Source organism: Lysobacter rhizosphaerae (genome assembly GCF_054779795.1).
In genome coordinates this window covers 113,840-226,681 of sequence record NZ_BAAGXO010000011.1, presented here as the reverse complement: position 1 = coordinate 226,681, position 112,842 = coordinate 113,840, and the positions used below count along the sequence as shown (strand labels likewise).

General features: G+C 66.3%; 109 protein-coding genes, 5 tRNA genes and 1 pseudogene (1 of these 115 running past the window's edge). 41 read left to right on the top strand and 74 right to left on the bottom strand.

Annotation, left to right across the window (positions count from 1 at the left end; all coding sequences use genetic code 11):
• The 27 genes from ACYVGE_RS15970 to prmB form a co-directional block, all read right to left on the bottom strand.
• Positions 1-1,370, bottom strand: the 5' portion of a protein-coding gene (locus ACYVGE_RS15970) for an NADH-quinone oxidoreductase subunit M (RefSeq protein WP_460731055.1). It extends 142 nt beyond the left edge of the window; only the first 1,370 of its 1,512 coding nucleotides appear in the window; its start codon is at positions 1,368-1,370; its stop codon lies off the left edge, out of view.
• A gap of 16 nt (positions 1,371-1,386) precedes the next feature.
• Positions 1,387-3,546 carry an NADH-quinone oxidoreductase subunit L gene (gene nuoL / locus ACYVGE_RS15965; protein WP_460731054.1) on the bottom strand — a complete coding sequence of 720 codons (2,160 nt, stop codon included), beginning with the start codon at positions 3,544-3,546 and terminating at the stop codon, positions 1,387-1,389.
• 172 nt (positions 3,547-3,718) lie between these two features.
• A complete protein-coding gene (gene nuoK / locus ACYVGE_RS15960) occupies positions 3,719-4,042 on the bottom strand; it encodes an NADH-quinone oxidoreductase subunit NuoK (RefSeq protein WP_310053218.1) in 324 nt (107 codons plus the stop codon).
• Positions 4,039-4,665, bottom strand: a complete 627-nt coding sequence (locus ACYVGE_RS15955; protein ID WP_310053219.1) for an NADH-quinone oxidoreductase subunit J — start codon at positions 4,663-4,665, stop codon at positions 4,039-4,041. Before ACYVGE_RS15955 ends, nuoK begins: the two co-directional genes overlap by 4 nt.
• A 7-nt stretch (positions 4,666-4,672) precedes the next feature.
• The gene (nuoI, locus tag ACYVGE_RS15950; protein ID WP_457097390.1) at positions 4,673-5,161 is read right to left on the bottom strand and encodes an NADH-quinone oxidoreductase subunit NuoI; all 489 of its coding nucleotides are present in this window, start codon (positions 5,159-5,161) and stop codon (positions 4,673-4,675) included.
• A 7-nt stretch (positions 5,162-5,168) separates the two neighbouring features.
• Positions 5,169-6,239, bottom strand: a complete 1,071-nt coding sequence (gene nuoH, locus ACYVGE_RS15945) for an NADH-quinone oxidoreductase subunit NuoH (RefSeq protein WP_460731053.1) — start codon at positions 6,237-6,239, stop codon at positions 5,169-5,171.
• The gene (nuoG, locus tag ACYVGE_RS15940) at positions 6,239-8,470 is read right to left on the bottom strand and encodes an NADH-quinone oxidoreductase subunit NuoG (protein WP_460731052.1); all 2,232 of its coding nucleotides are present in this window, start codon (positions 8,468-8,470) and stop codon (positions 6,239-6,241) included. The genes nuoH and nuoG overlap by 1 nt, the downstream gene beginning before the upstream one ends.
• Positions 8,467-9,834, bottom strand: a complete 1,368-nt coding sequence (gene nuoF / locus ACYVGE_RS15935; RefSeq protein WP_460731051.1) for an NADH-quinone oxidoreductase subunit NuoF — start codon at positions 9,832-9,834, stop codon at positions 8,467-8,469. Before nuoF ends, nuoG begins: the two co-directional genes overlap by 4 nt.
• 11 nt (positions 9,835-9,845) lie before the next feature.
• Positions 9,846-10,373: an NADH-quinone oxidoreductase subunit NuoE gene (gene nuoE, locus ACYVGE_RS15930; RefSeq protein WP_460731050.1), complete on the bottom strand. Its 528-nt coding sequence runs from the start codon at positions 10,371-10,373 to the stop codon at positions 9,846-9,848.
• A complete protein-coding gene (locus ACYVGE_RS15925) occupies positions 10,370-11,665 on the bottom strand; it encodes an NADH-quinone oxidoreductase subunit D (protein WP_460731049.1) in 1,296 nt (431 codons plus the stop codon). The genes nuoE and ACYVGE_RS15925 overlap by 4 nt, the downstream gene beginning before the upstream one ends.
• Entirely contained in the window at positions 11,662-12,390 is a 729-nt protein-coding gene (locus ACYVGE_RS15920; RefSeq protein ID WP_460731048.1) for an NADH-quinone oxidoreductase subunit C, read from the bottom strand. Before ACYVGE_RS15920 ends, ACYVGE_RS15925 begins: the two co-directional genes overlap by 4 nt.
• Position 12,391: 1 nt before the next feature.
• Entirely contained in the window at positions 12,392-12,964 is a 573-nt protein-coding gene (locus tag ACYVGE_RS15915; protein ID WP_310053230.1) for a NuoB/complex I 20 kDa subunit family protein, read from the bottom strand.
• The gene (locus ACYVGE_RS15910; protein ID WP_310053851.1) at positions 12,955-13,311 is read right to left on the bottom strand and encodes an NADH-quinone oxidoreductase subunit A; all 357 of its coding nucleotides are present in this window, start codon (positions 13,309-13,311) and stop codon (positions 12,955-12,957) included. Before ACYVGE_RS15910 ends, ACYVGE_RS15915 begins: the two co-directional genes overlap by 10 nt.
• A 111-nt stretch (positions 13,312-13,422) precedes the next feature.
• Positions 13,423-13,507, bottom strand: a tRNA-Leu gene (locus ACYVGE_RS15905).
• A 141-nt stretch (positions 13,508-13,648) separates the two neighbouring features.
• Entirely contained in the window at positions 13,649-14,131 is a 483-nt protein-coding gene (gene secG, locus ACYVGE_RS15900) for a preprotein translocase subunit SecG (RefSeq protein ID WP_460731047.1), read from the bottom strand.
• A gap of 32 nt (positions 14,132-14,163) precedes the next feature.
• A complete protein-coding gene (gene tpiA, locus ACYVGE_RS15895) occupies positions 14,164-14,910 on the bottom strand; it encodes a triose-phosphate isomerase (protein ID WP_460731046.1) in 747 nt (248 codons plus the stop codon).
• Between the two features lie 128 nt (positions 14,911-15,038).
• On the bottom strand, positions 15,039-15,992 hold the full coding sequence (locus ACYVGE_RS15890) for an isopenicillin N synthase family dioxygenase (protein ID WP_460731045.1): 954 nt from the start codon (positions 15,990-15,992) through the stop codon (positions 15,039-15,041).
• A gap of 24 nt (positions 15,993-16,016) precedes the next feature.
• A complete protein-coding gene (gene glmM, locus ACYVGE_RS15885; RefSeq protein ID WP_460731044.1) occupies positions 16,017-17,378 on the bottom strand; it encodes a phosphoglucosamine mutase in 1,362 nt (453 codons plus the stop codon).
• The gene (gene accD / locus ACYVGE_RS15880; RefSeq protein ID WP_310053235.1) at positions 17,375-18,265 is read right to left on the bottom strand and encodes an acetyl-CoA carboxylase, carboxyltransferase subunit beta; all 891 of its coding nucleotides are present in this window, start codon (positions 18,263-18,265) and stop codon (positions 17,375-17,377) included. Before accD ends, glmM begins: the two co-directional genes overlap by 4 nt.
• A gap of 138 nt (positions 18,266-18,403) precedes the next feature.
• Complete coding sequence (gene trpA, locus ACYVGE_RS15875) at positions 18,404-19,195, bottom strand: tryptophan synthase subunit alpha (RefSeq protein ID WP_460731043.1); 792 nt, start codon at positions 19,193-19,195, stop codon at positions 18,404-18,406.
• A 42-nt stretch (positions 19,196-19,237) separates the two neighbouring features.
• Positions 19,238-20,470: a tryptophan synthase subunit beta gene (trpB, locus tag ACYVGE_RS15870; RefSeq protein ID WP_460731042.1), complete on the bottom strand. Its 1,233-nt coding sequence runs from the start codon at positions 20,468-20,470 to the stop codon at positions 19,238-19,240.
• 77 nt (positions 20,471-20,547) lie between these two features.
• On the bottom strand, positions 20,548-21,204 hold the full coding sequence (locus ACYVGE_RS15865; protein ID WP_460731041.1) for a phosphoribosylanthranilate isomerase: 657 nt from the start codon (positions 21,202-21,204) through the stop codon (positions 20,548-20,550).
• Positions 21,205-21,241: 37 nt separating this feature from the next.
• Positions 21,242-22,093 (bottom strand): tRNA pseudouridine(38-40) synthase TruA, encoded by an 852-nt coding sequence (gene truA / locus ACYVGE_RS15860; protein WP_460731040.1) that lies wholly within the window; start codon positions 22,091-22,093, stop codon positions 21,242-21,244.
• A gap of 120 nt (positions 22,094-22,213) precedes the next feature.
• The gene (locus ACYVGE_RS15855; protein ID WP_460731039.1) at positions 22,214-24,001 is read right to left on the bottom strand and encodes a FimV/HubP family polar landmark protein; all 1,788 of its coding nucleotides are present in this window, start codon (positions 23,999-24,001) and stop codon (positions 22,214-22,216) included.
• Positions 24,002-24,147: 146 nt separating this feature from the next.
• Entirely contained in the window at positions 24,148-25,167 is a 1,020-nt protein-coding gene (locus tag ACYVGE_RS15850) for an aspartate-semialdehyde dehydrogenase (protein WP_460731038.1), read from the bottom strand.
• A 153-nt stretch (positions 25,168-25,320) separates the two neighbouring features.
• Positions 25,321-26,493 (bottom strand): chorismate synthase, encoded by a 1,173-nt coding sequence (gene aroC / locus ACYVGE_RS15845; RefSeq protein ID WP_460731037.1) that lies wholly within the window; start codon positions 26,491-26,493, stop codon positions 25,321-25,323.
• Between the two features lie 137 nt (positions 26,494-26,630).
• Positions 26,631-27,560: a 50S ribosomal protein L3 N(5)-glutamine methyltransferase gene (gene prmB, locus ACYVGE_RS15840; RefSeq protein ID WP_460731036.1), complete on the bottom strand. Its 930-nt coding sequence runs from the start codon at positions 27,558-27,560 to the stop codon at positions 26,631-26,633.
• Between the two features lie 201 nt (positions 27,561-27,761).
• Here prmB and ACYVGE_RS15835 point away from each other — a divergent pair, with 201 nt between their 5' ends.
• From ACYVGE_RS15835 to ACYVGE_RS15825, 3 genes are read left to right on the top strand one after another with little or no spacing between them, the layout of a single operon-like run.
• Positions 27,762-28,406: an SCO family protein gene (locus ACYVGE_RS15835; RefSeq protein ID WP_310053247.1), complete on the top strand. Its 645-nt coding sequence runs from the start codon at positions 27,762-27,764 to the stop codon at positions 28,404-28,406.
• Positions 28,403-29,275 (top strand): archaetidylserine decarboxylase, encoded by an 873-nt coding sequence (gene asd, locus ACYVGE_RS15830; protein WP_460731035.1) that lies wholly within the window; start codon positions 28,403-28,405, stop codon positions 29,273-29,275. Before ACYVGE_RS15835 ends, asd begins: the two co-directional genes overlap by 4 nt.
• 58 nt (positions 29,276-29,333) lie before the next feature.
• Positions 29,334-29,735, top strand: coding sequence for a hypothetical protein (locus ACYVGE_RS15825; protein ID WP_460731034.1), 402 nt, complete (start codon positions 29,334-29,336; stop codon positions 29,733-29,735).
• Positions 29,736-29,793: 58 nt separating this feature from the next.
• On the opposite strand, the gene ACYVGE_RS15820 is transcribed toward ACYVGE_RS15825, so the two are convergent.
• Both ACYVGE_RS15820 and ACYVGE_RS15815 read right to left on the bottom strand, forming a co-directional pair.
• A complete protein-coding gene (locus ACYVGE_RS15820; protein ID WP_460731033.1) occupies positions 29,794-30,495 on the bottom strand; it encodes a lysoplasmalogenase in 702 nt (233 codons plus the stop codon).
• 22 nt (positions 30,496-30,517) lie between these two features.
• On the bottom strand, positions 30,518-32,071 hold the full coding sequence (locus ACYVGE_RS15815; RefSeq protein ID WP_460731032.1) for a transglycosylase SLT domain-containing protein: 1,554 nt from the start codon (positions 32,069-32,071) through the stop codon (positions 30,518-30,520).
• A 208-nt stretch (positions 32,072-32,279) separates the two neighbouring features.
• Here ACYVGE_RS15815 and ACYVGE_RS15810 point away from each other — a divergent pair, with 208 nt between their 5' ends.
• Together ACYVGE_RS15810 and ACYVGE_RS15805 are read left to right on the top strand one after the other, a co-directional pair.
• Positions 32,280-33,827, top strand: coding sequence for a helicase HerA-like domain-containing protein (locus tag ACYVGE_RS15810; RefSeq protein WP_460731031.1), 1,548 nt, complete (start codon positions 32,280-32,282; stop codon positions 33,825-33,827).
• 126 nt (positions 33,828-33,953) lie between these two features.
• A complete protein-coding gene (locus ACYVGE_RS15805; protein ID WP_460731030.1) occupies positions 33,954-34,460 on the top strand; it encodes a copper resistance protein NlpE in 507 nt (168 codons plus the stop codon).
• A gap of 60 nt (positions 34,461-34,520) precedes the next feature.
• Here the strand turns inward: ACYVGE_RS15805 and ACYVGE_RS15800 are convergent, their stop codons facing one another.
• Positions 34,521-36,224 carry an MltF family protein gene (locus tag ACYVGE_RS15800; RefSeq protein ID WP_460731029.1) on the bottom strand — a complete coding sequence of 568 codons (1,704 nt, stop codon included), beginning with the start codon at positions 36,222-36,224 and terminating at the stop codon, positions 34,521-34,523.
• A 134-nt stretch (positions 36,225-36,358) separates the two neighbouring features.
• Here ACYVGE_RS15800 and greB point away from each other — a divergent pair, with 134 nt between their 5' ends.
• Positions 36,359-36,865, top strand: a complete 507-nt coding sequence (greB, locus tag ACYVGE_RS15795; RefSeq protein WP_310053258.1) for a transcription elongation factor GreB — start codon at positions 36,359-36,361, stop codon at positions 36,863-36,865.
• Between the two features lie 163 nt (positions 36,866-37,028).
• Here greB and ACYVGE_RS15790 read toward each other — a convergent pair whose 3' ends face one another.
• Positions 37,029-37,415 carry a low affinity iron permease family protein gene (locus ACYVGE_RS15790; protein ID WP_460731028.1) on the bottom strand — a complete coding sequence of 129 codons (387 nt, stop codon included), beginning with the start codon at positions 37,413-37,415 and terminating at the stop codon, positions 37,029-37,031.
• A gap of 231 nt (positions 37,416-37,646) precedes the next feature.
• Between ACYVGE_RS15790 and ACYVGE_RS15785 the strand changes: the two genes are divergently transcribed.
• Positions 37,647-38,075 (top strand): hypothetical protein, encoded by a 429-nt coding sequence (locus ACYVGE_RS15785; protein WP_460731027.1) that lies wholly within the window; start codon positions 37,647-37,649, stop codon positions 38,073-38,075.
• Positions 38,076-38,148: 73 nt separating this feature from the next.
• On the opposite strand, the gene ACYVGE_RS15780 is transcribed toward ACYVGE_RS15785, so the two are convergent.
• Together ACYVGE_RS15780 and rimO are read right to left on the bottom strand one after the other, a co-directional pair.
• The gene (locus ACYVGE_RS15780) at positions 38,149-38,658 is read right to left on the bottom strand and encodes a hypothetical protein (protein ID WP_460731026.1); all 510 of its coding nucleotides are present in this window, start codon (positions 38,656-38,658) and stop codon (positions 38,149-38,151) included.
• A 142-nt stretch (positions 38,659-38,800) separates the two neighbouring features.
• A complete protein-coding gene (rimO, locus tag ACYVGE_RS15775; RefSeq protein ID WP_460731025.1) occupies positions 38,801-40,153 on the bottom strand; it encodes a 30S ribosomal protein S12 methylthiotransferase RimO in 1,353 nt (450 codons plus the stop codon).
• Positions 40,154-40,279: 126 nt separating this feature from the next.
• Between rimO and ACYVGE_RS15770 the strand changes: the two genes are divergently transcribed.
• The 10 genes from ACYVGE_RS15770 to ACYVGE_RS15725 are packed head-to-tail and all read left to right on the top strand — an operon-like array spanning position 40,280 to position 46,568.
• A complete protein-coding gene (locus ACYVGE_RS15770) occupies positions 40,280-40,948 on the top strand; it encodes a dienelactone hydrolase family protein (RefSeq protein WP_460731024.1) in 669 nt (222 codons plus the stop codon).
• Complete coding sequence (locus ACYVGE_RS15765; protein ID WP_460731023.1) at positions 40,945-41,370, top strand: HIT family protein; 426 nt, start codon at positions 40,945-40,947, stop codon at positions 41,368-41,370. The genes ACYVGE_RS15770 and ACYVGE_RS15765 overlap by 4 nt, the downstream gene beginning before the upstream one ends.
• Positions 41,367-42,056 carry a 5-oxoprolinase subunit PxpB gene (gene pxpB, locus ACYVGE_RS15760; RefSeq protein ID WP_460731022.1) on the top strand — a complete coding sequence of 230 codons (690 nt, stop codon included), beginning with the start codon at positions 41,367-41,369 and terminating at the stop codon, positions 42,054-42,056. The genes ACYVGE_RS15765 and pxpB overlap by 4 nt, the downstream gene beginning before the upstream one ends.
• Entirely contained in the window at positions 42,056-43,015 is a 960-nt protein-coding gene (locus ACYVGE_RS15755; protein WP_460731021.1) for a 5-oxoprolinase subunit C family protein, read from the top strand. Before pxpB ends, ACYVGE_RS15755 begins: the two co-directional genes overlap by 1 nt.
• The gene (locus ACYVGE_RS15750; RefSeq protein WP_460731020.1) at positions 43,012-43,176 is read left to right on the top strand and encodes a LiaI-LiaF-like domain-containing protein; all 165 of its coding nucleotides are present in this window, start codon (positions 43,012-43,014) and stop codon (positions 43,174-43,176) included. The genes ACYVGE_RS15755 and ACYVGE_RS15750 overlap by 4 nt, the downstream gene beginning before the upstream one ends.
• Positions 43,177-43,188: 12 nt before the next feature.
• Complete coding sequence (locus ACYVGE_RS15745) at positions 43,189-43,938, top strand: 5-oxoprolinase subunit PxpA (RefSeq protein WP_460731019.1); 750 nt, start codon at positions 43,189-43,191, stop codon at positions 43,936-43,938.
• Entirely contained in the window at positions 43,935-44,633 is a 699-nt protein-coding gene (locus tag ACYVGE_RS15740; RefSeq protein WP_460731018.1) for a DUF969 domain-containing protein, read from the top strand. Before ACYVGE_RS15745 ends, ACYVGE_RS15740 begins: the two co-directional genes overlap by 4 nt.
• Positions 44,620-45,585, top strand: coding sequence for a DUF979 domain-containing protein (locus tag ACYVGE_RS15735; RefSeq protein ID WP_460731017.1), 966 nt, complete (start codon positions 44,620-44,622; stop codon positions 45,583-45,585). Before ACYVGE_RS15740 ends, ACYVGE_RS15735 begins: the two co-directional genes overlap by 14 nt.
• Positions 45,582-46,253 carry a pyroglutamyl-peptidase I gene (pcp, locus tag ACYVGE_RS15730; RefSeq protein ID WP_460731016.1) on the top strand — a complete coding sequence of 224 codons (672 nt, stop codon included), beginning with the start codon at positions 45,582-45,584 and terminating at the stop codon, positions 46,251-46,253. The genes ACYVGE_RS15735 and pcp overlap by 4 nt, the downstream gene beginning before the upstream one ends.
• A gap of 18 nt (positions 46,254-46,271) precedes the next feature.
• The gene (locus ACYVGE_RS15725) at positions 46,272-46,568 is read left to right on the top strand and encodes a hypothetical protein (protein WP_460731015.1); all 297 of its coding nucleotides are present in this window, start codon (positions 46,272-46,274) and stop codon (positions 46,566-46,568) included.
• Between the two features lie 61 nt (positions 46,569-46,629).
• On the opposite strand, the gene dcd is transcribed toward ACYVGE_RS15725, so the two are convergent.
• Positions 46,630-47,199, bottom strand: coding sequence for a dCTP deaminase (gene dcd / locus ACYVGE_RS15720; protein WP_310053276.1), 570 nt, complete (start codon positions 47,197-47,199; stop codon positions 46,630-46,632).
• A 205-nt stretch (positions 47,200-47,404) separates the two neighbouring features.
• Positions 47,405-48,424: an iron-sulfur cluster carrier protein ApbC gene (apbC, locus tag ACYVGE_RS15715; protein ID WP_460731097.1), complete on the bottom strand. Its 1,020-nt coding sequence runs from the start codon at positions 48,422-48,424 to the stop codon at positions 47,405-47,407.
• A gap of 30 nt (positions 48,425-48,454) precedes the next feature.
• Between apbC and ACYVGE_RS15710 the strand changes: the two genes are divergently transcribed.
• The 7 genes from ACYVGE_RS15710 to rnfB all read left to right on the top strand — a co-directional run bounded on the left by ACYVGE_RS15710 (position 48,455) and on the right by rnfB (position 57,626).
• Positions 48,455-48,721, top strand: a complete 267-nt coding sequence (locus tag ACYVGE_RS15710; RefSeq protein ID WP_460731014.1) for a hypothetical protein — start codon at positions 48,455-48,457, stop codon at positions 48,719-48,721.
• Positions 48,702-51,704: a TonB-dependent receptor plug domain-containing protein gene (locus tag ACYVGE_RS15705; RefSeq protein WP_460731013.1), complete on the top strand. Its 3,003-nt coding sequence runs from the start codon at positions 48,702-48,704 to the stop codon at positions 51,702-51,704. The genes ACYVGE_RS15710 and ACYVGE_RS15705 overlap by 20 nt, the downstream gene beginning before the upstream one ends.
• 120 nt (positions 51,705-51,824) lie before the next feature.
• Positions 51,825-53,858, top strand: a complete 2,034-nt coding sequence (locus ACYVGE_RS15700) for an alpha/beta hydrolase family protein (protein WP_460731012.1) — start codon at positions 51,825-51,827, stop codon at positions 53,856-53,858.
• 171 nt (positions 53,859-54,029) lie between these two features.
• Positions 54,030-54,482, top strand: a complete 453-nt coding sequence (locus ACYVGE_RS15695; protein WP_460731011.1) for a DUF2147 domain-containing protein — start codon at positions 54,030-54,032, stop codon at positions 54,480-54,482.
• A gap of 125 nt (positions 54,483-54,607) precedes the next feature.
• Positions 54,608-55,042 (top strand): DUF2147 domain-containing protein, encoded by a 435-nt coding sequence (locus ACYVGE_RS15690; RefSeq protein WP_460731010.1) that lies wholly within the window; start codon positions 54,608-54,610, stop codon positions 55,040-55,042.
• Positions 55,043-55,099: 57 nt separating this feature from the next.
• Positions 55,100-57,184, top strand: a complete 2,085-nt coding sequence (gene metG / locus ACYVGE_RS15685; RefSeq protein ID WP_460731009.1) for a methionine--tRNA ligase — start codon at positions 55,100-55,102, stop codon at positions 57,182-57,184.
• Between the two features lie 31 nt (positions 57,185-57,215).
• On the top strand, positions 57,216-57,626 hold the full coding sequence (gene rnfB, locus ACYVGE_RS15680) for an Rnf electron transport complex subunit RnfB (protein ID WP_460731008.1): 411 nt from the start codon (positions 57,216-57,218) through the stop codon (positions 57,624-57,626).
• A gap of 42 nt (positions 57,627-57,668) precedes the next feature.
• On the opposite strand, the gene ACYVGE_RS15675 is transcribed toward rnfB, so the two are convergent.
• The 6 genes from ACYVGE_RS15675 to ACYVGE_RS15650 form a co-directional block, all read right to left on the bottom strand.
• The gene (locus ACYVGE_RS15675) at positions 57,669-58,625 is read right to left on the bottom strand and encodes a TraB/GumN family protein (RefSeq protein ID WP_460731007.1); all 957 of its coding nucleotides are present in this window, start codon (positions 58,623-58,625) and stop codon (positions 57,669-57,671) included.
• Complete coding sequence (locus ACYVGE_RS15670; RefSeq protein WP_460731006.1) at positions 58,622-59,569, bottom strand: DUF1684 domain-containing protein; 948 nt, start codon at positions 59,567-59,569, stop codon at positions 58,622-58,624. Before ACYVGE_RS15670 ends, ACYVGE_RS15675 begins: the two co-directional genes overlap by 4 nt.
• Positions 59,569-61,362: a DNA mismatch repair endonuclease MutL gene (gene mutL / locus ACYVGE_RS15665; RefSeq protein ID WP_460731096.1), complete on the bottom strand. Its 1,794-nt coding sequence runs from the start codon at positions 61,360-61,362 to the stop codon at positions 59,569-59,571. Before mutL ends, ACYVGE_RS15670 begins: the two co-directional genes overlap by 1 nt.
• A 102-nt stretch (positions 61,363-61,464) precedes the next feature.
• On the bottom strand, positions 61,465-63,018 hold the full coding sequence (locus ACYVGE_RS15660; RefSeq protein ID WP_460731005.1) for an N-acetylmuramoyl-L-alanine amidase: 1,554 nt from the start codon (positions 63,016-63,018) through the stop codon (positions 61,465-61,467).
• 130 nt (positions 63,019-63,148) lie between these two features.
• Entirely contained in the window at positions 63,149-63,643 is a 495-nt protein-coding gene (gene tsaE, locus ACYVGE_RS15655; RefSeq protein ID WP_460731095.1) for a tRNA (adenosine(37)-N6)-threonylcarbamoyltransferase complex ATPase subunit type 1 TsaE, read from the bottom strand.
• A gap of 41 nt (positions 63,644-63,684) precedes the next feature.
• Positions 63,685-65,157: an NAD(P)H-hydrate dehydratase gene (locus ACYVGE_RS15650; RefSeq protein WP_460731004.1), complete on the bottom strand. Its 1,473-nt coding sequence runs from the start codon at positions 65,155-65,157 to the stop codon at positions 63,685-63,687.
• A gap of 22 nt (positions 65,158-65,179) precedes the next feature.
• Here ACYVGE_RS15650 and queG point away from each other — a divergent pair, with 22 nt between their 5' ends.
• Entirely contained in the window at positions 65,180-66,256 is a 1,077-nt protein-coding gene (queG, locus tag ACYVGE_RS15645) for a tRNA epoxyqueuosine(34) reductase QueG (RefSeq protein ID WP_460731003.1), read from the top strand.
• Between the two features lie 20 nt (positions 66,257-66,276).
• On the opposite strand, the gene pgi is transcribed toward queG, so the two are convergent.
• From pgi to pcnB, 6 genes and pseudogenes are all read right to left on the bottom strand, one after another.
• The gene (gene pgi / locus ACYVGE_RS15640; RefSeq protein WP_460731002.1) at positions 66,277-67,788 is read right to left on the bottom strand and encodes a glucose-6-phosphate isomerase; all 1,512 of its coding nucleotides are present in this window, start codon (positions 67,786-67,788) and stop codon (positions 66,277-66,279) included.
• 10 nt (positions 67,789-67,798) lie between these two features.
• Complete coding sequence (gene panD / locus ACYVGE_RS15635) at positions 67,799-68,182, bottom strand: aspartate 1-decarboxylase (RefSeq protein WP_056130033.1); 384 nt, start codon at positions 68,180-68,182, stop codon at positions 67,799-67,801.
• Between the two features lie 140 nt (positions 68,183-68,322).
• Positions 68,323-69,168, bottom strand: a complete 846-nt coding sequence (gene panC, locus ACYVGE_RS15630; protein WP_460731001.1) for a pantoate--beta-alanine ligase — start codon at positions 69,166-69,168, stop codon at positions 68,323-68,325.
• Between the two features lie 33 nt (positions 69,169-69,201).
• Positions 69,202-70,017, bottom strand: a complete 816-nt coding sequence (panB, locus tag ACYVGE_RS15625) for a 3-methyl-2-oxobutanoate hydroxymethyltransferase (protein WP_460731000.1) — start codon at positions 70,015-70,017, stop codon at positions 69,202-69,204.
• Between the two features lie 4 nt (positions 70,018-70,021).
• Positions 70,022-70,516, bottom strand: a complete 495-nt coding sequence (gene folK, locus ACYVGE_RS15620) for a 2-amino-4-hydroxy-6-hydroxymethyldihydropteridine diphosphokinase (protein ID WP_460730999.1) — start codon at positions 70,514-70,516, stop codon at positions 70,022-70,024.
• Positions 70,513-71,820 (bottom strand): annotated as a pseudogene (pcnB, locus tag ACYVGE_RS15615) (polynucleotide adenylyltransferase PcnB); the annotation flags it as partial. The gene folK and the pseudogene pcnB, both read right to left, overlap by 4 nt.
• Before the next feature lie 155 nt (positions 71,821-71,975).
• Between pcnB and ACYVGE_RS15610 the strand changes: the two are divergent.
• Positions 71,976-72,051 (top strand) — tRNA-Glu (locus ACYVGE_RS15610).
• A gap of 231 nt (positions 72,052-72,282) precedes the next feature.
• On the top strand, positions 72,283-72,606 hold the full coding sequence (gene fdxA, locus ACYVGE_RS15605; RefSeq protein WP_310053300.1) for a ferredoxin FdxA: 324 nt from the start codon (positions 72,283-72,285) through the stop codon (positions 72,604-72,606).
• A gap of 88 nt (positions 72,607-72,694) precedes the next feature.
• On the opposite strand, the gene ACYVGE_RS15600 is transcribed toward fdxA, so the two are convergent.
• The gene (locus ACYVGE_RS15600; RefSeq protein WP_460730998.1) at positions 72,695-73,201 is read right to left on the bottom strand and encodes a hypothetical protein; all 507 of its coding nucleotides are present in this window, start codon (positions 73,199-73,201) and stop codon (positions 72,695-72,697) included.
• A 25-nt stretch (positions 73,202-73,226) separates the two neighbouring features.
• A complete protein-coding gene (dapA, locus tag ACYVGE_RS15595) occupies positions 73,227-74,126 on the bottom strand; it encodes a 4-hydroxy-tetrahydrodipicolinate synthase (RefSeq protein WP_460730997.1) in 900 nt (299 codons plus the stop codon).
• Positions 74,127-74,343: 217 nt separating this feature from the next.
• Between dapA and ACYVGE_RS15590 the strand changes: the two genes are divergently transcribed.
• The 6 genes from ACYVGE_RS15590 to ACYVGE_RS15565 all read left to right on the top strand — a co-directional run bounded on the left by ACYVGE_RS15590 (position 74,344) and on the right by ACYVGE_RS15565 (position 79,284).
• Positions 74,344-74,904 (top strand): glycine cleavage system transcriptional repressor, encoded by a 561-nt coding sequence (locus tag ACYVGE_RS15590; protein WP_460730996.1) that lies wholly within the window; start codon positions 74,344-74,346, stop codon positions 74,902-74,904.
• Between the two features lie 62 nt (positions 74,905-74,966).
• Positions 74,967-75,437 carry a peroxiredoxin gene (locus tag ACYVGE_RS15585; RefSeq protein ID WP_460730995.1) on the top strand — a complete coding sequence of 157 codons (471 nt, stop codon included), beginning with the start codon at positions 74,967-74,969 and terminating at the stop codon, positions 75,435-75,437.
• Positions 75,438-75,565: 128 nt separating this feature from the next.
• The gene (locus tag ACYVGE_RS15580) at positions 75,566-76,963 is read left to right on the top strand and encodes a PhoH family protein (protein WP_457097333.1); all 1,398 of its coding nucleotides are present in this window, start codon (positions 75,566-75,568) and stop codon (positions 76,961-76,963) included.
• Positions 76,964-76,968: 5 nt separating this feature from the next.
• Positions 76,969-77,649, top strand: coding sequence for a YoaK family protein (locus ACYVGE_RS15575; RefSeq protein ID WP_460730994.1), 681 nt, complete (start codon positions 76,969-76,971; stop codon positions 77,647-77,649).
• Positions 77,646-78,443, top strand: a complete 798-nt coding sequence (thiD, locus tag ACYVGE_RS15570; RefSeq protein WP_460730993.1) for a bifunctional hydroxymethylpyrimidine kinase/phosphomethylpyrimidine kinase — start codon at positions 77,646-77,648, stop codon at positions 78,441-78,443. Before ACYVGE_RS15575 ends, thiD begins: the two co-directional genes overlap by 4 nt.
• A complete protein-coding gene (locus ACYVGE_RS15565) occupies positions 78,436-79,284 on the top strand; it encodes an alpha/beta hydrolase family protein (RefSeq protein ID WP_460730992.1) in 849 nt (282 codons plus the stop codon). Before thiD ends, ACYVGE_RS15565 begins: the two co-directional genes overlap by 8 nt.
• 35 nt (positions 79,285-79,319) lie before the next feature.
• Here ACYVGE_RS15565 and ACYVGE_RS15560 read toward each other — a convergent pair whose 3' ends face one another.
• The 9 genes from ACYVGE_RS15560 to ACYVGE_RS15520 form a co-directional block, all read right to left on the bottom strand.
• Positions 79,320-80,261, bottom strand: coding sequence for a ribokinase (locus ACYVGE_RS15560; RefSeq protein ID WP_460730991.1), 942 nt, complete (start codon positions 80,259-80,261; stop codon positions 79,320-79,322).
• Positions 80,262-80,418: 157 nt separating this feature from the next.
• Positions 80,419-80,495, bottom strand: a tRNA-Arg gene (locus tag ACYVGE_RS15555).
• Between the two features lie 64 nt (positions 80,496-80,559).
• Positions 80,560-80,652 (bottom strand) — tRNA-Ser (locus ACYVGE_RS15550).
• A 57-nt stretch (positions 80,653-80,709) separates the two neighbouring features.
• Positions 80,710-80,913, bottom strand: coding sequence for a carbon storage regulator CsrA (csrA, locus tag ACYVGE_RS15545; RefSeq protein ID WP_310053316.1), 204 nt, complete (start codon positions 80,911-80,913; stop codon positions 80,710-80,712).
• Positions 80,914-81,063: 150 nt separating this feature from the next.
• On the bottom strand, positions 81,064-83,727 hold the full coding sequence (gene alaS, locus ACYVGE_RS15540; protein WP_460730990.1) for an alanine--tRNA ligase: 2,664 nt from the start codon (positions 83,725-83,727) through the stop codon (positions 81,064-81,066).
• Positions 83,728-83,894: 167 nt separating this feature from the next.
• Positions 83,895-84,389 carry a recombination regulator RecX gene (gene recX, locus ACYVGE_RS15535; RefSeq protein WP_460730989.1) on the bottom strand — a complete coding sequence of 165 codons (495 nt, stop codon included), beginning with the start codon at positions 84,387-84,389 and terminating at the stop codon, positions 83,895-83,897.
• 19 nt (positions 84,390-84,408) lie between these two features.
• Positions 84,409-85,446, bottom strand: a complete 1,038-nt coding sequence (gene recA, locus ACYVGE_RS15530) for a recombinase RecA (RefSeq protein WP_310053322.1) — start codon at positions 85,444-85,446, stop codon at positions 84,409-84,411.
• A gap of 175 nt (positions 85,447-85,621) precedes the next feature.
• Positions 85,622-86,248: a transcriptional repressor LexA gene (gene lexA / locus ACYVGE_RS15525; protein WP_460730988.1), complete on the bottom strand. Its 627-nt coding sequence runs from the start codon at positions 86,246-86,248 to the stop codon at positions 85,622-85,624.
• Between the two features lie 58 nt (positions 86,249-86,306).
• Positions 86,307-86,807, bottom strand: a complete 501-nt coding sequence (locus tag ACYVGE_RS15520; RefSeq protein ID WP_460730987.1) for a CinA family protein — start codon at positions 86,805-86,807, stop codon at positions 86,307-86,309.
• Positions 86,808-86,975: 168 nt separating this feature from the next.
• On the opposite strand from ACYVGE_RS15520, the gene mutS reads away from it, so the two are divergent.
• The 3 genes from mutS (at position 86,976) to ACYVGE_RS15505 (ending at position 91,935) form a co-directional block, all read left to right on the top strand.
• On the top strand, positions 86,976-89,576 hold the full coding sequence (gene mutS, locus ACYVGE_RS15515; RefSeq protein ID WP_460730986.1) for a DNA mismatch repair protein MutS: 2,601 nt from the start codon (positions 86,976-86,978) through the stop codon (positions 89,574-89,576).
• Positions 89,577-89,683: 107 nt separating this feature from the next.
• Entirely contained in the window at positions 89,684-91,186 is a 1,503-nt protein-coding gene (locus ACYVGE_RS15510) for a catalase (protein ID WP_460730985.1), read from the top strand.
• 146 nt (positions 91,187-91,332) lie between these two features.
• Positions 91,333-91,935: a DUF937 domain-containing protein gene (locus tag ACYVGE_RS15505; RefSeq protein ID WP_460730984.1), complete on the top strand. Its 603-nt coding sequence runs from the start codon at positions 91,333-91,335 to the stop codon at positions 91,933-91,935.
• A 40-nt stretch (positions 91,936-91,975) separates the two neighbouring features.
• Here ACYVGE_RS15505 and ACYVGE_RS15500 read toward each other — a convergent pair whose 3' ends face one another.
• The 8 genes from ACYVGE_RS15500 to ffh form a co-directional block, all read right to left on the bottom strand.
• Entirely contained in the window at positions 91,976-92,395 is a 420-nt protein-coding gene (locus tag ACYVGE_RS15500; protein ID WP_460730983.1) for an RNA-binding S4 domain-containing protein, read from the bottom strand.
• 25 nt (positions 92,396-92,420) lie between these two features.
• Positions 92,421-93,176: a Mut7-C RNAse domain-containing protein gene (locus ACYVGE_RS15495; RefSeq protein WP_460730982.1), complete on the bottom strand. Its 756-nt coding sequence runs from the start codon at positions 93,174-93,176 to the stop codon at positions 92,421-92,423.
• A gap of 168 nt (positions 93,177-93,344) precedes the next feature.
• On the bottom strand, positions 93,345-93,731 hold the full coding sequence (gene rplS / locus ACYVGE_RS15490; RefSeq protein ID WP_310053330.1) for a 50S ribosomal protein L19: 387 nt from the start codon (positions 93,729-93,731) through the stop codon (positions 93,345-93,347).
• Between the two features lie 228 nt (positions 93,732-93,959).
• The gene (trmD, locus tag ACYVGE_RS15485; protein ID WP_460730981.1) at positions 93,960-94,721 is read right to left on the bottom strand and encodes a tRNA (guanosine(37)-N1)-methyltransferase TrmD; all 762 of its coding nucleotides are present in this window, start codon (positions 94,719-94,721) and stop codon (positions 93,960-93,962) included.
• Between the two features lie 54 nt (positions 94,722-94,775).
• A complete protein-coding gene (gene rimM, locus ACYVGE_RS15480; protein ID WP_460730980.1) occupies positions 94,776-95,294 on the bottom strand; it encodes a ribosome maturation factor RimM in 519 nt (172 codons plus the stop codon).
• 58 nt (positions 95,295-95,352) lie between these two features.
• The gene (gene rpsP, locus ACYVGE_RS15475) at positions 95,353-95,607 is read right to left on the bottom strand and encodes a 30S ribosomal protein S16 (protein WP_457097316.1); all 255 of its coding nucleotides are present in this window, start codon (positions 95,605-95,607) and stop codon (positions 95,353-95,355) included.
• Between the two features lie 201 nt (positions 95,608-95,808).
• A complete protein-coding gene (locus ACYVGE_RS15470; protein WP_460730979.1) occupies positions 95,809-96,342 on the bottom strand; it encodes an NAD(P)H-dependent oxidoreductase in 534 nt (177 codons plus the stop codon).
• 115 nt (positions 96,343-96,457) lie between these two features.
• Positions 96,458-97,825, bottom strand: coding sequence for a signal recognition particle protein (ffh, locus tag ACYVGE_RS15465; protein ID WP_460730978.1), 1,368 nt, complete (start codon positions 97,823-97,825; stop codon positions 96,458-96,460).
• Between the two features lie 119 nt (positions 97,826-97,944).
• Between ffh and ACYVGE_RS15460 the strand changes: the two genes are divergently transcribed.
• From ACYVGE_RS15460 to ACYVGE_RS15440, 5 genes are all read left to right on the top strand, one after another.
• Positions 97,945-98,730 (top strand): cytochrome C assembly family protein, encoded by a 786-nt coding sequence (locus tag ACYVGE_RS15460; RefSeq protein WP_460730977.1) that lies wholly within the window; start codon positions 97,945-97,947, stop codon positions 98,728-98,730.
• Between the two features lie 137 nt (positions 98,731-98,867).
• Positions 98,868-99,329: a MarR family winged helix-turn-helix transcriptional regulator gene (locus tag ACYVGE_RS15455; RefSeq protein ID WP_460730976.1), complete on the top strand. Its 462-nt coding sequence runs from the start codon at positions 98,868-98,870 to the stop codon at positions 99,327-99,329.
• Position 99,330: 1 nt separating this feature from the next.
• A complete protein-coding gene (locus tag ACYVGE_RS15450) occupies positions 99,331-100,821 on the top strand; it encodes an efflux transporter outer membrane subunit (protein WP_460730975.1) in 1,491 nt (496 codons plus the stop codon).
• The gene (locus ACYVGE_RS15445) at positions 100,818-101,999 is read left to right on the top strand and encodes an efflux RND transporter periplasmic adaptor subunit (protein ID WP_460730974.1); all 1,182 of its coding nucleotides are present in this window, start codon (positions 100,818-100,820) and stop codon (positions 101,997-101,999) included. Before ACYVGE_RS15450 ends, ACYVGE_RS15445 begins: the two co-directional genes overlap by 4 nt.
• Before the next feature lie 80 nt (positions 102,000-102,079).
• A complete protein-coding gene (locus tag ACYVGE_RS15440; RefSeq protein WP_460730973.1) occupies positions 102,080-103,639 on the top strand; it encodes a DHA2 family efflux MFS transporter permease subunit in 1,560 nt (519 codons plus the stop codon).
• A 54-nt stretch (positions 103,640-103,693) separates the two neighbouring features.
• Here ACYVGE_RS15440 and radA read toward each other — a convergent pair whose 3' ends face one another.
• From radA to murJ, 8 genes are all read right to left on the bottom strand, one after another.
• On the bottom strand, positions 103,694-105,085 hold the full coding sequence (gene radA / locus ACYVGE_RS15435; RefSeq protein WP_460730972.1) for a DNA repair protein RadA: 1,392 nt from the start codon (positions 105,083-105,085) through the stop codon (positions 103,694-103,696).
• 77 nt (positions 105,086-105,162) lie between these two features.
• A complete protein-coding gene (locus ACYVGE_RS15430) occupies positions 105,163-105,423 on the bottom strand; it encodes a hypothetical protein (RefSeq protein ID WP_460730971.1) in 261 nt (86 codons plus the stop codon).
• A gap of 53 nt (positions 105,424-105,476) precedes the next feature.
• Positions 105,477-105,552, bottom strand: a tRNA-Thr gene (locus ACYVGE_RS15425).
• 37 nt (positions 105,553-105,589) lie between these two features.
• Positions 105,590-106,540 (bottom strand): 4-hydroxy-3-methylbut-2-enyl diphosphate reductase, encoded by a 951-nt coding sequence (gene ispH / locus ACYVGE_RS15420; protein ID WP_460730970.1) that lies wholly within the window; start codon positions 106,538-106,540, stop codon positions 105,590-105,592.
• A gap of 9 nt (positions 106,541-106,549) precedes the next feature.
• Positions 106,550-107,062, bottom strand: a complete 513-nt coding sequence (gene lspA / locus ACYVGE_RS15415) for a signal peptidase II (RefSeq protein ID WP_460730969.1) — start codon at positions 107,060-107,062, stop codon at positions 106,550-106,552.
• 81 nt (positions 107,063-107,143) lie between these two features.
• Entirely contained in the window at positions 107,144-109,957 is a 2,814-nt protein-coding gene (gene ileS / locus ACYVGE_RS15410; protein WP_460731094.1) for an isoleucine--tRNA ligase, read from the bottom strand.
• Positions 109,958-110,028: 71 nt separating this feature from the next.
• Positions 110,029-111,006, bottom strand: coding sequence for a bifunctional riboflavin kinase/FAD synthetase (locus ACYVGE_RS15405; RefSeq protein WP_460730968.1), 978 nt, complete (start codon positions 111,004-111,006; stop codon positions 110,029-110,031).
• A gap of 123 nt (positions 111,007-111,129) precedes the next feature.
• The gene (gene murJ / locus ACYVGE_RS15400; protein ID WP_460731093.1) at positions 111,130-112,719 is read right to left on the bottom strand and encodes a murein biosynthesis integral membrane protein MurJ; all 1,590 of its coding nucleotides are present in this window, start codon (positions 112,717-112,719) and stop codon (positions 111,130-111,132) included.
• Between the last annotated feature and the right edge of the window lie 123 nt (positions 112,720-112,842).

Sequence of the window (112,842 nt, the reverse complement as noted above, 5' to 3'; positions counted from 1 at the left end):
TCTTCCATCTCCGCTACGTGCGCGTTGCCGACTTCGCCCCAGATCACGCGCTTCACCAGCCACAGCGTGTAACCGGCGCCGACAATGAGCGTGGTGGCCGCGGCGAAGGCGATCAACGGGTGCTTCTGGAAGCTCGACAGGATCACCATGAACTCGCCGACGAAACCCGACGTGCCCGGCAGGCCCGAGTTGGCCATCGCGAACAGCACGAAGAACGTCGCGAACCACGGCATCACGTTCACCACGCCGCCGTAGTCCTTGATCATGCGGCTGTGCATCCGGTCATACAGGACGCCAACGCAGGTGAACATGGCGCCGGAGATGAAGCCGTGGCTGATCATCTGCACCATCGCGCCCTGCAGGCCGAGGCGCGCGGCATCGTAGTTGCCGTAGTCGCGCACCAGCGCGAAGGCGATGAACGTACCCAGGGTGACGAAGCCCATGTGCGAGACCGACGAGTACGCGATCAGCTTCTTCATGTCGTCCTGCACCAGCGCGACCAGGCCGACATAGATCACCGCGATCAGGCTCAGGGCGATCACGAACGTCGCCCAATCGGTACCGGCATCCGGCACGATCGGCAGGGTGAAGCGCAGGAAGCCGTATCCACCGATCTTCAGCATGATCGCGGCCAGGATCACCGAGCCGGCGGTCGGTGCCTCCACGTGCGCATCCGGCAACCATGTGTGGACCGGGAACATCGGCACCTTGACCGCGAACGCGGCGAGGAAGCCCCAGAAGATCCACATCTGTTCCTGGGCCGTCAGCTGCAGCGCGTACATGTCCGCGATCTGCCAGCTGCCGCCCTTCAGGTACATGTAGATCAGCGCGGCGAGCATGAACACCGAGCCGAGGAACGTATAGAGGAAGAACTTCACCGCCGCGTACACGCGGCGCGGGCCGCCCCAGACGCCGATGATCAGGAACATCGGAATCAGCATGGCCTCGAAGAAAACGTAGAACAGCATCGAGTCGAGCGCGGAGAACACGCCGATCATCAGCCCTTCGAGGATCAGGAACGAGGCGTAGTACTGGCTGACGCGCTTATCGACCGATCCCCACGCGGAGATCAGCACCAACAGCGAGGTCAGCGTGGTCAGGCCGATCAGCGCGACCGAGATGCCGTCCACGCCGAGGCTGTAGCGGATGTCGTAGGCGGGGATCCAGGCATGTTCTTCACCGAACTGCATGCCGGGATTGGGCTGGTCGAAGCCGGTGAACAGCAGGACGCTGGCCAGCAACGTCACCGCGGCGACGGCGAGGCCGAACCAGCGGGCAGAGTTCGCGCGCTCGTTGCCGAACGCGAGGGTGAGGAAGCCGCCGATGATGGGCAGCCAGATCAACAGGCTAAGCAAGGGCCAGGAAGTCACGTTGCGAGGTCCTTAATCAGCGCCAGTAACGGATGAGAACGGCCAACGAAGCAATCAGGCCGAGGATCATCGCGAAAGCGTAGTGGTAGAGGTAACCGGTTTGGCCGCGCCGGACGACGCGGGCGGTGAGGTCGGTGATGCGGGCGCTGGCGTTGACCGCGCCGTCGATCACGTTGGTGTCGAACCAGCGCGAGAACTTGCCGACGAGGACGCCGCCACCGGCGAAGCCGTTGATCCACAGCGTGTCCATGCCGTACTTCTCTTCAAGCACGCGCACGGGCCATGCGAGGGCCTTGCGAGCCTTGGCTGGCAACTCCGGCTTCCACAGGTACATCACCGTGGCCAGGAGGAACCCGGAGAAGGCCAGGATGAACGGCCACTGCAGGAATCCGTGCAGCGCCATGGCCACCGGACCGTGGAACTCTTCCGCCACCTTGCCGACCGTATCCTGCGCCGCGGGAACATCGATCGCCCCCAGGAAGAACCGCGCCTGCTCGGCATGGCCGAGCATGTCGGTGCCGAACAGCATCGGACCGACGGTGACGAAGCCGATCAGGATCGACGGGATCGCCAGCAGGACCAGCGGCAGCGTCACCACCCACGGCGATTCGTGCGGCGTATGCGCATGATCGTCATGGCCATGGTCGTCGTGGCCGCCGTGGGCCTCGTGCTCAAGCGCAAGCGCGTCTTCATGCTCGGTCGAATCCGCTTCCGGCGCCACGTAATGATCCGGCACCGGATCGTGGAAGTGCTCCTTCCCGTGGAAGGTCATGTACAGCAGGCGGAAGCTGTAGAACGAAGTCACGAAGGCGCCCAGCAGCACGGCCCAGTAACCGTAGGTCGCCACCCAGTTGTGCGCTTCATGCGCATGCTCGGCCGCGGCCTCGATGATCGTGTCCTTCGAGTAGAAGCCACTGAAGAACGGCGTGCCGACCAGGGCCAGCGTGCCGATCAGCATGGTGATGTAGGTGATGGGCATGTACTTCTTCAGGCCACCCATCCGACGCATGTCCTGCTCGTGGTGCATGCCGATGATCACCGAGCCGGCACCCAGGAACAGCAGCGCCTTGAAGAAGGCATGGGTCATCAGGTGGTAGACCGCGGCCGAATACGCCGAGACGCCGAGCGCGACGGTCATGTAGCCCAGCTGCGACAGCGTCGAATACGCGATCACGCGCTTGATGTCGTTCTGCACGACGCCGATCAGGCCCGTCCAGAACGCCGTCGTGGCGCCGATGAACAACACGAAGTTCAGAGCGGTCTCGCTCAGCTGGAACAGCGGCGACATGCGCGCGACCATGAAGATGCCGGCGGTGACCATCGTCGCTGCGTGGATCAGCGCGGAGATCGGGGTCGGGCCTTCCATCGAGTCGGGCAGCCACACATGCAGCGGCACCTGGGCCGACTTGCCCATGGCGCCGATGAACAGGCAGATGCAGATCAGCGTGATGACCGACCACTCCCAGGGAGAGGTCAATACCCAGGTCTTGCCGAATACATCGAGCGCACCCGACCAGATGACCGTGAGCTTCGAGGCGATCTCCGGATCGCCTGCTTTCGCGAATACCGTGGCGTAGTCGAGGGTGCCGAACCAGAGCAGCACGCCAGCGATGCCTAGCAGGAAGCCGAAGTCGCCCACGCGGTTGACCAGGAACGCCTTGAGATTGGCGAACACCGCCGTCGGGCGCTTGAACCAGAAGCCGATCAGCAGGTAGGAGACCAGGCCCACCGCTTCCCAGCCGAAGAACAGCTGCAGGAAGTTGTTGCTCATCACGAGCATCAACATGGAGAAGGTGAACAGCGAGATGTAGCTGAAGAAGCGCTGGTAGCCCGGGTCTTCTTCCATGTAGCCGATGGTGTAGACGTGCACCAGCAGCGAAACGAAGGTCACCACGACCATCATCATCGCGGTCAGCTTGTCGATCATGAAGCCGACGTGCGCATCGATGCCGCCGACCTGGAACCAGGTGTAGACGTTCTCGTTGAACGGGGCGGCACCCTGCCCGACCAGTTGCCAGAGGACGTACATCGACAGCGCGCAGCTGATCGCGACGCCGCCGATGGTGACGGTGTGCGCCCCGGCGCGGCCGATGCGGCGGCCGAACAGCCCGGCGAGGATCGCACCCAGCAGGGGTGCGAGCACGATGATCAGCAGATGGGTTTTGGAGATTGCCATTTGTTATCCGTTGATCGAACCGTAAAGCGCGGATCGTTAGCGTTTTTGTTTTTGCGGCTATTGCTTTGTTGCTGCCATCCATGGCGAGGCCGGGCGGGCTTTCGGATAGCCCTGCCCGGACTTCCTGTCCGGGCGTTCGCGTCCCGCGCGGCATGCCGCGCAAGCGGGACGCTCACCCCTTCAACGAATCGATCTGGGTGACGTTGATGGTGCGTCGATTGCGGAACAGCGTGACCAGGATCGCCAGGCCGATCGCGGCTTCCGCAGCGGCCACGGTCAGGATGAAGAACACGAACACCTGCCCGGCCGGATCGCCAAACTGGCGCGAAAATGCAACGAAGTTGATGTTGACGGCGAGCAGCATCAGCTCGATCGACATCAGCAGGATGATCACGTTCTTGCGGTTGAGCACGATGCCCGCAACGCTGATGCAGAACAGCGCGGCACCGAGCGCAAGGTAGTGGCCCAGGGCCACGCCTTCACCAAGTAGGGTCATGGCTGCACCTCTTCGCCAGTGGCCGGAGCTTGCGGCTTCACGGCGTCCATCTTGACCATGCGGATGCGGTCGGCCGCGCGGACGCGGGCCTGCTCCGAAGGGTTCTGGTGCCGCGCACCCGGCCGGCGACGCAGGGTGAGCATGACAGCGGCGATCACCGCAATCGTCAGGATCACCGCGGCCACTTCGAACGGCAGCATGAAATCCGTGAACAGCGCGCGCGCCAACCAGGTGGTGTTGGGGACATCCGCGACGTTGTCGGCGAAAGGCGTGGCGCTCGCCGCCCTGACGCCGATCAGGGTCAGCATTTCCGCCAGCATGACCACGGCAACGATGAGTCCCAGCGGCAGGTACCGGACGAAGCCTTCGCGCAATGGCGCGACGTCGAGGTCCAGCATCATCACCACGAACAGGAACAGGACCATCACCGCGCCGACATAGACCAGGACCAGCGCGATGCCGAGGAATTCGGCGCCGGAGATGATCCAGGTGCAGGCGACGGAGAAGAAAGTCAGCACCAGGCACAGCGCGGAATGCACCGGGTTGCGGACGGTGATCACGCCCAGCGCCGCCATGGTGGCCATGGCGGCAAAGGCGAGGAATGCGATTTTCACGAAATCCATGGCGGCCTCAGCGGAACGCGGCGTCGGTGGCGCGACGCTCGGCGATTTCGGCTTCGAGCCGGTCGCCGATCGCCAGCAGCTGCGGCTTGGTGACGATGTTCTGGCCGCGCTTCTCGAAGTGATACTCGTGGATGTGCGTCTCCACGATCGAATCGACCGGGCAGGACTCCTCACAGAACCCGCAGAAGATGCACTTGAACAGATCGATGTCGTAACGCGTGGTGCGGCGGGTGCCGTCTGCACGCTTTTCAGAATCGATGGTGATCGCCAGCGCGGGGCACACGGCCTCGCACAGCTTGCAGGCGATGCACCGCTCCTCCCCGTTCGGGTAACGGCGCAGCGCATGGATGCCGCGGAAGCGCGGCGACTGCGGCGTCTTCTCCATCGGGTACATCAGCGTGTACTTCGGCTTGAACAGGTACTTGAGCGTCAGCCCAAGGCCCTGCAGCAGCTCGACGAGCAGAAGACTCTTGAAATAGGAAACGATGCGAGTCATGCCTTTCTCACTGCCCCGGCGTGAACACGTTGAAGTACGCCAGCAGCGCGGTGACGCAGATCCACGCGATGGTCAGCGGAATGAACACCTTCCAGCCCAGGCGCATGATCTGGTCGAAGCGGTAGCGCGGGAACGATGCGCGGAACCAGATGAAGCAGCTGGCGAAGAAGAACACCTTGGCCAGCAGCCACCACCAGCCGTCCACCGACAACAGCGGGATGCCGAGGCCCTGGAACGGGCTGAGCCAGCCGCCTACGAAGAAGATCGAGACCAGGAAGCTGATCAGGATCATGTTCGCGTATTCGGCGAGGAAGAACAGCGCGAATGCCGAACCCGAATATTCGACCATGTGGCCGGCGACGATTTCCGACTCGCCTTCGACCACGTCGAACGGAGCGCGGTTGGTTTCGGCCACGCCCGAGATGAAATACACCACGAACAACGGCAGCAGCGGCCACATGAACCACTCGAACGCGCCAGCGTCGCCCGCCTGCGCCATGACGATGTCGGTGAGGTTGAGGCTGCCCGCCGCGATCAGCACGCCGACCATGGCGAAGCCCATCGCGATCTCGTAGGAGACCATCTGCGCCGCGGCCCGCATGGCGCCGAGGAAGGCGTACTTCGAGTTCGAAGCCCAACCAGCGAGGATGATGCCGTACACGCCCATCGAGGTCATGGCGAGCAGGTACAGCAGACCCGCATTAGCGTTCGACAGCACGAGCTTGGCATCGAACGGCACCACCGCCCAGGCGGCGAACGCGGGCGCCAGCGCCAGCAGCGGCGCGAACTTGAACAGGAACGGCTGCGCGCGCGTCGGCTGGATGACTTCCTTGAACAACAGCTTGAACACGTCGGCGAAGGCCTGGAGGATGCCCTTGCCCACGTACATCGGACCGCGACGCACGTGCATCCAGCCGATCAGCTTGCGTTCCCACACCACGTAGAACGCGACCGTGATGATCACCGGCATGGCGATCAGCAGGACCTTGAGCACGATCCAGGCGACGTTGCCGCCCGCGCCGAAGGCGAGCATCCAATCGCGGAAAGTATCGACAGCCTGAAACATACCGTCTGACATCACGCCCTCCCCGCCTGCACGCGGCCCGCACCCAGCGGTGCGGTGGCGCCGTGACCGCTTTCGATCCACACCGTGCCGCGCGCGACCTTGTCGCTGATGACCACCGGCAACGTTGCGGTGCCCGCCGTGGCGGTGAACTTGCCGACCACGCCTTCGCGGAAACCGAGCGCATCGGCGTCGGCCGGATGGAGTGCGGCATGCGGCTCGACGTTGAGCGGATGCGATTGCAGGCTGGCCGCGCGGCGCACGACGGCGTCGCTGCGGTAGATCGCGGTGCTCACGGCCAGCTCGAGGCCTTCGCCCGTGACAACCGTCGCCTGCCCGGCGACAGGTTGCATGTCCTGGCGATGCACGCCGGCACGCAGGCCGGCGAGGTCGGTGAATTCAAAACCCGCAACAGCGAGTTCGCCGCCCAGGGCGCGCAGCACGCGCCAGCCGGCGCGCGCATCACCCGGCAACTTGCCGCCGGCCACCGTCGCCTGGTCGAGGCCTTCCAGGTTGGTCAGGGTCGCTTCGATCTCAGGCAGCGCGCCGATCGGCAGGATCACGTCGGCCACCGCACGCGTGGAGCGGCAGGCGAAATGGCTGAACGCTACGACCTGGGCCGAAGCCAGCGCCTTGTTGGCTGTGGCGGTGTCGGCGAAATCCAGGCCCGGTTCGATGCCAAAGATCACGTATGCCGAACGCGGCTGCGCCAGCATCGCCTGCGCATCGCGCGAGCGCGGCAGCACGCCGTGCTTCGACAGACCGACGGCGTTGGCGCCCTGCGGGATGCGACACACGCGGGCGTTGGTCGTTGTAGCCAGTTCGGCCGCCGCCTTGCGGATAGCCGCTGCGTACGGGCTGTTCTCGGCGACACCGCCGACGATGACGACGGCGCGCGTCGCATCCTTCAGCGCATCGCGCAGGCCGGCGTCGGCCAGCGCCGCGGCGATCTGCGACGGGGCAACGATGCGGCTGCTCGCGGCCTTGAAGGTGAAATCGAAGTCGACCGGGTTGACGACATGCACCTTGGCGCCGCGCGTCCACGCCTTGCGCACGCGGGCGTGCAGCAGCGGGACTTCATGGCGCAGGTTGCTGCCGACGATCACGATCGCATCGGCGTTGCTCAGATCGGCGACCGGCATGCCGAAGGTTTCGGCGACGGCGGCGTCGGACAGATCGCGCTGCGAGATGCGGTGGTCAATGTTGCCGGTGCCCAGGGCTTCGGCGAGGCGGGCCAGCAGTGCGCCCTCTTCGTTCGACGTGGCCGGGTGGACCAGCACGCCGAGATTGTCGGCGCCGTTGTCGCGCAGGATCTGCGCAGCCTTGGCCAATGCCTCGTCCCACGAAGCTTCACGGAAATCGGCGCCGTCCTTGATCAGCGGCTTGGTCGCACGGTCGGCCGCGTACAGGCCCTGGTGCGAATAGCGATCGCGATCCGACAGCCAGCATTCGTTGACTGCTTCGTTGTCGCGGGGCACCGTGCGCAGCACTTCGCCGCGGCGCACGTGCAGGAACAGGTTGCTGCCCAACGCGTCGTGGTAGCCCAGCGATTCGCGCGCGGTCAGTTCCCACGGACGCGCCTTGAACTGGAATACCTTGTTGGTCAGCGCGCCCACCGGGCAGACGTCGATGACGTTGCCGGACAGCTCGGTCGTCAGCGGCTTGCCGTCGTAGGTGCCGATCTGCAGGTTCTCGCCGCGGTACATGCCGCCCAGTTCATAGGTGCCGGCGATGTCCGCGGTGAAGCGCACGCAGCGCGTGCACTGGATGCAGCGGGTCATCTCGGTGGCGACCAGCGGACCGATGTCCTCGTCCGGAACCACGCGCTTGCGCTCGGCGAAGCGGCTGACCGAACGGCCGTAACCCAGCGACAGGTCCTGCAGCTCGCACTCGCCGCCCTGGTCGCAGATCGGGCAGTCGAGCGGATGGTTGATCAGCAGGAACTCCATGACGTTGCGCTGCGACTTCAACGCCTTTTCGCTGCGCGTGACGACCTTCATGCCTTCCATCACCGGCGTGGCGCAGGCCGGCGCCGGCTTGGGCATCTTCTCGACTTCGACCAGGCACATGCGGCAGTTGGCCGCGATGGCGAGCTTGTCGTGGTAGCAGAAGCGCGGAATGGCGATGCCGGCCTTGTCGGCGGCCTGGATGATCATCGAGCCCTTGGGCGCCGTCATCGGCACGCCATCGATCTCGATCGAGACGTGGTCCGGCGGAACGTTCGGGTTGACGGGCTGTGCGCTCATGCGGCCACCTTCTCTACGACAGTGCCGGCGCGCTGATCGTCGACCAGGAAACGCTTGTTCACGATCGCGTACTCGAACTCATCCCAGAAATGACGCAGGAAGCCCTGCACGGGCCAAGCCGCGGCTTCACCAAACGCGCAGATGGTGTGGCCTTCGATCTGGCCGGCGGCGGCGCGCAGCATTTGCAGATCTTCCAGCGTCGCCTGCTTCTCGACGATGCGCGTCAGCATGCGGTACATCCAGCCGGTCCCTTCGCGGCACGGCGTGCACTGGCCACAGCTTTCCTTGAAATAGAAGCGCGCGATGCGCTGGCAGGCGCGCACCATGCAGGCGGTTTCATCCATCACGATGACCGCGCCCGAGCCCAGCCCGGAACCGGCCTTCTGGATCGAGTCGTAATCCATGGTCAGGCCCAGCATGGTCTCGCCCGGCAGCACCGGCATCGAGGAGCCACCGGGGATGACCGCCTTGATCTTGTGGCCGTTGCGGATGCCACCGGCCAGTTGCAACAGGTCGGCGAACGGCGTGCCCAGGCGGATCTCGTAATTGCCCGGACGGGCGACATGGCCCGACACCGAGAAGATCTTCGGGCCACCGTTGTTCGGCTTGCCCAGGTTGAGGAACCAGTCCGCACCGTTGCGGATGATCGCCGGCACCGACGCATAGGTCTCGGTGTTGTTGATCGTGGTCGGCTTGCCGTACAGGCCGAAGTTGGCCGGGAACGGTGGCTTGTAGCGCGGCTGGCCCTTCTTTCCTTCCAGCGATTCCATCAGCGCGGTTTCTTCGCCGCAGATGTAAGCGCCCGCGCCGAGCGCGTTGTACATGTCGACGTCCACGCCGGAGCCGAGGATGTTCTTGCCCAGCCAGCCATTCTTGTAGGCCTCGGCGAGCGCTTCCTCGAGGTGCTCGAACGGCTCGTGGTGGAACTCGCCGCGCAGGTAGTTGTACGCCACGGTCGAACCGGTCGCGTAGCAGGCGATCGCCATGCCTTCGATCACCGCATGCGGGTTGTAGCGCAGGATGTCGCGGTCCTTGGCGGTGCCCGGCTCGGACTCGTCCGAGTTGCACAGGATGTACTTCTGCGTGCCCGAACCCTTGGGCATGAAGCTCCACTTCAGGCCGGTCGGAAAGCCCGCGCCACCGCGGCCGCGCAGGCCGGACTGCTTGACCATCTCGATGACGGCGGCAGGATCCATCTTCTCGCTGAGGATCTTGCGCCAGGCGCTGTAGCCACCCGTCTTCAGGTAGTTCTCGTACGACCAGGGCTTGTCGAAGTGCAGCGTCGTGTAGACGACGTTGTGCTCCTGCGGGACAGGACCGACCGGGCCGTGCGGCTCTGAATGGCTATGGTCTTGATGTGCCATGTCGTGCGGTCTCACTTCAACTCGTCGAGGAGTTCCTCGACGCGCTTGGCGTCGAGCTTCTCGTGGTAATGCCCGTTGATCACCACCACCGGCGCGCCACAGCAGGCGGCGACGCACTCTTCCTCGCGCTTGAGGTAGATGCGGCCATCGGCGGTGGATTCACCCAGCTTGCAACCGAGCTTCTGCTCGGCGTGGCGAACGAGGTCTTCGGCGCCGTTGAGCCAGCAGCTGATGTTGGTGCAGAAGGCGACATTGTTGCGGCCGACCTTTTCGGTCTCGAACATCGAGTAGAACGAGGCGACTTCGTAGGCCCATACCGGCGGCAGATCGAGGTACTTGGCGACGGCAGCGATGAGTTCATCGCTCAGCCAACCGCCATTCTGTTCCTGCGCCGCATGCAGACCCTGCAGCACGGCCGAACGCTTACGGTCCGCCGGGAACTTGCTCAGCCAGTGGTCGATGTGGGCACGCGTCTTGTCCGACAGCACGACCATCGGGTCGACGTTGCGCGCGTTTTCGAAATTGCCAGTGGCTTTCATCGATCGATCTCACCAAACACGACGTCGTAGGTACCGATCATCGCCACCACGTCGGCCAGCATGTGGCCCCTGACGATCTCGTCCATCGACGACAGGTGCGCAAAACCCGGCGCACGCAGTTTGCAACGGAACGGCTTGTTGGCGCCGTCGGAAACCAGGTAGCAGCCGAACTCGCCCTTGGGCGCTTCCACCGCGGCGTAGGTTTCGCCGGCTGGTACGCAATAGCCCTCGGAGAACAGCTTGAAGTGGTGGATCAGGGCTTCCATGTCGTCCTTCATCTCTTCGCGCCTGGGCGGCGCGACCTTGAAGTTGTCGACGATCACGGGGCCAGGATTGGCCTTCAGCCACTTCACGCACTGCTGGATGATGCGGTTGGACTGGCGCATCTCTGCGACGCGGACCAGGTAGCGGTCGTAGCAATCGCCGGCAACGCCGACCGGAATGTCGAAATCGACTTCCGCGTACTTGGCGTACGGCTGCTTCTTGCGCAGGTCCCAGGCAAGGCCGGAGCCGCGGACCATCGGACCCGTCATGCCCCATGCCATCGCCTGCTCCGGCGACACCACGCCGATGCCGACGGTGCGCTGCTTCCAGATGCGGTTGTCGGTCAGCAGCGTCTCGTACTCGTCGACGCGCTTGGGGAAGTCCTCGGTGAAGCGCTCGAGGTAGTCCAGCAGCGAGCCTTCACGCCATTCGTTGAAGCGCTTGAGGCTGGCGCCCTTGCGCCACGGCGATTCCTTGTACTTCGACATGCGCTCGGGCAGGTCGCGGTAGACGCCGCCCGGGCGGTAGTAAGTCGCGTGCATGCGCGCGCCGGAGACCGCTTCGTAGCAGTCCATCAGCTCTTCGCGCTCGCGGAACGCATACAGGAACACCGCCATCGCGCCGAGATCGAGCGCATTCGAACCCACCCACATCAGGTGGTTCAGGATGCGCGTGATCTCGTCGAACATCGTGCGGATCCACTGCGCCCGCTCCGGCGCTTCGATGCCGAGCAACGTCTCGATCGCACGCACGTAGGCGTGCTCGTTGCACATCATCGACACGTAGTCCAGGCGATCCATGTAGCCGATCGACTGGTTGAACGGCTTGGACTCGGCGAGCTTCTCGGTGCCGCGATGGAGCAGGCCGATGTGCGGATCGGCGCGCTGCACGACTTCGCCGTCCATCTCGAGGATGAGGCGGAGCACGCCGTGCGCCGCCGGATGCTGCGGACCGAAATTCAGCGTGTAGCTACGGATCTCGGCATTCAGCAGGCCCGAGCCGTTGGAATTCGAAGGCACGGCGCTCACTTCTTCACCTCGCCACGCTGGGCAGCCTCGCCCGCAGCGGTTTCATAGCGCGCGTCGTCGCGGATCACGCGCGGCACGAGCACGCGCGGCTCGATCGACACGGGTTCGTAGACGACGCGCTTCTTCTCGGCGTCGTAGCGGACTTCGACGTTGCCGATCAGCGGGAAATCCTTGCGGAACGGATACCCGACGAAACCGTAGTCGGTCAGGATGCGGCGCAGGTCGGGATGGCCCTCGAACACGATGCCGTACAGATCGAAGGCTTCGCGCTCGAACCAGTTCGTGCCCGGCCACACCGAGGTCAGCGAGGACACGACCGGAAGGTCGTCGTTCTCGGCGAACGTGCGCAGGCGCAGGCGCTGGTTGTGCTGGTAGGACAGCAGGTGCGCGACGGCGGCGAAGCGACGCTCCGGTGAATTGGCGGCGCCATTGGGCGACTCGCCCCAGGCGAAACGACCCGCGCCCTTGCCTTCCACGCCTCGGGAGAAACCCTCGGAGGACACGTCGGTGTCCCATTCGTCGCTGCCGTAGCTCAGGTAGTCGACGCCACTGACGTCGACGCACTGCTCGAAGCCAAACTCGTCGCGCAGTGCCAGCGCGGCTGCGAGCCAGGCGCCGGCGGCGACGTCGATCGTGATTTCGCCGCGCGGTTCCGCAACGGAAACCATCGCGTCCGCGAAGCGGGAACGCAGGCGATCGGCAAGTGCGGATGCGGTCGCGGTCATCTCAGCGCACACCCTGCTTGTTGTCGCCGAAGTTGGTGCCGCGGCGGATCTTCTTCTGCAACTGCAGGATGCCGTAGATCAGTGCTTCGGCGGTCGGCGGGCAACCCGGCACGTAGATGTCGACCGGCACGATGCGGTCGCAACCGCGCACGACGGCGTACGAGTAGTGGTAGTAACCGCCGCCGTTGGCGCACGAGCCCATGGAGATCACCCACTTCGGGTCGGGCATCTGGTCGTAGACCTTGCGCAGTGCCGGGGCCATCTTGTTGACTAGGGTGCCGGCCACGATCATCACGTCGGACTGGCGCGGCGACGGACGGAACACGACGCCGTAGCGATCAAGGTCCAGGCGCGCGGCGCCGGCGTGCATCATCTCGACCGCACAGCAGGCCAGGCCAAAGGTCATCGGCCACATCGAACCGGTACGTGCCCAGTTCCACAGCGTGTCGAGGTTGGTGGTGACGAAGCCCTGCTGCATCACCGGGTTCTGGTCTTCGGGCAGCAGCAGGTCGTCCAGCCGCCCTTCCGGCAGCGGATTGTGCATCAGGCCCGAAATAGTCTGGATCACTCCCATTCGAGCGCGCCCTTCTTCCACACGTAGACGAAACCGATCACCAGGAGGGCGAGGAACACGCCCATCTCGACCAGGCCAAAGATCCCAAGATCACGGAACACCAGCGCCCATGGAAAGACGAACGCGATTTCCAGGTCGAAGACGATGAACAGGATGGCGATGAGGTAGTAGCGCACGTCGAACTGCATGCGCGCGTCCTCGAATGCAGCGAAGCCGCACTCGTAGGGCGAGAGCTTCTCGACGCTGGGACGCTGCGGGCCGAGCAGGCGGCCCACTACCAGCAGGGCGACGCCGATGCCACCGGCGACGATCAGGAACAGCAGGGTCGGCAGGTATTCGGCCAGCACTCGCGTTCTCTCGGCTATGGCCGCGTTGCCGCGGCGTTGGCTCGGCATCTGGGTGCCGTTGTTGGCTCATACCGAAGGGGCCGCACTTCCGTGCGAACCCCTTCAGAAGACTGGTGCCCAAGGGGGGACTCGAACCCCCACGACCTAAGTCGCTACCACCTCAAGGTAGTGCGTCTACCAATTCCGCCACCTGGGCTGAAACGTTTTGGCCTTCCCGGCCGCTTCCCGTACTTGCAGACCGGGTTGCTTCCGATCTTTGCCGAAACTTCGGCGCCGACCGGCACCCGGCGATCCGTGCCGGGCTGGAAAGATGCTTATGGTACCGCGTTTGCTGCGATCAACCGCCAGAGGACGGCTGTGCCGGAACTGGCTTTTGCTGCGTGGCCGGCTCGGAATTCGCCGGCGGCGGCGCACTGGGCGCGCTGCTTGCGGGAGCGGCGGGAGCCGTCGATGCGGGCGGCGTCGAGGCCGGAGCGGCCGGAACCGGAGCGGGCGCCGCCGGAACGGTCGCGCCACCCGAGGCCGGAGCCGCCGGCACCTGCGACATCAGACCCTTTTCCTGGGTCGTCGCCGCAGCGCCTGCGCCACTGCTGTGGCCGGCATTCCAGGCCATGAACAGGCTGATCACGAAGAAAGCAACGGCGAGCCACTTCGTCGACTTCGACAGGAAGTTGGAGGCGCCGCGCGAACCGAACACGGTGCCCGACGCGCCCGCACCGAACCCCGAGCCCGCCTGCGCACCCGCGCCGCGTTGCATGAGGATCAGCGCGATCATCGCGATCGCGATCAGCACATAGATGACGTTGAGGAACAACAGCATCGTGGGGGAACTCTTGAGTAAACCGGTTGAAATCAGGCCGCCGCAGCAACGATGGCATTGAAGTCGGCGGCGGCCAGGGAGGCCCCGCCTACCAGGCCACCATCGACGTCCGGCTGCGAAAACAGCGCGGCCGCGTTGTCGGCCTTCACGCTACCGCCGTACAGGATCGGTAGCGAGCCAGCAATTCTAGCATCGTATTGCGAGATTTCGCCACGGATGAATGCGTGGACTTCCTGCGCCTGCTCCGGCGTGGCCGTGCGGCCGGTACCGATCGCCCAGACCGGCTCGTACGCGATGATGGCGCCCTGTACCGCCGCGGCTCCATGTTCGAGGATTGGAGCGAGCTGCTCCTCCAGCCGCCATTCCATCTGGCCATTCTCACGTTCGCTCAGTGTCTCCCCGACACACAGGATCGGCACGAGCCCGGCCGCCTTGGCGGCGAAGAACTTGCGCGCCACCACCGCGCTGCTCTCGTGGTGGTGCTGCCGGCGCTCGGAATGTCCGACCAGGCCATAGCGCGCGCCCACGTCGACAAGCATGGCCGCCGAAACTTCCCCGGTGTGCGCCCCCTTCTGGTTCGCGCTGACGTCCTGCGCGCCAAACTGCAGCCCACGCCCCTGGTAACGATCGACAAGCTCGCCTATGTAGGGCAACGGCGGCAGGATGATGCGCTCCACGCCGGCCGGCGCATCCACAGCCGCGACGGCATCGAGGAGCTCGAGGGCGAACTTGCGGTCGCCATGCAGCTTCCAGTTTCCGGCAACGATCTTGCGGCGCATCGGCAAATTCCATTACAGCGGTGCCGCGCAGTCTAGCGCGGCGGAGATTGGGGAAATGCTGCGTCCTCGCGGTTGGCCATGAACGGCAAGGCCAACGCATGCAGCGGTGGAGTGACCGGGATCGATCGTTACTTCAGCTTGATCTCGGCCAGGCGCTCTTCGAGGTAACCGTGCGCCGTGATCGGCTCCGGGTACCGGCTCGGGTTATCCGGCGTGATGCACGAGGGCAGCACGTCGATCACGAAATCCGGATTCGGATGCAGGAAGAACGGCGTCGAATAGCGTGGCTGGCGCGCCTTGTCACCCGGCGGATTGACCACGCGATGCGTGGTTGACGGGTACACGTGGTTGGTGAGGCGCTGCAGCATGTCGCCGATGTTGACCACGATCGTGTCCGCGTCGGCGGTGAACGGCACCCACTCACCCTTGCGCGACTTCACTTCCAACCCCTCCGAACTGGCCCCGACCAGCAGCGTGATCAGGTTGATGTCCTCGTGCGCGCCGGCACGGACGTTGGGGATGTCGCCGGTGGTGATCGGCGGGTAGTGGATCGGACGCAGGATGGAATTGCCGTAGTCGGTCTTGTCGGCGAAGTAGTTTTCCGGCAAGCCAATGTGCAGCGCGAGCGCGCTGAGCACGCGCGACCCCAACTGGTCCAGCGCCTCGTAGAGGCCGTAGGCGTATTCGCGGAACCCGGCGATTTCCTCCGGCCACAGGTTCGGCGGCATCACGCCCGCATGCTTCGAATCGCGGGGGATTTCGCGGCCGACGTGCCAGAACTCCTTGAGGTCGAAGTACTTGGAATCCTTGGCGGTCTCGATGCCGAACGGCGTATAGCCGCGCGCGCCACCGCCGCCCGGGACGTGGTATTTGCGCTTCACGTCTTCCGGCAATGCGAAGAAGCGCTTGAATACGTCGTAGGAACCGTCGATCAGGGACTGCGGGATGCCGTGGTTGCGGATGCCGGCGAAACCCCACTCACGATAGGACGCACCGAGTTCGGTGACGAAAGCTTCGCGGTCGCTGCTGTTGGACGGCGCGGTAAAACGACGTATGTCTAGGGTCGGAATCTGCGACGCCATGGTCCTGCTCTCGATGTGTTTTATCTATTGCGCGGCCGCGCGCACGGCGTCGGCCAGCGCATCCAGCGTGCCTTGCATCAACGCCGCATCGTCGGCTTCGACCGTCACGCGGACGACCGGCTCCGTACCCGAGGGACGCAGGAACGCGCGGCCACGACCGGCAACCGCGGCCTGCGCGTTCGCCAGCGCCGCCTGCACCGAAGGCGCTTCCACCGGCATGGTGGCGCCGACGGCGTAACGCACGTTGATGGTCCGCTGCGGCACCCGCTCCAGCCCCTGCACGGCGTCGCGCAGCGAAATGCCCCGCCGGCGCAGCGTTTCCAGTACCTGCAAGGCGCTGACGATGCCGTCACCGGTGCCACTACGATCCAGGCACAGCATGTGGCCCGACGCCTCTCCACCGAGCACTCCACCATTCGCCACCAGTTGCTGGTGCACATAGCGGTCGCCGACCTTGGCGCGGATGAAGTCGATGCCCTCGCGCTGCAGCGCACGCTCCAGGCCATAGTTGGTCATCAGCGTGCCGACCACCGGACCGGCAAGGCGGCCGCTGAGCTTCCAGTCGCGCGCCAGCACATACAACAGGTCGTCGCCGTCGCGCACGACACCGTCGCCATCGACGAACATCACCCGGTCGCCGTCGCCATCGAAGGCGATGCCGAGGTCGGCACCGGTTTCGCGCACGCGGGCCGCCAGGGTATCCGGGTACGTAGAGCCGACGCCGTCATTGATGTTCAGGCCATTGGGATCGATGCCGATCGCATCGACGCGCGCACCCAACTCGCGCAGCACCAGCGGGCCGAGCTGGTAGGTCGCGCCATTGGCGCAATCCATGGCGATGCGCATGCCCCCGAGGTCGAATCCCTTGGGAACCGAATTCTTGCAATGTTCCACATAGCGGCCGAGGGCATCGCGCGTACGCACAGCCTTGCCGAGCTGCTCGGATGAGACCGTGTGGAATGGCTGTTCCAGCGCGGCCTCGATGGCCAGCTCGGTGTCGTCGTCCAGCTTCTCGCCTTCGGCGGAGAAGAACTTGATGCCGTTGTCGTAGTGCGGATTGTGCGAGGCGGAAATCACGATGCCGCCGTCCGCGCGCATCGAATGGGTCAGGTGCGCGACGGCAGGCGTCGGCATCGGGCCCATCAGCTGCACATCGACGCCCGCCGCGACGAGGCCGGCCTCCAGGGCCGCTTCGAACATGTAGTTCGAAATGCGCGTGTCCTTGCCGATGATCACCTGCGGCTTGCGCCAGTCGCGGTGGCCTTCGTAAGCCTTGGTCAGTGCATGACCGTATGCGTTGCCCAGGCGCAGGACGAAGTCCGCCGAGATCGCGCCTTCGCCGACGCGGCCACGGATGCCATCGGTCCCGAAGTACTTGCGGCTCAAGCAACGACCTCGCTGTCGTCCTGCGGCATCGGCTGTTTCATCATCAATGCGAGCAGGTGCGCCAGGCGGTCGCGCATTTCGCGACGGTCGCAGATCTGGTCCACGGCACCGTGTTCGACGAGGAATTCGGAACGCTGGAAGCCTTCGGGCAGCTTCTCGCGGACGGTCTGCTCGATCACGCGCGGACCGGCGAACCCGATCAGGGCTTCGGGCTCGGCCATGTTGATGTCGCCGAGCATCGCGAACGATGCCGACACACCGCCGGTAGTCGGATGGGTCATCACCGAGATGTACGGCAGGCCCTTGGCGCGCAGGCGGGCCAGCGCGGCCGAAGTCTTTGCCATCTGCATCAATGAGAACAGGCTTTCCTGCATGCGCGCACCGCCACTGGCGGAAAAGCACACGAAGGGACAACCGATGTCGGCGGCGCGTTCGGCGGCCAGGGTGAAACGTTCGCCCACCACCGACCCCATCGAGCCGCCCATGTAGGCGAAGTCGAACGACGCGGCGACCAGGTCGCGGCCCTTGAGCTTGCCCTGCATGGCGATCAGCGCATCGCGCTCGCCAGTGGATTTCTGCGCGGCCTTGATGCGATCGGAATACTTCTTCTGGTCCTTGAACTTCAGCACGTCGGTCGGGCCGAGTTCGGCGCCGATTTCGCTGGTGCCGTCAGGATCGAACAGCGAAGCCAGCCGCGCGCGGGCCCGGATCGGCATGTGGAAGGCGCACTTCGGGCAGACCTCGAGGTTTTCCTCGAGCTCGGGGCGATACAGCACGACGCCGCAGCGATCGCACTTCTCCCAGAGGCCCTCGGGCACGCTGCGACGCTTGGCCGCGCCGGATTCGGTCCGGATGCCGGAGGGCATGAGTTTCTTCAGCCAGGACATGCGTTGCGTATTCCCCTGTTCAGGCACTAATGGCGAACGATCAGTTTACCGCGAGCCGGGCCTTGCCCGCTTGGGGCGGGTTTTCGGGGCGAACGTGGCGAAAATCCCGGGGATAGGCCAGGAATCCCGTGCGCCGCCCTAGCGGTCCAGCGCCGAGCGCAGCGGCAGCAGGAACTCGCCGGCCCGGGTGGCCGGGTCGCTGGCGCCATCGAGCGCCGCGACCAGTGCGCTGCCGACGACGACCCCGTCGGCTCCGGATGCCATGGCCCGCGCCGAAGCGGCGTCCTTGATACCGAAACCGGCCACCACCGGCACGGCGCTGTGGCCGCGGATCGCGTGCAGGCGTTCGGTGGCCACCGAGGTGTCGAGGCGGTCGGCCCCGGTCACGCCGGCGAAGCTGACGTAGTAGAGATAGCCGCTCGCCTGCTCGCCCAGGAGCGCCAGGCGTGCATCGCTGGTGGTGGGCGCGGCCAGCAGGATCAGGGTCAGGCCCTCCCGGGCAAAGGCGCTGCGGAATTCCGCCGCCTCTTCCGGCGGCAGGTCGACCAGCAGCACCCCGTCCACCCCGGCGGTAACCGCCTGCTGGGCGAAGCGGCTGGCACCACGGATCTCGATGGGATTGAGGTAGCCCATCAGCACGACCGGGGTTTCGGCGTCGCGCTCGCGAAAGCTGCGCACGCATTCGAGCACGTACGACAGGCCCGCACCGCGGCCCAGGGCGCGTTCGGAGCTGCGCTGGATGGTCGGACCGTCGGCCATCGGATCGGAAAACGGCACGCCCAGTTCGATCACGTCGGCGCCCGCGGCAGTCAGCGCATGCATCACCGGCACGGTCGCCTCAAGCGAGGGGTCACCCGCGGTGAAGAAGGGAATCAGCGCCTTGCGGCCTTCGGCCTTCAGTCTGGCGAAGCGGGTATCGATGCGATTCATCGGTGTCGTCGGATTGGATTGGCGTCGGTGCAATGACCGGAACTAGAACGTGATGCCTTCACGGCCGGCGATCGTGTGCACATCCTTGTCGCCGCGACCGGACAGGTTGCACAGCACGATCGCGTCCTTCGGCATGTCGCGCGCGAGCTTCATGGCCTGGGCGATCGCATGGCTGGACTCCAATGCCGGCAGGATGCCTTCGGTGCGTGCGAGCTGGTGGAATGCCGCGAGCGCCTCGTCATCGGTCACGCCAACGTACTCGGCGCGGCCGGTGTCCTTGAGGAATGCGTGTTCCGGACCCACGCCCGGATAGTCGAGACCCGCCGATATCGAGTGCGTCTCGATGATCTGTCCGTCATCGTCGCAAAGGACATAGGTGCGGTTGCCATGCAGCACGCCCGGGCGGCCTGCGGCCAATGACGCCGCGTGGTGACCGGTGGCGATGCCCTCGCCCGCCGCCTCGGCGCCGACGATGCGCACGTCGCGATCATTGAGAAAGGCGTGGAAGATGCCGATCGCATTGCTGCCTCCGCCGACGCAGGCCGTCACGACATCAGGCAGGCGTCCATGTTCGGCCAGCATCTGCGCGCGCGCCTCGCGACCGACCACGGCATTGAAATCGCGGACCATGCGCGGGTACGGGTCGGGGCCGGCGACGGTGCCGATGATGTAGAACGTGTCCTGCACGTTCGTCACCCAATCACGCATCGCTTCGTTGAGCGCGTCCTTGAGCGTGGCCGAGCCGCTGGTCACCGGCACTACCGTCGCACCCAGCAGTTTCATGCGGTAGACGTTGATCTTCTGGCGCTCGATGTCGGTGGCGCCCATGTAGACCACGCATTCCAGGCCGAGCCGGGCCGCGACCGTGGCAGACGCGACGCCGTGCTGGCCCGCGCCGGTCTCCGCGATGATCCGGGTCTTGCCCATGCGGCTGGCGAGCAGTGCCTGGCCGATGGTGTTGTTGATCTTGTGCGCGCCGGTGTGGTTCAGGTCCTCGCGCTTGAGCAGGATGCGCGCGCCGCCGACTTCGCGGCTGAGGCGCTCGGCGAAATAGATCGGGCTCGGACGGCCGACGTAATGCGCCAGGTCCGCTTCGAACGCGGCGATGAAGGCCGGATCGACCCGCGCCTCGTCGTACGCCCGGGCGAGTTCCTCCAGCGGGCCGATCAGTGTTTCTGCGACGAAGCGGCCACCGAAGCGGCCGAAGTGGCCGGCGGCATCGGGGTAGGCATGGAAGTCGGTGACGGAATCGACGGCGGGGGTTTCAGCGGACATCGGCACAAACCAGGCGGGGGCATCGCCATTGCGGCGATGGGCCGCCAGTCTAGTGCAACGCGGAACCGGCAGACGGCCTATTCGTGATGACAATCCGCGCGGCGGACTTCCTCGACGAAGTGCCGCATGCGGTCGCCGTCCTTCAGGCCGGGCGAAAGCTCGATTCCGCTGGAGACGTCGACGCCCCATGGCCGCGTGACGATCACGGCATCGAAAACGTTTTCGGGTGCCAGCCCACCTGCGAGCAACCATGGCTTGCCCGGATCCGACGGGATGCGCGACCAGTCGAAGGTCTTGCCGCTCCCGCCCTCCCCGCCCGGCGAATGACTGTCGAACAGGAACCCCGCAGCACTCGGATAACGCGCCCGGAGCGGTTTCGCGGCGGCCTGGCCTTCATCGCCTCCCATCGCCACCGCCTTGATGTACGGGACGCCAAAGCCACGGCAGAACGAATCGTCCTCGTCACCGTGGAACTGCAGCAGCGTCGGGCGCACGTGGCGCACGATGTCGCGCACTTCCTCCTGCGGATTGTCGCGGAACAAGGCCACTGAATCGACGAATGGCGCCAGCGCGGAACGCATCGCGCGGGCTTCTTCCGGCTCGACGCGGCGCTTGCTCTGGTGCGAAAACACGAAGCCGACTGCGTCCACGCCCAGTTCGCTGGCCAGGCGCACGTCGCCTGCGCGGGTCAGGCCACAGAACTTGATGCGGGTGCGGAAGAAGTTCGGCTTCACGGCTTCACTCCAGTTCGATTGAGAGCAAGTGGGTCGCTCATAGCCGGATGCTGGCGGGCAAACCCAGGCGCTCGACGACATCGGCTGGATAACGGGGGCCAAGGAACACCAGCCCGCTGGCTGGCGCGGTGGGCCCCGCCTTGGTGCGGTCAAGGCCGGCGAGCAACCTGGCGATCCATCCTTCCGGGGCATCGCCGCGCCCGACCACCAGCAAGCTTCCAACAATGTTGCGCACCATATGGTGAAGAAAGGCATTGGCCTGCACTTCGACCGTCACCACGTCGCCTTCACGCGAAACGGTGATTTCCTGCAACTCACGGCGCGCATGCGGCGCCTGGCATTGCACGGTGCGGAAGGCGGAGAAGTCGTTTTCGCCCAGCAGGGCCTGCGCCGCCCGGTGCATCGCCGCGGCATCGAGGGGACGGCGTTCCCAGGTGAGGACCTGGCGCCCCAGCGCAGGCCGGACCGTGCGATTGAGGATCGCGTAGCGGTACCGGCGCGCGCGGGCCGAAAAGCGGGCGTGGAATTCTTCCGGGACCGGCACGCACCAGAGCGCGCCGATCGCCGGTGGCAGTTTGCTCGTGGTGCCTAGAACCCAGCCACGCGGATCGCGGTGCACCGGGCTGTCGAAGTGGATGACCTGGCCGGCTGCGTGGACGCCCGCATCGGTGCGGCCTGCGCAGATGGTCGTGATAGGCATTCCCGCCACGAACGTCAACGCTTCCTCGATCACCGACTGCAGGGTGAGATAGCCCTCGGGATCGCTTTCACCGTGCTTGCTCAGGCGCTGCCATCCGCTGAACCCGGTACCGTCGTATTCGATGCCCATCGCATAGCGATGCACGGATGGCGCAAGGGCATCGGACAACGCTGGCGTGGCTTGCGGCATGGGTTCCGTGGCGCCGGCTGGCCCGGCACATGCTTTCAACGACGTCGCCGCTTCGCAGGTCTGCGAAGCGGCGACGGAGGCGGGCGGTAGGTAACAGGACCTGTCCGCGCTACGGCGGGGTCACTCCAGTTCGCGCAGCATCCGCGCCGCCTGCTGGCGGGCGGCATGGTCGCCATTGATCACCACTTCGCCCAGCAGCTGGCGGGCACCGGGGAGGTCACCGAGGTCGAGATAGGCGCGAGCGAGCTCGAGTCGTTCATGGGCAGCCTGCGCCGCCGGATCCAGCAGGTCACGCTGCATGGCGCCGGTGTGCCAGGCGGGCACGGCGCGCGCGGGCGGCTCGGGCGCGCGGGCAGGCGTAACGGCAGCTGCCGCCGGGCTCGTGATTTCGGTTTCGGTTTCGGCTTCGATCTCATCTTCGAAATCGATGCCGGCCAAGCCCGCGACATCCAGGCGGGGCGCGAACGAGTCGGCGATCGAAGGTGCCGTGGAAGCCGCAACTGCACGGAAACTGGGCTTGGCGGCATCGCGACGACGCAGGAACCAGGCGATCAGGCCGCCCAGCACCAGCGCGCCACCCAGCGCGACCACCCAGGGCATTGCCGACGTCTGCGGTTGCTGCTTCTGGTTCTGGGCGAGGCGCTGCTGCGCCGCGGCCAGTTCGCTGTCCTTCATGGCGATCAGCTGCTGTTGTTGCTGCTGCAGCTTCTCGAGCTCGGCGACGCGGCTCTTGAGGTCCTGCGTCTCGGCCTCGCGTGCCGCGAGGGTTTCCTTCGTCTGGGTCAGTTCCTGTTGCAGCATCGCACCCTCGCCTCCGGCACTGATGCCGGATTGTGTGCCCGCCTTGGTCGCATCGCTTGCGCCGGGCGGGACGATTTCCAATCGCGCATCGGCAACGCGCGGAGCCTTGGTCGCCGAAGCCTGCGCTGGCTTCGAGACGGGCATCGCCGTCGCATTGGCCGCCGACACCTCGGCATCGGCCGGCTGTGGCGCGGCGCGGCGCGACGCACGCCAGTCCTGTATCTGTGCATGAACAATTGCGTTGGCCTGCTGCGCATCCAGCTCGGTCATCGCGGCACCGGCCGGAGTACGCAATACCGCGCCCGCCTTGAGGCGGTTGATGTTGCCGCCAATGAACGCGTCCGGATTCGCGCGCAACAGCGCAATCATGGTCTGGTCGAGCGAGCCCGGGGCCGCAACGCCCGCGGCGATGGCGGACAGCGTGTCGCCGCTGCGCACTTCGTAGTCGCCACCATCGGGCAGCGGGCGCGAAACCGCTGCCGGCGCCGCTGCCGGCGCCATTGCCGTTGCCACCTGCGGTGGCGGTGCGACGCGCTGCGGCGTGGGCGTGGGCGTGATCGCCTGGGCGTCCGGCTGCGTGGTGTCGCTGGGTGCGGGTTCCGGCTCGGGCTGCGCGGCCACGGTTTGGGCGGGCTCGACCGGACGCTCGATGATCGCGGGCGCTTCCGTCGTCGGTGCGGCAATCTCCGGCTGCAGCGGCGCGGACACCGTGCGTGGCGTGTCGATCAGCGCGGAGTATTCACGGACCAGCCTGCCCTGCCCCCAGTCGACCTCGACCAGGAAGGTCAGCAGCGGTTCGTCCACCGGCTGCTGGCTGGTGACCCGGATCACCGGGTTGCCGCGGGCGTCCAGCGCCTGGGTGAACTGAAGGCCGGCGATAATCCCGATGGGAGGACGCAGGCCAATGCGGGAGAAGGTTTCCGGCGAAGCCAGGCCGGCCTGCAGCTGTTCCAGCTCGGCCGGATCGCTGGTGATGATCGGAATCTCGGCCACCAGAGGCTGGCCGATCTTCGACTTGACCTCGATCTGGCCCAGCCCCAGCGCGGACGCGCCAAAGCTGGCGGAGGCCGCCAGCAGCGCCAATACGGTTCCCGCGATTTTTTTCACGACAGGCCTCACGCCAATCCCCTGCATTGACTCTAGCCCCCAGTGCAGGCGGTTTGCAATGAAGCCGCCGCAAATGGCTGAGCGGATTCAGATTTCTAACTGGTTGCGGACGGGCCGCGGCGCAAACCGCGGTCCGGAGCCGCCGGTCAGCGCTCGGCGATGACCAGTTCCGCCAGCTGCACGGCGTTGGTCGCGGCGCCCTTGCGGATGTTGTCGGCCACCACCCACAGGTCGAGGCCGCGCGGGTGCGAGACATCCTCGCGCAGGCGGCCGACGTAGACCGGGTCGGTGCCGGAGGCGTGGGTCACGGGGGTCGGGTACCCGCCGGCCTTGCGCTCGTCGACCAGTTCCAGTCCTGGCTGTGCCGCGAGCAACTCGCGCGCCCTGTCGACGCTGATCTTCTCGCGGGTCTCGATGTGCACGGCTTCGGAATGGCCGTAGAACACCGGCACGCGCACGACGGTGGCGTTCACGAGGATGTTGTCGTCGCCAAGGATCTTGCGGGTCTCGGTGACCAGCTTCCACTCCTCGGTGGTGTAGCCGTTGTCGAGGAAATCGCCGCCGTGCGGGATCACGTTGAACGCGATCTGCACCGGGTACACCTTGGGCTTCACGTCCTGGAAGTTGAGCAGCGCGGCGGTCTGCCGGCCCAGTTCCTCCATCGCCTTCACGCCGGTGCCGGACACCGACTGGTAGGTGGCGATGTTGATGCGCTCGATGCCCACGGCGCGATGGATCGGCGCCAGGGCGACCATCAGCTGCATGGTCGAGCAGTTCGGATTGGCGATGATGCCGCGCGGGCGGTTCTTCGCGGCTTCCGGGTTCACTTCGGCCACGACCAGCGGCACGTCGGCATCGCCACGGAAGCTCGAGGAATTGTCGATGACGACCGCGCCAGCGGCGGCGAACTTCGGTGCATATTCCTTCGAGACCGAGCCACCGGCGGAGAACAGGGCGATATCGACTCCCTTGGGGTCGAAGGTCGCGAGATCCTCGACGACCAGCTGGCGTGCGCCGAAGTCGATCTTGCTGCCGGCCGAGCGTTCGCTCGCCAGCACGTGCAGCTTCCCGATCGGGAACTGGCGCTCGGCGAGCACCTTCAGCATGGTTTCGCCGACAGCGCCGGTGGCGCCGACTACTGCAACGGTGTACGTGGTCTTGCTCATTGTTGCGATGGTCCTGTGATGTGGCGGCCGGCAGCGTGGGAATTGTGCGCCTTGCCGGTCGCTGAATTGGGTTGGCGGGCGAAACGGACGCGCGGCGCGGCTGCAACAGGGGCTTCCCGAACCCGATCCAGGGAAGCTGCGAGCAACCGGCCGCTATCGTTTATCGGAGTCCGGTTTGCCAGAGTCAGGTTTGCCGGAGTCCGGTTTTTTCGGGCCCGCTTTTGCCGGAATGCGTGGGCTCACCTCGCCCACGTCGCCACACTGCGCGCGATGACGCAGGGCCTGGTCCATCAGCACCAGCGCCACCATGGCCTCGCAGATCGGAGTGGCACGGATGCCGACGCAGGGATCGTGGCGGCCGGTGGTCACGACTTCGACCGCATTGCCCGCCGTATCGAGGCTCTGCACCGGCAGGCGCAGGCTCGAAGTCGGCTTGAACGCGGTCGAGCAACGCAGGGCCTGGCCGGTACTGATGCCGCCGAGGATGCCGCCGGCGTGGTTGCTCAGAAAGCCATCGGCGCTGATTTCATCCCGGTGCAGACTGCCCTTCTGGGCGACGCAAGCAAAACCGTCGCCGATCTCGACACCCTTCACCGCATTGATCGACATCAGTGCGGCGGCCAGTTCGCCATCGAGCTTGCCGTAGATCGGCTCGCCCCAACCCGGCGGCAGGCCATCGGCGATCACGTCGACACGCGCGCCAACGGAATCACCGGACTTGCGCAGGGCGTCCATGTAGCCCTCCAGCTCAGCGACCTGCGTGGCGTCGGGCCAGAAGAAGGGATTGGATTCGACGACGGCCCACTCGACGTCGTCGACGTCGAAGGCACGCGGCGTGACGTCGCCGATCTGTGCCAGGTACCCGCGCACCTGCACGCCGTACTTTTCGGCCAGCCACTTCTTCGCAACGACCGCGGCCGCCACGCGCATCGTGGTTTCGCGCGCGCTGGAGCGTCCACCACCGCGCGGATCGCGGATGCCGTACTTCTGCCAATAGGTGTAGTCGGCGTGGCCGGGGCGGAATTGCTCGGCGATGTTCGCGTAGTCCTTGCTGCGCGCATCGGTGTTGCGGATCAGCAGCGCGACTGGTGTACCGGTGGTCACGCCTTCGTAGACGCCACTCAGGATCTCGACTTCATCCGCCTCGTGCCGCGCCGAGGTGTGGCGGGTCCTGCCGGTGGCGCGACGCTCCAGGTCGTGGCGGAAGTCCTCCGGCGCGATCGCGAGGCCCGGGGGGCACCCGTCGATGACGCAGCCGATCGCCGGACCGTGGCTCTCGCCGAAGGTCGTCACTGCGAACAGCTTGCCGAAGGTGTTGCTGGCCACGTGGGGTCCTGGAGCCGCTGCCCGCAACGGGACGTTCGGCACGGGGTGAAGTGGGTGGGTTAAGGCTTTGAAATATACGGGAAACCGACCGCAGCGTAGCGGCCAGGCTCATGCGATGTCGCTATCACGGGAGGAAATCAGCCGCGCGCGTCCGCGAGCTGTTTGATGCGTGCGTGATGCTCGACCAGGTCGTGGCGTTCGACCACGAAGATGCCCATTTGCCCGACCTTGAACTCGACCCATGCCATCGGCAGCTCCGGCAACAGGTCGGCCAGTGCCTGCTCGGCCTCGCCGACTTCGCAGATCAGCAGGCCGTGCTCGCTCAGGTGTTCCGGCGCGTCGCGCAGGATCTTCAACGCAAGGTCGAGGCCGTCGTCGCCCGCGCGCAGGCCCAGCTCCGGCTCGTACGAATATTCCTTGGGCAGCGCATCGGTTTCGGCGTTGGTGACGTAGGGCGGATTGGTGACGATCAGGTCGTAGACCTCACCCTTCAGGCCGTTGAACAGGTCCGACTTGCGCAGCGTGACATTGGCCGCATGCAGGCGTTCCTTGTTCTCCCCGGCGAGCGAAAGCGCGTCGTCGTTGATGTCGGCACCGTCGACCTGCCAGTTCGGGTGGTAATGCCCGGTGGCGATGGCGATGCAGCCCGAGCCCGTGCACAGGTCGAGCACGCGCTCGACGTCACGACCGCCCAGCCAGGGTTCGAAGCCGGCAATGATGAGTTCAGCGATCGGCGAACGTGGCACCAGGGCGCGGCGGTCGCTCTTGAAGTTCAGGCCCGCGAACCATGCCTCGCCCGTGAGATACGCCGCCGGCACGCGCTCGCTGACGCGGCGCTCGAACAGCGCCAGTACCTTCGCCTTCTCCTCCGCCGTGACGCGCGCGGGGCCGTACACCGGACTGAGGTCGTGCGGCAGGTGCAGCGCGTGCAGAACGAGTTGCGTGGCTTCGTCCAGGGCGTTGTCGTAGCTGTGGCCGAACGTCAACCCCGCCTCGTTGAAGCGGCTGCCGCCGTAGCGGATCAGGTCGATGATCGAGACCTGTTCGAAAGCGGGGGATTCGGCCACGGGGCGGGTTCTGCGGGGAAAGGGCCGCCAATTATACGGGCGGCCGTGGGCGGGGCTGCCCGGGGATTGCGGCCGGACCGGGCATCCAAGTGAAGCCTATGCCGCCGGCCACGACTGGCCGCGGGCGCGGCTCTGGCTGTGTCGTGTCTCGAGATTGACCGCGGGCCAGTACCATGTGCGCGCATTTCGAAGGAATCCCAGATGTTCAACCGCACCACCCTCTATGTCCTGATCGCCGCGGTGGCCGCCGCGCTCGGCCTGCTGGCCGCCCAGACCTGGTTCACCCACGCGCCGGCGGGATCGCGCCCGGCCCTGAAGGCCGCGCGCCTGTTCGATCCGCCGCGCGAAATCCCGTCGTACTCGCTGCGCCAGTCCGACGGCACGCCGCTGGTCCCGGGCGAGCTGAAGGGCCACTGGACCCTCGTGTTCCTCGGCTTCACCCATTGCCCGGACGTCTGCCCCACCACTCTGGCGCAACTGGCCGCTGCGCAGAAGCAGTGGGCGGCGCAGCCGGAGGCGACACGCCCGCGCGTACTGTTCGTGTCGGTCGATCCCGAACGCGACACTCCCGACGCCATCGGCGAATACGCCCACGCCTTCCATCGCGACACGCTCGCCGCGACCGCCGACGTGCCGGCACTGGAAACGTTCGCGCGGTCGCTGAGCATGGTCTTCGCCAAGGTGCCCGCGCCCGCAGGTGCTCCCGCCGACCAGTATTCGGTGGACCACAGCGCCTCGCTGGCGGTGCTCGACCCGCAGGGCCGGCTGACCGGCTTCATCCAGCCCCCCTTCGACCCCAAGGACATCGCGACCGACATGACCGCCCTCAGCGAGGCCAGCCAGTGAGCCCGATCACCGCACTCACCTACGTCCTGCCGCATCGCCTGCTGTCGTCGCTGGCGCGCAGGCTGGCCTATTCGCGCAACCCCGCCATCAAGCAGTGGCTCATCGACACGGTGACGCGCAAGTTCGGCGTGAATCTCGGCGAAGCCGCCAATCCCGACCCCACCAGCTATCCGACCTTCAATGCCTTCTTCACGCGCGCACTGAAGCCGGGCGCCCGCGTGGCCGACGCCGATCCGCGCTCGATCCTGATGCCGGCCGACGGCAAGATCAGCGAATGCGGCCACATCGGCCGCGCCGACGAAGGCGTGCTGCACGAGGATTCGGGCCACATCTTCCAGGCCAAGGGCCACGGGTTCACCACGGCGGAGCTGCTGGCCGACGAGGATGCCGCGCGTGCGTTCGATGGTGGCGTGTACGCCACCGTGTACCTGTCTCCGAAGGACTACCACCGCGTGCACATGCCCTGGACCGGTACGCTGCGCGAAACCGTGCACGTGCCGGGGCGCCTCTTCAGCGTCGGTCCCGATGCCGTGGGTTCGGTGTCGCGCCTGTTCGCGCGCAACGAGCGCGTGGTCTGCCATTTCGATTGCGACTTCGGGCCGATGGCCGTGGTGATGGTCGGTGCGTTGCTGGTATCCGGCGTCGAGACCGTGTGGGGTGGCGTGGAGATACCGCCGTATGGCGGGCCGGTCACGGTGAAGGATTATCGCGGCCAGAACATCGTGCTCGAGCGCTTTGCCGAAATGGCGCGCTTCAACTACGGCTCAACGGCCATCGTGCTGTTGCCGAAGGGCGTTGCCGAACTGCATCCTGCATTGCGGGCGCAGTCGCCCGTACGATTGGGCGGGCCGCTCGCAACACGGATCTGATGCCGAAGCTGTAAGGGGCCATGCCTGTCCTTCCTGCCGTATTCCCTGGAGACCGCTGATGCGCCAGCTTTTCACCGTGAGTACCGCTGTTGTTATCGCCAGCCTCGCCCTGCCCCTGTTCTGTTCGATCGCTAGCGCCCAGACGCCTGCCCCCGCCGTAAAGAAAGGCATCATCGTCCAGGGTGGCAGGGAAGCGATCGGACCGAAGCAGGATGATCCCCGCGCCGTGACCGCCAACGACTGCAGCGAAAACCCCATCGCGCAGGGCGGGAAGCCGGGCACGGATGATCCCGCCGCGAAACAGGGGATCATCGTCCAGGGCGGCCTTGAAGCCATCGGGCCGAAACAGGACGACCCGCGCAGCGCCGCCGCCAGCAGCACCTCGATGCGCGCCATTGGTCCCAAGCAGGACGACCCTCGCGCGGCCACGGGCTGCCAGCGCAGAAAGACCAAGACCTGAAGGGCGAATAGTTCGAAAGGAAAAGGCGGCCAAGGCCGCCTTTTTCATGCGCGGCCGATCACGCGCGCCGGCCCGCACCGCATGCGGACAATCCGATCAGGGTCTGCGCGATCCAGTAGGTTGCCAATACGACCACCACCGCGGCGGGAAACGGCGCGACGAAACGGTCCATCGCCAGCGTCGCGTCCGAAACCACGAAAAACGCGCCGCCCAGTGCGGCCGATGCGGTCGCGCGACCGGGAGAGCGCGCCCACACCGCAGCGGCCTGTGCAGCCATGACCGAGAGGATCAACACGTAGGCATACACGGGCCAGCGCAGGGGCTCGGGCAGGCGTGGTGCCAGCACGGCGGACACGACCACGGCCACGACGGCATAGAGGGCAAATGGCCACCAGCGGGCGAACAGCCGGGCCCGGCAGCAGAAGCCATACAGATAGGCGACGTGCGCGCACAGGAAGCTCGCCAACCCGAACACGAACCAGTCCGGCCCTCGTGGCGTGGGCACGAGCATCAGGAAGACATCGCCGAGCATCGACAGCAGCAGCCCGACCAGGACCGCACCCCGGTAACGCGCGTCGACGGAAGGGGAGACGACCACCATTCCCGCAATGAGCAGGGTGGTCAGCGGCTTGCACGCGTAGTGCAACCAGCGCAGTTCGGGCGATATCGCACCCGCGATCGCCAGCACCGCGAGCGCGCACACCGCCACCACCCAGCGCGTGCGGGATCCGCGTGGGGCCGTCAACGTTCCTGTCACCATCCCCTTCCTCCTTGCGTTTGCGTCAGTCGGCGGCGCAGCCCTTGAGCTTCAGCCTCTGGCCGGGCCGGATCGCGTAGTGCGGCGCCTTGATCTTGTTGTCCTTGGCGAGATCGTCGATATCGCACTGGAACTTCCGCGCGATGGCGATGAGTGTCTCGCCCCGCTCCACGCGATGATCGCGCGGCTTTGCCGACTTCGGCTTTTCCTTCTTGGCGGGCTTCGGCGGCAACGTCGCCAGCGCCGGTTCGCCCCCGGTCTCCGTCGCGCCGGACGCTTCATTCATGCCGACCGGCGTCACCGGCCCCGTGCGCACGATTGCGTTGAAGGGGTTGCTGAGCACCAGCGTGCGCGCAAGCTCGGCACGCGGTCCCGACGTGCACCAGCGGTTGTAGAGGCCGACGATCCTGGTGGTCGCATTGATCGTGGTACCCGCCGACAGCGGGCTTTCGGCCTGGTAGCGCGGGTTGAGGTTGCGCAGCGCGCGCATGTAGCCCTCGCGTTCGCCGCGGTTGCCCAGGCAGATCGTCAACTGGTAGATCGAGCTGGGCTGCGCCAGGCGCAACGGCGCCGGCTTGGCATCCACCTTCGGGAAGGTCAGTCCGTATTCGTTGGGATGCAGGAACAACCACGCCGCGGCAATCACCATCGGCACGTAATCCTGGGTTTCCGACGGGAACTGGTTGTAGACGTCGGCTTCCCAGAAACTGCGCCCGCCGCTGCCCTGGTACACGCGCAGCGCGCGGCCTTCGCCGCCGTTGTAGGCGGCCAGTGCGAGCTCGATGCTGCGGTTGAGCTGGCCCATGCGCTCGTTGAGGTACGACGCGCTGGCCTCGGCGGCGGCCCGCGGGTCGTAACGCGTGTCGAATCCCGTCCCGTCGTCGCCCAGGCCGAAGCGGCGGCCGGTGCCATACATGAACTGCATGGGCCCGGCGGCGCCGGCGCGCGAGGTCGAATGCACCTTGCCGTTGGATTCCTTGGCCATGATGCCGAACAGCAACGCTTCCGGCAGGCCGGCACGCTGGTACTGCGGCCACATCAGGTGGCGCATGTACTGGTAGTTCTCGTAGCTGTTGACCAGCGGACCGCGCATGTCGGTGAGCCAGCGACGGATACCCGCCTGCACGGCGGGATTGAACTGGACCATCTGGTCGAAGCGGTGGTCGTCCGCCAGCAGCTTCGCTGCACGCGCCGCCTCGGGCACATCCGCCGTGATCGGACTGGCATGGTCGTCGCCGTCCTCCGCTTCCTCGTCCGATGCATCCGCCTCGGCATCGGCATTGAGCTTCAGCAGGCGCTTGTACGTGGCGAGCATGGTCGGCACGGAACAACCTTTCTGCTTCATGCAGTTGGCGATCACGTCTTCCATGTCCTCCAGCGCCGTGTCGCTCTGCGCCTGCCCGGCCGGGTCGGCATTGCCGATCTTCACCATGGCGTCGCGGTATTTGCTTTCGGCATCCTGCATGCGCTGGCTGAGCGCGTCGATGCTGGTCTGGTCGCGGCGCGACAGCGCGGCGGCGTTGCCGGAAAGGATTGCAAGGACGGCAACGGCGAGGATGGAACGGAACATCTGGGGCATCGGGCGGGCACACGTAGGGGTAATGGGAGGGTAGAGGGCGATGCTGGCGACCGCAATGGCGAAAAATGCGCCACCTCGTCCGCATTGATCATCCGTTGTGGCGGAACTTTGACGGAGGCAACGAATTAACTTCCGGAATTGGTGTTCGGCCCCAAGGAAAGTTCGGTGCTGGCATAGAATCCCGGCAACCAACCCTCCGGCCCCACCCATGGCAGACAACGTGTTTCCCGGCAACGCGATCCTGATCGGCAAGTCGGTCACCTCCCCGGATTCCCTGCCGGAAACCCACGGCCAGGTCTTCCTGCAGGGGCGCCTGGGCAATCGCCACGGCCTCGTCGCCGGTGCCACCGGCACGGGCAAGACGGTCACGCTGATGACCATCGCGGAAGGCTTCTCGCGCATGGGAGTGCCGGTGTTCCTGGCCGATGTGAAGGGCGACGTCGCCGGCCTCGCCATGCCCGGTGCGCTCAACGACAAGCTGCAGGCGCGGATCAAGGACATCGGCATCGCCGACTACGCAAGCGAAGCCAACCCGGTCGTGTTCTGGGACCTGTTCGGCAAGAACGGTCACCCGGTGCGCACCACGGTCAGCGAAATGGGTCCGACCCTGCTCTCGCGCATCCTGGAACTCAACGACACCCAGAGCGGCGTCCTCGACATCGTCTTCAAGCTCGCCGACGACCGTGGCCTGCTGCTGCTCGATCTCGAGGACCTGCGCGCCCTGCTCGGCCTGGTCGCCGAGGAACGCAAGGACATCTCCACCTCGTATGGCCTGGTCAGCACGCAGTCGATCGGCGCGATCCAGCGCTCGCTGCTGCGCCTGGAGCAGGAAGGCGGCGAGATGTTCTTTGGCGAGCCCGCGCTGGAACTTGCCGACCTGATGCGCACCACCACCAATGGCCGCGGCGTGGTCAACATCCTGGCGTCGGAGCAGTTGATCCTGAAGCCGCGCCTGTATTCGTCGTTCCTGCTGTGGCTGCTGTCGGAACTGTTCGAACAGCTGCCGGAAGTCGGCGACCTCGACAAGCCCAAGCTGGTGTTCGTGTTCGACGAAGCGCACCTGCTCTTCGACGACGCCCCGGCCGCCTTGCAGCAGCGCGTCGAACAGGTCGTGCGCATCATCCGCTCCAAGGGCGTCGGCGTGTACTTCTGTTCGCAATTCCCCGACGACGTGCCGGACGACATCCTCGGCCAGCTCGGCAATCGCGTGCAGCACGCACTGCGCGCCTTCACGCCGCGCGACCAGAAGGCGGTGAAGACGGCGGCCGAGACCTTCGTGCCCAATCCCAGGCTCGATGTCGCCACCGCGATCTCGCAACTCGGCACCGGCGAAGCGCTGGTGTCGACGCTGCAGGACAAGGGCATCCCGATGCCGGTCGAACGCACCCTGGTCGCCCCGCCGCGTTGCCGCATGGGCGCCATCACCGACCCCGAACGTGCGCAGGTACGCGCCGGCAGCCCGGTCGGCGCAAAGTACGACAAGGCCATCGATCGCGAATCCGCGGCGGAAATGCTGGCAAAGAAGGCCGAGGCGGCCACGACCACGGCCGATGCGCCCGCTGCCCGCACCCGCGAGCAGGACGAGGCCGAGGACAGCGGCTTCGGCCAGGCGGTGAAGGACGCCGTGTTCGGTACCCGGCGACGCCAGGGCATGGTCGAAGCCATGGCCAAACAGACCGCCCGCACCGTCGGCAACCAGATCGGCCGCCAGATCCTGCGTGGCGTACTCGGCGGGATCTTCGGCAAGCGACGCTGATTTTGCGATGCGCGTTGTTGCCGCGCGTTGTCATTGCGCGTCCTTTTGCTGCAGCGCAGGTTGACGCTGCCCGCGCCTTCGCCTCGAATGCGTATCCTTTGCCCTTCATCCCACAGGAATGTCCCGATGAACCGGAAGATGCTGCTGCTTGCCATCGTTGCCACGCTCGCCGTCGCGGCGTGCAAGCCACAAGCCCCTGCTGAACCCGTCGCTCCCGCAGCGCCGGCCGAACCTGCGCCCCCCGCCGCGGCGGCACCGGTCGCCGTCGAGTCCGCACCTGCAATGACTGCGGCCGATGTGCCGTTCGACATCAAGGGGTTCGCGGGCACGTTCACCGGCACCCTGCCCTGCGCCGACTGCCCGGGCATCGACACCCGGATCATGCTCAATGCCGATGGCAGCTATGCGTTGCACGAGGTCTATCAGGGCAAAGGCAAGGGCTTCGATGGCGATGGCACCTGGACGGCCGAGGAAAACGGCAAGCGCATCCGCCTGGATCCGAACTCGAAGAGCCAGCAGGATCGCCTCTACGCCGTGACGTCGGCCAACCAGCTCGACGCACTCGACTCCGCTGGCATGCCGATCGAAAGCGCGCACTCGAACACGCTCAAGCGCGAGGCGGCGAAGCAGTAAGCCGGCGCGTACCGTAAGGATCGGGCGGCCCGCATCGCGGGTTGCCCGGTCCCGGGTCGCTCAACCTTCTCCCTGCTTGCCCTCCTGTCCGGGCCGTTTGCCCTGCTCCATCCGCTCGCGTGCGCGGCGCCGCGACTCGTCCGCCTGCATCACCAGTTTGTACGCGCAGTAGTACTTGTAGATGTTGCGCACGTAGGTGGTGGTCTCGATGCCGATTTTTTCGGCGGTGACGACCTCGACATTGTTGAACCACTTGTCCGGATTCAGCCCGCGGCTGGCCGCTTCGCGTCGCATCCGGGCGATGTTGCCGGGGCCGGCGTTGTAACTAGCGAACGCGAACAGGGGGCGCACCTGTTCGCTGAAATGCGCGTCCTTGAAATAGCTTGTCATCAGCTGGTCCATGTACTTGGCGCCGGCGTGGATGTTCGGCTCGACGTTGCGGATGTTCCCCACTTTCAGCTGGGCACCGGTGGCCGGCATGATCTGCATCACACCGACGGCGCCGACATGGCTCTTGGCGTCCTGGTGCAGGCGCGATTCCTGGTAGCCCTGGGCCGCGAGCATCAGCGGATCGAAGTCGTACTGGCTGCCGTACTTGCGGAACAGCGCGATCACCTGTTCGAACTGCTTGCGTTCGCTATCGGCGGTGTTGTTGCCAATCTGCCTGATCTGCTTGTGGAACTGCGCCAGCCGGTAGTCGATGACGCCCTGCTTTTTGGCGTAATTGCGATAGAAATCGTCGAGCGCAGCTGCCAGTTGCGGGCTGTCCTTGCGGATGGCCCAACCGACGTAGCCCTGCTCGCGCATCACAAGGTCGGCGCGCACCTTTATCGCCGGCAGTACCTGCGCCCAGAGCTGCGCTTTCCAGTCATCGACGACCGCGTATTCGAGCAACCCGGCATTGAGCATCTCGAGGATGTCCTCGTCCTCGAGCTCATCCGGCAACGGCACGATCCGGATCGCCGGTTTGCCGGCCTTCACCAGCCGCTCGCTGAGCGCCTTCACGCTCTCGTGATAGCTGGAGGACGGGCGCACATACACGCTCCGACCGGCCAACTCGTCGAGGCTCGCGATCGCGGGCGAAGCCGGACCGGTGACGAGCAGCTCGCGGACCGGCTTGCGGTCGCGTGGTGCCACGAAGTCGACCGTTTTGAGCCGCACATCGGTGACGGTCAGGTTGCCCGCGGCGATATCGCCCTGTCCCGCTGCCACGCCTGCCAGCAGGCGATCGCGAGTTGTCGGAATGAGGTAGATCGTGACCGGGCGTTTGCCCAGCGGGCCGGCCAGCTTCTTGTTGATGTAGTGCTCGAAGTCGCGGACCAGCTCAGCCGTCATTCCACGTTCGCGACCCTTGTCAACGAAATAAAGGGTGCGGCTGTACGGCACCAGCACGCGGATCATCCGGCGTTCGACCATGGCGTCGAAGTCGCCTTTCCAAGGTTTGTTCTCCAGGCTGAGCGTGCGTCCGGCGTACGGGGCGGCCGCGGTATCGCCTTCGGGCTGGGATTCCGGGGCGGCTTCCCCGGGCGTCGTTTCGGCCGCAGTTTCGGCGGTGGTTGCAGCAGGAGTTTCCGGCACCGCCGGCGTTGGAGCGGGCGCTGCCGGTGTGGCCTGCGACGCTGGCGGCGACGCCGTCGACCTGGCTGGAGCTGGTTGTTCTGCCTCCCGGCATGACGACGTGCCCAGAAGCGTCGCAACGGCCAGCAGACAGGTCATCGCCGCGCGCAACCGCGCGCAGGCGGGAATCGCGACGGGGCTATTCATGGGGCGCTCCTGGGTGCCGACTCAGCGAAGGAAGCGATGCAGCATCGGGTGTGCGGTCGCCTCGTCCGGCGCCGGCCCTGAAATGGCGGTCATGCCGCCCTAAGATAGGTGGCAACTCCATACTCGTTGCTGCCATGTCCCGCTGGCGCCCTCCCGCAGAGAAAAGCACCGCGTTGATCACGCGCGAAGGCCACGCGCGGCTGAAGTCCGAGCTCGACGAGCTGTGGCGCGTGCGGCGACCGGAAGTGGTCAAGGCGCTGGCCGCCGCCGCGGCCGAGGGCGACCGCTCCGAGAACGCAGAATACACCTACCGCAAGAAGCAGCTCGGTGAGATCGATCGCCGCGTCCGGTACCTCTCGAAGCGGCTGGAAGTGCTGCGCGTGATCGGCGACATGCCCGCCGATCGTGAAGCCGTGTTCTTCGGCGCCGTGGTGGAAGTCGAGGACGTCAGCAGCGGCGAAACCCACCGCTACCGCATCGTCGGCCCCGATGAAACCGATGCGAAACTCGGTTTCATCAGCATCGATTCGCCGCTGGCGCGGGCGATGCTCAAGAAGCGCCTGGACGATGAATTCGAGGCGTTGCTGCCTGGTGGCCAACAACGCTTCGTGATCGTGTCGGTCGAGTACGCATCCGCCTGAAGTCACGCATCGCCATCGGTGCCGAATACCGCTTCTGATCTGGACTGATTCTGATCCGGACTGATTGATCGAAGCGACAGCACGACGGCCACCTCCGGGTGGCCGTTGTCTTTTCAGCGACCGGGGATCGGCGGCTCCGGGTAATGGCGGGACACCGCGGACATCAGCGGCGCTTCTCGTCATCGTGGCGCGCGTGTTTCGCGATGTCCTCGTATTGCGTGCGCAGCTGGTCCAGCTCGCCTTCTTCGCGCTCCTCCAGGTCCATCAGGCGGTTGTGCGCGCCGCGGGTCGCACGGATCAGCTCGTCGAGCTTGAGCTGCATCGCTTCCGTATCGCGGTTCTGGGTGTTCTGGATCAGGAACACCATCAGGAAGGTGATGATGGTCGTGCCGGTATTGATCACGAGTTGCCAGGTATCACTGAAGCCGAACAGCGGGCCGCTGATCCCCCATGCGGCGATCACGGCCAGGGCGAGGCCGAAGCAGACCGGCCGCCCCGTGAAGCGCGAAGCCGCCTTGGCCAGATGCGTGAATCCACGTGACTGTTGCATATCTACACCTTTCGGGTTGGCCGGACTCCAAGAGTATGCGCAGCCATGGTGAGCACGCGTCGTCGGCGGCCGGGCACGCAGGTGGTGGCATGGCCGCTCCGCCGGAGCGCCGCCGTTGAACGGTGCGGATGTGCTGCACCGTACGGATACTCGACCGAGGAGCACTGCCGGCCCTCCCCGGCTGGCCTGCGTGCCGGCGACCTCCGGGCACCGCCCGACAAAGGAAGAGCCATGAACCGTCCCAACCGCCTCGCAGCGAAGCTGCTGGCCCCCATGCTGCTTGCCGTCATCGCGCTGATCCCGGCCACGTCCGCCGCCCAGGAGCCCGGCAAGGTGATCGTATCCATCTACCGAGTCGCCCCGGGCAAGCAACTGGACTTCCTGCGTTGGCAGGCCGCGCGCGATGCCGTGGCAAAGGAGACCGGCATCGGGGCGACCCAGTGGTATGTGCATACGGATGGCGACAGCTGGGACTACGTAGGCATCAGCCCGGTTACCACCGATGCCCAGGACGACAAGATGGATGCCCTCAGCAAGAGCAGGAACCTGACGACCGGCTTCAAGGCGTCACTTGAATTCCGCACCATGATCGCGTCGCACACCGACACCTACGCGCGCGGGCCGACCACGGCGGCCGCGCTGGTCGAAGCGGCCAAGTGATCCGCTGCGCTGCCAACCGGTGACCGCGTCCCGCGCGGTTACCGGTTGATCGGGCCCACGGACGTTACCTCCGTCAACCCGCGTGGGTCAGGTCGTGCGGGGCCCAATGGACATACGTCGCGCCCAGCACTGCGCCAAAAACGACGTGCGCCAGGGCCGCTCCCCAGTTGCGCGCTTCGGCGAACCACGGAAACAGCATCGTGAATCCGTAGAAGTTCAGTGCGTACAGCAACAGGCCGTACCCCGCACCGATCAGCGTGGCGGATTGGAGCGAGCGTCCCTTGGCGAAGAACGCAAAGACGAGCGCATACAACAGCGACATGACGAAGTGCAGGATCACGGCGGCCAGGGTGACCGACACGTCGGCAGTGACAGGCGGCGCCAGCATCGCGCTTCCCTGGGTGATGGCGGCGATCATCCGGATCATCACGCCGGGATTGACTCCCATGACGAAGCGCGTGACCAGCAGTTCGAGCACCAGGAAAATGGCGCCGGCGGCAAGTCCGGCCCACACGACAGCCTTGCCGGAGATGTGTGAGCCCGGGACGGTGAAGTGAGGGCGGTGGGCGATGGTGGCAGGCATAAGTCCTCCTGCGTGCGGCATCGCGGCGGCGACCAAGGCATGAAACCCTGCGTCGGCCAGCGCCGCACGCAGGAGCACTACAACACAGGCTTTGTAAAAGCCCTGTTCAAAGGCCGGGCGCCCGGGACGCGCCCGACTGGCTTCAATTGGCGAATTGAACCTCGCCGTAGAGGTCGTGCTCGTCGCTGCCCATGATCTCGACATCGACGAATTCACCCGGCTTCAGGCCCGCCTCGAAGCCGTTCTGGATCTGCACCAGGCCATCGATTTCCGGTGCGTCGGCCATCGAGCGCGCGATCGCCAGTTCGCCATCGAGCGCATCGACCAGGCAGCGCTGCACGCTACCGACCTTGGCCTCGAGCTTGGCGGTGGATATCTCGGCCTGGCGCTCCATGAAACGGGCCAGGCGCTCCTGTTTCACTTCTTCCGGCACCGGATCGGGGAGATCGTTCGCCGCCGCGCCTTCGACCGGCGAATAGGCGAAGGCGCCGACGCGGTCGAGCTGCGCTTCGTCGAGGAAGTCCAGCAGTTCTTCGAACTCGGCTTCGGTCTCACCCGGGAAACCGACGATGAAGGTCGATCGGATGGTGATGTCCGGGCAGATGTCGCGCCACTTGTGGATGCGCTCGCGCACCTTGTCCACCGCTCCGGGACGCTTCATCAGCTTGAGCACGCGCGGGCTGGCGTGCTGGAACGGGATGTCGAGGTACGGCAACAGCTTGCCTTCCGCCATCAGCGGAATGATCTCGTCGACGTGCGGATACGGATACACGTAGTGCAGGCGCGTCCACATGCCCAGTTCGGCCAGCCCTTCGCACAACGCCTTCATCCGCGTCTGGTACTGGCGGCCGCGCCATTCGCGCTCGGCGTACTTCACGTCGACGCCGTAGGCACTGGTGTCCTGCGAGATCACCAGCAGTTCCTTCACCCCGCCCATTGCCAGCTTCTCGGCTTCGCGCAGGACCTGGTCGACCGGGCGCGACACCAGGTCGCCACGCATCGACGGGATGATGCAGAAGCTGCAGCGGTGATTGCAGCCTTCGGAAATCTTGAGGTAGGCGTAATGCTTCGGGGTCAGCTTGATGCCGATATCGTTGTCGTCGACCGCGCGACGGGGCACCAGGTTGATGAAGGGGTCGTGCTTGGGCGGCAACGCCTTGTGCACGGCTTCCATCACGCTGGCGTAGTCCTGCGGACCGCTGATGGAGAGCACGCCCGGGTGCGCTTCGCGGATGATTTCCTCGCGCTTGCCGAGACAGCCGGTCACGATGACCTTGCCGTTCTCCGCCAGCGCCTCGCCGATCGCGTCCAGCGACTCGGCCACGGCCGAATCGATGAAGCCGCAGGTGTTGACCACGACGACATCGGCGTCGTCATAGGTAGGCACCAGGTCGTAGCCTTCGACCTTGAGCTGGGTGAGGATGCGTTCGGAATCGACCAGGGCCTTCGGACAACCGAGGCTGACGAAACCGACTTTGGGATTGGCAAGGGACATGGCGACCGCAAATTCGAGAAAAAACAGGCAATTATACCGGGCCGGGACGACCCGGACCGGTAGCTTGCGGTGCGGGGCCGCGAAGCGGTTAATAACCACCTGCCCGCCCTCGCCCGCACCCTGCCCATGAGCCGCTGGATCGACCTGAACACGCCTCATGGACCGGTCCGGGCCTGGCGCGCCGACCCGCCGGGGCCCTCACGCGGCGGGATAGTCGTGCTGCAGGAGATATTCGGGGTCAACCCGCACATCCGCAGCGTGGCCGACCGGCTGGCGGCCGCTGGTTTCGTGGCCCTGGCCCCCAGCCTGTTCGATCCGGTCGAACCGGGGATCGAACTGGGTTACGGCGAAACGGAGGCGCAACGAGGGGTGGAACTGCGCAACCGCGTCGGTTTCGACCGCGCCGTCGACGTGGTCGAGGCCGCCGCCAACGAGCTGCAGGCGGAAGGCCTGCGCACTGGCGTCGTCGGCTTCTGCTGGGGCGGCAGTGTGAGTTTCCTCGCCAATACGCGCCTGGGCCTGCCCGCCGTGAGCTACTACGGCGCGCGCAGCGTGCCGTTCCTCGACGAAGCCGCGCGGGCACCGCTGATGTTCCACTTCGGTGCGCGCGACAAGAGCATCCCGCCGGGCGACATCGAGCTGCATCGCGCGAAGCAGCCAGCCGCCAAGGTCTTCGTGTACGAAGACGCCGACCACGCCTTCAACCGCGACGTCGACAACAGCCATCACCACGCCGCCAGCGCTACTCTCGCCTGGCAGCGCACCCTGGACTTCCTCGCGGAGAGCCTGCGATGAACCGCTCGACGCAACTCGTTGGCTGGCACATGCATCCGCAACTGGCCGACGATACCCATCCCGTCGCGCACTTCGCCCTGAGCGACCTGCAGCTGATGGACGACGCCAACCATCCCTGGCTGATCCTGGTGCCGCGGGTGGAAAACGCGGTGGAATGGTCGGACCTGGACGAGTCCCAGCAGGCGGAGCTCACCCGCGAAATCAACCGCGCCTGCCGCCTGCTGCAGGCCGAGTTCAAGCCGAACAAACTCAACGTGGCCGCGCTGGGCAACATGGTGCCGCAGTTGCACGTGCACGTGATCGCGCGCTTCCACGAAGACATCGCGTGGCCGCGGCCGGTATGGGGCATGGCCACCGCGCAGCCGTATTCGCCCGAGGAACTTGTCCGCCGCATCGAGCGATTGCGCGCGGCGCTGGCATGAAGCCAGACCAGACCCGCCCCCTCGAAGCCATCCACGTCGAACCCCTCGCCGACGACGCCCTGTTGATGCGGCTGGGCGACCGCATCGATTCCGCGACCAACGCGCGCGTGCATGCGCTGTGCGAACGCATTCGCGCGCGGCCGCCGGCGTGGCTGCGCGACCTGGTGCCGGCCTATGCCAGCGTTGGCGCGTTCTTCGATCCGCTTGCCGTCGAAGCCGACCACGTGGACCGCTGGCTGCGTGCGCAGCTCGAAGCATTGCCCGTCGACATCGCGGCGACACGCGATGCGCGAACGGTGGAAATCCCGGTCACCTACGGTGGCGAAGCCGGGCCCGACCTGGAAAGCGCCGCTGCCGAACTCGGCATGACGCCAACGCAGCTCGCAACACGCCATGCGGCAGGCGAATACACCGTGGCGATGATCGGCTTCGCGCCTGGCTTTCCCTACCTGCTGGGCCTCGATCCCGCCCTCGCCCTGCCGCGACTGGCGACGCCACGCACCGTGGTTCCCGCCGGGAGCGTCGGCATCGGCGGCGCACAGACCGGCATCTATCCGCGCGAAAGTCCCGGTGGCTGGCGCCTGATCGGACGCACGCCCCTGACCCTGTTCGATCCGGCACGCGAATCGCCGACGCTGCTCGCGCCCGGCGATCGCGTGCGCTTTGTCGCGGTGGAAAGGTCCTGATGCTGCAGGTGGTTTCGCCCGGGCTGCTCACCACCATCCAGGATGGCGGCCGCTCCGGTTGGCGCCACCTCGGCGTTGCGCAGTGCGGCGCGCTCGATGCCGTCGCTGCGGCGCTGGCCAATCGCCTTGTTGGCAACGCTGCCGGCGAGGCGGTGCTGGAACTCACGCTGCAGGGCCCGGCGCTCCGCTTCGAGCACGCCGTGCGCCTGGCGATCTGTGGCGCCCGCGTGCGTGCACGGTTCGAATCCGCTTCCGGCGCGATGCATACGATCGAATCCGGTCGCCCGGTCGAACTGCCCGCTGGCACCCTGCACATCGGCGCATTGCACGATGGCGCGCGCGCATGGCTCGCGATCGCGGGGGGCCTCGACGTGCCCATGGTGCTGGGTAGCCGCAGTACCGACCTGCGTGGCGGGTTCGGTGGCTGGGGTGGGCGCGCACTGCAAGCGGGAGACCGCCTCGTGGTGCGCGATCCGCCATCGATCGCCTGCACGCAACCGCGCATGCCGAAGTGGTGGATCGATCCCGCCTTCGATGAGCGCGGCGTGCCGATCCACTACGTGCCGTCGCCACAGGCAGAGGCCACGCTGGACGATCGCGCCTGGCAGGTCGGCAACCGCAGCAACCGCCAGGGCGTGCGGCTCGAGGGTGTGTCGCTCGAGGCCGCGCGCCGCGAGGAGATTTCCGCGCCGGTCGCGCCGGGCACGGTGCAGTTACCCCCCGACGGCCAGCCCATCGTGCTGCTGGCCGACGCGCAGACGGTGGGCGGCTATCCGCGGCTGGGCCACGTCATCGCGGCCGATCTGCCCCGCCTGGCGCAACTCCGGCCGGGCGATACGGTGCGTTTCCAGTCGTGCGACACGCAAACCGCGACACGCCTCGCTTGCGCGGCGCGTGCGCGGGTCGCCAGAATCGCGCTGATGATCGACCAACAACTACTCAGGGGAAATTTCGGATGAAGGGCAACATCATTGCGGCGCTCGTGCTGATCATCGTGGGCACGCTGTTCCTGCTGCGAAACCTCGGCTTCAACGTTCCAGGCCTCGGCAACCTGATCTCGACGTGGTGGCCGGCGATCCTGGTCGTGGTCGGCCTCGGATTGCTCTTCAGCCGCAAGTAACGCCACGGCACCGTGCGCATCGACTTCAATTGCGATCTGGGCGAAGGCTGCGGCGATGACGCCGCGATCATTCCCCTGATCACCTCCGCCAGCATCGCCTGTGGCGGACATGCGGGCGATGAAGCGACGATGCGCACCACCTTGCGTTTGTGCCGCGAGCACGGCGTCGCCGCCGGTGCGCACCCGGGCTACCCGGACCGGGAAAATTTCGGCCGCCATGAAATGCCGCTTGCGGCCGCACGGATTGGCGAGCTGCTCGAACACCAGCTCGCCACGCTTGCGGACATTGCCGCATCCGAAAACATGCGGCTTGCGCATGTGAAGCCACACGGCGCGCTCTACAACCTCGCCGCACGCGACCGCAATGTCGCGGAAGCGATTGCCGGGGCGATCGTGCGTTTCGATCCGCGGCTGGTCCTGTTCGGCCTGTCCGGCTCGCGCTTGACCGCGGCCGGCGAGGCGACGGGCCTTCGCGTCGCCCACGAAGTCTTCGCCGAACGCCGCTACGAGGCCGACGGCACCCTCACTCCGCGAAGTCGCGCGGACGCGGTGATCCACGATCTCGACGAAACCATCGCCCAGGTGCGCGGCTTCGTTCGCGATGGACGCGTGACCGCACGAACGGGCGAACGCCTGGCATTGCGCGCCGACACCCTGTGCCTGCATGGCGATCGCGCCGACGCGGCCGCCTTCGCGCGGTCGATCCGCGACGCGCTGGAATCGGACGGAATCCGCATCCTGCCCGTGGGAGCCAGCGCATGAACTACTGGCCCCTGCTGGGCATTGCCGTGGTCGTGGCCGGATTCGTACTGCGACTGAATCCGGTGATCGTCGTGGTCACGGCCGGCATCGTGAGCGGCGTGGCCGCGGGCATGTCCGTGCCGGACCTGCTCGCGCTGCTGGGCGAAAGCTTCGTCTCCAACCGCGCCCTGCTGCTGTTCGCATTCACCCTGCCCACGATCGGACTGCTCGAACGCGCGGGCCTGCGCGAGCACGCGCTGGCATGGATCGGACGCCTGCGCGGCGTCACCCTGCCGCGCCTGCTCACGACTTACCTCGGCGTACGCCAGTTATTGGGCATGGCCGGACTGGTCGACATCGCCGGCCACGCGCAGACCGTCCGCCCGCTGCTGGCGCCGATGGCGGAATCCGCCGCCGAGAAAGCCCACGGCAAGCTGGACCGCGCCCATGCCCAGCGCGTGCACGCACTGGCAGCGGCCACCGACAACGTCGGGCGCTTCTTCGGCGAGGACGTGTTTCTCGCCTTCGGCGCGGTGCTGTTGATCCAGAGCTTCTTCAACGAGCACGGCATCACGCTGCAGCCTATGGAGATCGCCCTGTGGGCGCTACCGACGGCGATCGCTGCCTTCGTGATCCACGCCGTCCGCATCGCATGGTTCCAGCGCAACCTCGTGCGCAGCGCCGAACCCGCGGGAGCCAGCCATGCTGCGGATTGAGCATTTCTACTGGGTGCTGGCGGCGTTCCTGCTGTTCGCAGGCTGGCGCAACCTGCGCGAGGGGCGCTTCGCGCATGCGCTGTTCTGGAGCCTGATTGCCGTGTTGTTTGCGAGCGGCGAAGCCGTGCTCGCCGCAAACAAGGCCGGCAACCGGCTCCCCGCCCAGCTCGCAGGCGTCGCGGTCATCCTGCTGGCCCTGCTGGCGACCAGGATGCGCCGCGAACACATCGCCGAAGCGCCGGAGGAACAGCGTCGTGCGTCCGCCGAGCGCCTGGGCCATCGTTTGTTCGTGCCGGCCCTGCTCATTCCATTGATCACCGTGCTGATCGTGCTGCTCGGCGCGAAACTGCGGATCGGCGCGACCCCGTTGTTCGCCGAAGGCAACATCACCCTGCCCGCGCTCGCCCTGGCGGGCATCATTGCCGCGGTGGCCGCGATAGTGATTACGCGCGAACCTCCGATCCGGGCCGCCATCGAAGGCCGACGCCTGCTCGACACGATGGGCTGGGCCGCGTTGCTGCCCCTCGTGCTTGCGACACTGGGGGGCGTGTTTGCGGCCAGCGGTGTCGGCGAAGCGGTCGCGGCGCTGGTCTCTGCCGTGATTCCCGCCGACAGCCGCGTGGCGTGCCTGCTGGCGTTCGGCCTGGGGATGGTGCTGTTCACCGTCATCATGGGCAATGCGTTCGCGGCATTCCCGGTGATGATGGCGGGCATCGGCCTGCCGCTGCTGATCCACCGGCATGGCGCCGATCCCGCGGCGCTGGGCGCGATCGGCATGGTCACCGGCTACTGCGGCACGCTGATGACGCCGATGGCGGCCAACTTCAACCTGGTGCCCGCCGCCCTGCTCGAACTCGACGACCCCAATGCCGTCATCCGCATGCAGCTGCCTACTGCCATCCCGCTGATGCTGGTGAACCTGCTGCTCATGTATTGGCTGGCGTTCCGGTGAGCGCGACGAAGCAAGCCACGGTGCCGCAGCCCAGGGTGCTGCTGACAGGTTTCGCCCCGTTTGCAGGCGAAACGCTCAACCCGAGCTGGGAGGCGGTCCGCATGCTGCACGGCCGGCGCATCGGTGGACACCGCATCGTGGCGCGCAAGCTGTCGGTGGAGTTCGGCACCGCATTGAAGGAGCTGCGCGCGGCCATCCGCGACACCCGGCCCTCGCTCGTGCTGTGCGTGGGCCAGGCCGGCGGCCGCGCGTCGATGTCGCTGGAGCGGGTGGCGATCAATGTCGACGACGCGCGCATTCCCGACAATGCCGGCGCCTGCCCGATCGACCTCGAAATCGTCAGGGGCGGCCCGGCCGCCTATTTCACCGGCCTGCCGATCAAGGCCATGCTGGCCGGTTTGCGCGACGCGGGAATTCCCGCAGAGGTGTCACAGACCGCGGGCACCTACGTCTGCAACCATGTCTTCTATGGGCTGATGCATGCGCTGCGCAACCGCAAGGTGCGGGGCGGCTTCGTGCACATCCCCTACTCGCCCGAACAGGCCGCGCTCCATCCCGGCGCGCCGAGCCTGCCGGTCGAGACCGTTTGCCATGGCCTGCGCATCGCATTGCAGGTCGCGCTCGCCACGGGCGTCGACCACAAGCTTGGCGCAGGCGCCGAACACTGAAAATCACGAGGAGTCTGCATGCGCACCCTTTCGCTCGCCGTCGTTGTCGCCCTGGCCTCTCTGGCTGCCCCCGCGCAGGCGGGCCTGTTCGAGAAGAAGCCGGAACTCTCCGCGCAGGAAGCGGACACCGCGAACCTGCCCGCCGTGACGATCTGGGTGGACGCCAGCTGGGGCTTCCGCAACCAGGGCGCGGCAAACAACCTGACCAAGGCGCATTCGGCCTTCGCGGCGCGCGGCTACAAGGTGCAGAGCGTGCAGCCGTATATCGAAAACGGCGACCTGCAGGGCTTCTTCGTTACCTACCAGAAGCCCTGATGCGACAAGGGCGTGCCGCTTCGGCACGCCCTTGGAAGCATCCAGGATGCGTCCTGCGCGATCAGGTCCGCGGCAGCGTCACGCCGACCTGGCCCTGGTACTTGCCGCCGCGATCCTTGTATGAGGTTTCGCACACTTCGTCCGACTGGAAGAACAACATCTGCGCCACGCCCTCGTTGGCGTAGATGCGCGCCGGCAGCGGCGTGGTGTTGGAGAACTCCAGCGTCACGTGGCCTTCCCATTCCGGTTCCAGCGGCGTGACGTTGACGATGATGCCGCAGCGCGCGTACGTGCTCTTGCCCAGGCAGACCACCAGCGTGTCGCGCGGGATGCGGAAGTATTCGACCGTGCGCGCCAGCGCGAACGAGTTGGGCGGGATGATGCAGACGTCGGATTCGATATCGACGAAACTGCCGCTGTCGAAATGCTTGGGGTCGACGATCGTCGAGTTGATGTTGGTGAAGACCTTGAATTCGCGCGAGCAGCGCACGTCGTAGCCGTAGCTGGAGGTTCCGTAGCTGACGATGCGGTGGCCGTCGGCGGCGGTCTTGACCTGGCCGGGTTCGAACGGCTCGATCATGCCCTGCTGTTCGGCCATGCGACGGATCCAGCGGTCGGACTTGATGCTCATGCGGGTACGGGTTCGGGGCAATAGGAAGGGCCGATTCTAAAGGAAGCGTTCCAAAGGAAGCGCGGACCGGGCCGTTCAACGTCCTGACAAACGAAGGCCCGGCATCAGCCGGGCCTTTGGGTGCCGCGATGACACGCTGGATCAGAAGCCGCTGACGTTCAGGCGACCACCCGAGACTGGGCGCCGCAGCAGGCATCCGGACGAATCAGCCCAGGAGCGATACGGCGAGCGGCCTTGCCACCTGAGGGCGCTTCGCCAACTCCACCGCGACCCGGCGGGCGGTCAGCTGAAAATGATGGGCAGTCGCCGTATTCCCCCCGGCTGCAACAATCGGGACGCCGGCGTCGCCCTGTTCGCGCACGCTGGCTTCCAACGGCAGGCTGCCAAGCAGCGGCACGCCGTACTGTGCCGCCATCCGCTGTCCACCGCCCTCGCCGAAGATGTGTTCGGCATGGCCGCAGTTCGAGCACACATGCACCGCCATGTTCTCGACCAGGCCCAGCACCGGCACCTCGACCTTCTCGAACATCTTCAGCGCCTTGCGCGCATCGAGCGTGGCCACGTCCTGCGGCGTCGTCACCACCACCGCGCCGGCAACCGGGATCTTCTGCGCCATGGTCAGCTGGATATCGCCCGTGCCCGGCGGCAGGTCCAGGATCAGGTAATCCAGATCGCCCCAGCGGGTCTCGGTCAGCAGCTGCGTGAGCGCCGACGTCGCCATCGGACCGCGCCAGATCATCGGCGTGTCCTGGTCGACCAGCAGGCCGATCGACATGGCTTCCACGCCGTGTGCCCGCATCGGCTCGATGGTCTTGCCATCGGGACTGTCGGGGCGGCCATGCAGGCCAAGCATCAGGGGGATGCTGGGGCCATAGATGTCCGCGTCCAGCACGCCGACGCTGGCACCGTCGGCGGCGAGCGCTAGCGCAAGGTTCACCGCCACGGTCGACTTGCCGACGCCGCCCTTGCCCGAACCCACCGCGATGATGTTCCGCACGTTTGGCAGCGGCGAGAGCTTTTCCTGCACGGCGTGAGTGGCGATGCGGGAATTCACGGTGAGGCTGGAGACGACCTGCCCGGCTTCCGCAGCGAGGCGATCGGCTGCGTCACGCAACCACGGCTCGAGCCAACGCGAGGGAAAGCCCACGCTTACCTCGACGGCCGCCCTGCCCTCCAGCTCGGCGACACGGATGCGCGCCCCCGCCTGGGCCAGGGTCACGCCCAATTCGGGCAACGGCAAATCGGCAAGTCGGGATTGCAGCAGATCGTTCAAGGGGCACCGAAGAAGACGCGGCGCTTCATGCCGCTGCGCAGCATTTTAAAGGGAAGCGAAGCGGCCCAACTCCACGGGTCCGCAGCAATGACGTTGCCCCTTCCAACCGATGTCAATCCCCAAATGTTGCGATTGCGTGACAGCTTTGTTAAGCCCGTGTTAATTTCGACCGGTTGGGGCAAACCCAACCGCCTCATGGCGAAGATAAAAATCACTCAAGGGGAAATAGATGTCAGTGCGCAACACTAACCGCCTGCAGCGGAATACGCTGTCGGTAGCGCTGCTGAGCGCCCTGCTCCTGACCGCGAATGCGGCGATGGCGCAGGAAACCACAGAAACCAAGCCCGCCGACGCCCAGCCCACGAGCGCGGCCAGCGAGAAGAAGGACGAAGCCACCGAACTCGGCGCGATCACCGTCACCGGTTCGCGCATTGCGCGCGACACGTTCAACTCGGTGTCTCCGGTCCAGGTGATCACCCGCGAAGAATCCACCCTCGCCGGTTTTGCCTCGACTGCCAGCCTCCTCCAGGGCACCGCCGTCACCGGCGGCACGGCTCAGATCAACAATGCTTTCGGCGGCTTCGTCGTCGACGGCGGCCCGGGCGTCAACACCCTGTCGCTGCGCGGCCTGGGCGCGTCCCGCACCCTGATCCTGCTCAACGGCCGCCGCGTGGCGCCGGCCGGTTCGCGCGGCTCGGTCGGCTCGGCCGACCTCAACGTCCTGCCGAACGCGATGATCGACCACGTCGAAGTCCTGAAGGACGGCGCCTCGTCGATCTACGGCTCGGACGCGGTGGCGGGCGTGGTCAACATCGTCACCCGCGACAAGGTCAACGACCTCACGGTCGAAGCCCAGTACAACGTCACCGAAGACGGTGGCGGCGACGAGACCCGTTATTCGCTGGTGTGGGGCCAGACCGGCGACCGTTATGACATCTCCGCTTCGTTCGAGGCCTACGACCGCAACGAGCTGACGCTCGGCGATCGCGACTGGACGAAGTGCAACACCGACTACCGCCGCAACCTCGCCATCGGCGACTTCTGGGGCAGCGGCGACACCATCGACCCGTTGACCGGCAAGCCGAAGTGCTACCCGATCACCGGCACCGGCTCCAACGGCGTCACGATCAACACGATCGGCACCAACAACATCACCGGCGTCGCCGCCAAGGGCGCCACGGGCACCACGTTCAACCGCTGGCGCCCGAACTCGGCCGTCACCACCGGCCTGGTCGGCTTCGAAGGCGTGGGCGGTGGCCAGACCACCAATACCAACATCCGCGACACGTTCGATCCGAAGATGCTGAACCGTTCGCTGATCTCGCCGGTGAAGGTCCGCACCGCGTTCCTGCAGGGTGGCTACGATCTCGACGCACTCGGCGGCGCCGAAGTGTATTTCGAACTGCTCGGCAACGAGCGCAAGTCCTCGCAGACCGGTTACCGCCAGCTGACGCTGGACTACTGGAAGGGCAGCCCGCTGATTCCGGCGAACCTGCAGGCCAGCACGTTCCAGAACGCGCCCACCGCCATCACCAATGGTCCGGTCGGCGTCCGCGCCTTCATCGGCTACGGCAACGACAAGAGCGAGCAGGAAGTCGACTACTGGAAGGGCACCGCCGGCATCAAGGGCGACTTCATCTGGACGGACTGGAACTACGACTTCGCGATGAGCTATGCGGACTCGGATGCCAGCTATACGTTCGAATCCTGGCTGACCAACCGTGTCAAGCAGAGCCTCGACGTCGTCGCCGGTCCCGGTGGCACCTTCGTCTGCCGCAATCCGGCCGACGGCTGCGTGGCCGCACCTGCGCTGAGCAGCGCCGTCATCGGCGGCGTGCTGCCGCAGGCCTGGAAGGACTGGACCTTCGTGCCGGTGACCGGCACTACCAAGTACAAGGAAACCACGGCCACCTTCAACATCGACGGCCCGCTGTTCGCGATGCCCTACGGTGAAGTCCAGGGCGCCTTCGGCGTCGAGTACCGCAAGGCGAAGATCGACGACACGCCGCCGATCGACTCGCAGAACGGCAACCTCTACAACCTGACCTCGGCTGCGATCACCCGCGGCTCGGACTCGGTGTGGGAAGCCTACGGCGAAGTCGAATTCCCGCTGCTGTCGGGCATGTCGTGGGCTGAAGAGCTGACCATGAACGTGTCGGCGCGTCTGACCGACTACGATTCGTACGGTTCGGACACGACCTACAAGATCGGCGGCCTGTGGACTCCGTTCAACTGGATCTCGCTGCGCGGCGCCTACGGCACGTCCTACCGTGCCCCGGCGCTGTTCGAACAGTTCCTCGGCGCCACCAGTGGCTTCCTCAGCAACCAGAACGACCCCTGCAATAACTACGGGGCCGATCCGGGCTCGATCCGCGCCGCCAACTGCGCCAGCGAAGGCCTGCCGCCGAACTTCGTCGCCACCAGCTCGGTGCAGGTACTCACCGCCGGCGGCGCCGAGGCGGGCCTGAAGGCTGAGACGTCGAAGAACATGACCGTCGGCCTGATCCTGCAGCCGGAGCTGTCGGAGAGCATCGGCGACATCTCGTTCGCCGTCGACTACTTCAATATCGAGGTCGACAACGGCGTCTCGCGCGCCGGTGCCACCAACATTCTGCAGCTGTGCTACGACGATCCGGACTTCCGCGCCGGTGGCGGCTTCTGCCGTCTGGTTGATCCGCGCACCCCGGGCAGCAACGCCCTCACGGTGCACGACAGCTACGTGAACCTGGCAACGGACAAGGTCCGCGGCTACGACTTCACCCTGCGCTACGTGCGCGACATCGGTCCGGGCACCCTGCGCGCCACGACCGAGATCACGCACTACCTGGAGCAGGCGAGCAAGTTGTTCTCGGACGATCCGCTGGACGATGTCAACGGCACGATCAACAACCCGGAGTATTCGGGCACGCTGGACGTGGCCTACGGCATGAAGAACTGGAAGATCCGCTACGGCGTGGAATGGGTTGGCGCGATGCAGAGCTACGACTTCTTCGGCCTCGATGGCGAGACCGATCCGCGCAAGCTCTACGTCAAGGACTACTTCACCCACAACATCTCGGGCCAGTACAACTTCGACACGTGGGAAGTGACCGCGGGCATCCAGAACTTCACCAACGCGACGCCGCCCAGCATCTCGTCCGGCGTCTACAACCGCGTCGGCAATGCTCCGCTGTACAGCGGCTACGACTACGTCGGCCGGACGTTCTTCGTGAACGTCTCCAAGTCGTTCTGATGTTGTCCTGAGCTGTGACCTGCACCCCGTCGCCTTAACCAGGCGGCGGGGTGTTCTTTTTCAGCGCCCGGCGGGATGCCTCTCGACCCCGTTCCGGCGCTCCGATGGAGCAGGCATGCAATGATCCGTTTCCTGATTCTTGCGCTGGTCGCGGCCCTTGCGGCAGCTCCCGCGCATGCAAAACCCACTCCGCCCACGATTGCGCAACTGGCGGCATTCCCCAGGATGTCGAGCTTCACCCTCTCGCCCGACGGCAAGCACCTGGCGGCGATCGAGGCGCGTGGCGAAGACCGTGTCATCCTCGTGTGGAAGACCGACGCGTTGAACGAAGCCCCCACGGTCATCGGCACCGCCAAAATGAAGTTCACGGCAGTGTCGTTCATCAAGGACGACCTGCTCGCCGTATCGCTGTGGCAGCCGTACGACCTGCGCACCGACCGGGTGACCAAGACCTTCATCAGCAAGTTGTTCATCACCGACCTGCAGGGCAAGGCCTGGCATGAACCCATGCCACTGGCGCACGCGAGCAGCCGCGACGAACAACTGGCGCAGGCGCGAACCAGCCCCGACGTGCTCGACGCGCTCCCCAACGATCCGGACCACATCCTGGTGGTCAACAACGTCGGCACCGCCGCGGGCGACGTCTACAAGGTCAACATCCGCACGTTCAAGGCCGACCGCGTCCAGCGTTCCGAGGAACGCGTGTCCGGCTATGTCACCGACTTCGACGGCAACCTGCGCGCGCGCCTGCGCGCCGATCTCGACGCCACGGGCGCCTACATCGCCGCCGAATTCCGCAACCTGCAGACGGGAGAATGGCAGGAGCACTTCCGCTCCTACGTCAAGAATCGCGATGAGGTCCAGGTCGTGGGTTTCGCCGAGGATCCCAACATCGCCTTCATCCTCAGCAACGTGGGCAGGGACAAGGCGCACATCTACGAATACGACATCGCTACGCGCTCGAAGAAGGAAGTCCTGTTCGAGCATCGCTTCTTCGATGCAGGCAATGTCGTGATCAACCACTACAGGAACGGCGGCGGTGGACGGCCGGGCGAGATTCTTGGCGTCACTTACGAGGGTCCGCGCGGTGCCGACGTGCAGTGGGTCGCGCCGCAATTCCAGGCCCTGGACAAGGCGTTGCGTGCAGCCTTGGACATCGCCGCCACCCCGACCACGTTCGTCGATCCGGCCACGGGCTCCAGCGCGAACGCGGGCTACGACCTTGCGGCGGGCTATCGCCTGGTCGACTACTCGCCGGACATGAAGTCGTTTGTCGTGTCGGTGGATGGTCCCGCACGCCCGACCGAGTTCTACCTGCTCAAGGATGGCCGCCTTTCCCTCCTGGCCAAGCAGCATCCGGATATCGATCCGCAATCGCTGGGCACGACCAGGCTGGTGTACTACAAGGCCCGCGACGGACTGGACATCCCGGCGTTCCTGACCACGCCCAATGCCGAAATGTGCGGCGCCGGCCCGTGGCCTGCCGTCGTCCATCCGCACGGCGGACCGTGGGCGCGGGACAACCTGGGTTTCGACACTTCCATGTGGGTGCCGTTGATGTCCAGCCGGTGCTTCGCCGTGTTGCAGCCGCAGTACCGCGGATCGCAGGGCTGGGGCCGCAAGCTGTGGATGGCAGGCGACGCGGAATGGGGCCAGAAGATGCAGGACGACAAGGATGACGGCGTCAAATGGATGGTGGAACAGAAGATCGCCCAGCCCGGGCGCGTCGCGATGTTCGGCTTCTCCTACGGCGGCTATGCGGCATTCGCGGCATCCGTCCGTCCCAACGGCCTCTACAAGTGCGCGATCGCCGGCGCGGGCGTATCCGACATCCACAAGATCTGGTCGAAGTTCTACACCAACCCGTTCTTCCGCGAGGCGCAGGCACCTACCGTGGACGGCCTCAATCCGCTGGACCATGCCGACAAGATCCAGATCCCGATCATGATCTATCACGGCGATCGCGATCAGACCGTGCCGATCGAACAATCGGAGTGGTTCAACGCGGCGGCAAGGAAGTCCGGCCAGCGGGTGGACTATTACCCGATCGACGACTATGCCCACGGCCCGGCATGGACGCGCGAGATCTTCGGCAGCCAGCTGCAACGGATCGAGGACTATCTGCTCAAGGGCTGCGGCGGCAGCGGACTCTGAGCGGAGCCGGTTCCATCGCGCTTTTCGGATGCAGGAGCCCGGCGCAAGCCGGGCTTCTTTTTGCCGGCTGAACGAACGACGCCCCGCACTTCCGTACGGCTCCGGATGCGGTATAAAGACGCCACTCCCGCGCCGTCGCGCGGACGTATCAACTGAGTCCGGAGGGGACCCATGCGCAACAAGTCCATGTTTGCGAAGTTCGTAGCCCTGCTGATTGCCCTGCCGCTGCTCGCCACTTCGGCCGCAGCATTCCAGCAATCCGCGTCGCCGGTCGGGCGCTGGAAGACCTACGACGAGGACACCGGCAAGCCGCGCCTGATCGTCGATGTCTACGAAGCCAAGGGCGGCACCATCGCGGCCAAGGTAGTCGAGACGCTGTTCGCGCCCAACGCCGTATGCACCGAGTGCAACGGCGCAGCCAAGAACAAGCCGATGAAGGACATGCCGATCCTGTGGGGCCTCAAGCGCGACGGTGACGAATACACCGGTGGCACCGTGCTCAAGCTCGCCAACGGCAAGACCTACAAGTCCAAGGCCAAGCTGCTCGATGGCGGCAAGAAGTTCGAGGTCTCCGGCTGCCTTGGCTTCATCTGCAAGCACCAGACCTGGACGCGCGAGAACTGACCGCTCCGCGCAACCAACGCAACACGAAACGGCCCGTACATCGGGCCGTTTTTATTGAGGTCCGTTCCATCGAGGCCCGCGCTTCGATCCGGCCCTCCGAGCGACGACCTGCCTGGAGTCCTGCGATGTCCTTTCGCGTGATGGTGCTTTCCTGCCTGTTTTTCCTGCCCGCAGTCGCGGGCGCACAACAATCGCCGGTGGGACGCTGGCGGACCATCGATGACGACAATGGCAAGTCCAAGTCGATCGTGGAGGTCTACCAGGCCCGCGACGGCAGCTATGCGGGCAAGGTCGTGGAGATCCTGGACATGAAGGATGGTCCCAACCCGCTCTGCACCAAATGCCGGGGCGCCAGCCACGACAAGCCGATCAAGGGCATGGTGATCCTGTGGGGACTCAGGCCGGCGGACGCGGGCTGGAGCGGCGGCACCGTGCTGGACCCGGAAAAGGGCAAGACCTACAAATCCAGGGTGCAACTGCTCGATGGCGGCCGCAAGCTCGGGGTGTCGGGCTGCATCGCCTTCATCTGCCGCTCGCAGGACTGGCTGCGCGAACCCTGACCGGGTCGCGCGCGAGGCGCATGCGATAATCGCGCTCCCCTCGCATCCGCTGTCCCCATGTCCCGCGATCTCCTCGTCACCTTCGCCCTGCCCTACGCCAACGGTGCGCTGCACCTTGGCCATCTGGTCGGTTACATCCAGGCCGACATCTGGGTGCGCGCGCGGCGGATGGCGGGCGACACGGTGCGCTTCGTCAGCGCGGATGACACCCATGGCACGCCGATCATGCTGGCCGCCGAAAAAGCCGGAATGACGCCGGAAACCTTCATCGCCGGCATGCAGGAGTCGCACGAACGCGACCTGCAGGCCTTCGACGTCCGGGTCGACCACTACGATTCGACCAATTCGGCGCACAACCGCGCACTGACCGAAAGCTTCTACCTCAGGCTCGAAGCCAACGGCCACATCCAGCGCCGCGCGGTGGCGCAGCTGTACGACCCGGTCAAGGGCATGTTCCTGCCCGACCGCTACGTCAAGGGCATCTGCCCGAACTGCGGCACGCCCGACCAGTACGGCGACAACTGCGAGAACTGCGGCGCCACCTATTCGCCGAGCGAACTGAAGGAGCCACGCTCGGTGCTCAGTGGCGCCACGCCCGAGATCCGCGAGTCGGAACATTTCTTCTTCGAAGTCGGCGACTTCAGCGACTTCCTGCGCAGCTGGCTAGCAGGCGACGTGGCCACGCCGGGCGTGAAGGCCAAGCTGCTGGAATGGCTCGATGCGGAAGGCGGACTGCGTGCCTGGGACATCTCGCGTGATGCGCCCTACTTCGGCTTCGAGATTCCGGGCCACCCCGGCAAGTACCTGTACGTGTGGCTGGATGCGCCCATCGGCTACCTCGCCAGCTTCAAGGCGCTGAGCGAACGCGAGGGCATCGACTTCGATCGCTACCTCACGCCGGACAGCGCGACGGAGATGCACCACTTCATCGGCAAGGACATCGTCAATTTCCACGGCCTGTTCTGGCCGGCGGTGCTGCACGGAGCCGGCCACCGCGCCCCCACCCGCCTGCACGTCAACGGCTACCTGATGGTGAACGGCGAGAAGATGTCCAAGTCGCGTGGCACCTTCATCATGGCGCGCACGTTCCTCGACAACGGCCTGGCGCCGGAAGCGTTGCGCTACTACTTCGCGACCAAGACCTCGGGCGGCGTGGACGACGTCGACCTCAACTTTACCGACTTCACCGCACGAGTGAATTCGGATCTGGTCGGCAAGTTCGTGAACCTCGCCAGCCGTTGCGCCGGCTTCATCGAGAAGCGCTTCGACGGCATGCTCGCCGCGGGGTTGCCGGACCCGGCGATGTACGCACATTTCAGCGCGCAGCTGGCTTCGATCGCGGAAGCCTATGGCCGCAACGAGGCAGCCACCGCCCTGCGCCTGGCCATGGTGCTGGCCGACGAAGCCAACAAGTTCATCGACGAACACAAGCCGTGGGTGCTCGCCAAGCAGCCGGACAGCGATGCGCAACTGCAGGCCGTGTGCACGCAGGGCCTGAACCTGTTCCGCGTGCTGGCCGCGGCGCTCAAGCCGGTATTGCCGCGCGTCGCCGAGCAGGCCGAAGCGTTCCTCAACGCACCGCTCTCCGGCTGGAACGACCTCGACGCGCCACTGCTGGCGCACCGCATCGCCGCCTACACGCCGCTCTTTACCCGCATCGACCCGAAACAGATTGAAGCCATGATCGAAGCCTCGAAAGAAAACCTGCAGTCCACCGCTCCCGCCGCTGCCAGCGCACCCGCCAAGCAAGCCACTGCCGTCGCCGCGCCCGCGGTGACCGAAGCTGCGCCCTCCACGACGACGCTCTCCACGACGATCGGCATCGACGACTTCGCCAAGCTCGACCTGCGTGTCGGCAAGGTCCTGGCGTGCGAATTCGTCGACGGCTCGGACAAGCTGCTGCGCTTCGAGCTCGATGCCGGCGAACTGGGCAAGCGCCAGATCTTTTCGGGTATCCGCGGGTCGTACGGCGAACCGGAAAAGCTGGTCGGCCGCAGCGTGGTGTTCATTGCCAACCTCGCGCCGCGCAAGATGCGGTTCGGCCTGAGCGAAGGCATGATCCTGTCGGCCGGTTTCGACGGCGGTGCGCTGCATCTGCTCGATGCGGATGGCGGCGCCCAGCCGGGCATGCCGGTGCGTTGAACAAGGCTGCGGAGCCTGACCGCTGCGAGCAATGAACGCTGATCTCGTCGAACGCCTCGACCGCCTGCTGCCGCAGACACAGTGCGGCCAGTGCGGCTACGCGGGGTGCCGCCCCTACGCGGAAGCGATGGCGCGGGGCGAGGCCGGTGTCGACCATTGCCCGCCGGGTGGCGATGCCGGCGCGCGTGCATTGGCCAAGGTGTTGGGCGTTCCCGCCCGGCCCTACGACCGCGCTCGCGGCGAACACAAACCGCTGCAGGTCGCGCTGATCATCGAAGCCGACTGCATCGGCTGCACGAAGTGCATCCAGGCGTGTCCGGTCGACGCCATCATTGGTGGCTCCAAGCACATGCACACCGTGATCGAACCGCTGTGCACCGGCTGCGAGCTATGCGTGCCCGCCTGTCCGGTGGACTGCATCGAGCTGGTGTCGGCTGCCTGAGGCAGCCTCCGTAGCGGCGGGCCCTCGCCCGCCTGGATCACGTCACTTGCTGCAGGCCGTGCAGATGCGCTCGACGCGGTAACCCTTCGCGCGCAGTTTCTCCACGACTCCATCCTTGCCCAGCAGGTGCATCGCGCCGACGACCACCAGCGTGTCGTCCTTCGACGGCCCATCGAGCATCTGCCGCAGCTGCGGCACCCATGCGTCGTTGCGTTCGACGTTGATGATGCGATAGGTCACCGGCGTTTCCTTGCGCACCTCGTCGATGACCAGCGAGTTGAGCCTGGCCACGTCGCCATCGCGCCAGGCTTCGTGCGTATCGGCCAGCAGCTTCGGAACTTCCGCGGGATCGTTGAAGAAATCACGCAGACCGGCGATCTGCTCCTCCATCGGCGAAGCGTCGAGGACCTTGAGTTGCTCGCTGGCGGTCTCAAGGCCGGATACCGGCTTGTTGGCCGCCGCGGCACGGCGGGCGAGATGCATGTCCACGCCCTGGTCCGCCTGGAAACCCATCTGCTGCGAGACGCCGATCAACAACCCCAGATTGATGTACCAGGGCTCGACCGCGTCGAGTTGCGCAAGCCGCTCCGCGCCGATTGCCTGCTCCATCTTCTGGCGCACATCGGCAGGCAACACCTTGCTGAGGCTGCGGCCATCGCTGAAGCCGGCCATCTGCTGCATTTTCTGTCCCAGCGACGGATCGCCCAGCTCCGCGGGCGGCACTTCGAAGACCACCTTTTCCGCATCCGCGAACGCCTTGTCGACATCCGTGGACAACGGATAGTCATCGGGCTTGAGCAGGTGGAAGGAACCGAGCAGGTAGATCGAGTTGTCGCTGTCCGACACCTTCCACAGCAGCGGCTTGGGGGCCGTCTTCGTGGGTTGGGAAGTCGGCGCTGCCGCGGGTGGCGTCCACGCGTACACGGCCGGCGCGACCAGCACGCATGCCAGGACCGAGAGCGCGGCGGACTTGCCGCGGCGAAGCATGGCGTGGTTCATGAGTGCTTGGGTTCCTCGAAGTGATAGGCCTTCTCGCCGGCGACGACCTCGAGGTCCAGGCGATTCTCCGGCGGCGGTAGCGGGCACGTCGCGAATGGCGTGAACGCGCACGGCGGGTTGTAGCTCTTGTTGAAGTCGACCACGACGTTGCCCTTCGCATCGGGCATCGGCGCATCGAGGAAGCGGCCCGCGGGATAGCTGCCATGGCCGCTGGTGCGGTCGGCGAAGACCAGGGACAACACGCCATCGCCCTCGTCCAGGGCCTCGATGCGGTAGGTCTTGCCATCGCGCTGGAATTCGACAGCGCCGGGGTTGGGGACATCCTCGGTGATGCCGATGATGTTCGCGACCGGAATGGCCTTGCCGGGCGGGTTCGGCACGAACCGGGCCTTGACGATCCAGTCGTCGCCACCCGGCCAGTATTCGATGCCCTTGAAGTCGGTGCGCGTGGGCGCATCGGCGTGCTTGACGCGCAGCGCGTAGCGGTCGCCGCGCTTGATCACCGTGATCACGCCCTTGCCGTCGTCGAAGCCGAGCTTGCTCGGACCCAGGTCATCCGCGTCGCTGCGCAGCGTTGTCGCGCCCGCAAGCGGCTGGCCATCCAGGGTCAGGAGCGCGCCCTTCTCGGGCACGAAGCGCAGGCGGTCGCCCTTGCGGGAAATCATCCCGACATGCGCCGGGCCGGCGGCGAGCCGGATGCCATTGTCGGCATCGCTGCCGAAGTAATGCTCGCCCTCGTCGATCCAGTGCAGGCCGACGAGGCTGGTCCAGCCATCGGGCTGCGTCAGCTTTGCGCGACGCTCGTCGCGCCAGGCCTGCTGGCTGGCGGCGAAGGCCCGCGCCTTGGCTTCCGCGGACTGGTGCATGGCTTCCTTGTCCTTGCAGCCCGTCGCCACCAGCGCCAGGAGCAACAGCAGGAACAACTTGGTCGGCAGTCGGTGCATCAACGTCCTCGCAGGAACCAGCGATCGATCTCGGGCAACGAGAAACGCGCCCAGGTAGGACGGCCATGATTGCACTGCCCGGAGCGCTCGGTCACTTCCATTTCGCGCAGCAACCCGTTCATTTCCGGCAAAGTGAGACGTCGGTTCGCTCGCACGGCGCCATGGCAGGCCATGGTCGCCAGCAGTTCGTCGCGGGCGGCGGCGACACGCCGGCTCTCGCCGTGCTCGCGCAGGTCCGCGAGCACATCGCGCACCAGCGCCTCGATGTCGCCGTGCGCGAGCAATGCCGGCACCGAACGCAGCACCAGCGATTGCGGGCCGCTGCGGTTGAGCTCGAAACCGAGCGTCGCCAACGTATCGACCTCGCGCTCGGCAACGTCGGCCTCGCGTTCGGAAACGGCGACGGTCAGTGGCACCAGCAACGGCTGCGTGCGCAGGCCTTCGCCATCGTGCGCGAACTTGAGCTTCTCGTAGCCGATGCGCTCGTGTGCTGCGTGCATGTCGACAACGATCAGGCCATCGGCATTTTCCGCCAGGATGTAGATGCCATGGAGTTGCGCGATGGCGTAGCCCAGCGGCGGCATGGAGGCGTCTTCGCTGGTGGGCAGCGGCGCGGATGCCAGCGTGGCAGGCGTCGAAGCGGACACCTGCGGCGCGCCCGTTCCGTACAGGACGGCATAACCTGCGCGGGTATCGGCGACCTGTTGCAGGCCCAGCGGCGATTGTGGCGCCGCGGCGTTCCACCCGTAGCGCACGTCCGCAGTCGCGGTTCCCGAGAGCGGCACCGGTGCACTGCCCGCCCGCGTTTCCGCCAACGCTTCGTGGAGGGTGCGATAGACGAAGTCGTGGATCAGGCGCGCATCGCGGAAGCGCACTTCGTGCTTGGCCGGATGCACGTTGACGTCGACACGACGCGGATCGAGCTCGAGGAACAATACGTAGGCCGGCTGGCGGCCATGGAACAGCACGTCGGCGTACGCCTGCTTCACCGCGTGGGCCACGCTGCGATCGCGCACGGCACGGCCGTTGACGTACAGGTACTGCTGGTCGGCGCTGGCGCGGTTATACACCGGCTGTGCGATCCAGCCATGCAGGCGCAGGCCGGCCGCGCTGTGGTCGATGCGCAGGACGTGGTTGGCGAATTCCTCGCCGAGCGCTTCGTGCAGGCGCACTTCTGAAAGCAGGTCGCCCTCGCCCTTCCAGCGCCGCGACGGCTTGCCGTTGTGCGACACGCGCAGTTCGACGTCCGGCCGTGCCAACGCCAGTTGCCGCAACCATTCCTCGATATGGCCGAGCTCGGTGCGTTCGGCCTTGAGGAACTTGCGCCGCGCGGGCACGTTGAAGAACAGGTCGCGCACCTCGACCGTCGTGCCTTGCGGGTGCGGTTTCGGCATCACTTCCCCGAGGCGGCCACCCTCGATCTCCAGCGACGCGCCGTGCGCGGCCGCGGCATGGCGCGACATGAGCGCGAAGCGGCTGACCGAGGCGATGGAGGGCAAGGCTTCACCCCGGAAGCCCAGCGTCGCCACCCCTTCGAGGTCGTCGAGCGAAGCGATCTTGCTGGTGGCATGGCGCGACACCGCCAGTGGCAGATCCTCGGCGGGAATGCCGCCGCCATCGTCACGGATGCGGATCAGGCGGACACCGCCCTCCTCCAGGTCGATGTCGACCCGCCGCGCGCCGGCGTCCAGGGCGTTTTCGACCAGCTCCTTCACCACGGAAGCGGGCCGTTCGACGACCTCGCCTGCGGCGATCTGGTTGATGAGGGTGTCGGGTAACTGTCGTATCGCCACGGCGGCCGTAACGGCGTCGCGCGCCGCAAATGTCATGAGCCGGGATGATATGCGGCGCGGGGCGTTTATCCCACCGCGCAAGGACCGCCTGCCGCTAACGGTTCACTTGCCGCCGCCACCCGCGCCGGCAAATCCCGGCATGTCGGCGGCCGCCTGGGCGGCGTAGAGCGTGCCCGGCGGCGGCTGCCGCAGGAAATAGGTATTGACGCCATCCAGCACCGCGCGGGCCAGCTGGCGCTGGTACGTGGGCTCGCTGAGGCGACGCTCTTCTTCCGGGTTCGAGATGAATGCGGTTTCCACCAGCATCGCCGGCATATCCGAAGTGCGCAGCACGGCAAAGTTGGCGCGCTCGATATGCGGCTTGTGGTTGCGGCCGATACGGCTGAGGCCGTCGAGCACGTGCGCGGCGGCGTCCTCGGACGCCTTCATCTGCCCACTCTGGGTCAGATCGATCAGCACGGAAGCGAGCGTGCCGCTGGTTTTTTCAAGGCGCACGCCGCCGATCAGGTCTGAGGCGTTTTCCTTGTCGGCCAACCAGCGTGCGCGCTGCGAAGACGCGCCCTTCAGTGACAGCACGTACACAGAAGACCCGTTCGCGGCGCGGTTTTCTGCGGCATCGGCATGGATCGATACGAACATGTCCGCACGCGCCTGCCGCGCGAGCTGCGCGCGCTGGTTGAGCGGAATGAAGACGTCGTTGTCGCGGGTGAGATATGCCTTCAGGCCGGGGGTTGCGTTGATCTGGCGCGCCAGTTCGCGCGCGATCGCCAGCGTGACGTCCTTTTCGCGCTTGCCGCTGAGACCAGTCGCGCCGGGGTCCTGTCCGCCGTGGCCGGCGTCGATGGCGATGACCAGCGGGCGCATGCCGCGGCCGCGCATCAGGTCCTTCATCGTCTTGACCGCATCCGCCGGGGGAGCGACGGTCGCCGCCGCCGGGGGCGGGGGCACGGAGGTCGTGACTTCGGGTGACAGCGGCGCGGGAACGCCCGTGGCGGTGGTCGTGCCGCTGGCGATCTTCTGGATTGTTCCTGGCAGGGGGCGTCCGGCGGCATTGTCGGCCACCGTCGCGCCCGAAACCGGAGGCCGGGACACGGCCGTGGTCTGCGCACTGTCGAATTTCTTGACCTCGCCCCGCGCCGCCAATTCGGAAATCAGACGGGTCGTGGCGGCGTTGGAAGCGGCTACGTCTTCGCCGCGCGGCTGCCCGGCAACCGTCACTTCCGATGTCGCGGATTCGGCCGCGGAGGCCGGCGGCTGCACAGGATTGATGGTCGCAACGGGGGCCGCCGCTTCACCGTCGTCCGGCCATTCGAGCACCAGGCGGGGACCGCCAGCGCCTTGTTCGATGCGCGGCCTCAGCACGGCTACCGGCTGGGCGAGGTCGAAGACGATACGGGCCGTGCCGGCTGCGGGCTGGCCCGTACGTACGGACTTGACCACGCCCGCGCCCGCCGGCATGGCGACACCGGAACGGATCCGGGTGGCGGGGAGATCGACGACCAGGCGATCGGGACCGGACAGGCGGATGAGCTTGAACTCGGCGGTCTGATCGAGCGCGATCTCGGCCCGGGTTCCCGTGGCACCGCTGCTCAGCTGCAAGCCATTGATTTCACTGGCATGCGCGAGATTCCAGGCCAGCGCCGAGAGCAGCGCCATGCCCAACAGGAATTTCTGAAAGGTAGCCCCCGATACGCGCATGGGCCGTAGTCAAGCACCGGCCACCGCCAACTGTCAAGCACTTTTCCCTTATGAATCCGATACCTGCCCGCCCTTTCTGCGAAATCATTCAGGAATCGGCTGCAACTGGGGTTGGCTTTACGGCCTGCAAACGCTCCAGCCATGCGCGGCCGCCTTCTGTGACGGCCACCACATTTGCTCTCCGACCCAGGCCCGCCACATCCAGATCCACCCGCAGGTCGGGGACGGGAAGATAGCCGCCACCGCGCTCGGGCCATTCCACCAGCCAGAGGGTGGCTTCGTCGCTGTCGAGTCCGAGGAATTCCAGTTCGCCGCCGTGACCGATGCGGTAGAGATCGAGGTGCCAGGCCTCGCCACCCGCCGCGAGCGGATAGCGCTCCACCAGCGTGTAGGTGGGACTGCGAATGGCGCCCGTTACGCCCAGTGCTCGCAACAGCGCGCGGGCGAGCGTGGACTTGCCGGCGCCGAGGTCGCCATGCAAGTGAACGACGCCGCGCGGCGGGCGCGTGCGCGCAAGGGCGGCGCCCAATGCGTCAGTCGCGTCGGCGTCTTCGAGCAGCATCGAAATCACATCGTCACTCATCGAGATCACTTCATCGATCACTTCATCGATCACTTCTTCGTTTAGGGATTCGCCAATCGCCGCAGCCACGGCATCAAGTCCGATGGCAGCAGCCCGCGTTCGCCGTTGCCGGCTGCAGCGTCGCCCGCGGCAGCATGCAGCAGCGCACCCGCACTTGCAGCATCGAATGCCTGCAATCCCTGCGCGCGCAGGGCCGCGATGGTGCCGGTCAGCACATCCCCCATGCCACCCACGGCCATTCCCGGATTCCCCGCGGCAATCACGCGCGGGGGGCGATCGGGCGACGCAACGATGGTACCGGCGCCCTTGAGCACCACGGTGCAGCGATAACGCCCACTCAAATCCCGCGCCGCGCGGTAGCGATCGCGCTGCACCTCGGCAGTGGAACACGCCAGCAGGCGCGATGCCTCGCCCGGATGCGGCGTGATGATGGAATCCGCGGGCAACGGTTTTGTCGAACCTGCGACAAGGTTCAGCGCGTCCGCGTCGAGCACCAGCGCCTTGCCGGCAGCCATCGCGCGGTGAAGCAGTTCACTCCCCCACGCCTGCTGGCCCAGCCCTGGCCCAAGGGCGATCACATCAGCGCGTTGCAGCAGTGCGTCGAAGCCCGCCAGGTCGTCATCGAGCGCGTGCGCGAGCGCTTCCGGCGTCCGTGCAAGCAGCGCGGACACGTGCGGGCTCCGTGTGCCGACGTCGACCAGTCCGGCTCCGCTGCGCAGCGCCGCTTCCGCGCACAGCAGGATGGCGCCACCGCTGCCGAAATCGCCACCGATGCAGAGCACGCGCCCGTTGCTGCCCTTGTGCGAATTCCGCGATCGCGGCCGCAGCCAGTTGGCCAGCGCGGCGGGTTCGAGCAATTCCGCGCTGGCCGGCGCATCCGCGACGAGTTGCGCGAGGTCCAGCGCGGCCAGCGCCATCACACCGACGTGGTTGAGCGCAGCCCCGGTGCGCAATCCGGTCTTGGGTGCAATGAACTCCAGCGTGCGCGATGCATGCACCGCCGCGCCCGGCGCGCTGCCTCGATCGCAGTCGATCCCGCTCGGCGCATCCAGCGCGAGCACCGGAGCCGGATGCGCATTGATCGCATCGATCAGGGCCGCACAGTCAGCATCCGGCGCGCGTGCCAGGCCGATGCCGAAGAGCGCGTCGACGACCAGGTCGGCGTCCGCAAGTCGCCCGCTGAATGCGTGCACGCTTCCGCCGGCCGCTTCGAATTCGGCGCAGGCGCGGTGGGCAAGGTCGGTGCGCGGTTCGTGCCGGGCCAACCGCACCACCTGCACCTGGCGTCCGGAGGTCACGGCGTGGCATCCAAGCACGTAGCCATCGCCGCCATTGTTGCCAGGGCCGCACACCACGACGATGCGCTGCGCCCGGGGCCAATGGTCCAGCAGCTCCCGCCAGGCAGCTGCGCCAGCGCGCCGCATGAGGCCAAAAGCGTCTCCCTCCGACGCCGCGGCGCGTGCCTCGATGCCCCGCAGGGCCGTCGCGTCGAACAGGTGGCAAGTGCCGGGCATCCGGCGATTTTATACTTGGCGCATGAGCCGCCCCGCCACCCGTTCCGATCCGGACCATGCCGCCCTGGCCCTGCGGATCCGCGCCCTCGCGCGCGAATTCGGATTCCAGCGCTGCGGCATCACCGGCATCGAGCTGGGCGACGACGAAACCCATCTGCGCGACTGGCTTGCGCAGGGTCTGTACGGCTCGATGGACTGGATGGCGCGCCACGGCGACAAGCGCGCACGCCCCGACGACCTGGTCCCGGGCACGCTGCGCGTGATTTCGGTCGGCCTCGACTACGGACGTCGCGACGACGAAGAAGCGTGGGACACACTGGCCGATGGCGAACGCGCCTATGTCGCGCGTTACGCATTGGGTCGCGACTACCACAAGCTCATGCGCCAACGCCTGCAGAAACTCGCCGACCGCATCGCGGAGGAAGTCGGGCCATTCGGCCACCGCGTGTTCGTCGATTCTGCCCCCGTGCTCGAGCGCGCACTGGCGCGCAATGCAGGGCTCGGCTGGATCGGCAAGCACACCTGCCTGATCGATCGCGACGGCGGCTCCTGGTTCTTCCTGGGCGAAATCTACGTCGACCTGCCGCTACCGGTGGACGTACCCGCGACAGCGCATTGCGGCACGTGCGTACGCTGCATGGACATCTGCCCGACCCAGGCGATCGTCGCGCCCAATCGGCTGGATGCGCGGCGTTGCATCGCCTACCTCACCATTGAGCACGAAGGCGCGATCGACGAGGAACTGCGTCCGCTGATCGGCAACCGCATATTCGGTTGCGACGACTGCCAACTCGTGTGCCCTTGGAACAAGTTCGCCAAGCGCACCGACGAACCCGATTTCCGGGCCCGCAACAACCTCGACCGGGCGACGCTGGCGGAACTGTTCGCCTGGGGCGAGGAGGAGTTCCTGCAGCGCACCGAAGGCACGGCGATCCGGCGCAGCGGCCATGAACGCTGGCTGCGGAACATCGCCATCGCCCTGGGCAACGCGCCCACGACGCCCGACGTCATCGCGGCGTTGCAGTCGCGTCGCGACATCGACAACGCCGTCGTGCGCGAACATGTGGAATGGGCGCTGGCAAGGCACGGCGTCGCCTGACCGACAACACCACCAGCGGTTTAACTGCGTAATTCAGCCAGCAGCGCGCGGGTGACGGGATCGTCGGCCTGGGCCTCGCCCTTTACGGCCGGCAGCAGCTTGTTGGCCACCTGCTTGCCCAGTTCCACACCGAACTGGTCAAAGGGATTGATGCCCCAGATCACGGCCTGCAGGTAAACGCTGTGCTCGTACAGCGCGAGCAGCGCACCGAGCGAACGCGGCGTGAGCGAATCCAGCAGGATCATCGTGCTGGGCCGATTGCCCGGATAAGAGCGATGCGGATCGGCATTGCCCTGCCCGTTCGCCAAGGCTTCGGCCTGGCCGAACAGGTTCGACAGCAGCGCGGCATGGTTCTCGGCATACGGGTCGTCGCCACGCACCACACCGATGAAATCCACCGGCACGAGCTGCGTGCCCTGGTGCAGCGCCTGGAAGAAGCTGTGCTGCGAATCGGTGCCGACGCCACCCCACCACACCGGCACCGTCTGCGCCACGACAGAAGTACCGTCGAGCCGCACCGACTTGCCGAGGCTTTCCATCACCAGCTGCTGCAGGTAGTCCGGCAGCAGCTTCAGGCGCTCGTCGTACGGCATTACCGCCTGCGTGGCCAACCCGCGCGCATTGACGTTCCACACCGCGGTCAACGCATGCCACGCGGCGAGGTTCGCGCGCGGTGCGGCATCGAGGACATGCGCGTCCATTTCCGCCGCGCCGGCCAGCAGTTCGTCGAACGCGTCCGGACCAACAGCAAGCGCGATCGGCAACCCGACCGCGGACCACAACGAGTAGCGCCCGCCGACCCAATCCCACATCGGCAGGATGCGTTCGCGCGGAATGCCGAACACCGACGCGGCGCGTTCGCCGTTTGCCGTGATCGCATACAGGCGCGAGTCGTCGCCCAGCCATTGCCGCAGGACCGCGCCGTTGAGCAGCGTCTCCTGCGTGCCGAAACTCTTGGAAATCAGCAGTACGGCGGTATGCGCGCGATCCAGCCCGGCCAGCGTCCGCTGCACGGCGGCGCCGTCGACATTGGAAAGGAAGTGCACGCGGAAGCGGCCCGGCATGGGCCCCGACAATGCATCCACCGCCAGTCGCGGACCGAGATCCGAACCGCCGATGCCAACGCTGACGATGTCGGTGACATCGCTCGCCGCGAGGCTGGCGATGAGCTCGCGCATGCGTGCGCGGGCGGCCTGCGCCTGTGCATGGGCCTCGCGCACGGTCGGCGTTTGCGACAGGTCGCCGCGCAGCGCGGTATGCAGCGCCAGACGCGCTTCGGTCGGGTTGACGGTGGCGCCGGCGAACATGGCGTGGAGGCGGCCGGGGCCATCCGCCGCGGCCAACAGGTCGAACAATGCTTCCAGCGCCGCCCGGTCGTACCCCTGGCGCGCGAAGTTGGCGCAAATCGGACCCGCCCGTACGGCGAAGTCCCCTGCCCGGGCCGGATCGGCCTGCAGCATCGATTTCAGATCCACTTCCGCCAGGCGCTCGGCCTGGGACTTGAGTTGCTCCAACCGATGCTTTGCGGGCATGGCGCTCCTATCAGGCCGCGGCTTGCTGCGGCATCGAGTGGTTGGTGTGGGTCAGCTGGTTCTGGCGGTCGACGTAGACGCAGGTCGGCTTGTACTTCGCCGCCTCGGCCTCGTCGCAGACGCCGTACGCGCAGATGATCACCAGGTCGCCCGGTTGCGCGCAGTGGGCGGCGGCGCCATTGACGGAGATCACGCCGCTGCCTTCCTCGCCACGGATGGCATAGGTGACGAAGCGGGCGCCGTTGTTGACGTTGTAGATGTGGATCTGCTCGTACTCACGGATACCCGAGATGTCGAGCAGGCGGCCGTCGATCGCGCAGGAGCCTTCGTAATGCAGCTCGGCGTGGGTGACGCTGGCGCGGTGGATCTTGGCCTTGAGGACGTTCAGTTGCATGTTCGGGGGTCTCCGGCCGCCGGGCTTGGCGGCGAGAAAACAAAAGTTTACCAGCGCATGGCGCGGTGCAACATGGAACGGGGCGTCCTGTTACCGGCTATTTAGCCGGGGCAACCCCCGGCGCGAGCGGAACTGCGGCCTCAGGCCTCGAATTCGAGGTTGTCGATGAGCCGCGTCCGTCCCAGGCGGGCCGCGACCAGCGCAACCCGAGGGCCGTGGCCCGTCGCCGGCAGGCCGAGTTCCCGGTCGCGTACTGCCGCGTAATCGACGGCGAAGCCCGCTGCGGCCAGGCGATCGGTCGCCTCGGCCTCGACCTGTTCGCGGGGCCGGCCGGCACGAATGGCTTCACGCATGGCCTGCAGGGTCTGGCTGATGTGCGCCGCCCGCGGACGTTCTTCGGCGGAGAGGTATTGATTGCGCGAACTCATCGCCAGGCCGTCGGCCTCGCGGCGCGTTTCCGCGGCGATAATGTCGAGCGGAAACGCCAGGTCCCGGACCATGTAGCGGATCACCGCCAGTTGCTGGTAGTCCTTGCGCCCGAATACCGCCGCGTCCGGCTGCACCTGGTTGAACAGGCGCGCCACCACCGTCGCCACCCCATCGAAATGACCGGGGCGATGCGCTCCTTCCAGCGTCTCGGTCACGCCGGGCACGCTGACGCGCACGGTGGCATCGACGCCATGCGGGTACATCGTTTCCACCGAGGGCAGCCACAACAGGTCGCACCCGGCTGCCTCCAGCCCGGCGGCGTCGGCCTCCGGCGTGCGCGGGTAGCGGCTGAAGTCCTCGTTCGGGCCGAATTGCGTCGGGTTGACGAAGACACTGGCGACGACGCGATCGGCGTGCCGGCGTCCCAGCTCGATCAGCGAAAAATGGCCCGCGTGCAGGTTGCCCATCGTGGGCACGAAGGCGACGCGCTGGCCGTCCTGTTTCCATTTGCGGATGTGGCCGCGCAGGGCGGACAGGTCGTGGATGACGTCGATCATCGCGGTATGCGTACCGGTATGCGGCGGCGGTGGTCAGTCGTAGGAATGGGCGGCATCGGGAAAGCGACCTTCGCGCACGGCGGCGGCGAAGGCTTCGGCGGCGCCGGCCACGGAGCCGCCTTCGGCGAGGAAGTCCTTCACGAACTTGGGCCGGCGATGGCCACTGTTGACGCCCAGCAGGTCGTGCAGCACCAGTACCTGGCCGTCGCAATGCGGGCCGGCCCCGATGCCGATGGTGGGAATCGAAAGGTCCGCCGTGATCGCCTGCGCAAGACCGGTGGGTACGCACTCCAGAACGAGCAGCGTGGCGCCGGCCGCCGCGACGGCGCGCGCGTCGGCACGCAGTTTTTCGGCAGTGGCGTCATCGCGCCCCTGCACCCGATAACCGCCCAGGCGCAGCACCGACTGCGGCGTCAGGCCCAGGTGCGCGCACACCGGAATTTCCCGTTCGACAAGGAAGCGGATGACGTCGAGCTTGTGGCCGGCACCTTCCAGCTTGACCATCGCGGCGCCCGCCTGGAGCAGCCTGGTCGCCGCGTCCAGCGCGCGTTCGGGCGTGGCGTCTGCCTGGAACGGCAGGTCGGCGATCAGCAGCGCCTTCGACAGGCCACGGGCAACGCAGGTGACGTGATACACGGTGTCGTCGACCGTCACCGGCAGCGTGCTGTCGTGCCCCTGCACCACCATGCCCAGCGAATCGCCCACCAGGATCAGATCGGTGCCGGCGCTGTCCAACGTCCGCGCGAAGCTGGCGTCGTAGGCCGTGAGCATCACCAGCCTGCGCCCGTCGCGCTTGGCGTCGGCGAGCATCGGCACGGTCCAGGGTTTGTCCTGCGTGGAGGTGTACATGCGGCTAGCCTAGCGCTTCGATGCCGGAAGGTTCCATCGCCGCCAGCGCAGCGCGCGCGGGCCCGATCCCGGGAATCATGGCGTCCGGCGCGATTTCGACCAGTGGCACCAGCGCAAAGCTGCGTTCATGCAGGTGCGGGTGTGGCACGTGCAGGCCGGGCTCGTCGATCACGGCATCGCCATAGAGCAGCAGGTCGAGGTCGAGCGTGCGCGGCCCCCACCGCTCGTCGGCGTGGCGTTCACGCCCGGCGTGGTGCTCGATTCCGAGCATCGCGTCCAACAGTTCACGCGCGCCCAGGCCGGTTTCGATCATCGCCACGGCATTGATGAAATCGGGCTGGTCGATGCGGCCCCAGGCCCGGCTGCGGTACAGCTTCGAGGCGCGCAGCAGGCGCGTGTGGGCCAGCGCGTCGAGATCCCGGAAGGCATGGCGGAGCGTCGCCGCGGCATCACCGAGGTTGCCGCCCAGACCGATCAGGGCAACGGTTTTCGCGTTCACTCGCCGGACGCTGCGGATCCACCGCGACGGCGGCGGCGACGGCGTGGCGCGCCGTTGGCCCCGGCTTCGGCCGCAGGCGCATGCGCGTCGAGCTGTACGGCCAGGGCATCGCCCGGCTGAGTCTGCGCCTCGCGCCAGAACGCCACGTCATCGGAGTGCTCATTCGACGCCGCCAGGCGCAGGTTGAGGAAATCGAATGCCGCACGGAATCGCGGATGTGCCAGCAGACGGAAGACGCGCTTGCGCTGGCGCAGCGAGAAGCGCGACTGCAGCAGCCAGATTTCCTGCATTGGCAGGGAGAAGCGGCGTGGCAGCGCGATCGTGTTGAGCTGATGCACGGTGACGCGGTCGGCGGCGCGGCGCTCGGCTTCCGCCGCATGCATGCCGCCCTGCTGCAGTTGCGCCAGCGAGCGGCAATACGCGGGCCACAACAGCAGCGCAAACAGGAAGGCGGGCGAAACCGGTTCGTCGTTGGCCACGCGCGCATCGGTGCTGCGCAAACCGGCGATCAGCATGCGTCGAAGGGCGCCACTGCGATTGGCCTGGAGTGCGGCGGCGGATTCGGGGAACAGGGCATCCAGCAGGCCGTGGCGCTCCAGCCCCTCGAAACTGGCAACGGCACGCCCGGTCAGGAAGAGCTTGAGACATTCTTCGAACAGGCGCGCCGGGGCGGCTTCCGAAAGCAATGGCGCCAGGCGTGGGATGGGTTCCGCCGTGGCGGTTTCGATCTCGAAATCAAGCTTCGCGGCCAGGCGCACCGCCCGCAGCATGCGCACCGGATCCTCGCGATAGCGCGTGTCCGGATCGCCGATCAGGCGCATCAGCCGGTTCCGCACGTCCTCGAAGCCACCGACGTAGTCGCGGACGGAGAAATCCTCGATCGCGTAATACAGCGCGTTGGCGGTGAAGTCGCGCCGGACCGCGTCGTCCTCGATCGAACCGAAGACGTTGTCGCGCAGCACCCGCCCGCCTTCGTGGGTCTCGCGGTCGCCGCTGCCGTCATCGGCATTCGCGCGGAAGGTCGCGACTTCGATGATCTCGCGACCGAACACGACATGGGCCAGGCGGAAACGACGCCCGATCAGGCGACAGTTGCGGAACAACTGCTTGACCTGCTCGGGAGTCGCGTCGGTGGCGACGTCGAAATCCTTGGGATGGCCGCCGACCAGCAGGTCGCGTACCGCGCCGCCAACCAGGTAGGCGCCGAAGCCTGATTCGCGCAGGCGATACAGCACCCGCAGGGCATTGGGACTGATCTCCCGCCGCGAGACGTTGTGCTCTTCGCGCGGGATCACCCGCAGCGGATGGATGGTCTGGAGTTCGGACATCTGGGTCGTGCCGCAGTCCCTGTCGGACGGTGAAAAACTGTTCAAGCGGCCAATTGCCCGGCGGCATTGGCGCTGCGTATACTAGCAGTCCGCGTTCAGGCCGAAGCCCGGCGCGCCGAAGCAAGCACTCTGCTCCCTTCGTCTAGAGGCCCAGGACGTGGCCCTCTCAAGGCTAAAACACGGGTTCGAATCCCGTAGGGAGCGCCAATTCGCAAGGCCCGATTTTGAGATAGGGCCTTGAACAGCAAACCCGGCCCACGCCGGGTTTTTTGTGGCCCACGACAGACTTCGAGTTGTGGGCATGTAGAAGCCGCGCCCGCGGCTGATAAAGGCAAATGACGGCCGCCCCTGGCTCCGACTGCGCGTTGTCGTGTCCCATCACACCAGAGGCGAGCGCTAAACTACGCCCAGCCAAACCATCCATGGAAGCCGCCGCTCATGCCCTTCGTCGTCACCGAGAACTGCATCAAGTGCAAGTACACCGACTGCGTCGAAGTGTGCCCGGTGGACTGCTTCCATGAGGGTCCGAACTTCCTCGTGATCGACCCGGACGAGTGCATCGACTGCACCTTGTGCGAGCCCGAATGCCCGGTCAATGCGATCTATCCCGAGGACGACGTGCCGGCGGGACAGGAGGCGTTCGTCGCACTGAACGCCGAGCTGGCGCAGGCCTGGCCGGTGATCACGACGCGCAAGGATGCCTTGGCCGATGCCAAGGAGTGGGAAGGCAAGCCGGGCAAGCTGGACCTGCTGGAGCGCTGAGCCGGCAGCGGCAACACGAAACAAAGAACGGGCGCCAGGGCGCCCGTTCTTGTGTCGGCTGTTGCCGGCGGGATTCGTGGTGGGGCGGTCAGTTGCCGCCCAGCGCCGCCTTCACTGCCGCGATCACCTTCATGGGCGCTTCGCCCGTGGCCGGCTCGCCGCGCGGATCGACCGCGGACACGTAGACCCCGCCTTCGACCGTGTTGACGCGAACGAGGAAGTTGCTGCCCTCGACGCTGACGTCGTACGCACCCAGCGCCGGCGCGCGGCTGGCAATGGTCAGGCCTTCGACCTTGCCCAGCGCGTCACCGACCTTGGCGTAGACATCGTCGCGGCTGCCGGCAACGGTGAACCCGTTCGCCACCCTGGGGGCCGCTGCAGTAGCCGAGCCGGCCACCGCCCCCGCGGGAATCGCCATGGCGCCCTCGGTCTGCGGCATGTCCAGATCCGGCGGTACTTCCAGCGGCCGGCTCATCGGGTCGCCTGCATAGAGCTTGTTTTCCTTGTGGAACCAACTGCAGCCCGACGTCGCGAGGACGGCAGCGAGCACGAAGGCGGTGGTCGCGAAACGGCTCGCGGATTGTTTCAGGCGCATGGGGTTCTCCTGGGAAATCGTGAAATCAAGCAGCGTGGGCACAGGCACTTTCGAGTTCCCGTACGGTAGCCGCAATGGATGAAGCTGCATCGGAATAAGCCTTCGACAACGGCAGCAGGGGCAGGCGCAGACCGCGCCCGATACCCTGCAGTTCCAGCAAGGCCTTGATCGGAATCGGGTTGGGTTCGACGCCCATGAAATCGAACGAGGGCTGCAGCTGCGCGTCCAGCTGGCGCGCCGGATCTGCATTCCCTGCACGGGCGAGGTCGCACAGGCGGCGCATGGCCGCCGGCAGGACATTCGAAGCCACGGAGATCACGCCATCGGCACCGGCGAGCATTGCGCGGCATGCGGTCGGGTCGTCGCCACTGAGCACGGCGAAATCGTTGGCCTTGAATCGCAACAACGCATCCATGCGCTCGGGTTCGGCACGCGCTTCCTTGATGCCGATGATGCGCGGGTGGCCGCACAGCTCGGCCACCGTCTCCGGCAACAGGTCACCGCCAGTGCGCCCCGGTACGTTGTAGAGCACGACAGGCAATGCGCCGTCGTCGGCGATGTCGAGGTAATGGGCGATCAGGCCCGCCTGCGTGGGACGGACATAGGGAGGCGACACGACCAGCGCCGCGTCGGCGCCAAGTGCGGCGGCGCGGCGGGTCTGCTCGATCGTCTTGGCGGTGTTGGACAGGCCGGTACCCGCCAGCACCGGGATGCGACCGGCAATGAATTCCACGGCGCTGCGCAGGAGCAGGTCGAATTCGGCGTCGTACAGCGCTGCGGCCTCGCCGGTGGAACCGGCGACGACGACAGCCTGCGTGCCCCCATCGAGCTGCTGCTGGAGCAGGCGCTCCCAGGCGTCGAGATCGAGTTCACCGGCGACGCCGAACGGTGTCGCCAGCGCGGTGATGCTGCCAGAAAGTCGCAAATCGGTGGCCTTGGTTGTTGATGCGGTGAAATGGGGGGGCAGGCCCGCGGAGATCGCGCCGTACTGGGCCGTGGAAAACGGCGAACAGGCCCGCAAAATTCACGTGGATGTTACTTGCGGCCCGAAACCGCGGGCAAGTATGCTGGCCGCGAGCCGCCAGTGATGGCAGCGTAGCTCCAACGATCCGGGCATCTTGCCCCAAGAGCCAGGCGCCGCCTTGACCGATACCGCTTCCCGGCCGTCGCCGAACGAAAACCACCTGTTGATCAACGCCTACACGACGCATCCGGAGTCACCGCTGCTGTCTGTGACCCGGCGGATCACGGACAGCGGCTGCAACCTGGTCGACGCGCGACTCTCCACGGTCGGTCGTGACGTATCCGTCACGGCGCTGGCAGTGGGGCCATGGGACGCCGTCGCCAAGCTCGAGGCCATGCTGACCCGGCTCGAGCGCGAGGAAGGCCTGAAGCTCAACTGGTACCGGACCGGCGCCAAGCAGGTTCAGTCCAACCTGCTGCCCTACGTAGTCGAAGTAGTGGCCGCGGACAAGCCGGGCATCCTGTTCCAGCTGGCGGATTTCTTCGACCGCCAGGGCATCACCATCGAGAGCCTGCATTGCTCGCGTTACCGCGCGATGCAGACCGGTGCGGACATGTTCTCGGCACAGGTGACCATCGGCGTGCCGGCGAGCATGCATATTGCTGCGCTGCGCGATGACTTCCTCGAGTTCTGCGACCACCTTAACCTCGACGCGATCATGGATCCGATGAAGTTCTGACGGATCCGCCGCGGGCAAACAGCAACACAAGCCGGGAAACCGGCGCTACAACCGAGAGACCGATGCTGGACACTGGCGACAAGATTCCCGATCTTCCCATCGCGCTTTCAAGCGGCACCCATGGCCGCCTCTCGGACTACAAAGGCCACTGGCTGGTCCTCTACTTCTACCCGAAGGACAGCACCCCGGGCTGTACCACCGAAGGCATCGACTTCAACGCGCTGCTGCCGAAGTTCAGGAAACTGGACGCCACGGTGCTCGGCGTCTCGCGCGACTCGATCAAGTCGCACCAGAACTTCTGCGCCAAACAGGGCTTCAAGTTCGACCTCGTCAGCGACGCCGACGAGAAAGTCTGCAACGCATTCGGCGTGATCAAGCCGAAGAAGCTCTACGGCCGCGACTACATCGGCGTGGAGCGCAGTACGTTCCTGATCGATCCCAAGGGCGTCATTGTCCAGTCATGGCGCCCGGTAAAAGTCCCCGGCCACGCCCAGGCCGTGTACGACCAGCTGAAGGCTGTCGCAACGAAGTGATCATCCAGCGTTCCAATGACTCCACCACCCCGCCCCGCGGGCTTGTGGTGGTTTGCCTCTGCCCGCAGCTTTTAAACAGCTCGCATAAACAGCTCGCATCTTAAACAGCTCGCATCCAGGAAAGCATGATGACCCGAAGCAAGCGCATCTACGTCCTCGACACCAACGTGCTGATGCACGATCCAACCGCGCTGTTCAAATTCGAGGAGCACGATGTCTACCTGCCGATGCAGGTGATCGAAGAGCTGGACAACGGCAAGAAGGGCACCAGCGAAGCCAGCCGCAATGCGCGTCAAGTGAGTCGCTTCCTCAACGAACTGGTCGAGAGCCACGGCACCAGGTCCATTTCCGAGGGCATTCCCCTCACTCGTCCGCAGGGCCTGCAACTGCGCGGGGCGCAGAGCATCGGCAGGCTGCGCTTCCAGACGCGCGACTTCGATTCGGGCAAGCGTTTTGGCGCGGTCATCCCGGACAACCACATCCTCGGCGCCATCCTCGCACTCAAGGAGGCCGAACCGGGCGTGCCCGTGGTGTTCGTCTCCAAGGACATCAACCTGCGCATCAAGGCATCGATCGCCGGCATCGATTCCGAGGATTACGAAAACGACCGCGCCCTGGACGACTTCAGCCTGCTGTATACCGGCTCGACCGCGCTTCCGGAGGATTTCTGGCAGCGCTACGGCAAGGACCTCAGGTCGTGGACGGAAAAGGGGCGGACTTTCTACGAGATCCGTCGCGGTGAAAGCGACGACTGGTACCCGAACCAGTTCCTGTACCTGCCCGGCGACGACGAAGCGGAAATGAAGGTCGCGCACGTCGAGGGCGAACGCGTGATCCTGCAGATCGTCGACGACTACCGCCACAACCAGCACGCCGTATGGGGCATCACCGCGCGCAACCGCGAGCAGAACTTCGCGCTGAACGCGCTGATGGACCCGGACATCGACTTCGTGACCCTGCTTGGCACCGCCGGCACCGGCAAGACGCTGCTCGCGCTCGCCGCTGGCCTGGCCCAGACGATGGACCAGCAGCGCTATCGCGAAATCATCATGACCCGCGCGACGGTGAGCGTCGGCGAGGACATCGGTTTCCTGCCCGGCACGGAAGAAGAAAAGATGACGCCGTGGATGGGCGCCCTGACCGACAACCTGGAAGTGCTCACGCATAACCCCGAGGGCGGCAGTTGGGGACGCGCGGCCACGAACGACCTGCTGGCTTCACGCATCAAGATCCGGTCGCTCAACTTCATGCGCGGACGCACCTTCCTGAGCCGCTGGCTGATCCTCGACGAGGCGCAGAACCTCACGCCCAAGCAGATGAAGACGCTGATCACGCGTGCGGGCCCGGGCACGAAAATCGTGTGCCTCGGCAACGTCGAACAGATCGACACGCCCTACCTGACCGAAACCACATCGGGCCTCACCTATGCGGTGGATCGCTTCAAGGGTTGGGGACACAGCGCGCACGTGACGCTGCGTCGCGGTGAGCGTTCGCGCCTGGCGGATTACGCCTCCGAAGTGATGTAAAGCGGATGGGGGTGCACCTGCCACGCTGGGTATGGATCGGCGCGGGTTCGCTTGCCTGCATCGCGGGCATGGTCAACGTGGTGGGGTACCTGGGCTTCGAGCACCAGGCAGTGACGCATCTCACTGGAACCACCACGTTGCTCGGCGCTTCGATGGCGGCCGGCGATCTCCGCGCCGCCTTGCAGCTGCTAGGCGTGGCTGTTGCCTTCATGGCAGGGGCGGCCCTGAGCGGCCTGATCGTCCAGGACAGCACGTTGCGCCTGGGTCGCCGCTATGGCGTCGTACTGGCCATCGAGTCTTTCCTGCTGGTGCTGGCCGTGCCAATGTTCCAGCGCAACCAGATCAGCGGTGCCCTGCTCGCGGCGATGGCCTGCGGATTGCAGAACGCCATGGCCACGACGTACAGCGGAGCGGTCATACGCACCACGCACCTGAGCGGCATGTTCACCGACCTCGGGATCGGGCTGGGCCATGCATTGCGCGGCTTGCCGCTGCAGCGCCGGCGCCTGCTGCTGTGCGGGCTGATCATCGCGTGCTTCCTGGCAGGCGGCATCGCGGGAGCATTCCTGTTCTCGCGCATCGGCTATCGCGCGCTGCTCCTGCCCGCGACGCTGACCGGGCTGACGGGCGTGGGCTATGTCTTCTACCGTCAATGGCAGACATTCAGTGGAGGCAAGCCGGCATGACGCCCTGCGCACTCACCATAGCGGGCTCGGACTCGGGAGGGGGGGCCGGCATCCAGGCCGACCTCAAGACATTCGCGGCGCATGGCGTGCACGGGCTGAGCGCGATCGCGGCGCTGACGGCACAGCACACGCGCGGCGTCACTGCGGTCGAAGTACCCACGGTTTCCTTCCTGCGCGCCCAGATCGACGCCTGTTTCGACGATTTCCGCATCGGTGCGGTGAAACTGGGAATGCTGGCGACGACAGACGTCATCCATGCGGTCGCTGGAGCACTCGAGCAGCATCGCCCGCCGCACGTCGTCCTGGACCCGGTCATGGTTGCGACGTCGGGTGCGCGCCTGCTCGACCCTTCGGCGCTCGATGCCCTGCGCAACCGCCTGCTGCCGCTCGCCACGCTGGTCACGCCGAACCTGCCCGAAGCCGAACTCCTGCTCGGCGCCACGATCGATAGTCGCGTTGCGATGCGCGCAGCTTGCGACGCTCTCCTCGATGCGGGCGCGCGGGCGGTGCTGTTGAAAGGCGGCCACTTGCACGACGGCGGCGACATTGTCGACCTGTATGCCGATGCCTCTGGCACCGTCGAGTTCCCGCACCCTCGCCTGCAGCTGGAGGCACACGGCACTGGCTGCACGCTCGCTTCCGCCGTCGCCGCCAACCTGTGCCGTGGACTCCCGCTCGCCGCCGCCTGCCGCGCCGCCGGCGAGTATGTGCACGCCGCATTGCTGCGCGGATACCGGCCGGGACGCAGCGAGATAGTCGTGCTCGATCATTTCGGCGCCGCGCGTCGTGACTGAACTTTCCGCGCAGGCGGTCGATGTGCAGGCCCGGGATGGCCACCGCTGGGAGTTGCTGGCTGTCATTCCCGGCCAGCCCCGTGCGCGACTGTTCTGGCTGCCTGCCATGGGCGTCGCGGCGAAACACTACCTGCCATTCGCGCAGGGCCTGGCGGCCGCGGGTATCGCGGTCTTCATCCACGACTGGCGCGGCAACGGATCAAGCAGCCTACGTCCGGCGCGCAACTCCGATTGGGGTTATCGCGAACTGCTCCAGCACGACCTGCCCGCCAGCGAGGCAATGGCGGCGCAGGTGCTCGACGGCGTTCCGCGCATCGTCGGTGGCCACAGCCTCGGTGGCCAGCTCGCGTGCTGTCATCTCGGCATGGCGCCGGAGAGCGCATCCCAGCTGTGGCTGGTAGCCAGCGGTTCGCCGTATTGGCGCGCCTTTCCATTGCGCACCCGCTGGTGGCTGCCGATGGCATACCGCTTCCTGCCCTGGCTGGCGGACCGCCGCGGCTTCCTGCCGGGCCATAGCATCGGCTTCGGCGGCAATGAATCGCGCACCCTGATTCACGACTGGGCACGCAGCGCGCTGAGCGGACGCTACGCGGCGCGTGGCATCGACACGGATATCGAAACCGCCATGGCGGGCGTCGCGGTGGAAGCGCGCGCGGTGACGCTTGCGCAGGATTGGCTGGCACCCCCTGGTTCGACGCGGTACCTGCTCTCCAAGCTGCCGCAGTCGCGCCATCGCATCGACACGCTGGACATGCAGGCGTTGAAGACGCGCGCGGATCACTTCGGCTGGATGAAGCAACCCGGGCCAGTCATCGAATCGCTGTTGCGCCCGGTGGTCTAGGCTTCAAATCAGGGGCTTCAAATCAGGGCTTCAAATCAGGCCAGACCGCAGAGGCGCCTGAGTTCATCCGGCGAGGACGACTCGCGCCCATTGGCAAGCAGCTCCTCGACTTCCACCGCTTGCGGTACCCCCGTCTGCGCGCCCATTCGCGTGCATGCCAGGGACGCGGCCGCCGAGGCGCGCCGCAATGCAACGGCAAAACCATGCCCCTGCGCCAGCGCGGCCACGAGCGCCCCACAGAACGTGTCGCCCGCCCCGGTCGTGTCCACCGCGTCGACCGCAAATGCAGACTGCACCAGCCATTCGCCGTCGATGTGCGCGCAACTGCCGTGAGCTCCCAGCGTGACAACGACATTCGCCTTGCCAAGCTTCTCGACGGCGGTCGCAATCGGGCCGGGCTCGCCGGAAATTGCGGCCAGTTCGCCTTCGTTGACGACGAGCACATCGATGGCGGCCAGCAATTCCGCAGGCAGCGACCGCGCGGGGGCGGCGTTCAGGACCGTGCGCACTCCAGCGTTGCGAGCGGCCAAGGCCCAGCCGGTGACGGCTTCCAGAGGGGATTCCAACTGCATCAGCAGATGCGACGTATCGGACAGATCCGGAAGGTCGTCCGCTTGCAGGCGTGCATTGGCGCCGGGCGCGACGGTGATCGCATTCTCCGCATCCGCGGCAAGACAGATGAAGGCGACGCCAGTAGCAGCGTCTGCAATGCGCACGACTCGCGCGTCCACACCCGCCAGGTGCAGCGACTGTTCCAGGGGCGCGGCGAAGTCATCCGCCCCCAGTGCTAGCAGCATGCGCGTCGGCACTCCGCCTGCGCGCGCACAGGCGACCGCCTGGTTCGCACCCTTGCCGCCCGGAAAAGTCAGGAAGTTGCTCCCCAGCACCGTCTCTCCCGGCGCGGGGATGTGGGGTACCCGCACGACGAAGTCGAGGTTCGCCGATCCTGCGACAAGGACAGTGTTGCGTAGGGTCATGCCTGCTCCGGACAAGTCACGGCCAGCGCCGCTGGCGCTGAACATAACGCATGCGAACTGCGGAGCAATGAGACAAGGGGACAACGGCATTGCGCCATGCACCGCGGGCGTGAAAAAAGAAAAAGGGCCGACGGAAACCGTCGACCCTTTTGCTTTATGGCGCGCCCGGAGAGATTCGAACTCCCGACCACCAAGTTCGTAGCCTGGTGCTCTATCCAGCTGAGCTACGGGCGCATAAGCTAGAAGCGGAATTATGCTTCAGTTGTTATCGCCTCGTCAAACACTCGGCGTTAAAAACTGGCGGAGACTGAGGGATTCGAACCCTCGATGGAGCTTTTGACCCCATACTCCCTTAGCAGGGGAGCCCCTTCGGCCTCTCGGGCAAGTCTCCGCTGGAACTTCGCGGGGCGCAGAGCATAACGGCTCTGCGCATGCGCGGCAAACTTTTTTAGCTGCCGTCCGCCTTTCGATCCTGTTCCGAGGTCCCTTCTCCCCGCTGTATGCGCTGGTAGATTTCCTCGCGATGGACCGCGACATCCTTGGGCGCGGTGATACCGATGCGCACCTGGTTGCCCTTCACACCGAGCACGGTGACTGTAACGGAGTCACCGATCATCAAAGTCTCGCCGACGCGACGCGTCAGGATAAGCATGCAAATCTCCTCGATACCGGCCAAGATCGCCGGTCAGGGCGCCCCTTCCCACCAAGGGCGCCTTGCTTCCTAAAAACAAACGCCGGCGTTCTGTGGACCGCGGTGCGGCCCAGAAGTTCAGCGTCCCCCTGTCACATACCACGTTCAGAATCATGCCAGTTTTTGCGCTACCCAGTCCGTGACGCTGGACAGTGCCTGTTGTAGCGCCGGGCCGTCGTCGCCGCCGCCCTGCGCCATGTCCGGGCGACCGCCGCCCTTGCCATTGATCTGTGCGGCTACGTGGGACAGTAGCTCCCCTGCCTTGACCTTGCCAGTGAGGGAGTCGCTGACCCCGGCAATCAACGCGGCCTTGCCGCCATTGGCTCCGGCGAGCAGGACCACGGCATTGCCGAGTTGCTGCTTGAGGCGGTCGACCGCATCCCGCAGCGCCTTTGCGTCGAATCCCTCCAGCCGGGATGCCACTACCTTCACACCACGGACGTCGACCGCGGAACCGGCCAGATCCGCCGTGGCACCGGAAGCCGCCTTGGCCTTCAGCGATTCGAGCTCGCGCTCGAGTTTTTTCTGCCGGTCAAGCAATGCACGCAGCTTCTCGTTCACGTCCGCCGCGTTGCCGCCCAGCATGTTGGCGGCCTCGTCGAGGCGGCGTTCCTCCTCGGCCACATAGTCCAGCGCGCCCTGTCCGGTCAGAGCCTCGATGCGGCGCACGCCGGCCGAGACACCGCCCTCGGACACGATCTTGAACAGGCCGATATCGCCGGTGCGGGTCACATGCGTGCCGCCGCAAAGCTCCGTCGAAGTGTCGCCCATGCGCAGCACGCGCACGCGTTCGCCGTACTTCTCGCCGAACAAAGCCATCGCGCCGAAATCCAGCGCTTCCTGCATATCCATGTGGTGCACTTCGGCGGCATGGTTGCGCCGTACTTCGGCGTTGACCTGGCGTTCTATCTGCGCAAGTTCCGCGGCCGTGACCGGCTGGAAATGCGCGAAGTCGAAACGCAGGCGCTCCGGCGCGACCAGCGAGCCCTTCTGGGTTACATGCGTGCCCAGTATGTTGCGGAGTGCCGCGTGCAGCAGGTGGGTCGCGCTGTGGTTGAGAACCGTCGCCGCGCGGCGTCCATGGTCCACGGCAGCGACCAGATGGTCTCCCCGCTTGAGCATGCCCGCGGTCAACGTGCCCACATGTCCATGGAACTGGCCCGCGAACTTCTGCGTATCGTTGACCGCGAACATCACGCCCTGCTCCGCCAGCTGGCCGGTGTCGCCCACCTGACCGCCGCTTTCGGCATAGAACGGCGTCTTGTCGAGGAAGACGATTGCTTCGTCACCCGCACCGATCGCGTCAACCGGCTTGCCGTCCTTGAGCAGCGCGACGACCACCAAGCCGCCGGCCTCGAGGTTCTCGTAACCGGCGAACTCGGTCGGCTTCAGCTGTGCGATGAGCTCGGCCGGCAAGGCCGAACCGCCGCCGAACTTGCCGGCGGCGCGTGCGCGTTCGCGCTGCTGTTCCATCAGGCGCTCGTAATCGGCCATCGCCGCCGGCGAGAGTTCGGTGCCTTTCTCGCGCAGGATGTCGGCAACCAGGTCGGGCGGACAGCCGTAGGTGTCGTGCAGCTGGAACAGCTGTTCGCCGTCGATCACGCCATTGCTCTGCGCCAGGTAGGACTCCAGGCGTTGCATGCCGGCATCGAGCGTCTGCGAGAAAGCGGCTTCCTCGGCCTTGAGTGCGCGTTCGACCAGCTCGCGCTTCTGCACGAGTTCCGGATAGGCATCGCCCATGACGTCGATCAGCGGCGCCACCATCCACCAGAAGCTTCCTTGGGTGCTCAATGCACCCAGCTTCCAGAAATGGCGCACAGCGCGGCGGATGATCCGTCGCAACACGTAGCCACGGCCTTCATTGCTCGGCAGTACTCCGTCGACGATGAGGAAGCTGCAGGCCCGGACGTGGTCGGCGATGACGCGCAGCGACTTGTGTTCGAGGTCGCCCGTGCCGGTGATCGCGGCGGCCGCCTTGATCAGGTGCTGGAACAGATCGATTTCATAGTTGCTGTGCACGTGCTGGAGCACGGCCGAAATGCGCTCCAGGCCCATGCCCGTATCGACGCACGGTGCCGGCAGCGGCAGCAGCGTGCCGTCGGGCTGGCGATCGAACTGCATGAAGACGTTGTTCCAAATCTCGATGAAGCGATCGCCGTCTTCATCCGGCGAGCCCGGAGGGCCGCCGGCGATGTGCGCGCCGTGATCGAAGAAAATTTCAGTGCATGGACCGCAGGGACCCGTATCGGCCATCTGCCAGAAGTTGTCCGATGCGTACGGCGCGCCCTTGTTGTCGCCGATGCGGATGATGCGCTCGGGCGGCAGACCGACCACCTGGTTCCATATCTCGAAGGCTTCGTCGTCGGTGTGGTAGATCGTGACGAGCAGCTTCTCCTTCGGCAGCTTCCACGTGTCGGTCAACAGCTCCCAGGCCCAGACGATCGCATCCTTCTTGAAGTAGTCGCCGAAGCTGAAGTTCCCTAGCATCTCGAAGAAGGTGTGATGACGGGCGGTGTAGCCGACCTGGTCGAGGTCGTTGTGCTTGCCGCCGGCGCGAACGCAACGCTGCGAACTGACGGCGCGGGAGTAACTGCGCTTCTCGGCACCGAGGAAGACGTCCTTGAACTGGACCATGCCGGCGTTGGTGAACAGCAGGGTCGGGTCGTTCCCGGGCACAAGCGAACTCGAGGGGACCACGGCATGGCCCTTGGAGCGGAAGAATTCGAGGAAATCGCGGCGGATTTCGGTGGTACTGATCTGGCGAGGGGTATTCATGCCTGGCACGCTTGAAAGGGACTGGGCAGGTCGCGGCGGCTGCCTTCCGGCCAAAGATGGCGGCGGAAGACCGAGCAGGCAACCCAACAGGAAAGCTTTCTAGCGTAACAGGGGCGGCGCGGCCGCTACAGGCTGCGCGGGACCTCGGGCTTGTGCCCGTAACGCCCTTAGTCGAGGTCGGAGCGCGTGGCCGCGCGAATGCTGGCGGAATCGAATCCGCGCCGAAGCAGGAAATCCGCGGCCTTGCGCCGCTGGTTCAGGTCGAGGGCGGCGACTGGGCCGTAGCGCCGACGGACGAGGTCGGAGGCGATTTCGGCCCAGTCGCCATTGAAAGTGTCCAAGGCGGCGGCGATGGCCTCGCGGTCGAGGCCGTGGGTGGCTAGCTCCGCACGGACCCGAGCTGGGCCGTACCCGCCCGAGCTACGGGCACGAACCAGGCTTTCAGCGAAGCGGCCGTCGTCCTGCCAGCCATCACGCGCCAGGTTCGCCACCGCGACTTCCACTTCGGCGGCTTCCATGCCGCGCGAAGTGAGCTTGCGGGTCAATTCCTTCCGGGAGTGCTCGCGGCGGGTCAGCAGACCCAAGGCACGCTGCGTGACGCTGAGCTCCCTCGCCTTGCGGCGACTGGGCTCTGGTTCGACGTCGAGCGTCGCCTCATCCACGCGAGCGGCCCTGCAATGCTCAGTCGTCGCGGGCTTCTTCCGCGGCTTCGTCGCGACGCGCCTCGGCCGGCTTGAACTTCTCGCGCAGGGCGGCTTCCAGCTGCACGGCGAGATGCGGGTTGTCCTTGAGGAACTGACGTGCGTTTTCCTTGCCCTGGCCGATGCGCTCGCCGTTGTAGCCGTACCAGGCGCCCGACTTCTCGACCAGCTTGGCCTCCACGCCCATGTCGATGAGCTCGCCTTCGCGCGAGATGCCTTCGCCGTACAGGATCTCGGTGACGACCTGCTTGAACGGCGGCGCCATCTTGTTCTTGACCACCTTGATGCGGGTCTGGTTGCCGACGATCTCGTCGCCCTTCTTCACCGAACCGATCCGGCGGATATCCAGGCGCACCGAGGCATAGAACTTGAGCGCGTTGCCGCCGGTCGTGGTTTCCGGACTCTGCCCGGGCATCATGATGCCGATCTTCATGCGCAGCTGGTTGATGAAGATCACCATGCAGTTGCTGCGCTTGATGTTGCCGGTGAGCTTGCGCAGGGCCTGGCTCATCAGGCGCGCCTGCAGGCCGGGGAGCTGGTCGCCCATCTCGCCTTCGATTTCAGCCTTGGGAGTGAGCGCGGCGACCGAGTCGATCACCACCATGTCGACGGCGTTGGAACGCACCAGCATGTCGGCGATTTCCAGCGCCTGCTCGCCGGTGTCGGGCTGGCTGACCAGCAGGTCATCGACGTTGACGCCGAGCTTGGCGGCGTAGGTCGGGTCGAGCGCGTGCTCGGCATCCACGAAGGCGCAGGTGCCGCCGGCCTTCTGGCACTGCGCGATGGTCTGCAGGGTCAGGGTGGTCTTGCCCGAGGATTCCGGACCGTAGATCTCCACCACGCGGCCCTTGGGCAGGCCGCCGATGCCCAGCGCGATGTCCAGCATCAACGAGCCGGTGCCGATGACCTCGGCCGGTTCGGCCACCTGGTCGCCCATGCGCATGACCGCGCCCTTGCCGTACTGCTTTTCGATCTGGCCCAGGGCGGCCGTGAGGGCGCGCTTCTTGTTCTCATCCATCGTGGCGGTTCCTTGGTTCGTGTTTGTGTGCGTTGGCATCAGGTTAGTCGGGGCGTATCGCAGAGACTGAGACGCCGCGGACCGCGTGCAGAAAAGTTTTGCCGGGACGCGGAGAAGAGGGAAAGCGGCAAACGGCGCAGATCCAGGTAGGGGAAGTCCGCGCCCATGGCCGCACTCACCGGTTGGGCCTCACCAGGCCGCAATACAAGCCCTCGATGGCGAAGTCCTGGTCCGGCAGCACCTCGATCGGTGCGTAATCGGGATTGCGTGGCAGCAGGCGGATACGGTCCTTGCCGATCTTCAGCAGCTTCACGGTGACCTCGTCGTCGATGCGCGCGACCACGATCTGACCGCTGCGAGCGTCGGCTGTGCGGTGCACGCCGATGAGGTCGCCATCGAAAATGCCCTCGTCGCGCATCGAATCGCCCTTGACCTTGAGCAGGTAGTCCGGAGCCGGCGCGAAGAAGTTCTTGTCCAGCAGGACGTAGTCGTCGGGCTCGAGGCCTGCGCCGGAGCCTATGGGAGCGCCTGCTGCGACACGACCGAGCACGGGCAGCCGCAGGGCGTCGTCGTTCGCTGCAGGACGCCCCTGCGCCTGGACCAGGCGGATGCCGCGGGCCTGACCCGGGACGCGCTGGATGGCCCCTGCCCGTTCGAGGGCTTCCAGGTGGTACTGCGCCGCGCGGACGCTGCTGAAACCGAAGGCCGACGCGATTTCGGTCTGCGACGGGGGCACGCCCTCGCTCTCGATCCGCTCGGTGATGAGCGCCAGGATGGCGCGCTGGGTGTCGGTCAGGTTCATTAGTAGCAATACTACTAACGAACTTTTTCGAAATGCAAGCCCCCAGAGCCTCGGGCGCTTATCCCACCAGGCGCATCAGCCCCTGCAGGGCGGCTTCCACCGTCCGCCGCCGCACGGCCTCGCGGTCGCCATCGAAGTGGAAGACTTCGGCGGTGGCATAGCCGCCGCGCCGCTTCCAGGCGATCCAGACCGTGCCGACCGGCTTGCCCACGGTGCCGCCGGAAGGGCCGGCGATACCGGTAACCGCCACGGACAGCGTCGCACCGGAGTGCACGAGCGCGCCCGACACCATTTCCAGCACCGTTTCACGGCTGACGGCGCCGTGGTGTTCCAGCGTCTCGGGGCGAACCCCGAGCAGGGCCTGCTTGGATTCGTAGCTGTACGCCGCGATCCCGCATTCGAACCAGGCCGAAGAGCCCGCGATGTCGGTCAACACCTTGGCGATCCAGCCGCCGGTGCAACTTTCCGCGGTGACCAGCATGTGGTGGCCCGCCTGCGCGGCGGCGCCGAGTCGGTGCGCGAGTTGCTGCAGGCTGGCGTCGGACGTGGTTTCGCTCATGCGCGCACTATAACGGCGAGGCCGGAAAAGCCGGCGGCCCGCCGAACCGGCAGGCCGTCGCCTCGAACACGACAGGCAACGCGGAAGGTTACGCGGGCCCGCCCACAACTCCCCACCCGCGGCTGTCATCATGTCGCGCATTGCACGCGCCGCCCGCGCCCGGAATCGATGGACAGCAAGCCCCACATGCACGGCAATTCACCTGGCCCCGCGCCCGAACACACCCCGCTGATGAAGCAGTTCTTCGCCGCCAAGGCAGAGCACCCGGACGTGCTGCTGTTCTTCCGCATGGGCGACTTCTACGAGCTGTTCTACGACGACGCCCGCAAGGCCGCGCGCCTGCTCGACATCACCCTGACCCAGCGCGGTTCCTCCGCAGGCCAGCCGATCCCCATGGCCGGGGTGCCGCATCATGCCTGCGAGGGTTATCTCGCGCGCCTCGTCGCCCTGGGCGAATCGGTCGCGATCTGCGAACAGATCGGCGATCCGGCGCTATCGAAGGGACTGGTCGAGCGCAAGGTCGTCCGCATCGTCACGCCGGGCACCGTCACCGACGAGGCCCTGCTCAACGAACGCCGCGACACCCTGCTGCTTGCCATCGCGCGCGGCAAGAACGGTTACGGCGTGGCCTGGGCGGACCTCGCCGCCGGCCGCCTGCTGGTGAACGAAGTCGGCAACGAAGACGCACTGGAAGCCGAACTCGCTCGCCTGGAACCGGCCGAAACGCTCATCGCCGACGAGGACGGCTGGCCCGCCTTCGCCGCGACCCGCAATGGCGTGCGCCGGCGCGCGCCATGGCTGTTCGATGCCGACAGCGGCCGCCGCCAGCTGCTGCGCTCCTTCGGGCTGCACGACCTGTCGGGTTTCGGCATCGACGACAAGCCGCTGGCCATCGCCGCCGCAGCGGCCCTGCTCGGATATGTCGAGGAAACCCAGAAGCAGCGCCTGCCGCACCTCACTTCGATCGCCGTCGAATCCGGTGACGGCGCGATCGCGATGAATGCCGCCACCCGCCGGCACCTGGAACTCGACAGTCGTGTCGACGGCGACACCCGCACTACCCTGCTCGGCGTGCTGGATTCGACGATCACGCCTATGGGCGGCCGCCTGCTGCGCCGCTGGCTGCACCGCCCCTTGCGCGACCGTTCCACGCTGCGCCTGCGCCACCAGGCCGTGGCCACGCTCGTCGACTCCGGCGTGGCCGAGCGCATGCGCGAGACCTTCCGCGCGCTCGGCGATCTCGAGCGCATCCTCTCGCGCATCGCACTGCGTTCGGCGCGGCCACGCGACCTCTCCACATTGCGCGATGGCCTCGGATTGCTGCCAGCCGTGCGCACGCAGCTGCAGCCGCTGGATTCACCGCGCCTCGCCCAGCTGGCCAGCGAACTTGGCGAACACGACGCGCATGCGCACCTGCTGGCGTCGGCGATCGTGCCGCAGCCGCCGGTGCTGGCGCGCGACGGCGGCATCTTCGCCGAAGGTCATGACGCAGAGCTGGACGAACTGCGCACCCTGTCGACCAATGCCGACCAGTTCCTGATCGACCTCGAGGCGCGCGAGCGCGCCGCCACCGGCATCGCCACGCTCAAGGTCGGCTACAACCGCGTGCACGGCTATTACATCGAGATCAGCAAGGGCCAGAGCGACAAGGCGCCCGTGCACTATTCGCGCCGACAGACGCTGACCGGCGCCGAGCGCTACATCACCGAGGAACTGAAGCAGTTCGAGGACAAAGTGCTGTCCGCGCGCGAACGTTCCCTCGCCCGCGAACGGCTGCTGTACGAGCAGTTGCTGGATGCACTGAACGAACGCCTGGAGCCACTCAAGCATTGCGCCGCGGCGCTGTCGGAGCTGGACGTGCTGGCCTGCTTCGCCGAACGCGCGCAGGGCCTGGACTGGTCGCAACCGGAGCTCGTGGACGAAGCCGGCATCCGCATCGAACGGGGCCGCCATCCAGTCGTGGAAGCCGTGCGCAGCGAGCCGTTCGAGCCCAACGACCTCGTGCTGCACGAGGACCGGCGCATGCTGGTCATCACCGGGCCGAACATGGGCGGCAAGTCGACGTACATGCGGCAGAACGCGCTGATCGTCCTGCTCGCGCATATCGGCGCGTTCGTGCCGGCGTCGCGCGCGGTGCTGGGCCCGATCGACCGCATCCTCACCCGCATCGGCGCCGGCGACGACCTCGCGCGCGGACAATCGACCTTCATGGTCGAGATGAGCGAGACCAGCTACATCCTGCACCACGCGACTGCACAGTCGCTGGTGCTGATGGACGAGATCGGCCGCGGCACGTCGACTTATGACGGCCTCGCCCTCGCCGATGCCTGCGCGCGCCATCTCGCGCATGGCAATCGCGCGTACACGCTGTTCGCCACGCACTACTTCGAACTCACCGCGCTCGCCGAGCCGGGCAGCGGCATCGCCAACGTGCACCTCGACGCGGTCGAACACGGCGATGCCCTCGTGTTCATGCACGCGGTGAAGGACGGTCCCGCCGACCGCAGCTTCGGCCTGCAGGTCGCCGCCCTCGCCGGCCTGCCCAAGTCGGTGGTCAGGCAGGCACGCGGGCGGCTGGCGGAACTGGAGCAACAGCAGCGCGATGTCCCGGTGCCGCCGCTCACGCCGGTCGCGCTGGACCAGCCGCAGCAGTTCGGCCTGTTCTCGCCCGGTTCGGCGGCGCTGGATGCCCTGGCGTCCATCGATCCCGACGAACTCACGCCCAAGCAGGCGCTGGAAGCCCTGTACCGCCTCAAGGCTCTCGGTTGAGCGCCAGTCGATAGCCCACCGCTATCGGCTTGGTTGGAACAATCGATTTCATTTGTCACTGGCACGGGCCTAAGGTCGGGGTTCCCCCGACCCCGCAGGAGCCCGCGATGAACAAGCCTTCCGACCCGCCCAAGAAGTGCCCGCTGACGACTGCCTTTGGTGCCCCGGTCGTCGACAACCAGAACAGCATGACCGCCGGCCCGCGCGGCCCGCTGCTCATGCAGGACGTCTGGCTGATCGAAAAGCTCGCCAACCTCAACCGCGAGATCATTCCCGAGCGCCGCATGCATGCGAAGGGCTCCGGCGCATTCGGCACCTTTACCGTCACCAACGACATCACCCGCTACACGCGCGCGAAGATCTTCAGCGCGGTGGGAAAGCAGACAGAGATGTTCGCGCGCTTCACCACGGTCGCCGGTGAACGCGGTGCGGCCGATGCAGAACGCGACATCCGCGGCTTCGCGCTGAAGTTCTACACCGAGGAAGGCAACTGGGACCTGGTCGGCAACAACACGCCGGTGTTCTTCCTGCGCGACCCGCGCAAGTTCCCCGACCTCAACAAGGCCGTGAAGCGCGACCCGAAGACCAACCTGCGCAGCGCGACCAACAACTGGGATTTCTGGACCAGCCTGCCCGAGGCGCTGCACCAGGTCACCATCGTCATGAGCGACCGCGGCATTCCCGCGAGTTACCGGCACATGCACGGGTTCGGTTCGCACACCTACAGCTTCATCAACGCCGGCAACGAGCGGTTCTGGGTCAAGTTCCACATCAAGACGCAACAAGGCATCCGGAACCTGACCGACGCCGAAGCCGCGGAACTGATTGGGCGGGATCGCGAGAGCCACCAGCGCGACCTGTTCGACGCGATCGAACGCGGCGATTTCCCGAAGTGGACCCTGTACATACAGGTCATGCCGGAGACCGATGCGGAAAAGGTGCCCTACCATCCCTTCGACCTGACCAAGATCTGGCCGAAGAAGGACTATCCGCTGATCGAAGTCGGCGTGATGGAGTTGAACCGTAATCCGGAAAATTTCTTCGCCGACGTCGAGCAGAGCGCCTTCGCGCCGAACAACCTCGTGCCCGGCATCAGTGTTTCGCCCGACAAGATGCTGCAGGCGCGACTGTTCGCGTACTCCGATGCGCAGCGTTACCGGCTGGGCGTGAACCACCACCAGATCCCGGTCAATGCCGCACGTTGTCCGGTTCACAGCAACCACCGCGACGGCGCGATGCGCGTCGACGGCAACTACGGTGGGACGCTGCACTACGAGCCCAACAGCTTCGGCCAATGGCAGGAACAGCCCGAGTACCGCGAACCGCCGCTGAAGATCAACGGCGACGGGGATTTCTGGAACTTCCGCGAGGATGACGCCGACTACTACCAGCAGCCGGGCGATCTGTTCCGCCTCATGACACCAGCCCAGCAACAGGTGCTGTTCGACAACACCGCGCGCGCGATGGGCGATGCGCCGGAGTTCATCAAACGCCGGCACATCGGCAACTGCACCAGGGCCGATCGGGCCTATGGCGCGGGCGTGGCCAAGGCGCTTGGACTGGATATCACCGTGACCCCGGGGGAGCGCGAGCAGGCCGGCGCGGGCTGAACAGGCCACGTCCTTGGCAAGAGGCAATGCCCGGCGAAAGCAAGGCCGGGCAGTGCCTTCCTGGCGAACGCGCCGTTCGCACACATCAACTCGTCACGACGGTTGAACAGGACTAGCATCGTTTGCTCACCCAAGGGAGCACCGCCATGAACGCCACGCTTACCGACGATCTGCTCAACCAGCTGCAGGGACCGCAACTGGCCCAGATCGGCCAGCAACTGGGGCTGTCGCAACCGCAGGCAAGCGATGCCGTGTCCGCGGCACTGCCATTGCTGCTTGGCGCGCTTGGGAGCAACGCCCGCCAGCCGCAGGGAGCGGAAGCACTGTTCGGCGCACTACAGCGTGACCACGCCGGACTCGACCTGGGCAGCGTGCTTGGCACGGTAATGGGCGGTGGCGGCCAGGGACCGGAAATCCTCGGCCACATTTTCGGCGCCCGCCAGAACAATGCGGCGCAGGGACTGGGCGCGGCTACCGGACTGGGTGGTGCACAGGCAAACACGTTGCTGAAGATGCTGGCACCGATCGTGCTCGCCTACCTCGCCAAGCGCATGTTCTCGCAAGGCAACGCAACGACGCCGCAGGCACTCGGCCAGGCACTCGGCGACGAGCACGAGCAGATCCGCCAGCAGGGCGGTCTCGGTGGCGGGCTGCTTGGCGCGGTACTGGATCGTGATGGCGACGGCGATACGGATTTCTCGGATCTGATCGGGCTCGCGGGATCGGTATTGGGCGGCGGACGCCGTTGATGCCATCGACCGCCCTGCGCCTGCTCCGCGCGGTGTCCAACTAGGTGGCGTCGATATCGCCCAGCGCCCGGATCAGGCGGCGCGCCCGCTTGTCCGGTTTGCTTTCAGGCGCGCGGTAACCTGCGCGCTCTGCGGCGCGCGCCGCGCGAGCGGACTCGCGACCAAGGCGCGATGCCTCTGTTTCGGCATACAGCGCCTGCGCGATGCTCGCCGGGCCGCGCACATCGCTGAGCGCGCGGACTTCGATCTCGAAGACTTCCTCGCCGCGCTCGATCCTCAGCGCATCGGCGACACGCACCCCGCGCGCGGGCTTGGCACGCTGCCCGCCGATCTCGATCTTGCCGGTTTCGATGGCCTGCTTGGCCAGTGCGCGTGTTTTGAAGAAGCGGGCCGCCCACAACCACAGGTCGAGCCGCACGCTGTCGCGGGATTCGTCGGACGCTAGCGTGGGATGTTTCATCACGGCGCGATTTTATCGCGAAGCCTCAGATCGATACGCCAACCTCCGCCAGCCGCTGCCGCAGGCGCGTGAGGTGGCTGCCTGGCCAGTACAGCTGGCCGCAACCCTGGCACTGGCTGAAGCCGCCAGGAGAATGCGTGATGCTGCTGTGCGCGATGAATGGCGCAACTCCGTCGCGCAAGGGTTCGACCGCGCCGTTGCAGCGCGCGCAGCGGGTGAAGGGCGCGATCCGCGCATCAAGCTGGAAGCGGTCGCACACCTCGCGCAATTGGCGGCGGGGATCCGTGGCATGCAGGAATGCACCGTGGGTCAGCGCTGCCCGCTTCAGCAGGCCGGTATCGCGGCTGAGCAGGATGCGATGCTGCTCCCGGGAGATCGACAACAGTTCCTCATCGCCGTAATCGTTGCGATAGAGACAGTCGAATCCGAGCAGGCGCAGATAGGCCGCAAGCCGGCCGAGATGCACGTCGAGCACGAACCGAGGTTCGCGCAGGGGCTGTGGCCGCAGGCGCGAGAAGGCGCCGAGCTCGAAGCCTTCGAACATCGGGTAGACCGCTACCCGCTCGCCGCCCCTCAGCTTGTGCATGAAACCGACGGACAGTCCGTCTACCAGGATCAGGTCGACCTCGGTGTGCGGCACGCCCAATGCCTCGATCCGGTCCTTGACCGCAGGTGTGCCGTGGAACTGGTGGATGAAACTGCACTTGCGCCGTTCCGGCGGCAGGAAGTCGCCCAGCTCCTCGTAGAAGCGGAATTCGCACTGGTGCAGCGCGCTCGCCATTTCCGTCTTGCCCTTGCCGCCAACGGGCCGAGCTTACGCCGCAGCGCGTAGTCCGACGCGCACCTTTTGCCAATACGACAACACGGTCGACGTTCCACCCGCCCAAAAGCAAACGGCCGCCCGATGAGGGGCGGCCGTCGCGGCGCTTGCGCGCTCGTGTTGCGCTGATTACTGGGCCTTGGCCTTGGCGTAGGCGGCCAGGTCTTCCTTGATGCGGGCCTTCTTGCCTTCCAGGCCACGCAGGTAATACAGCTTGCCGGCGCGGACCTTGCCGCGGCGCTTCACTTCGACCGAGTCGATGATCGCGCTGTGGGTCTGGAACACGCGCTCGACGCCATAGCCGTGCGAGATCTTGCGCACGGTGAAGGAGGAGTTCAGACCGGCATTCTTGGTGCCGATCACCACGCCTTCATAGGCCTGGACGCGCTCGCGGTTGCCTTCCTTGACCTTCACGTTGACGACGATGGTGTCGCCCGGGCCGAAATCCGGCAGCTTGCGCTGCACCTGTTCGGCTTCGAAATTCTGCAGGAGTGTATGGAGCGAGGGCTTGTTCATGGCTATGGCCTGTTGGATTAGTTGTAGCGCGAGTGCACGTGGACCCGCGTCTGGCATCGGTGAAGCTGGGTGGAGCAAGCCGCGTATTTTAGCGGAACTTTTCCTTGCGGGGCAAATGGTTAGCGCCCTCCATGGCCCGCCGCGCAAGGGACCGCTCCGCGGTGGCTGGTCGCGTGGCGGATCCGGAAAGCCCTCCCGGAACCGGCTCTTGCGGCCGAACCCCAGGAATCAGCCGTCGGAATCATCGCCAACTTCGGCGAAACGGGCGCGATATTCGTCCAGAAGCTTGTGATCGGCCTTGGTCAGCGCCGATTCGTCCAGCAAGTCGGGACGCCGCTGCCAGGTCCGGCCCAGGGATTCCTTCCGGCGCCAGCGGGCGATTTCGGCATGGTTGCCCGACAGCAGGACGTCCGGGACCCGGCCCAGCTCATGCTCCACGGGGCGGGTGTAGTGCGGACAGTCCAGCACACCGCCTTCGAAACTGTCCTGCTCGGCGGACTCGGCGTCGCGGAGCGCCCCCTCCTGCAGCCGGGCCACGGCATCGACCACCACCGCCGCCGCCAGTTCGCCGCCCGACAGGACGTAGTCACCGATCGAGAGCTCCTCGTCGACCTCGGCTTCGATCAGGCGCTCATCGATGCCTTCGTAGCGGCCACACAGCAGGATCACCCGCTCGCGTGCGGCAAGCTCACGCGCCTTGGCCTGCGTCAGCGGCGCGCCTTGGGGAGTGAGGTAAATGACCTTGGCGGGCGCCGGATCGGCTGCGCGCGCCGCTTCGATTGCCGCACGCAGCGGATCGATGAGCATGACCATGCCGGGGCCGCCACCGAACGGGCGTTCGTCGACACGCCGATAGTTGCCTTCGGCGTAATCGCGCGGATTCCAGCCGTGCAGCGACAACAGGCCGCGTTCGCCCGCCCGGCCGGTAACGCCAAACGCGGCGCATTGCGCGATGAAATCGGGAAACAGGGTGATGACGTCGATGCGCATGGCCATCCTGGAGGCTGGCGGCATGCAGCGTGGCTGCCGCCGGTGGTGCGGATTCTAGAACTCGGGATCCCAGTCCACCGTCACCACGCCGGCATCGAAGTCGACGCCAGTCACGTACTGGGGTTGCATGAAGGGAATCAGGCGTTCGCGCTCGCCATCGCGCGCGACCAGCACGTCGTTGGCGCCGGTGGCGAACAGATGCGACACGGTGCCGAAGTCGACACCCTCCACGTTCACGACACGCAGGCCTTCCAGGTCGACCCAGTAGTACTCGCCGGGGCTCGGTGGCGGCAAGGCAGAGCGGGGAACATAGATCTCGGTGCCGCGCATCGCATCGATGGCGTCGCGGTCGGTCACGTCAGGGAACGTGGCGACGATGCTCTTGCCGCTTTCCTTGCCGCGCACGCCGCGCAGTTCGCGCTCGTTACCCTGCGGGTCGCGCAGGATCCACGGCTGGTAGCGGAAGATGGCGGCGCGCGGCTCGGTCCAGGACTCGAGTTTCGCCTCGCCACGAACGCCAAAGGCGCCGGCCACCCTGCCCAACAGGATGCGGCGCCCTTGATCGTTGTTCATTGCGAACGCGCTGTTTGAAAGCGTGGCCGCGCGTGAAGGACTCGCGCGCGGCAGGCAATCAGGCCGAGACGGCCTTGCCGGCTTCCTTGTAGAGCACGGCGACCTTGTCGGTCAGCTGCGCACCCTTGGAAACCCAATGCTTGACGCGCTCGAGGTCGAGCTCGACGCGCTTTTCCGCACCCTGCGCGACCGGGTTGTAGTAACCCACGCGCTCGATGTTGCGGCCGTCACGGGCGCTGCGGCTGTCGGTGACGATGATGTGGTAGAAGGGGCGCTTCTTGGCGCCGCCACGGGTAAGGCGAATCTTGACCATTGCAGTTTCTCGGTGTTGCCCAGCTGCCGGAATGGCAGGGTAAGCCGATAATTGTAAGCCATTGATTCGGCCAAGGAAACCGCGCCACCCCAAAAAATGGCGCGCCAGGGGGCATCCGCGCCGCCCCGGGCCTGAAAAAGCGGCGTCCAGCGCCTTTGGGCCGCCTCGGAGCCGCCCGATCAACCGGCCAGCACGAACCGCTCAGCCCGGGCCACGGCCTCGGCATCCTGGGCCGCCCGGCCGGTTGCCGTACCCGGTCAGCATGCCCCGCCACTCCATGCCCATGTAGCCGGCGCTGAGTTCCAGCATCCGCGCGAAGGGCTCGGCCACGCTGAAGTCCTCGTCGCTTACCACACAGACTGCGTGCAGGCGCTTGCCCGCCATCTGCTGCTTGAAATCCAGGCCGGGCACGCGCAGCCACGCGCTCCAGTAATCGAAGTACAACTTCACGCTGGCGGGCACGCTGTACCAGTACAGCGGCGCGGCAATGACTATGTCGGAGGCGTCCAGGGTCGCTTCGGCGAGCACCCATTCGTTCCCCTGCGGCGACGGATAGAGGCCGACGGAATGGCGAATATCGCGGAACGCCGGCAACGGATAGTCATCCAGATGCAGGGTGCGATGGCTCGCCGATGCCGGCAGCGCTGCGGCCATGCGCTGAGCGAGGAACTGGGCATTGCCGCCTTCGCGAGCGCTGCCGAGCAGGAACAAGACGTTGTGACTGGTAGCGGACATGACGTACTCGCCGCGAGGAGACGCCCGAACTCTAGGCCAAACTCCGCGGCGTGCCGCCGTTGGCGACGGCACACATCATTCCACTGCGTCACGCCATCGAATGGCGCGCACTCGATCAGCGGAACGGCATCCCGCCGCGCCCGCCCATCATGCCCTTCATCCCGCGCATCAGGCCCTTCATGCCGCCGCCGGAGAGCTTGCTCATCATCTTTTCCATCTGCTGATACTGCTTCATCAGCTTGTTCACGTCGGCCGGGGTGAGGCCGGCGCCCTTGGCGATGCGGGCGCGACGCGAGCCATTGAGCAGGTCGGGATTGCGGCGTTCCTTGGCCGTCATCGAATTGATGATGGCGACCATGCGTGGCACTTCCTTGCCGGTGACCTGGTTCTTGACCGAATCCGGAACCTGTCCCATGCCCGGCAGCTTGTCCATCAGGCCATGGATGCCGCCCATGTTCTGCATCTGCTCGAGCTGGTCCTTCAGGTCGTTGAGATTGAACCGCTTGCCCTTGGCAACCTTCTCCGCAAGCTTCTGCGCCTTGTCCTTGTCGACCTGCTGCTCGACCTGCTCGACCAGCGACAGCACGTCGCCCATGTCGAGGATGCGGCTGGCGATGCGGTCGGGATGGAACACATCGAGGCCGTCGGGCTTCTCACCCACGCCGATGAACTTGATCGGCTTGTGGGTGATGTAGCGGACCGACAGCGCGGCGCCGCCGCGTGCATCGCCATCGGTCTTGGTCAGCACCACGCCGGTGAGGGGCAACGCTTCGGCGAAATGCTTGGCGGTGACGGCCGCGTCCTGGCCGGTCATCGAGTCGACCACGAACAGGGTCTCGACTGGATTCACCGCGCCGTGCAGGGCCTTGATCTCGGCCATCATGGCTTCATCGATCGAGGTGCGGCCGGCGGTGTCGACGATCAGCACGTCGACATACGACTTGCGCGCATCTTCGATCGCGGCCTTCACGATCGCCTCGGGCTTCTGGTCGGCGCTCGACGGGAAGAACAGCACGTCGACCTGCTGCGCCAGCGTCTTCAGCTGCTCGATGGCAGCCGGGCGGTACACGTCCGCCGAGACCACCATCACCTTCTTCTTGCGCTTTTCCTTGAGGTGCTTGGCGAGCTTGGCGACGGTGGTGGTCTTGCCCGCACCCTGCAGGCCGGCCATCAGGATCACGGCGGGCGCCGGCACATTGAGGTTGAGGTCGCTGGCGGTCGAGCCCATGACCGCGGTGAGCTCGTCACGCACGACCTTGATCAAGGCCTGGCCGGGCGAAAGCGACTTCAACACTTCCTGCCCGACCGCGCGCACCTTGATGCGCTCGATCAGCGCCTGCACCACCGGCAGCGCGACGTCGGCTTCGAGCAGCGCGATGCGCACTTCGCGCGTGGCTTCGCGGATGTTCTCCTCGGTCAGGCGCCCGCGGCCGCGCAGGCGGTCGATGGTGCCGGAGAGTCGCTGGGTGAGGGATTCGAACATGCGGGCAGCCTGCGTGCGGAAAACCGAAAACGGGCGCGAATTATACGGGCTGCAGGCGCGAGCCCGATGCCGGGACCAGGGCGCAGTCGCTGAACCCGCCTGTATGCGACACTCCGGCGATGACAATCGTTCTCATCGCCATCGTTCTTTACCTCGTCGCCGCGGGCTTGCTGGTCTCACAACTGCGGCAGGAACGAGGTCATGGCTTGCGCTGGGTGATCCCTGCCCTGCCGGCGGTCGTCCTGCATTTCATGGCGCACGCCATGACCTGGCGCATGGCCGGCGGCGCGGACCTGCACTTCTTCGCGGCTCTGTCCCTGGTCGGGCTCGGCATGGCGACGATGACGACGCTGTATGGCGCGACCGGGCGCCTGGCGGCGCTGGGCGTCGTGGTGTTCCCCATCGCCGCGGCGACCTTGTACGCGTACGCACAGCACGGCCACGTAAACGCGGAAGCGCTGGATTGGCGCCTGCAATTGCATGCCTGGTGCGCCCTGCTCGCTTACGCGACCCTCGCCATTGCCGCCCTGCTGGCAATCACATCGTGGTTGCAGGAGCGCGCGCTGCGTCGCCGCGAATTCCACGGCTGGCTGCGGGCGCTGCCACCGCTGGTGGAACTCGAAAGCCTGCTGTTCCGCACGATCACCGTGGGCTTCATCCTGCTCACGGCCACGTTGCTGACCGGCGTGCTCTTCGTCGAGAACCTGTTTGCCCAGCACCTGGTGCACAAGACGGTGCTGAGCGTGCTGTCCTGGCTGGCATTCGGTGCCCTGCTGCTCGGACGCTGGCGGCGCGGTTGGCGCGGCGCCACGGCGGTGCGCTGGACGCTGACCGCGATGGCGTTGCTGGTGCTCGCCTTCTTCGGCAGCAAGTTCGTGCTGGAGCTGATCCTCGGGCGCAGCTGACTCGGGCCTTGCCGCCGCGGGCCTCGTCCCCGGGATGGGGATTAGCTGAATGGGCCATCGGAGGGGTGTCTGCGTTCCACCGGGGCAACAATGCTTGCATTGACAAATATTGCACTGATCAGCATATTTGCCCCCCCATGAATACCCCCACCCCCCCGTCGCCCCCTTGGGGCGGTTCGACGCTGGCCCTGTTGCTGCGCGAAATCCGCGCGGCTTTCTGGACCCAGATGGAAGCCGACCTGCGCGCCGCCGGCCACGAACTCAACTTCAGCCAGTACATCACCCTGAAGCATCTGGCCGACGGCAGCGCCAGCGTCACTGACCTCGCCGGCGTCGCCCAGTTGAATCCGGGTGCCATGACCCGCTTGCTGGACAAGCTCGAGCAGCGCGGCATCGTCGCCCGTGTCGCCGATCCGAACGATCGCCGCGCGCTGCGCATCCACCTCACGGAGGCCGGCGTTGCGACCTGGAACGACATCAACCATTGCGGCCAGGGCGTGCGCGAACGCGTAACCCGTGGCATGAGCGATGCGGATAGCGAAACGCTGATTCGCCTGTTGACGCAGATCCGCGACAACCTTTCATCTTCGGAACGCTGACATGTCCCTTCCCTCCACCCGCCGGATGCGGGCCCCGCTTGCGCTGGCGCTGACCCTGTTGGTCGCCGCCTGCGCAAGCTCGCGCGGACTCGAACCCGAAGGCCAGCCATTGAATGCCGATTCGCTGGCTGCATCCCGCAGCCTGGCCGGCACGTCGGACGCGGGATTTCCGCAGCGCGACTGGTGGAAGGCGTTCGGCGATGCACAGCTCGATGACCTGATCACGGAAGCACTCGTCGGCACGCCTTCGCTGGATGCCGCCGACGCGCGCGTTCGCCAGGCCATCGCGCAGGCGGGCCTGGCCGACGCCGCGGGCAAGCCCACCCTCGGCGCGACCGCGCTGTATTCGGGCGTGCAGATTCCCGAAACCGTCGCCCGCCCCCCACTCGGTGGCGACTACCTGGGCGTGACGCTGATCGGCCTGCAGTTCGCCTACAGCCCCGATCTCTGGGGCGGGCACCGCGCCCGCACCCAGGCCGCACTGGGCCAGGCGCGCGCAGCCGAAGTCGACGCCCAGGCCGCGCGGCTGATGCTGTCTTCGAACATCGCGCGCGCCTACGTCGCGCTGGCACAGGCGCACGACGCCGCCGAGGTCGCACACGCCGACGAGCAGCGCGCATCGCAACTGCTGGACCTCGGCCGCCAGCGCGTCAAGGCGGGCCTCGACAACCAGTTGCAGATCCGCAACGCCGAAACCGCCGTGGCCAGCGCGCAGCAGCAGGAACAGGCGGCGCAGCAGCAGATCGATGCGGCACGCAATGCGATCGCTGCGTTGCTCGGCCAGGGACCGGATCGCGGCCTCCAGATCGCCAAGCCTGCGTTGCTTTCCGCGCCGGTGCCTGGTGTTCCGGCCGTGGTGCAGAGCGAACTGCTGGGCCATCGCCCGGATGTGGTGGCGGCACGCTGGCGCGTGGAAGCAGCGCGCCATGGCATCAAGGCGAGCAAGGCCGAGTTCTATCCGACCGTGAACCTGACGGCGCTGGTCGGCCTCGCCGGCGGCAACCTGTCGGACCTTTTCTCCAGCGATGCCCTGATTGCGTCGGGCGGCCCGGCCATCAGCCTGCCGATCTTCGACGGCGGCCGCCTTCGCAACAATCTGGCGAAGAGCGATGCGGAATACGACCTCGCTGTCGCCAACTACAACCAGGCACTGATCGGTGCGCTGCGCGAGGTCGCCGATGCGTTGCAGGGAGCGCGCTCGCTCGACGCGCAGATCGCGTCGGCCAACCGCGCGCGCGATTCCGCGCAGGCGGCATGGGAGCTCGCCACCGCACGGTACAAGGCCGGGCTCGGCACGCAGCTGGATGTGCTCACCGCGCAGCGCCCGTTGCTGCAGCTCGATCAACTGATCGCCGCATTGCATGCGCAACGCCTGGGTACTTCTATCGACCTCGATCGCGCGCTCGGCGGCGGCCTCGAATTCGCGGCGCCCCCATCCGTCGCCGCCCAGAACACCAACGACAACGACATCACCCAGGCCCCCACGCCATGACTACCGAAATCAATCCCCAAGCCGCTGCGGCGCAACCGCCGACGAGCAAGCGCAAGCGCGCCCTGATGATCCTGGCCACCGTGGTCGTCGTCGCCGGCATCGCATGGGCCTTGTGGTACCTGCTGGTCGGGCGCTGGCATGAAAGCACCGACGATGCCTACGCGCAGGGCAACGTCGTCGCGATCACGCCGCAGGCCGCCGGTACCGTGGTCAGCATCGCGGCCGATGACGGCATGAAGGTCGATGCCGGCCAGGTGCTGGTGCAGCTCGACCCGAACGACGCGCAAGTCGCCTACCAGCAGGCCGTCGCCAACCTCGCCAACACCGTGCGCCAGGTGCGTGGCCTGTACAGCACCGTCGAAGCCGGGCAGGCCGATCTCGCCGCGCGCCGCGTGTCGGTCGAGAAGGCACGCGCCGACGTGCAGCGTCGCGAAGGCCTGGTCGCTACCGGCGCGGTGTCCGCGGAAGAGCTTGCCCACGTGCGCGATGAACTGACCGCCGCAGAGGCGGCGTTGGCCGCCTCGGGCGAGAACCTCTCGCGCAATCGCGCCCTCGTCGATGCCACCACCGTGATCGACCAGCCGCAGGTCGAGGCCGCCGCCGCGCAGCTGCGCCAGGCGTATCTCAACGCGCAGCGCATGGCGATCGTCGCGCCGGTGTCGGGCCATGTCGCCAAGCGCAGCGTGCAGCTGGGCCAGCGCGTGCAACCGGGCACCACGATGATGACGATCGTTCCGCTGGAACAGGTCTGGGTCGAAGCCAACTTCAAGGAAACGCAGCTGGCGAAGATGCGCATCGGCCAGCCGGTCAAGCTGCATTCCGACCTCTACGGCGACGACGTGGAATTCGATGGCAAGCTCGCCAGCCTCGGCCTCGGCACCGGCAGCGCCTTCGCCCTGCTGCCGGCGCAGAACGCCAGCGGCAACTGGATCAAGATCGTGCAGCGTGTGCCGGTGCGGATCGAAATCGATCGCAGGCAGCTGCTCGCGCATCCGCTGCGGATCGGCTTGAGCATGCACGCCGACGTATTGCTGCGCGACCAGGGCGGCGCCGTGCTGGCCACCGTGCCGCAGGAAAAGCCCGTGCTCACCACCCAGGCCTATGCGAAGCAGTTGGCCGACGCCGACGCGCTGATCCAGAAAATCGTCCGCGAGAACCTGGCGCAAGGCCACGGCTGACGCTCGCGCATCGCACGAAACACTGATGCTCCCGCGGCACGGCCGCGGGCGTGGTAAAGCCGCTTCGAGGCAACACCCGCATGTCGTCCCCCGCCCCCGCCAATCCGGCACCCGCCAATGGTTTCCGGCCGCCCAACATAGCGCTGACCACTCTCGGCCTGGCGCTGGCGTCGTTCATGCAGGTGCTGGACCTGACAATCGCGAATGTGTCCCTGCCGACGATCTCCGGCAACCTCGGCGGCAGCGCCAACCAGGCAACGTGGGTCATCACGTCCTTCGCCGTCAGCAATGCGATCGCGTTGCCGCTCACCGGATGGCTGACCCGCCACTTCGGCGAACGCAAGCTGTTCATATGGGCAACGTTCCTGTTCGTCATCGCCTCCCTGCTGTGCGGCCTGGCCAGCAGCATGGGCCTGCTCGTGGCGGCACGCGCGCTGCAGGGATTCGTCGCTGGCCCGATGTATCCGATCACGCAGGCGCTGCTGATCTCGATCTATCCAGCGCACAAACGCGGACAGGCGATCGCGCTGCTGGCGATGGTGACGGTGGTCGCGCCGATCGCCGGGCCGATCCTGGGCGGGTGGATCACCGACAACTACAGTTGGGAATGGATTTTCTTCATCAACGTGCCGATCGGCCTGTTCTCCAGTTTCATCGTCGGCCGGCAGCTGCGCGGCCGCCCGGAGCGGCTGGAGAAGCCGAAGATGGACTACGTCGGCCTGATCACCCTGGTGATCGGTGTCGGCGCGCTGCAGGTACTGCTCGACCTGGGCAATGACGAGGACTGGTTCCGCTCGCAGCTGATCGTGTGGCTCGCCATCATCTCGTCGATCGCGCTGGCGGTGTTCGTGATCTGGGAACTCACCGACAAGGACCCGATCGTCAACCTGCGCCTGTTCCGCCATCGCAACTTCAGCGCGGGCACGGCGGCGATGGTGGTCGCGTATGCCGCGTTCTTCAGCGTCGGCATCCTGGTGCCGCTATGGCTGCAACGCAACCTGGGGTTCACCCCCATCTGGGCGGGCTTTGCCACGGCTCCGATCGGCGTCCTGCCGGTGATCCTGACTCCCTTTGTCGGGCGCTATGCACACAAGTTCGACCTGCGCATGCTGGCCACCATCGCCTTCATCGCGATGTCGGCCACCAGTTTCATGCGCTCGGGATTCAACCTCGACGTCGACTTCCGCCATATCGCGCTGGTGCAGTTGTTCCAGGGCTTCGGCGTGGCGCTCTTCTTCATGCCGGTGCTGCAGATCCTGCTGTCGGACCTGCAACCGCATGAGATCGCGGCCGGGTCGGGGCTGGCGACATTCATGCGCACATTGGGCGGCAGCTTCGCCGCGTCATTGACGGGCTATGCGTGGTCCGAACGCGGCGCGGTGCACCACGCGCATCTCACCGAAAAACTGGCGGCGACCGATCCGAACACGATCGAAACGGTCACGCGCCTGGGGGGCGGCGACCTCCAGCGCGGCGCCTTCGTGCTCGAACGCATGATTTCCAACCAGGCCGCGCAGATCGGCTTCAACGAAATCTTCCACCTGCTCGGCATCATCTTCCTGGTGGTGATCGCATTCGTATGGGTTGCCAAGCCGCCATTCGTTGCGAAGGCGGGCCCGGAAGCCGCCGGCGGCCACTGATCGCCGCTCGCAGGCACGCCTTCCATCAAGCGCGCCTTCGATCAGGCGTCTTGATCAAGCGTGCTCCAACGCCTCCGCGAGGCGTTCCACGCCGATCACCTGCATCTCGCCGACACGCCCGCTCTTGGGCGCATTGGCCTTGGGCACGATCGCGCGCTTGAAGCCATGGGTAGCGGCTTCCTTCAGGCGCTCCTCGCCATTGGGCACGGGCCGGATCTCGCCCGACAGGCCCACTTCGCCGAACGCGATCGTCTGCTCCGCCATCGGCCTGTCGCGCAGCGAGGACAGCACGGCCAGCAGGACCGGCAGGTCGACCGCGGTTTCCTGCACGCGAATGCCGCCCACCACGTTCACGAACACGTCCTGGTCGCCCACCGCGATCCCGCCATGGCGGTGCAGCACCGCCAGCAGCATCGCCATGCGGTTGCTTTCCATGCCGACGGCGACGCGGCGTGGATTCGACAGCGGCGAGGAATCCACCAGCGCCTGCACTTCGACCAGCAGCGGCCGCGTGCCTTCGCGCGTGACCATCACGCAGCTGCCAGGTTGCGGCACGCTGTTGCCGGACAGGAAGATCGCGGACGGGTTGGGCACTTCGCGCAGGCCCTTGTCGCCCATGGCGAACACGCCCAGCTCATTGACCGCACCGAAGCGGTTCTTGAACGCGCGCAGCACGCGGAACCGGCTGCCGCTCTCGCCCTCGAAATAGAGCACGGCATCGACCATGTGCTCGAGCACGCGCGGGCCGGCGATGCCGCCCTCCTTGGTCACATGGCCCACCAGGAACACGGCCGTGCCGGTTTCCTTGGCGAAACGCACCAGCCTGGCCGCGGATTCGCGCACCTGGCTCACCGAACCGGGAGCCGCGGTCAGCGATTCGGTCCAGATCGTCTGTATCGAATCGGCGACGATCACATGCGGGCGCATCGCCGCGGCATGTTCGAGGATGCGCTCGACGCAGGTTTCCGCCAACGCATGCACGCCGTCCAGCGGCAGCCCCAGGCGCGCTGCGCGACCCGCCACCTGCGCCAGCGATTCCTCGCCGGTGACGTAGAGGCCGGGCATCGTCGCTGCCAGTTTCGTCACCGCTTGAAGCAGCAGCGTCGACTTGCCGATGCCGGGATCGCCGCCCACCAGCACCACCGAGCCGTGCACCAGGCCGCCGCCGAGTACCCGGTCGAGCTCACCGATGCCGGTCGAAGCGCGCGCGTCTTCGTGATGCCGCACGTCCCGGAGCGCGGTGACCTTGGGCGCCTCGCTGGCGCCGGCCCAGCCACTGCGCCGGCTCGCGGCCACGCTCCTGGCCTCAGGCGCGGCTTCGAGGACGACTTCACTCAACGTGTTCCAGGCGCCGCACTCGCCGCACTGGCCCTGCCATTTGTTGTAGTCCGCGCCGCATTCGCCGCAGACATGGGCCGTGCGTGCCTTGAGGGAGCTTTTCGCCATTACCGGGTCGTACCACTGGGAAGTGGCACTACTCTATCCGGCTGTCATCGCACGCGGCGAGACCGCTGCGGGTGGCTTCAGTTTTCCGGCGCGTCTTCTGCCTCGCGCTGCTCGCGGATCTTCGCCGCCTCCGCATCCGCGGCCACGCGGTGCTGGAGCGATTTGCACAGCTCGATTCCCGCCGCGGTCAGGTGTGGCTCGTCGCCACCCTCCTCAACGAGTCCGCTCTCGACCAGGCGCTTTTGCATTTCAGTATCGGCCGCGGACAGCGGGGCGCGCTGGTCGAGGCGCTGAAGTACCTCGAGCAGGGCGAGGTCTTCCAGGGAAATGGGGTCCATGGGCAGCCTCGGCCGGGGGACACACGACCGATCTTGGCACGTTTCACGGAGGGTGGTGCCGGAAACAGGAGTCGAACCTGCGACCTACGCATTACGAATGCGCCGCTCTACCAACTGAGCTATTCCGGCGAAGGGGCGGAATTGTAGGCTTTGGGCCGCTGCAGGGTCAATCGACCAGCTGCACCCGCAGCTCCTTGGGCAGGGCGAAAACCATGTCTTCCGGCTCGCCGGAAAGTTCGGCGACGTGCGCGGCGCCCAGTTCCCGCAGGCGCTCGATCACGCCGCGCACCAGCACTTCCGGAGCGGACGCGCCGGCCGTGATGCCGATGCGCTTGCGGCCCTGCACCCACTGCGGGTCGATCTCGATGGCGCCATCGATCAGGTAGGCCTGGACGCCCTCGCGCTCGGCAAGTTCACGCAGGCGGTTGGAATTGGAACTGTTGGGCGAACCGACCACCAGAACCAGGTCGCATTGCGCCGCGAGCTCGCGCACGGCGTCCTGCCGGTTCTGGGTGGCATAGCAGATATCGTCGTTCTTCGGCCCCTGGATCGCCGGGTATTTGGCCTTCAATGCCTCGATCACGGCACGGGTGTCATCGACCGACAGTGTGGTCTGGGTCGTGTAGGCGAGGTTGTCGGGTTGGCTGACTTCGAGCGCGAGCACATCCTCGATGTCTTCGACCAGGTAGATCTGGCCCAGGCCCGCTTCCCGCCGCCACTGCCCCATCGTGCCTTCGACTTCGGGATGGCCGTCATGGCCAATCAGCACCACGTCGCGGCCGGCGCGGCAATTGCGCGCGACCTCGAGATGCACCTTCGTCACCAGCGGGCAGGTCGCGTCGAAGACCTTCAATCCGCGCCGCCCCGCTTCATTGCGTACCGCCTGCGAAACGCCGTGGGCGCTGAAGATCACGGTGGCGTTGTCGGGCACTTCATGCAGCTCTTCGACGAAGATCGCGCCGCGGTGCTTGAGGTCGTCGACGACGAAACGGTTGTGTACGACTTCGTGGCGCACGTAGATCGGGGCACCCAGCGTTTCCAGGGCGCGCTTGACGATCTCGATGGCGCGGTCGACACCGGCGCAGAAACCGCGGGGATTGGCTAGCAGGACGTCCATGGGGTGATTTTAACCCCGGCGCCCGGCGTCGGCGGAACGCTTGCTGCCGCCCACCAGGCCGAACAGGGCGATGCCCACCGCACCGGCCACGATGGCCGAGTCGGCGATGTTGAAGGCGGGCCAGTAATGGTCGCGCCAGTACCACTGGATGAAGTCGATCACCTTGCCGTGGATGAGCCGGTCGATGACGTTGCCGACGGCGCCGCCGATCACCAGCGCGTAAGGCAGGGCCGTGCGCCACTCGCGACGCGGGGTGCGCGCGAGCCAGTAGCCCAGCAGGGCGCTGATGCCGAAGGCGAGCACGGTGAAGAGGTATTTCTGCCAGCCGCCCGCATCGCTCAGGAAGCTGAACGCCGCCCCGGTGTTGTAGGTGCGGTACCAGTTCCAGAAGCCGTCGATCACGGGAACCGCGGTGAACTCCGGCAGCGAAGTCACGACCCAGTTCTTGCTCCACTGGTCGAGCACGATGACGACCACGGAGAGCAGCAGCCAGGAAAGAGCATTGGGTTTGCTATTGGACATGACCTACCGCGAGTGTGGTGCGGGTTTGCCGCACACTGGTTGTTATTCCGCAGGACCGGAACGCTCCGGCGCACGTGGTACTCAGAACCAGCGGCGATCCTCGCCCGGTCCTTCGACATTGCCGACGCAGCGTGCGCACAACTCCGGATGCTCCGCATCCGTGCCGACGTCGCCGCGGTAATGCCAGCAACGTACGCACTTGCTCTTGCGCGTGCGCGTCGCGAGCACGGCGATGTCCTTGGCCGCGTCATCGGCCAGCACCTCCACGTCGCCGCTGATGAACAGGAACCGCAGTTCATCGGCCATCGGCACGAGCCAGTTCTGGTCCGCGGTGCTGCAACGCAGGCCGATCTCGGCTTCCAGCGCAGCACCAATTTCGCCCGCGGCGCGCATGGGCTCGAGCGTCCGGCTGACTTCCTCGCGCAACGCCAGCAGGCGGTCGAAGTCGGCAGCCGAGAGCGGTGCACCGTCCGACAATGGCGCCAGGCCGTCGTACCAGGTCGCGAACAGCACGTTGTCCTCGCGCTTGCCATCGCCGGTAACAGCAGGCAAGTACCGCCACATCTCGTCGGCGGTGAAGCTGAGGATGGGCGCGATCCAGCGCACGAAGGCTTCCGAGATCCGGTACATCGCGCTCTGCGCCGAACGACGGCCGCGCGAGTCCTCGCGCATCGTGTAGAGGCGGTCCTTGGTGACGTCCAGGTACAGCGATCCCAGATCGACGCTGCAGAAATTCGACAGCGCCTGCACGATCGCGGCGAAGTCGTAGTCCTCGTAGGCCTTGGCGATCTGCTGCTGCACCTGGAACGCGCGATGCACGATCCAGCGGTCCAGCGCGACCATGTCGTCGAGCGGGCGCAGGTGCTGCACCGGATCGAAGCCATTGAGGTTGGCGAGCAGGAAGCGCGCGGTGTTGCGGATGCGCCGGTACACGTCGCCGCTGCGCTTGAGGATGTTGTCGGAGACCGACATCTCGTTGCGGTAGTCGGTCGATGCGATCCACAGACGCAGCACGTCCGCGCCCATGGCGTTGATCACCTTCTGCGGCTCGACCGTATTACCGATCGACTTGGACATCTTCTTGCCCTGCTCGTCGACGGTGAAGCCGTGCGTGAGCACCTGGCGGTACGGCGCCTTGCCGTCCATCGCCACGGCGGTGAGCAACGAGCTGTGGAACCAGCCGCGATGCTGGTCGGATCCTTCCAGATAGAGATCGGCGGGCTTGCGCAATCCGTCCTGCGGACGCTGCGCGAGCACGCATTCATGGGTGACGCCGGAATCGAACCAGACATCGAGGATGTCGGTGACCTTGTCGTACTTCGCGGCCTCGTCGCCCAGCAGCGAAGCCGCATCGAGCGAATACCAGGCATCGACGCCTTCGCGCGCGACCACGTCGGCGACCTGGCGCATCAGTTCGGCCGCACGCGGATGCGGTTCCTGGGTTTCGCGATCGACGAACAGCGCGATCGGAACGCCCCAGGTGCGCTGGCGGCTGACGCACCAGTCCGGACGGCCTTCGATCATGCCGTAGATGCGTGCTTCGCCCCATTCCGGGATCCACTTGACCTGGCCGATTTCGTGCAGGGCATCGCGGCGCAGGTTGGCCTGCTCCATCGAGATGAACCACTGCGGCGTGGCGCGGAACGCCACCGGCGTCTTGTGGCGCCAGCAGTGCGGGTAGCTGTGTTCGAGCTTGGCGTGCGCGAGCAGGCGGCCACTGGTGCGCAGCACCTCGGTGATCACGTCGTTCGCCTTCCAGATATGCAGGCCGGCGAGCGTGGTTCCATCTGCGGGCGGCGTCGACGGCAGGTACAGACCGCGCCCGTCGACCGGGTTCATCTGCGCGGCGGTGTACTTGTCGAGCAGGCCGTAGCGCTGGCCGACGACAAAGTCTTCCTGGCCATGCCCCGGCGCCGTGTGCACGACGCCGGTACCCTCGTCGGCGGTGACGTGTTCGCCCACCAGCACGGGAATGTCGCGTTCCGGATAGAACGGATGCTGCAGGTGCTGCCCTTCGAGCTCGCTGCCATTGACGTTGCCGAGCACGACGACATCGGCGACGCCATAACGAGCCAGCGCCTTCGTCGCCAGCGCTTCGGCGAGCACGAGCAGGCGGCGACGGCCGTCGGCGTAAGCCGGGCCCTCGACCAGCACGTATTCGAGGTCGGGACCGACCGTCACCGCAAGGCTTGCCGGCAGCGTCCACGGCGTGGTCGTCCAGATCGGCATCGCGACATCGATGCCCTCCTCCACCGACACGCCGAACACGGACGCCAGCTTCTGCGGGTTGCGTGCGCTGTAGGCGACATCGACGGCCGGCGACACCTTGTCGGCGTATTCGATCTCCGCCTCGGCCAGGGCCGAACCGCAATCGAAGCACCAGTGCACCGGCTTGGCGCCGCGCACCAGGTGGCCACGCTCGATGATCTTCGCCAGCGAACGCATGATCCCGGCTTCGGTGGCGAAGTCCATGGTGCGGTAGGGGTTTTCCCAGTCACCGAGCACGCCCAGGCGCTTGAAGTCGCGGCGCTGCAGGTCGATCTGCTCGGCGGCGTATTCACGGCACTTGGCGCGGAATGCAGCAGCGTCGAGCTTGTCGCCGACCTTGCCGAACTTCTTCTCCACCGCGTGCTCGATCGGCAGGCCGTGGCAGTCCCAACCCGGCACGTAGGGCGCGTCGAAGCCGGCGAGCAGCTTCGACTTCACGATCACGTCCTTGAGGACCTTGTTGACCGCGTGGCCGATGTGGATCGCACCGTTGGCGTACGGCGGGCCGTCGTGCAATACGAAACTCTTTTCGCGGCCGCCTGTTTTTTCGCGAATCCGCTGGTACAGGCCCTCGCTTTCCCAGCGGGCCAGGGTTTCCGGCTCACGCTTGGGCAGGTCGCCGCGCATCGGGAATTCCGTCGCGGGCAGTTGCAGGGTGGACTTGTACCTGCTGGTGTCTGGGCTGGTTTCTTTGTCGGTCACAGCGGGGCGCTCTGGCGAAGGCTCGTCGAGGAGGCGTTGGAAAAACCGGAGGACAGGATCGCACGTGCCTGCGCTGCATCGCGATGCATCTGTCCGGTGAGGGAATCGAGGTCGGGGAACTTCAGCTCATCGCGCAGCTTGGCGACGAATTCGACTTCGATGCGGCGGCCATACAGGTCGCCTGCGAAGTCGAACAGATGCGCTTCGAGCAGGGGCTCCACGCCGGCTACCGTGGGCCGCGTGCCGAGGCTGGACACCGAAGCCCGGGGCCCGCTGCCGACGCCATGCACCCAGGTCGCGTAGATGCCGGACAGCGCGGGCATCTTGCCGGCGAAACGGATGTTGGCCGTGGGAAAGCCGAGTTCGCGGCCCAGCTGCCGGCCGCGCACGACATGGCCGCCAATCGAATACGGGCGCCCCAGCAGGCGCGCGGCGCCAGAGAAGTCGCCCGACTGCAGCGCGATACGGATTCGAGTGCTGGAGACACGCTCGCCATCGAGTTCGACCGGGGCGATTTCATCGGCCGCAAAGCCGAGTTCCGTGCCCGCGCGCCGCAACACGGCGATGTCGCCCGCCCGGCCCTTGCCGAAGCGGAATTCAGGACCGACCCAGACCTCGCGCGCCGACAGGCGCTGTTGCAGCACGACGCGCGCGAAGTCCTCGGCGGCGAGGCTGCTGAGCCGGCTGTTGAAACGGAGCAGGCCAACCTGATCGACATGCAGCGCCAGCAGGCGCTCCACCTTCGCGTGCGGCAACAGCAGGCGCGGGGGCGGATTGCCCTTCGCGAAGAACTCGCGCGGCAACGGTTCGAAGCTCAGGGCCACCGCAGGCACGTCCAACGCGCGCGCACGCTCGACGGTGCGGCGCACCAACGCCTGATGCCCTAGGTGCAGGCCGTCGAAGGCGCCGATGCAGACCACACTGCCGTGCGGGCAACGGGGCCCGCCTTCGACGTCGCGAAACAGCCTGCTCATGGAATCTCTGTGGGGCCCGGCGCACTCGGCCGGGCATTCAGCCGAAGCCCGGCAGGGCCGGGCTTTTCAGGTCAGATCTGCGGATCGACCGCATCACTGAAGTATAGCCGCCGTGGCCCGGTCTCAATGCTCGCGCAGATCGCGCGGGCGGAACCCGACGGCCAGCAAGGCCCCCAGGTACACCGCACCGCCACCGCCGACCAGCAAGGCCAGGTAACCGATCCGCTCCCACTTGCCGATCACGGTGAAGTCGGGAATCCAATGCAATGCCACGAGCAGCGCAATCGCCATCGCGGCGCAGGCCAGCCCAAGGCGGGTCAAATGGCGCGTCCAGCCCGGCTGGCGCTGGTACACCCCCGCCTTGCGCAGCCAATGCCATAGCAGCATCAGATTGAGGTAGCTCGCCAACGCGCTGGCCAGGCCGATCGCCAGGTGCAGGCCAGGCGTGCTCGCCAGGCCCTGCATGACGTTGCCCTGCTTGTCAGCCGGGACCCAAAGCACGAACAGGATCGCGAGGAACACGACGTTGAGGACCATGTTGGCGACCAGGGACGCCACGCCTGCACGCACTGGCGTACGCGTGTCCTGGCGCGCGTAGAACGCCGGCAGCACGATCTTCACCAGGGCGAAGGCCGGCAGGCCGAAGCTGAGCCCGAACACCGACATCGCTGCCATCCGCGTGTCGAACGCGGTGAATTGCTTGTGCTGGAACAACGTCGCGACCAGCGGCTGCGACAACAGCATCAGGCCGAGCATCGCCGGCAACGCGATCAGCAGGGTCGTGCGCAGGCCCCAGTCGAGCGCCTTGGAGAACCCCTCGTGGTCGGTGTTGACGTGGTGGCGCGACAGCGTCGGCAGGATCACCGTGCCCAGTGCGATGCCGAATACGCCCAGCGGCAATTCGAGGAAGCGGTCCGCCTGGGACAGCCAGGTCTGCGAACCGGTGTACAGCAGCGCCGCGATCACCGTGTCGAACAGCAGGTTGATCTGCGCGATGGAGGAGCCAAACAGCGTCGGCACCATGAGCTTCATCACCTTGCGCACATCGGGATGGTTCCATCCCCACTTCGGCAGGGTCAGCAGGTCCAGTCCCCGCAATGCCGGCAACTGGAACAGCAACTGCAGGATGCCGCCCGCCAGGATGGACCAGCCCAGCGCCGTGATCGGCACCTGCAGGTGCGGCGACAGCCAAAGGGCACCCGCGATCATGCAGAGGTTGAGGATGACCGGCGTCAGCGCTGGCATGCCGAAGCGGTGGAAACTGTTCAGCGCTCCACCCGCGAGCGCCGTCAGCGACACGAACAGGATGAACGGGAAGGTCAGCCGCAGCAGGTCGACGGTCAGGCCGAACTTCTCCGAATGCGCCTCGCCGCCCAGGTTGAACAACCACGCGACCTGCGGGGTGAAAAGCAGGCCCAGGGCCGTCACCACCAGCAGGACGCCGCCCAGCGTGCCCGAGACCCGGGCCATGAGCTCCTTGAGGTCGGCGTGGGGCCGGGTTTCCTTGATCTCGGTGAAAACCGGTACGAAGGCGGTCGAGAACGAGCCTTCGGCGAACAACCGGCGCATGAAGTTGGGAATGCGGAAGGCCACCCAGAAGGCGTCGGTGGCGGCGTTGGCACCGAAGGTCGAGGTGATCGCGATGTCGCGGATCAGCCCCAGGACCCGGGAGACCATGGTCATGCTGCTGAACGAAAGCAGGCCCCGGATCATCTTCGGGCGGCTCATGCGCCCCTCCCCGGGGGCTTCCCGGAACCGTGGATATGCAGGTTGTTGACGCAAGCTACTGAATCGCCCATAATTTTCTGTCTGATTTTCCCAAAACCCTTCAACACC

Coding starts and splice junctions, on each gene's coding strand:
- nuoL (WP_460731054.1), bottom strand. CDS start 3,546: ATGGCAATCTCCAAAACCCATCTGCTGATCATCGTGCTCGCACCCCTG.
- nuoK (WP_310053218.1), bottom strand. CDS start 4,042: ATGACCCTACTTGGTGAAGGCGTGGCCCTGGGCCACTACCTTGCGCTC.
- ACYVGE_RS15955 (WP_310053219.1), bottom strand. CDS start 4,665: ATGGATTTCGTGAAAATCGCATTCCTCGCCTTTGCCGCCATGGCCACC.
- nuoI (WP_457097390.1), bottom strand. CDS start 5,161: ATGACTCGCATCGTTTCCTATTTCAAGAGTCTTCTGCTCGTCGAGCTG.
- nuoH (WP_460731053.1), bottom strand. CDS start 6,239: ATGTCAGACGGTATGTTTCAGGCTGTCGATACTTTCCGCGATTGGATG.
- nuoG (WP_460731052.1), bottom strand. CDS start 8,470: ATGAGCGCACAGCCCGTCAACCCGAACGTTCCGCCGGACCACGTCTCG.
- nuoF (WP_460731051.1), bottom strand. CDS start 9,834: ATGGCACATCAAGACCATAGCCATTCAGAGCCGCACGGCCCGGTCGGT.
- nuoE (WP_460731050.1), bottom strand. CDS start 10,373: ATGAAAGCCACTGGCAATTTCGAAAACGCGCGCAACGTCGACCCGATG.
- ACYVGE_RS15920 (WP_460731048.1), bottom strand. CDS start 12,390: ATGACCGCGACCGCATCCGCACTTGCCGATCGCCTGCGTTCCCGCTTC.
- ACYVGE_RS15915 (WP_310053230.1), bottom strand. CDS start 12,964: ATGGGAGTGATCCAGACTATTTCGGGCCTGATGCACAATCCGCTGCCG.
- secG (WP_460731047.1), bottom strand. CDS start 14,131: ATGCTGTTGTTCCTCAACGTCATCTATGTGCTGATCGCGATCGCGATG.
- tpiA (WP_460731046.1), bottom strand. CDS start 14,910: ATGCGCCGCAAGATCGTTGCCGGAAACTGGAAGCTGCATGGCGACCGC.
- ACYVGE_RS15890 (WP_460731045.1), bottom strand. CDS start 15,992: ATGGCGTCGCAGATTCCGACCCTAGACATACGTCGTTTTACCGCGCCG.
- accD (WP_310053235.1), bottom strand. CDS start 18,265: ATGTCCTGGCTGAAGAAACTCATGCCCTCCGGCATCCGGACCGAATCC.
- trpA (WP_460731043.1), bottom strand. CDS start 19,195: ATGAATCGCATCGATACCCGCTTCGCCAGACTGAAGGCCGAAGGCCGC.
- trpB (WP_460731042.1), bottom strand. CDS start 20,470: ATGTCCGCTGAAACCCCCGCCGTCGATTCCGTCACCGACTTCCATGCC.
- truA (WP_460731040.1), bottom strand. CDS start 22,093: ATGCCGCAAGCCACGCCAGCGTTGTCCGATGCCCTTGCGCCATCCGTG.
- ACYVGE_RS15850 (WP_460731038.1), bottom strand. CDS start 25,167: ATGAGCAAGACCACGTACACCGTTGCAGTAGTCGGCGCCACCGGCGCT.
- ACYVGE_RS15835 (WP_310053247.1), top strand. CDS start 27,762: ATGTTCAACCGCACCACCCTCTATGTCCTGATCGCCGCGGTGGCCGCC.
- ACYVGE_RS15825 (WP_460731034.1), top strand. CDS start 29,334: ATGCGCCAGCTTTTCACCGTGAGTACCGCTGTTGTTATCGCCAGCCTC.
- ACYVGE_RS15820 (WP_460731033.1), bottom strand. CDS start 30,495: ATGGTGACAGGAACGTTGACGGCCCCACGCGGATCCCGCACGCGCTGG.
- ACYVGE_RS15815 (WP_460731032.1), bottom strand. CDS start 32,071: ATGCCCCAGATGTTCCGTTCCATCCTCGCCGTTGCCGTCCTTGCAATC.
- ACYVGE_RS15810 (WP_460731031.1), top strand. CDS start 32,280: ATGGCAGACAACGTGTTTCCCGGCAACGCGATCCTGATCGGCAAGTCG.
- ACYVGE_RS15805 (WP_460731030.1), top strand. CDS start 33,954: ATGAACCGGAAGATGCTGCTGCTTGCCATCGTTGCCACGCTCGCCGTC.
- ACYVGE_RS15800 (WP_460731029.1), bottom strand. CDS start 36,224: ATGAATAGCCCCGTCGCGATTCCCGCCTGCGCGCGGTTGCGCGCGGCG.
- greB (WP_310053258.1), top strand. CDS start 36,359: ATGTCCCGCTGGCGCCCTCCCGCAGAGAAAAGCACCGCGTTGATCACG.
- ACYVGE_RS15790 (WP_460731028.1), bottom strand. CDS start 37,415: ATGCAACAGTCACGTGGATTCACGCATCTGGCCAAGGCGGCTTCGCGC.
- ACYVGE_RS15785 (WP_460731027.1), top strand. CDS start 37,647: ATGAACCGTCCCAACCGCCTCGCAGCGAAGCTGCTGGCCCCCATGCTG.
- ACYVGE_RS15780 (WP_460731026.1), bottom strand. CDS start 38,658: ATGCCTGCCACCATCGCCCACCGCCCTCACTTCACCGTCCCGGGCTCA.
- rimO (WP_460731025.1), bottom strand. CDS start 40,153: ATGTCCCTTGCCAATCCCAAAGTCGGTTTCGTCAGCCTCGGTTGTCCG.
- ACYVGE_RS15770 (WP_460731024.1), top strand. CDS start 40,280: ATGAGCCGCTGGATCGACCTGAACACGCCTCATGGACCGGTCCGGGCC.
- ACYVGE_RS15765 (WP_460731023.1), top strand. CDS start 40,945: ATGAACCGCTCGACGCAACTCGTTGGCTGGCACATGCATCCGCAACTG.
- pxpB (WP_460731022.1), top strand. CDS start 41,367: ATGAAGCCAGACCAGACCCGCCCCCTCGAAGCCATCCACGTCGAACCC.
- ACYVGE_RS15755 (WP_460731021.1), top strand. CDS start 42,056: ATGCTGCAGGTGGTTTCGCCCGGGCTGCTCACCACCATCCAGGATGGC.
- ACYVGE_RS15750 (WP_460731020.1), top strand. CDS start 43,012: ATGAAGGGCAACATCATTGCGGCGCTCGTGCTGATCATCGTGGGCACG.
- ACYVGE_RS15740 (WP_460731018.1), top strand. CDS start 43,935: ATGAACTACTGGCCCCTGCTGGGCATTGCCGTGGTCGTGGCCGGATTC.
- ACYVGE_RS15735 (WP_460731017.1), top strand. CDS start 44,620: ATGCTGCGGATTGAGCATTTCTACTGGGTGCTGGCGGCGTTCCTGCTG.
- ACYVGE_RS15725 (WP_460731015.1), top strand. CDS start 46,272: ATGCGCACCCTTTCGCTCGCCGTCGTTGTCGCCCTGGCCTCTCTGGCT.
- dcd (WP_310053276.1), bottom strand. CDS start 47,199: ATGAGCATCAAGTCCGACCGCTGGATCCGTCGCATGGCCGAACAGCAG.
- ACYVGE_RS15705 (WP_460731013.1), top strand. CDS start 48,702: ATGTCAGTGCGCAACACTAACCGCCTGCAGCGGAATACGCTGTCGGTA.
- ACYVGE_RS15700 (WP_460731012.1), top strand. CDS start 51,825: ATGATCCGTTTCCTGATTCTTGCGCTGGTCGCGGCCCTTGCGGCAGCT.
- ACYVGE_RS15695 (WP_460731011.1), top strand. CDS start 54,030: ATGCGCAACAAGTCCATGTTTGCGAAGTTCGTAGCCCTGCTGATTGCC.
- ACYVGE_RS15690 (WP_460731010.1), top strand. CDS start 54,608: ATGTCCTTTCGCGTGATGGTGCTTTCCTGCCTGTTTTTCCTGCCCGCA.
- metG (WP_460731009.1), top strand. CDS start 55,100: ATGTCCCGCGATCTCCTCGTCACCTTCGCCCTGCCCTACGCCAACGGT.
- rnfB (WP_460731008.1), top strand. CDS start 57,216: ATGAACGCTGATCTCGTCGAACGCCTCGACCGCCTGCTGCCGCAGACA.
- ACYVGE_RS15675 (WP_460731007.1), bottom strand. CDS start 58,625: ATGAACCACGCCATGCTTCGCCGCGGCAAGTCCGCCGCGCTCTCGGTC.
- ACYVGE_RS15670 (WP_460731006.1), bottom strand. CDS start 59,569: ATGCACCGACTGCCGACCAAGTTGTTCCTGCTGTTGCTCCTGGCGCTG.
- ACYVGE_RS15660 (WP_460731005.1), bottom strand. CDS start 63,018: ATGGCGCTGCTCTCGGCGCTGGCCTGGAATCTCGCGCATGCCAGTGAA.
- tsaE (WP_460731095.1), bottom strand. CDS start 63,643: ATGAGTGACGATGTGATTTCGATGCTGCTCGAAGACGCCGACGCGACT.
- ACYVGE_RS15650 (WP_460731004.1), bottom strand. CDS start 65,157: ATGCCCGGCACTTGCCACCTGTTCGACGCGACGGCCCTGCGGGGCATC.
- queG (WP_460731003.1), top strand. CDS start 65,180: ATGAGCCGCCCCGCCACCCGTTCCGATCCGGACCATGCCGCCCTGGCC.
- pgi (WP_460731002.1), bottom strand. CDS start 67,788: ATGCCCGCAAAGCATCGGTTGGAGCAACTCAAGTCCCAGGCCGAGCGC.
- panD (WP_056130033.1), bottom strand. CDS start 68,182: ATGCAACTGAACGTCCTCAAGGCCAAGATCCACCGCGCCAGCGTCACC.
- panC (WP_460731001.1), bottom strand. CDS start 69,168: ATGATCGACGTCATCCACGACCTGTCCGCCCTGCGCGGCCACATCCGC.
- panB (WP_460731000.1), bottom strand. CDS start 70,017: ATGTACACCTCCACGCAGGACAAACCCTGGACCGTGCCGATGCTCGCC.
- fdxA (WP_310053300.1), top strand. CDS start 72,283: ATGCCCTTCGTCGTCACCGAGAACTGCATCAAGTGCAAGTACACCGAC.
- ACYVGE_RS15600 (WP_460730998.1), bottom strand. CDS start 73,201: ATGCGCCTGAAACAATCCGCGAGCCGTTTCGCGACCACCGCCTTCGTG.
- ACYVGE_RS15585 (WP_460730995.1), top strand. CDS start 74,967: ATGCTGGACACTGGCGACAAGATTCCCGATCTTCCCATCGCGCTTTCA.
- ACYVGE_RS15580 (WP_457097333.1), top strand. CDS start 75,566: ATGACCCGAAGCAAGCGCATCTACGTCCTCGACACCAACGTGCTGATG.
- ACYVGE_RS15575 (WP_460730994.1), top strand. CDS start 76,969: ATGGGGGTGCACCTGCCACGCTGGGTATGGATCGGCGCGGGTTCGCTT.
- thiD (WP_460730993.1), top strand. CDS start 77,646: ATGACGCCCTGCGCACTCACCATAGCGGGCTCGGACTCGGGAGGGGGG.
- ACYVGE_RS15560 (WP_460730991.1), bottom strand. CDS start 80,261: ATGACCCTACGCAACACTGTCCTTGTCGCAGGATCGGCGAACCTCGAC.
- csrA (WP_310053316.1), bottom strand. CDS start 80,913: ATGCTTATCCTGACGCGTCGCGTCGGCGAGACTTTGATGATCGGTGAC.
- alaS (WP_460730990.1), bottom strand. CDS start 83,727: ATGAATACCCCTCGCCAGATCAGTACCACCGAAATCCGCCGCGATTTC.
- recA (WP_310053322.1), bottom strand. CDS start 85,446: ATGGATGAGAACAAGAAGCGCGCCCTCACGGCCGCCCTGGGCCAGATC.
- lexA (WP_460730988.1), bottom strand. CDS start 86,248: ATGAACCTGACCGACACCCAGCGCGCCATCCTGGCGCTCATCACCGAG.
- ACYVGE_RS15520 (WP_460730987.1), bottom strand. CDS start 86,807: ATGAGCGAAACCACGTCCGACGCCAGCCTGCAGCAACTCGCGCACCGA.
- mutS (WP_460730986.1), top strand. CDS start 86,976: ATGGACAGCAAGCCCCACATGCACGGCAATTCACCTGGCCCCGCGCCC.
- ACYVGE_RS15510 (WP_460730985.1), top strand. CDS start 89,684: ATGAACAAGCCTTCCGACCCGCCCAAGAAGTGCCCGCTGACGACTGCC.
- ACYVGE_RS15505 (WP_460730984.1), top strand. CDS start 91,333: ATGAACGCCACGCTTACCGACGATCTGCTCAACCAGCTGCAGGGACCG.
- ACYVGE_RS15500 (WP_460730983.1), bottom strand. CDS start 92,395: ATGAAACATCCCACGCTAGCGTCCGACGAATCCCGCGACAGCGTGCGG.
- ACYVGE_RS15495 (WP_460730982.1), bottom strand. CDS start 93,176: ATGGCGAGCGCGCTGCACCAGTGCGAATTCCGCTTCTACGAGGAGCTG.
- rplS (WP_310053330.1), bottom strand. CDS start 93,731: ATGAACAAGCCCTCGCTCCATACACTCCTGCAGAATTTCGAAGCCGAA.
- trmD (WP_460730981.1), bottom strand. CDS start 94,721: ATGCGCATCGACGTCATCACCCTGTTTCCCGATTTCATCGCGCAATGC.
- rimM (WP_460730980.1), bottom strand. CDS start 95,294: ATGAACAACGATCAAGGGCGCCGCATCCTGTTGGGCAGGGTGGCCGGC.
- rpsP (WP_457097316.1), bottom strand. CDS start 95,607: ATGGTCAAGATTCGCCTTACCCGTGGCGGCGCCAAGAAGCGCCCCTTC.
- ACYVGE_RS15470 (WP_460730979.1), bottom strand. CDS start 96,342: ATGTCCGCTACCAGTCACAACGTCTTGTTCCTGCTCGGCAGCGCTCGC.
- ffh (WP_460730978.1), bottom strand. CDS start 97,825: ATGTTCGAATCCCTCACCCAGCGACTCTCCGGCACCATCGACCGCCTG.
- ACYVGE_RS15460 (WP_460730977.1), top strand. CDS start 97,945: ATGACAATCGTTCTCATCGCCATCGTTCTTTACCTCGTCGCCGCGGGC.
- ACYVGE_RS15455 (WP_460730976.1), top strand. CDS start 98,868: ATGAATACCCCCACCCCCCCGTCGCCCCCTTGGGGCGGTTCGACGCTG.
- ACYVGE_RS15450 (WP_460730975.1), top strand. CDS start 99,331: ATGTCCCTTCCCTCCACCCGCCGGATGCGGGCCCCGCTTGCGCTGGCG.
- ACYVGE_RS15445 (WP_460730974.1), top strand. CDS start 100,818: ATGACTACCGAAATCAATCCCCAAGCCGCTGCGGCGCAACCGCCGACG.
- ACYVGE_RS15440 (WP_460730973.1), top strand. CDS start 102,080: ATGTCGTCCCCCGCCCCCGCCAATCCGGCACCCGCCAATGGTTTCCGG.
- radA (WP_460730972.1), bottom strand. CDS start 105,085: ATGGCGAAAAGCTCCCTCAAGGCACGCACGGCCCATGTCTGCGGCGAA.
- ACYVGE_RS15430 (WP_460730971.1), bottom strand. CDS start 105,423: ATGGACCCCATTTCCCTGGAAGACCTCGCCCTGCTCGAGGTACTTCAG.
- ispH (WP_460730970.1), bottom strand. CDS start 106,540: ATGGACGTCCTGCTAGCCAATCCCCGCGGTTTCTGCGCCGGTGTCGAC.
- lspA (WP_460730969.1), bottom strand. CDS start 107,062: ATGTCCAATAGCAAACCCAATGCTCTTTCCTGGCTGCTGCTCTCCGTG.
- ileS (WP_460731094.1), bottom strand. CDS start 109,957: ATGCGCGGCGACCTGCCCAAGCGTGAGCCGGAAACCCTGGCCCGCTGG.
- ACYVGE_RS15405 (WP_460730968.1), bottom strand. CDS start 111,006: ATGAGCAGGCTGTTTCGCGACGTCGAAGGCGGGCCCCGTTGCCCGCAC.
- murJ (WP_460731093.1), bottom strand. CDS start 112,719: ATGATCCGGGGCCTGCTTTCGTTCAGCAGCATGACCATGGTCTCCCGG.